The organism is Nocardiopsis sp. EMB25 (assembly GCF_026797795.1).
In the GTDB taxonomy this organism is placed as follows: domain Bacteria; phylum Actinomycetota; class Actinomycetes; order Streptosporangiales; family Streptosporangiaceae; genus Nocardiopsis; species Nocardiopsis lucentensis.
Map to the genome: position 1 here is coordinate 3682538 of NZ_JAMTDN010000001.1, position 115343 is coordinate 3797880.

Consider the following 115343-nt stretch of genomic DNA (forward strand, 5'->3'; position numbering starts at 1 on the left):
CGGCCTGAGGTCCTTCCGTAGGCTCGTGCCGGAAACCCGGGTGACCCAGGTCCCGTAATGCCATGATGGGGACGACATGGAACTGAACGGACGCCCCGTCAGCACCGGGGAACTCGCCGGCCTCGCCCTGTACGGATACGGACACTTCACGACCATGCTCGTCACGGACCTGCGCGTCCGGGGTCTGGACCTGCACGCCGAACGCCTCGCCCGCGACTGCCGCATCCTGTTCGGCACCGAACTGGACCTGCCGCGCGTGCGCGAACTGGCCCGCCGCGCCGCCCGGTCCCACCCCTCGCCCCGCGTCGTGCGCGTGACCGTCTTCGACCCGGACATGGACCTGGGCCGTCCCGCCGCACGCGCGTTCCCCCAGATCCTGGTCACCACCCGCCCCGCGCCCGACCCGAACGCCCCGCCGCGCCCCCTGCGCCTGGGCACCCGGCCGTTCACCCGCGACACGCCCCAGGTCAAGAGCACCGGTCTGTTCGGCTCGGTCCACCAGCGCCGCGCCGCCCAACTCGACGGCCACGACGACGCCCTGTTCACCGGGGCGGACGGCCGCGTCGCGGAGGGGCCGACCTGGAACATCGGCTTCCTGGACGGCGGCGGCCTGGTCTGGCCGCAGGCGCCGTGCCTACCGGGCGTGACCGCGCAGCTGGTCGAACGGGCCGCCGTCGGCCTGGGGATCCCGGTCTCGACCCGGGTCGTCCCCACAGCCTCCTGCACACGGATGGCGGGCGCGTTCGTCACCAACGCCACGACCGGTGTGCGCCCGGTGACCGCGATCGACGGCGTCCACCTGCCGCGTTCGGTCCTCATCGACCGGCTCGCCGAGGCCTACTCCGCCCTCCCCGGCCAACCGCTCTGACCCACCCCACGGCCCCGTTCGTCACGGTCCGTGGCGGAACCTCCCGCGACGCGCCAGCCGGGCACACCACTCGGTCTCCCCCTACCATCCGGAATACGCCGGCCGTGACCTGCACGGACGACACATCGACACCGGACACCGCCGTCCCGGCCAGCAGGGCAGCCGACCCTCCGGGGCTGGGGAGGAGCCACCATCTCAACCCTGCGCGACTACATACGGGAACACACCAACCCCGCGGTCTTCGGCGTATCCGGAGTCGTGATCCTCACCTTCGTCACCGTCGGCATCGTCGCCACCGACCCGCTTCTCAACGCGGCGACGGCCACCCGCGACTGGATCGGGAACCAGCTCGGCTGGATCTACGTGCTGTGCACGACGTTCTTCCTCGTCCTGGCCGTCTTCCTCATGCTCAGCAAGTTCGGCCGGATCCGGCTCGGCCCCGACGACTCACGGCCGGAGTTCAGCACCCTGGCGTGGTTCGCCATGCTCTTCACCACCGGCATGGGCATCGGCCTGGTGTTCTGGGGCGTCTCCGAACCCATCCACCACCTGACCTGGCCGAGGAACTCCGACTTCCTCGTGCCCGAGGGCGAGGCTCCGCCGGTGGAGGCCGCCGACGAGGCGCTCGCCCTGAGCTTCTTCCACTGGAGCTTCCACCCGTGGGCGATCTACATCGCGCTCGGGATGTCGCTGGGCTACTTCACGTTCCGCAAGAACCTGCCGCTGCGTCCGGCCTCGGCCCTGTACCCGCTGATCGGCGACCGCGCGTTCGGCTGGCCGGGCAACCTCGTGGACATCCTGGCGGTGTTCGGCACGCTCTTCGGCCTGGCCACCTCCCTGGGCCTGGGCACGCTCCAGATCAACGGGGGGCTCAGCCACGTGTTCGGGCTGCCGGTCAACCAGATGACGCAGTCGCTCATCATCGTCGTCATCACCGGCATCGCCCTGCTGAGCGTCCTGGCCGGGATCGACAAGGGCATCCGGCGCCTGTCCGTCATCAACCTGTGGCTGGCGTTCGCGCTGCTGGTCGTCATCTTCCTGTTCGGGCCCAAGCTGTGGATGATGAGCACCATGACCACGGCCGCGGGGGAGTACTTCGCCGCGCTCATCCCGCTCAGCCTGTCCTTCCCGAGCCCGCTCGCCGATCCGCAGGCGGCCCAGTGGACCACCACGTGGAGCATCTTCTACTGGGGTTGGTGGATCTCCTGGGCGCCGTTCGTCGGCATCTTCCTGGCCCGGATCTCCTACGGGCGCACCATCCGCGAGTTCGTGGTCGGCGCCCTGTTCGCCCCGGTGATCGTCTCCGTCCTGTGGTTCGGCGTCTTCGGCGGGTCCGGGCTGTACTACGAGCTCTTCGAGGGCGCGGGACTGTCCGCGCTCAACGAGGAGGACCGCGCGTTCCGGCTCGTGGACGCGATGTTCACCTTCTCACCCGTGATGGGCGACGCGATCGCGCTGCTGCTCATCCTCGTGGTCACGATCTTCTTCGTCACCTCCTCCGACTCCGGCTCACTGGTGGTCGACACGCTGACCAACGGCGGCGACACCCACCCGGTGAGGGGACAGCGCGCGTTCTGGGCGATCTCCGAGGGCGCGGTGACGCTGGTCCTGCTCGTCCTGGGCGGCGAGGACGCCCTGGCCGCCCTCCAGGCCGCCGCGGTCGTGACCGGTCTCCCCTTCGCCGTGATCCTGCTGTTCATGCTGTGGGGCCTGGGCAGGGCGCTGGCCGAGGAACCGCCGCCCGACGCCGCACGGGGCCGGTCGGTCCAGGAGCGGCGCACCACCCCCCGACCCCGGAGCGAGTGACGGCCGCGTGGCCCAGCCGGAGACCGAGACCCGCAGGAGGCGGACGTGACACGCAAGAAGTTCGGCAACCCCTTCCACGGGGTGATGGACATGATCACCGAGATGAACCGGATCTCCGAGACCATGTCCTCGAGCGAGATCAGCCACGCCGGGGAGCGCGAACGCGGCTTCGCCGACGCCTGGAGCCCGCCGACCGACATCCTCGCGCGCGGCGACGACCTGGTGATCCGCTGCGAGATGCCGGGGGTCTTCGAGGAGGACGTGACGGTCAGCCTCAGCCAGAACGTCCTCACCATCAGCGGCCAGCGCCGCCGGGACGAGGACGACGTCGTGTACTACTCCTCGGAGCGGTACATGGGCGCGTTCCGCCGCGACATCAGCCTCCCCGAGAACATCGGGGACGAGGACGTCGAGGCGACCTACGGGGAGGGGCTGCTGGAGGTGACCGTGCACGGCGCGGCCAACGCCGCCGTACCCACCACGATCTCGATCAGCAGGCGGCGCCGCTGACCCGGGCCCGCCGAGCGCCGCGGCGGGCCCCGTACGGACACGGACTTCTCCTCACCGGCTCTGTGACCCCACGGCGGGAACCGGGCGCGGCCCCAGGGCGACTGTCACGGTGAACGGCCGCGTCCGCGGCCCGACCACGGAGTCATCCGATGCACCAGCGCACGACCCGTTCCGCCACCGCGGCGGCCCTGTTCGCCCTGGCCCTCAGCGCCTGCGGTGGGAGCGGCGAGCAGGAGGACAACCCCGCCGAGGAGGTCGCCGCGGACGCCACGGCGGCCGACGGCTTCGAGATCACCGACCCCTGGATCAAGGCGGTCACCCAGGACGAGGGCATGACCGGTGTCTTCGGTGAGATCACCAACAGCTCCCAGAGCGAGCTGACCGTCGTCGCCGCCGAGGCCGACGGCGCGGACATGGTGCAGCTCCACGAGGGCACCCTGGAGGGCGCCGACGCCAGCATGAGCGAGATGGAGGGCGGCTTCGTCGTCCCGGCCGGCGGTAGCTACCCCCTGGAGCCCGGCGGGGACCACATCATGCTCATGGAGCTGACCCGGGACCTGGCGGCGGGCGACGAGCTCACCGTCACCGTGGAGTTCGAGGACGGCTCGACCACCACCTTCGACGCGGCCATCCGCCCCTACACCGGCGCCAACGAGGACTACGGCGACATGGAGGGCGACGGCACGGGCGACATGGAGGACATGGACGAGGGCCACGAGGGCCACGGCGACGGCTCGGGCACGGGCGAGGACGGTGGCGGCTCCGACGACGGATACGGGGACGAGTGATGGCCGCCCCCGAACCCGACGACGCACGCGGCGGCCGGATGAGCCGCCGGGGCCTGCTCCTGGGCGGCGCGGCCGGACTCGGGGCCGCGGGGATCGGCGCGGCCGGGGCCACCGCGGCGCACCGGCTGGTCGGTGGCGCCGACCCGGCTCCCGGATCGGAGTCGGCGCCCCCGCACGGCGGCCGGACCGTGCCGTTCCACGGTCGGCGCCAGGCCGGGGTGGAGACGCCGCCGCAGGCGCACGCCACGTTCGTCGCGCTCGACCTGAACGAGGACGCCGACGCCGACGCCGTGCGGCGGCTCATGGTCATCCTCAGCGACAACGCCGCCCGCCTCACCCAGGGCGCCCCCTCCCTGACCGACACCGAGCCCGAACTGGCCGAGGTCCCGGCCCGGCTGACCACCACCTTCGGGTTCGGGCGCGGGTTGGTCGAACGGGTGGACCCCGACGCCGTGCCCGAGTGGCTGGGGCCGCTGCCGGAGTTCGACCGGGACGACCTGCGCCCGGAGTGGGGCGGGGGCGACCTGCTCGTCCAGGTCTGCGCGGACGACCCGGTCACCGTCTCGCACGCCGTGCGGATGATGGTCCGGGACGCCCGCCCCTTCGGTCGGCCGCGCTGGTCCCAGAGCGGGTTCCGGCGCTCCTACGGCTCCCAGCCGGACGGCACCACGATGCGCAACCTCATGGGCCAGGTGGACGGCACCGTCAACCCGAAACCGGGGACGGAGGACTTCGACCACCTCGTCTGGGGCGGGAACGGCCCGGACTGGATGGCCGGCGGCACCAGTGTCGTGCTGCGTCGGATCGCCACCGACCTGGACACCTGGGACGAGATCGACCGGCCCGCCCGTGAGGCCGTGGTGGGGCGCCGTCTGGACAACGGCGCCCCGCTGACCGGTGAGAACGAGCACGACGAGGTGGACCTGGCGGCCACCGGCCCCGACGGCCTGACCGTCATCCCGTCGTTCGCGCACGTGCGGCGGGCGCGGACGGGCGACCCGGACGAGCGGATCTTCCGCCGCGGCTACAACTACGACCTGCGCGACGGCACCGGGGGCGAGGCCGGACTGCTCTTCGCCTCCTACCAGGCCGACCCGCTGCGCCAGTTCGTCCCCATCCAGCGCCGGTTGGACGAGCTCGACCTGCTCAACGAGTGGGTCACGGCCGTGGGGTCGGCGGTGTTCGCCGTTCCTCCCGGATGCGAGGAGGGGGGATACGTCGGCGCGACACTCCTGGAGGGATGAGCTCCGGGATGCCAGTATGAGTTCCATGACGGAGCGCCCACCGCTGCGCACGGTACGCGCCGGGGTCTTCACCTCGGTGTGCGCTTCGGTGTCGGTGGGCGGTCACTCCCTCTCGTCCGGGCACGGTGTCCCCCTGGGCGGCCTGATCGTCGGATCGGCCCTGGTCTACGCGGTGGCCTGGGCCGTGACCGGCCGGGAACGGGGACTGGGCGCGATCGCCGGCTGGATGGCCTGGTCCCAGTCGGCGCTCCACCTCGTGTACACGACCGCGCAGTCCGCGGGAGGCCACCACGGCTCCTACGACGAGGCGCTGGCGGCCGCCTCCGGCAGCGGCGGCATGCTGGCCGTCCACGCGGCCGCCGGCGCGGTGTGCGCCTGGTGGCTGCGCCAGGGCGAGGCCGCACTCTTCGCCTACCTGCGTCTGGTCGCCGTCGCGCTGCTGCCGCTCCTGGCGCTGGCCACGGTGTCTCCTTCGCCGCCCCGACCGCGGACGACGGGGTCGGCGGCGCCCCCGCGCGGCCGGGAGACCGTGCTCTACCTGCGGCACAGCCTGGTGCTGAGGGGTCCTCCGGCGTTCTGCTGAGGCCCGTCCCGCGTACCGCCCACGAGCGCCGCCGCACCGGCGCGGCCCCGGGCGCCCGCGGGTCCCGGTTCGGGCAGACGCCTCCGCTCCCGTCCCACGCGCTTCGCCCCTGGTCGGCGCAGTCCGCCACCGGGCCGGCCGAACGCGTCCAGAACCAGGAGAGAGCCCCCCATGCCTGTCGAGACCACCCCTCCGGACGGCGAACTGGAGCGCCTGGCCTTCGCCGCGCGCGACGGATCCGCCGCCGCCCTCGACATCCTCGTCCGCAGGACCAGGCCCACCGTGATCCGGCACATCGCCCGCCGGGTGCCCGCCGGCCGGGTCGAGGAACTCACCCAGGAGACCTACCTGCGGGCACTGCGCAGTCTGCCCCGGTTCGCCGGTCGGGCGCCCGTGCGGTCGTGGCTGCTGGCGATCGCCCGCAACACCGTCGCCGACGGCTACCGCAGCGAGGCGGCCCGGCCAAGGTGTGTCAGCCTCAACGACTGGGACCGGTTGTCCGTGCGGTTCACCCGCTTCGACGAGCACCTGGCCCTGCTCGACCTGTTGAACGGGCTCACTCCCGAACGGCGGCAGGCGTTCGTACTCACGCAGGTCGAGGGCCTGACCTACGCCGAGGCGGCGCGGATCGCCGGGGTTCCCGTGGGGACCATCCGCTCACGGGTCTCCCGGGCCCGGGAGGACCTGCTGCGCGGGTTCACCGGCTGACCGGCTGCCGAGCGGGGCGGTTCCCGAGGTGTCCTTCCGCGGTCCGTGGAAGGACACCCCGGGCTGGTCCGGGCGCCGCCGGGGTTCCTACGGACGGGGCCGAGCCGTAGGCGTCCGTTGAGGCTGCCCGCCCCGCCGCGAAACGGCCCCTCGGGCGGTGGAGGGCGGCGGGCGGGCCGAAGCGCGGCGGAGGACCAGAACACGCGCCTCTAGAACTCGCGGTCCTTGTCGTAGGGACCGATGACCGCCAGCGCGCGCGGACGCGCGAGCAGTTCGGCGGCGGCCTCGGCCACGTCCTGCTCGGTCACGGCGTCGAACAGCGCCAGATCCTCGTCGATCGACAGGTGACGGGGGTGGTTGAGCTCGTGTCCGAGCAGCCGCCCCATCCGGGCGTTGGTGCCCTCGTTGCCCAGCACCCACGTGCCCTGGATCTGCCCCTTGGCCCGGGTGAGCTCCTCGGCGGTGATCCCGGCCGCGGCCACCTTCGCCAGCTCGTCCCGGCACACGCCGATGACCTCGTCGGCCTTCTCCGGCAGGCAGCCCGCGTAGATCTGGAACGTCCCGGTGTCGGCGTAGCCCATGTGGTAGGCGTGCACGGCGTAGGCCAGGCCGCGCTTCTCCCGCACCTCCTGGAACAGGCGGGAGGACATGCCGCCGCCGAGGGCGGCGCTGAGCAGCCGGACCGCGTGCCAGCGGGAGTCGGTGCGCGGCAGGCCCTCCGATCCCAGGATGATGTGGGCCTGCTCGGTCTCGCGCGGCTCCACCACCGTGCCGCCGAACGTCTGCACCGGGCCGCCCGCCAGGCGCGGGCGTGCCGGTCGGGCGTCCCCGGCGGCGGCGAGCTTGTCGGCGAACATCTCGCGGACCCGGGCCACCACCTCGTCGTGGTCGAGGCTGCCGGCCGCGGTCACCACCAGCTCGCCGGGCACGTAGGCGGACCCGTACTGTTCGAGGATCCGCTCGCGGGGCAGAGCGCGGATGGTGTCGATCGTGCCGAGGATCGGCCGCCCCAGCGGGCTGTCCCCGAAGAAGTGCGCGGCGAAGACGTCGTCCACCAGGTCGGCGGGCTCGTCCTCGTACATGGCGATCTCCTCCAGGATCACGCCGCGCTCGGTCTCCACCTCGCCCTCGTCGAGTACCGAGTTGGCGACCATGTCACCGACCACGTCGATGGCCAGCGGCAGGTCCCGGTCGAGCACCTTGGCGTAGTAGCAGGTGTGCTCCTTGGTGGTGTAGGCGTTGTGGTCGGCGCCCACACCGTCGAGGAGCGCGGAGATCTCCATCGCCGAACGCGTCCGGGTCCCCTTGAACAGCAGGTGCTCCAGGAAGTGCGCCGAGCCCGCGTGCGCCGCGTCCTCGTCGCGCGAACCCGTGGTCGCGGAGATCCCGAAGGCGGCGGACCTCCCCCCGGGGACGTCCTCGGTGACCACCCGCAGGCCGCCGGGCAGCACGGTACGCCGCACGAGACCGGACCCGCGTTCGGGCTCCAGCAGCGTGACGGTGGTGCCCGGCTCCTGCTCGGCGGCGATGGGGACAGAGCTCATGAAACCTTCTTCTTCGCGTCGTTGGTGCGCTGGATCGGTCCGTGTGCGGTGCGCGCCCCACCGGTCCGGCGGAGTATAGGCGGCGGGGGCGGCCACACCACCGGTGCGACCGCCCCCATCAGCTGACTTCTCCGATCAGATCCGGCCGATCAGGTGTTCTCGGAACGGCTGGAGGAACGGCGGCGCCGGCGGCGCGGCGCGTCCCCGCCCTTCTCGGCGGGCTTGTCGTCACCGGACTCGGCGGCGGGCTCCTCGGCCGCCGGGGCGGACTCGGCCTCGACCACCTCGACCGGGACCAGCGACAGCTTGCCGCGGTCGTCGATCTCGCGGATCTCGACCTGGATCTTCTCGCCGATGCTGATCACGTCGTCGAGGTTCTCGATCCGCTTGCCGCCGTGCAGCTTGCGGATCTGTGAGATGTGCAGCAGGCCGTCCTTGCCGGGCAGCAGCGACACGAACGCGCCGAACGTGGTCGTCTTGACGACGGTGCCCAGGTAGCGGTCCCCGACCTCGGGCATGGTCGGGTTGGCGATCTGGTTGATCGTGTCCCGGGCGGCCTCGGCGGACGGGCCGTCGGTGGCGCCGATGTAGATCGTGCCGTCGTCCTCGATGGTGATCTCGGCGCCGGTGTCGTCCTGGATCGAGTTGATCATCTTGCCCTTGGGGCCGATGACCTCGCCGATCTTCTCCACCGGGACCTTGACGGTGAGGATGCGCGGAGCGTTCGGGCTCATCTCGGCCGGACGCTCGATGGCCTCCTGCATGACGTCGAGGATGGCCAGACGGGCGCCGCGCGCCTGCTGGAGCGCCAGCGCGAGCTGCTCGGCGGGGATGCCGTCGAGCTTGGTGTCGAGCTGGAGCGCCGTGATGAGCTCACGGGTGCCGGCGACCTTGAAGTCCATGTCGCCGAACGCGTCCTCGGCGCCGAGGATGTCGGTCAGCGTGACGAACTCGTCGCCCTCGCTGATCAGACCCATGGCGATGCCGGACACCATCTCCCGGAGGGGCACACCGGCCGCCATCAGGGACATGGTGGAGGCGCAGACCGAACCCATCGAGGTGGAGCCGTTGGAGCCCAGCGCCTCGGACACCTGCCGGATGGCGTACGGGAACTCCTCGCGGGAGGGCAGGACCGGGAGCAGGGCCCGCTCGGCGAGCGCGCCGTGACCGATCTCGCGCCGCTTGGGCGAGCCCACCCGGCCGGTCTCACCGGTGGAGTAGGGCGGGAAGTTGTAGTTGTGCATGTAGCGCTTGGTCTTCTCCGGGTTGAGCGTGTCAACCGTCTGCTCCATGCGCAACATGTTGAGCGTGGTCACACCCAGGATCTGGGTCTCGCCGCGCTCGAAGAGGGCCGAGCCGTGCACCCGCGGCAGGATGCCGACCTCGGCGCTCAGCGAACGGATGTCCTTGGGGCCGCGGCCGTCGATACGGACCTTGTCCCGCAGCACGCGCTCACGCATGAGCTGCTTGGACAGGGAGCGGAAGGCGGCGCCGACCTCCTTCTCGCGCCCCTCGAAGGCCTCGCCGACCTTCTCGACGGCGACGGCCTTGACGCGGTCCAGCTCGGCTTCGCGCTCCTGCTTGTCCGCGATGGTCAGCGCCTTGGCCAGGTCCTCACGGACGGCGGAGTCGACGGCCTCGTAGGCGTCGTCCTCGTAGTCCAGGAAGACCGGGAACTCGGCGACCTCGCGGCTGGTCTGCTCGGCCACGGCGGCCTGGGCGCGGCACAGGACCTTGATGAAGGGCTTGGCGGCCTCCAGGCCCTCGGCGACCGTCTGCTCGTTCGGGCCGACGGCGCCCTCGGCGACCAGCTTCAGGGTGCGGGTGGTGGACTCCGCCTCGACCATCATGATCGCGACGTCGCCGTCCTCCAGGACGCGCCCGGCGACGACCATGTCGAAGGTGGCGTTCTCCAACTCGGAGTGGGTGGGGAAGCCGACCCACTGGCCCTCGATCAGGGCGACGCGCACGCCGCCGATCGGGCCGGAGAACGGGATGCCGGAGATCTGCGTGGACATCGAGGCCGCGTTGATGGCGACGACGTCGTACAGGTGGTCCGGGTGCAGGGCCAGGATCGTCTCGACGATCTGGATCTCGTTGCGCAGGCCCTTCTTGAACGACGGGCGCAGCGGCCGGTCGATCAGGCGGCAGGTGAGGATGGCGTCCTCGGAGGGACGGCCCTCGCGCCGGAAGAAGGAGCCGGGGATGCGGCCCGCGGCGTACATGCGCTCCTCGACGTCCACCGTCAGCGGGAAGAAGTCGAGGTTGTCCTTGGGACGCTTCGAGGCGGTGGTGGCGGACAGGACCATGGTCTCGTCGTCCAGGTACACCGTCGCCGAACCGGCGGCCTGCTGAGCCAGCCGGCCGGTCTCGAAGCGGATGGTTCGGGTGCCGAAGCGACCGTTGTCGATCACGGCTTCGGCCGAGTACACGCCCTCCATGGGCGACCTCCTACTACACGTTCTCGGGGCGCACCCGGCGGGTCCGTGCCCGGGGTGCGCTGATGTCTCGTCCCGCGTCCGTGCCCCGGAGTTGATGACGGCCGGTCATCGATCGAAGTCCACGGAGCCCGACGTGGGGCGTCCGGAGACCACTACCGAGGACCGGCCTCGACTCTGCGGCCGAGGGAAGGATCGCGGGTGTACCTCTGTGAACTTGTGGTATCCACACGCGGCGGCGTCAACCGGCGCGCGTGTCACACCTTACTAACAAAGCGGGAGCGGCCGAAGCCACTCCCGCGAGCCACCTAGCGGCGCAGACCCAGACGCTCGATCAGCGAGCGGTAGCGGGTGATGTCCTGCTTGGCGATGTACTTGAGCAGACGGCGGCGGCGGCCGACCATCAGGAGCAGGCCACGACGGCTGTGGTGGTCGTGCTTGTGGTCCTTGAGGTGCTCGGTCAGCTCGGTGATGCGGTGCGTGAGCAGCGCGACCTGGACCTCAGGGGAGCCGGTGTCGCCCTCGGAGGTGGCGTACTCGGCGATGATCTTTTCCTTGGTGGCGGCGTCGATCGACACAGCGCTCCGTTTCTTCGTTGTCGGTACGCGGGAAGGGCCCGGCCGAGCGGCCGGGGTCAGACGCGGTGACCGCGCGTACGAACAGTCACCGTCGCGTGCGATGGGCGCGGGCCCCGCCACGGGCGTGGGCGCGCCTCGATCCCGGATTCGGGCCCCCGGAAGGAGGACCGGCCGCGGGGCACACGTGGACGCCACCCAGCCTACCGCAAACGGCGAGGTGAAAGCCCCTTCGCGGGGGAGGGCGGGTGGCCGCTCAGCTCACTCGGACAGGACGTCGCGGCAACGGTCCACGTCGCGCCGCATGGCCACGATCAGCTCGTCGATGCTGTCGAAGCGCTCCTGGCCGCGGATGTGCTCGGCGAACTCCACGGCCATGTGGGCGCCGTAGAGCTCCAGGTCGTCGCGGTCCAGGGCGTAGGCCTCCACGGTCCGCTCCGCGCCGTCGAACGTGGGGTTGGTACCCACCGAGATCGCCGCGGGCCACCGCGACTCCCGCCCCTCGGACGGGGACGTGTGGCTGAGCCAGCCCGCGTACACGCCGTCACCGGGGACCGCCGCGTGCGGAGTGAGATTCATGTTGGCGGTGGGGAAGCCGAGCAGTTCGCGCCCGCGCGCGGCGCCGTGGACGACCCAGCCCTCCACCCGGTGCGGGCGGCCGAGCAGCCCGGCCGCGCTGGCGACGGCGCCCTCGTCGAGCAGGGCGCGCACGCGCGTGGAGGTGACGGTGGCGCCGTCGGTCACCAGACTCACCCCGTCGGCGGTGAAGTCGTGCTTGTTGCCGAGTTCGGACAGCACGGCCACGTTCCCGGCCGCGCGGTGCCCGAACCGGAAGTCCTCGCCCACGACCACGGCCGCGGCGTGCAGGTGGTCGACCAGGACGGTCTGGACGAACTCCTCCGCGCTCAGGGCGGAGAGCTCCTCGGTGAACGGCAGGACGCAGACGGCGTCGGCTCCGTGCTGTTCCAGCAGCTCCACCCGCCGGTCCATCGGCGTGAGCACCGACGGCGTGCTACCGCGCAGGACTGCCTGGGGATGCGGGTCGAACGTGACGACGACCACGGGGAGTTCGAGCGCGTGCGCCCGACGCGCCGCGGTCGCGATGACCGCCTGGTGGCCGCGGTGCACGCCGTCGAAGACGCCCATCGCCACCACGGACCGGCCCCACCCCGGGGGAACGTCTCCCAACCCAACCCATCGCCCCACCTGAGGACTCCCTTTCCGCGCCTGTGCCGTACGACCGCGCGATGCTCCGTGGGCGCGCGGTCCCCTGGGAACAAGGGTGCCATGTCGGCCCCAGCTCCGTGCACGCCCGGGCGCTCCGAAGTCCCCTCTGCCCGTGGCAGAAGCGGGTTGGCGCGGCGTCGGGGGTCCCGTAGGTTCACCGCATGGCGAGAATCACCATCGGTCGGACGAGTCTGGGCTACGAGGAGAAGGGGACGGGGTCCCCGGTCGTCCTCGTGCACGCCGCGGTCGGGGATCGGAGCATGTGGGACCACCAGTTCGAGGCGCTGGCGCGGCGCCACCGCGTGGTGCGCTACGACTGGCGCGGGTACGGCGAGTCGGACGACACCGGGGGGCCGGTCGCCCACTACGAGGACCTGCTGGCCCTGATGGACGCGCTGGGCATCGGGCGGGCCGCCCTGGTGGGCGCGTCGATGGGCGGCGGGCACGCGGTCGACGCGGCGCTGGTCGCACCGGAGCGGGTCACCGGCCTGGCGTTGGTCTGCGCCGGGATGACCGGTCGGGAGTGGCCGGGGAGCTTCACCGAGGCCGCGGGGCGGGCGATGGCCGGAGCCGTTCCCAAGGAGCGCCTGGCACGGTACCGGGAGGGGCACGCCGACCCCGATCCGGCGGACGTGGCGGCGATGGCGCAGGCCCAGGCGCGGTTCGTCGCGCTCGGCCCGCGGCGGGGTCCGGAGGATCTGCCCGCGCCGGTGTGGGAGCGGATCCTGGAGCTGTACCGGACGACCTTCCACCGGATGTGGAGCGGGCCGCCGACCACGATGCGCTCACCGGAGCCGCCCGCCGAGGGCCGCCTGGCGGAGATCGGTGTGCCGACCCTGGTGGTCAGGGGCGGGTGCGACGTTCCCGAGATCCGGGAGGTGTCCGACCTCTACGCGGCGGGCGTCCCGGGCGCGCGCCTGGTGGAGCTGCCGGACGCGGGCCACCTGCCGTCGGTCGAGCGCCCGGAGGAGCTGACCGAGGTCCTCGGCGGGTTCCTGACAGAAGCGGCTCCTTCGAGCTGACTTCTGTGGAAACACACCCATCGCGAGACTGCCACCGCTACGTTACGTAACGTGGACAAGGCAAGGCCCGAAGAACTGGCGGATGATGTTACGACCGCCGCCAAAAACAAACTCGCGCAAGCCCGCCTCACCGAACTGGTCGCTGCTTTGGAAGCGGAGAACGGCCCGGTGAGTGCGGATCAGATTCAAGCGGTCCTTGACATCATCCGTCGGGCCCATGATGAGCAAGGAATCACAGTACAAGGCCCGACGGCAACCCCTGCTGAGCCCCTGGGGGATCAGCGCCTCCCCGAGTAACGATAGGCATCCGCCCTGCCCTGAACATCGAGCACGATGATCGTGTGCGCCGCCTCGTCGATTCGGTAGCGCACACGGTACGTGGAGCGGCGTGCCACCCATTGCCCGCTGAACGGGGTTCGGAGCGGCTTGCCCACCTTCCGTGGCGCTGTTCGAAGGTCTCCGTTCGCCAACTCCCACACAGCTGAAGCGATCTTCATCGGGAGTTCCTCCATCAGTGCCCGACGGGCAGGACGCGCCAGGACGAGGTTGTATCGATCACTCACGCTTGTCCTCGCGCTCTGCTCGCTCACGCAGGAGTTCGACCATCTCCTCAGCGGTCGTCACGTCGCCCGCTTCGATTGACTCCTCGGCCTCACGCAGGCGTTCCTGTTCCTCAGAGCTTTCAAGCAGGGCGAATGTTTCCAAGAGCGACTCGTAGTCGTCCACAGAGATCACCACGGCCGACGGCTTCCCGTTACGCGTGATGGTGACCGAGTCATGGGTTCTCTCGACGTCATCGACGATCTTGGACAGGTTGTTTCTGACCTCGGCCAGCGGCATCGTCATCATGTACATGATTCTAGCCAAGAGCAGAGCTTCATGTACATGATTCACGCCAAGAAAGAATCACGCCGGGTCGAAGACCACCACCGGCTTCATGTGGTCGCGCCGGTTCTCCCCCAGCGCGACCACCCGCCCGTCCGGCGCGAACAGCCCCACCGGACCCGACCCCAGCGAACTCGGGTCGATCCGGTTGCCGTGGCGGATCCGCTTGGTCTCCTCCTCGGTGAGCGTGCGCACCGGGAACGCCGCCGCCACCGCCCGGTCCAGCGGGACCTGCGTGAACTCCTGCGCCAACTGGTCCAGGGTGCGCGCCGCGGACAGGTCGTAGGGCCCCACCCGGGTACGGCGCAGCGCGGTCAGATGGCCGCCCACGCCCAGGTCCGCGCCCATGTCGCGGGCCAGCGACCGGATGTAGGTGCCGCTGGTGCAGGTGACCGTGGCGTCCACGTCCACGAAGGTCCCCTCCCCGTCGGCCACCCGGCGGATGTCGGACACCGTGAACTCCGCGACCGTCACCTCCCGCGCCTTGAGCGCGACCTCCTTGCCCTCGCGGGCTGACTTGTACGCCCGCTTGCCGTCCACCTTGATCGCGCTGACCTGCGGCGGAACCTGCTGGATCCGGCCGGTCAACCGCGCGGCGGCCCCGCGCACGGCGTCGTCGTCCACACCGGCGGCGTCCGCCCGGACCCCGGGCTCGCCCTCGGCGTCGTCGGTGTTGGTCGTCAGACCCAGGCGGATGGTCGCCTCGTAGGTCTTCTCCGTGAGCGTGAGGTGGCCCAGGAGCTTGGTGCCCTTCTCGATCCCCAGCACCAGCACACCGGTCGCCATCGGGTCCAGCGTGCCCGCGTGGCCCACCCGACGGGTCCGCGCCAGTCCGCGCGTCTTGGCGACCACGTCGTGCGAGGTCCAGTCGGCGGGCTTGTCGACGACCACGACACCGCTCTCGGCCATGGATCTCCTCAGAAGAAAACGGGGGCGGCGGCGCGCGTGCGCCGCCGCCGGGATGTCACGCGTTCGGGGACGCTACTCGTCCTCGTCCTCGGGGCGGGGAGCCCTGTACGGGTCGGCCTCCCCCGCGTGCCGGGCGCCGGTGGCCCGCTGGGCCACCTCCTCGTCGGACTGGCGGGCCTTGGCCAGCAGTTCCTCGATGTGCTGGGCGTTCTCCTGCACCTCGTCGACGACGAAGGTCAGGCTCGGCGTGTGCCGGATACCGGTCTGGCGGCCCACCTCGCTGCGGATCACGCCCTTGGCGCTCTCCAGAGCGGCCGACGTGCCCGCCTTCTCCTCCGGGGTGCCGAACACCGTGTAGTACACCGTGGCGTCCCGCAGGTCGGCGGTGATCCGGGCGTCGGTCACCGTCACGAAACCCAGGCGGGGGTCCTTGATCCGCCGGTCCAGCATCTCGGCGACGACGCGCTGGATGCGGTCGGCGATCTTCCGCGCGCGTGCGGCGTCAACCATGGTCAGTCTTCCTCTTCATTGAAGAGCCGCTGCCTGGCGGACAACAGCTCCAGTTCGGGGCGGGCCGCGACGAACCGTTCGCAGGCGTCCATCAGCTCCCGCACGTGCGCGGCGCTCGGCGCGACCACCGCGACGCCGATCTTCGTCCGCCGGTACAGATCGTGTTCCCCGGCCTCGGAGACCGCCACCAGGAACTTGCGGCGCAGGTCGGCGATGACCGGACGCACCACCGAACGCTTCTCCTTGAGCGAGTGGACGTCACCGAGAAGGACGTCCAGGGTCAGCGCCCCAACGTACAAATGATCACCTGTGATGTGTGTGAACCGTCAAAGGCGGGGCCCCGGCCGCTCGGCCGGGGCCCCGTGGATCAGCTTCGCGGCACTAGTCGCGGGGCTTCTCCTGCATCTCGTAGGTCTCGATGACGTCCTCGATCCGGATGTCGTTGTAGCCGACACCGATACCGCACTCGAAGCCCTCGCGGACCTCGGTCGCGTCGTCCTTGAACCGACGCAGCGACTCCACGGTGAGGTTCTCGGAGATGACGACACCGTCGCGGATGAGCCGCGCCTTGGCGTTGCGGCGGATGAGGCCGTCGCGGACGATCGAACCGGCGATGTTGCCGATCTTCGGCACCTTGAAGACCTCGCGGATCTCCGCGCTGCCGAGCTGGACCTCCTCGTAGACCGGCTTGAGGAGACCCTTGACCGCGGCCTCGATCTCGTCGATGGCCTGGTAGATCACCGAGTAGTACCGGATGTCCACGCCCATGCGGTCGGCGAGCTGGCTGTTCTTGCCCTCGGGCCGAACGTTGAAGCCGACGATGATCGCGTCCGCGGAGGCCGCCAGGTTGATGTCGTTCTGCGTGATCGCGCCGACACCGCGCCCGATGACCCGGATGCTCACCTCGTCGCCGCCGGCGTCGATCTTGAGCAGCGACTCCTCCAGCGCCTCGACCGAACCGGACATGTCACCCTTGATGAGGAGGAGCAGCTCGGAGCGCTCGCCCTCCTTGAGGTGGTCCTGCCAGGTGTCGAGGGTGACCCGGCGGGCGGAACGCGCCTGCTGGGCGAAGCGCTCGCGCGCCTCACGCTGCTGGGCGATCTGCCGTGCCACCCGGTCGTCCTTGACGACCAGGAAGTTGTCACCGGCGCTGGGCACGTTGGTGAGCCCCAGCACCTGCACCGGACGGGACGGCTCGGCGCTCTCCACGTTCTGGCCGTGCTCGTCGAGCATGGCGCGGACGCGGCCGTAGGCGTCACCGCACACGATCGAGTCGCCGACGTTCAGCGTGCCGCGCTGGACCAGCACCGTGGCCATGGAACCGCGGCCGCGGTCCAGGTAGGCCTCGATGGCCAGACCCTGGGCGTCCATCTCCGGGTTGGCCTGGAGGTCCAGGGCCGCGTCGGAGGTCAGGACGATGGCCTCCAGCAGGGCGTCGATGTTCTCGCCCTTGAGGGCGGAGATGTCGACGAACTGGACGTCGCCGCCGTACTCCTCGGCGACCAGGCCGTACTCGGTCAGCTGCGCGCGGACCCGCTGCGGGTCGGCGCCCTCGACGTCGATCTTGTTGACCGCGACCACGATCGGCACCTCGGCCGCCTTGGCGTGGTCGATGGCCTCGGCCGTCTGCGGCTTGACGCCGTCGTCGGCGGCCACGACCAGCACCGCGATGTCGGTGACCTTCGCACCACGGGCACGCATGGCGGTGAACGCCTCGTGACCGGGGGTGTCGATGAAGGTGATCTTGCGGTCCTCTTCGTCCACGACCGTGGAGACCTGGTAGGCACCGATGTGCTGGGTGATACCGCCGGCCTCGCCGCTGACGACGTTGGTCTTGCGGACCGTGTCCAGCAGCCTCGTCTTACCGTGGTCGACGTGACCCATGACGGTGACCACCGGCGGCCGGGGCCGCAGGTCGGCGTCGGTGCCGTCGTTCTCACCGAACTCGATGGAGAAGGACTCCAGCAGCTCGCGGTCCTCGTCCTCGGGACTGACGACCTGAACCGTGTACTTCAGCTCCTCACCGAGCAGCTGAAGGGTCTCGTCGGGCAGCGACTGGGTCGCGGTGACCATCTCGCCCAGGTGCATCATGACCTGGACCAGCGACGCCGGGTTGACGTCGATCTTGTCACCGAAGTCCGACAGCGAGGCGCCGCGGGACAGGCGGATGACCTGGCCGTTGCCGCTCGGGATCTTGACGCCGCCGAACGACGGGGCCTGGAGGTCGTTGAACTCCTGACGCCGCTGCTTCTTGGACTTGCGGGCACGCCCGGGACGACCGCCGGGACGCCCGAAGGCACCCGCCGTGCCGCCGCGACCGCGACCGCCGCCACCGGGACGACCGCCGAAGCCGCCCGGACGACCGCCGCCGCCACCGGGACGCGGACCCGCACCCGCGGGGGCTCCCCCGCGACCGCGGCCACCGCCGCCGGGACGACCGCCGCCGCCACCGCGACCGCCGCCGCCGGGCGGGGTCGGGCGGGACGCGGGCATGTTCATCGGGCTGGGGCGCGGACCGCCGGGACGCGGGCCCGGACGCGGGGCGCCGCCGCCCGGACGCGGAGCGCCGGCGGCACCGCCCGGACGGGGGGCGCGCTGGTCGCCGCCGCCCTGCGGACCGCCAGGACGCGGGCCGGGACGGGGACCGGGACGCGGAGCGCCGCCACCCGGACGCGGAGCGCCACCACCGGGACGGGGGGCGCGCTGGTCGCCGCCGCCCTGCGGACCGCCAGGACGCGGGCCGGGACGGGGACCGGGACGCGGGGCGCCGCCCCCCGGACGCGGAGCGGCGGGCTTGGCGCCCATACCGGACGCGTTGGACGCGAACGGGTTGTTACCGGGGCGCGGGCCGGCCGGACGCGGACCGGCCGGACGCGGACCGCGGCCACCCTCGGGACGGCCGCCGCGTTCACCACGCTCACCGCGCTGCGGGCGCTCGCCACGCTGCGGGCCGGGCTTGGGCGCGCCGCCGGGGCGCGGAGCCTCGCCGCGGGGACCCTTCGGGCCGGGCTTGGGCGCGCTGCCGGGACGCGGGGCCTCGCCCTGCGGACTCGGCTTGGCGGCCGGCTTCGGGGTCTCCTTCGGAGCCTCCTTCGGGGCCTCGCCCTGCGGACCCGGCTTGGCGGCCGGGCGCGGACCCGGCTTGGGCGCGGGACCCGGCTTGGGGGCCGCGGCGCGCGCGGAACCCTCGGACGCGGCGGGACGCGGACCCGGCTTGGGAGCCGATCCGCTCTTCTTGCCGCCCTCGGAACCGTTGTTGAAAGCTTCCTGCAGGCGTCGAACGACGGGCGCCTCTATCGTCGAGGACGCCGAACGAACGAATTCGCCCATCTCGTTGAGCTTGGCCAGGACGGCCTTGCTCTCTACTCCGAACTCCTTGGCGAGTTCGTACACCCGGACCTTCGCCACTACTCTCCTTCAGCTTCGGTCCGGGACATGGGCACGTGCCGGACCGTCGTTAGCTTGAGTTACTCATCGCTGCGTACTCATCAGGCGCTCATCGCAATCTCGACCTGCTTCCTCATCGCTACACAACAATGGGCCGGTTCTGCGTGCCGACACAGCACCGCACGCCGACCACGGTTACTACAACACCGTCGGCCGGCTCAGACATTCCAACCCTAACCGGAATACCCCCCGGATCCGCCACTCGGGGTGGCGCCGATCAACGCCTCCACACGTGAGAGGTCCCACCCGGTGGAGCCCCCTCCGTCGCGGCTCCGGAAGGCGCGTGCCCACACCCTGCGACGCACGGCGAGCTCGAGGCACCGCCGGTCGTCGTGCAGGTAGGCACCGCGCCCGGGACGTCGACCCCGGGTGTCGGGCGTGATGGCCGTGCCCTCGGCCACCAGCCGCACGAGGTCGGACTGGACTGCCCGTGACCGGCACCCCACGCACGTGCGCACGGGTCGGTCAAGACCGCCTTCTCCCACCTTATCGCGTCGGGACACGGGCGCGACCCGATTATTCGCCCGCGGCGGCGCCGTCGGCGTCCGCCCCGGCCCCGTCGGCGGGCTCGGCGTCGGAGCGGATGTCGATGCGCCATCCGGTGAGTCGGGCCGCCAACCGGGCGTTCTGCCCCTCCTTGCCGATCGCCAGGGACTGCTGGTAGTCGGGCACGACGACACGCGCGACCCGGGCCGCCATGTCCAGGATCTCCACCGAGTTCACCCGGGCGGGCGACAGGGCGTTGGCCACGAAGACGGCCGGGTCGTCGGAGTAGTCGACGATGTCGATCTTCTCTCCGTGCAGCTCGGCCATGACGTTGCGGACACGGCTGCCGAGCGGGCCGATGCAGGCGCCCTTGGCGTTGACGCCGCCGCGGTTGGAGCGGACGGCCATCTTGGTCCGGTGCCCGGCCTCACGGGCGATCGAGGCGATCTCCACGGTGCCGTCGGCGATCTCGGGCACCTCCAGCTCGAAGAGCTTGCGGACCAGGTTCGGGTGGGTCCGCGACAGGGTGACCGAGGGGCCGCGGTGACCCTTGCGGACCTGCACCACGTAGGCGCGCAGGCGCTCGCCGTGGGTGTAGGTCTCCGTCGGCACCTGCTCCTGGGGAGGCAGGATGGCCTCGATCTTGCCGAGGTCCACCAGCACGTTCCTGGGGTCCTTGCCCTGCTGGATGATGCCGGAGACGATGTCGTGCTCGCGCCCGGCGAACTCGCCCAGGGTGAGCTCGTCCTCGGCGTCACGCAGGCGCTGGAGGATGACCTGCTTGGCGGTGGAGGTCGCGATCCGACCGAACCCGGTGGGGGTGCCGTCGTACTCGCCGACGACCTCGCCCTCCTCGTCGAGCTCGGCCACCCACACGGTCACGTGGCCGGTGGAGCGGTTCAGCTCGACGCGGGCGCGCTTGTCGGCGCCCTCCTCACGGTGGTAGGCGATCAGCAGGGCGTCCTCGATGGCCTTGGCGACCAGCTCGACCGCGATGTCCTTCTCGCGCTCCAGGCTGCGCAGGACACTCATGTCAATATCCACGGGGCTCCCCCTCTAGTCCGCCGCGTCGGCGTCGGCGTCGCGGCGGAATTCCACCTGTACCTTGCCCTTGGCCAGTTCGGCGTGGGCGAAGGTCCGGGGCTGACCCTTGACGTCCAGGGTGACCCCCCGGTCGTCGGCGTCGGTGACACGGCCGGTGACCTCGCCGCCCTCGGCGAGGGTGGCCTTCACCAGTCGGCCGCGGGAGCGGCGCCAGTGGCGGGGCTGCGTCAGGGGCCGGTCCACGCCGGGAGAGGTGACCTCCAGGACGTAGGGAAGCTCACCCATGACGTCGGAGGCGTCCAGGGCGTCGTTGACGTCCTGGGAGACCTCGCCCACCGTGTCCAGGTCGACCCCGTCGTCGGAGTCCACGACCACACGCAGCACCCGGCGCTTTCCCGCCGGTGTCAGGTCGACGGCCTCCAGGTCCAGTCCGGCCTTGGCCAGTACCGGCTCCAGCAGCTCGGCGATGCGCTCGAGACGCGCCTGCGCTCCCATGTCGTGTCTGCCCCTCCAACAACGGCGAAATCCCGCCCACTCGGCCTGTGGCCGCTGTACCGGGGCGGTCCAGCTCTGTACGTAGTCTGCGACATATCCCGCGCGTCGCGTCGCGACGGCGGTCGTGCTGCAAGGGTATCCACTCCCGGACACGTTCCAGGTCGCCGACGGTGGACGGGGCGCGTCGAAACGCGCGTGGGCCGTGGAAAGATGGGGCCCGATGAGAGGAGACCGCGTGGGCCGAAGCGACGTCAGCCGCCGTACGGCACTGGGTGTGGCGTTGGCCGTGGGATTGGCCGGATGCGGCCGCACCGAGTGGTACCCCTCCGACGTGACCCCCGAGGAGCACGTACTGCGTGCGATGATCCGGGAGAAGGAGCGGACGGTGACGCGCTACCAGACGGCTCTGGCGAACGGCACCGGCCCGGAGGAGCTGCTCAACCGCATCCTGGAGCACCACCTGTCCCACGTCGACGCGCTCATGGACGCCCTGCCGGAGAGTTCGGCGACCGAGGGCGAGGAGACCCCCGAGGCGGAACTCCCCGCCCCGGACGCGGCACTGGACACGGCCGGGCTGCGCGCTCTGGAGGCTGCCGCGGCGAGCGCGCGCGTCGACCGGGCCCTGGCCGTCGCCGACCCGGGGCTGGCACAGCTGATCAGCGGGATCGGCGCGTGCGAGGCCGGGCACGCGCACCTTCTGGACCAGGCGGACTGAGCGGATCGAGAGGACGGGCGCAGGTGAGCGAGACGACGGACGTCCCCGGGGCCCTGGCCGAGGCGCTCGGCGCCGAACACGCCGCCGTGTACGGGTACGAGTACCTGCGCGGGGTCGCCGGGGACCAGGGGCGCCGCGACGCGGCCGGGGAGTACTCCCGCCTGCACAAGGCGCTGCGCGACACGCTGCACGACGCCGCCGTGGAACTGGGCGTCGGGCCCGAGACCGCCCGGTCGTCGTACCCGCTGCCCTCGGACCAGGACGCGGCGAGTCTCGACGCGTACGCGGTGGGGATGGAGGAGACCACGGCCAGGGCGTACGTCTGGTTGACCGCCGCCGACGACCCCGCGCTGCGCTCGACCGCGGCCCGCGCGCTCCAGGCGGCCACCGTGCGCGCGCTGGTGTGGGGCGGCGGGCTCGACTCCCTGCCGGGCTTCGAAGAGGCCTGACCGCCCCGCGCGCCCCAGGGGGCTGGGGGAGCACCGGGCGTTCCGACGCCCGGCGCCCCGGCGATCCCCACCGGTACCGGGTCAGGCCCCGCAGGCCGCCTCGGCGCGGTCGACGATCTCGGCCAGCGCGACCTCCTCGCGATTGCCGGTCGCGCGGTCGCGCAGCTCGACGAGCCCGTCCTTGAGGCCGCGGCCGACGATGACGGCCGTGGGGACGCCCAACAGCTCGGCGTCGGTGAACTTCACCCCCGGCGACACGCCCTTGCGGTCGTCCACCAGGACGCGCAGCCCGCGGGCCTCCAGCTCACCGCCGATCCGCAGCGCCTCCTCGATCTGCTCGCCCTTGCCCGTGCCGACCACGTGCACGTCGGCCGGGGCGACCTCACGCGGCCACACGATGCCCTTGTCGTCGTGGGACTGCTCCACGATCGAGGCCACCGCGCGGGAGACGCCGATGCCGTAGGAACCCATGGTGACCCGCTTGGGCTTGCCGTCCGCGCCCAGCGCGTCCACGTGGAAGGCGTCGGTGTACTTGCGGCCGAGCTGGAAGATGTGACCGATCTCGATGCCGCGCGCCGTGTACAGCGTGCCCTCCCCGTCGGGCGAGGGGTCGCCGTCACGCACCTCGGCGACGTCGATCGTGCCGTCCGGGGTGAAGTCGCGTCCGGCGACCAGGTCCACCACGTGGTGGTCGGCCTTGTCGGCGCCGGTCACCCAGGAGGTGCCCGTCACCACGCGCGGGTCGACCAGGTACCGGACCTTGTTGTCGATCAGCGCGCGCGGGCCGATGTAGCCCTTGACGAGGAACGGGTTGGCGGCGAAGTCGGCCTCGTCGAGGAGGGCGACCTCGGCGGGCTCCAGGGACGCCTCCAGGCGCTTGAGGTCGACCTCGCGGTCTCCGGGCAGGCCGATGCCGAGCAGCTCCCACTCCTCGGAGCCGGGGGCGCGCGTCTTGACCAGGACGTTCTTCAGGGTGTCGGCCTCAGCGAAGTCCCGTCCCAGGTCGGCGGCGTTGAGGAAGTCCACCAGCGTCTGGATCGTCGCGGTGCCCGGCGTGTGGTGGACGCGTGCCTCGGGCAGCCCCTCGACGGGCCGGGCGGGCGGTGCGGGGGTCGTGACGGCCTCGACGTTGGCGGCGTAGGAGGAGTCGGTGCTGCGGACGAAGGTGTCCTCACCGGTCGGGGCGACGGCCAGGAACTCCTCGGAGGCCGAGCCGCCCATGGCGCCGGAGGTGGCCGAGACGACCACGTAGTCCAGCCCGAGGCGGTCGAAGATACGGATGTAGGCGGCGCGGTGGGCGTCGTAGGAGGCCTGGAGCCCCTCGTCGTCGATGTCGAAGGAGTAGGAGTCCTTCATGTGGAACTCACGGCCGCGCAGCACGCCCGCGCGGGGCCGGGCCTCGTCGCGGAACTTCTCCTGGATCTGGTAGAGGATGACCGGGAAGTCCTTGTAGGAGGAGTACTCGCCCTTCACCAGGAGCGTGAACAGCTCCTCGTGGGTGGGGCCGAGCAGGTAGTCGGCGCCCTTGCGGTCCTGTAGCCGGAACAGGGTGTCGCCGTACTCGGTCCAGCGGCCGGTCGCCTCGTAGTACTCCTTGGGGAGCAGTGCCGGGAGGAGGACCTCCTGGGCGCCGATGGCGTCCATCTCCTCGCGCACGACACGGGACACGTTCTCCAGGACCATCTTGCCCAGGGGCAGCCACGAGTAGACGCCGGGTGCGGCACGGCGCACGAAGCCGCCGCGCACGAGCAGCTTGTGGCTCGGCACCTCGGCGTCCGCCGGGTCCTCACGCAGGGTGCGCAGGAACAGGTTCGACATCCGCAGTAGCACGGCCACTCCTCGTTGCTGGCGCCGGGACGGCGCTCGGTGGGGACTCTCGGAAACCCAGGCTAGCGGGAGTGGGGACACGTTCGTGCGCGCTGACCATGGGTAGGGCACCCGGCGCGGGAGCGCGGTGGGCGGCCCGCGCCAGGATGTGAGGAGAGGACCATGCGCACCAGGACGATCGGCGGCCGGACCGTGAGCGCGGTCGGGCTCGGCGCGATGCCGCTGTCCCTGAGCGGCCGTCCGCCCAGGGAACACGCGGTCGCGACCGTCCACGCGGCGTTGGACGCGGGGATCACGCTGATCGACACCGCCGACGCCTACCACCGCGACGCCACCGACCCCGGACACAACGAACTGCTGGTCGCCGAGGCGCTGCGCACCTACGGCCGGGACACCTCGGACGTCCTGGTGGCCACCAAGGGCGGCCACACCCGCGACGCGGAGGGCGGCTGGGGGCTCGACGGCAGCCCGGAGCACCTGCGGCGCGCCTGCGAGGAGTCGCTGCGGCGGCTCGGCGTGGAGCGGATAGGCCTGTACCAGTTCCACCGTCCGGACCCGGCCGTCCCCTACGCCGATTCCGTCGGCGCGCTGGCCGACCTGCTCGACGAGGGCAAGGTCGAGATGGTGGGGATCTCCAACGCCGACCCGGAGCAGATCCGCCTCGCGCAGGAGGTCCTGGGCGGGCGGCTGGCGGCCGTGCAGAACGAGTTCTCCCCCGACTTCCGGTCCAGCGAGCCCGAGCTGGAGCTGTGCGCCAAGTTGGGGATCGCCTTCCTTCCCTGGAGCCCCTTCGGCGGCAGGTCCCGGCACGGCGGGCTGGCGGATCGGCACCCGGCCCTGGAGGAGGTCGGGGCGGTCCGGGGCGCGACCCCCTTCCAGGTGTGCCTGGCCTGGATGCTGGCGAAGTCGCCCACGGTGATCCCGATCCCCGGCGCCTCCCGCCCGGAGAGCATCCGCGGGAGCGCGTTCGCCGCCGACCTGGAGCTGACCCCCGAGGAGTTCGCGCGGATCGACGCCTCCTGACCGTTCCGGCCATGGCCTAGCCTGGGGGGATCGGTGAACGGGGGCGGGGCGGCATGGGCAGACGCGGTGCGCGCGGGGCGGACGCGGCGCCAAAGGCGCTGGAGGCGCCCGGCGCCGAGCTGCTCGCCGACGCCGATCGCCCCGACTCCTGGTTCCTGGTGGTCGAGGGCACCCCGCAGTCCCACGTGGACCTCTCCGACCCCACCCACCTGGACTTCTCCTACGTCCGGCGGATCGCGCACGCCGCCGACCTGGTGGCGCCCGAGGGGGAGCCGATCGACGCGCTGCACCTGGGCGCGGGCGCGCTCACCCTGGCCCGCTACGTCGCGCACACCCGCCCGGGGTCGCGGCAGCGCGCGGTCGACGTGGACGCCCCGCTGGTGGAGATGGTGCGCCGACGGCTGCCGTGGGACCGGCGCGCGCAGCTGCGTGTGGGCATCGGTGACGCGCGAGAGTGGATCGCCGCCCGGCACGACGCCAGCGCGGACCTGATCGTCAGCGACGTCTTCGCGGGCGCGCGCACCCCGGCGCGGTTGACGTCGGTGGAGTTCTACACCGAGGCGGCGCGCGTCCTGCGGCCCGGCGGCCTCCTCGTGGTGAACATCGGTGACGGTCACAAGCTCGACCACGCGCGCGCCCAGGTCGCCACGGCCCGCGCGGCCCTGCCGCACGTGGTGCTGACCGCCGAGCCGGGCGTCCTGCGCGGTCGCAGGTTCGGCAACCTCGTCCTGGTGGCGGGGCACCGGCCGCCGCCCGCCGACGACCTGGGCCGCCGCGCGCACCGCGACCCCGAGATGGCGCGCCTCGTGGAGGGTGAGGACCTCGACCGGTTCGCGTCGGGCCGGCCACCGGTGCGGGACGCCGACGCGGTGGACTCCCCCGCTCCCCCGGACGGGGTGTTCTGACCGACGGGGTGCTCCCCCGGGAGTACGCGCGGCGCGCGAGAGCCCTCCCCCGGACGACGCGCGCCCCCGACGCCCTGCCCGTACTGTCGGTGGTGTGGCAGCACTACTCCCGCGCCCCACCCGCACCGACGCCCGGATCGCCCTGGCCCTCCTGGTCCTCTCACTGCTCAGCACCCTCGTGCTGGAACGGGACGCGCTGGTCGCGACCGAGGCCTCGCGTGACGCCTGGCCGTGGGGGTACGCGCTCATCGTGGTCGCGTGCGCGCCCCTGTTCTGGCGGACCTCCCGCACGTGCGTCGGCACGGTCGTGTCGGTGGTCGTCGCGAGCCTGTACTACCCGCTGGGCTTCCCCGACGGGTTGGTGATGTTCGCCGCGGCGGTGATGCTCTACTCCTCGGTCCGGCTCGGGTACCGGGTCTTCGGATGGACGCTGGGGATCGGCCAGTTCGCCTCGATGAGCCTGTACGAGGTCACGGTGACCGGGACGGTGCGGGTGGAGGCGATCGGCCTGGTGGCGTGGGTGCTGGTCGTGCTGTGTTCGGCGGAGGTGATGCGCTGGCGGGCGGAGTACCAGCGCGCCGACGCCGAGCGCGCCGCCGAGGCCACGCGCACCCGGGAGGAGGAACTGCTGCGGCGGGCCGCCGACGAGCGGCTGCGACTGGCGCGTGACGTCCACGACACCGTCGCCCACAACATCTCCCTGATCAACGTCCAGGCCGGGACGGCGCTGTACCTCATGGAGAACGAACCCGAGCGGGCCGCCGAGGCCCTGGCCACCATCAAGGCGACCAGCAAGGACACCCTCACCGAACTGCGGGGCATGCTCGGCGTGCTGCGCTCGGCCGACGAGGCCGCGCCCCGCTCCCCCGTCCGGGGGCTGGACCGGGTCGGAGAGCTGGTGGAGGGTGCTCGGCGGGCGGGGATCGAGGTGCGTGTGGAGACGGCGGGACGGCCCCGACGCCTGCCCGTGGGCACCGACACCGCCGCCTACCGCACCGTCCAGGAGGCCCTGACCAACGTGGTCCGGCACTCGGGCGCCGCCTCCGCGACGGTGCGGATCGACCACCGCGACACGTCCCTGGACATCGAGGTCACCGACGACGGGCACGGCACCGTCGGACCGCCGGAGCACGGCAACGGCATCACCGGTATGGCCGAGCGGGCCGCCCTGCTCGGCGGCACGGTGGACGCGCGCCCCCTGGACGGGGGAGGATTCCGGGTACGGGCGCACCTGCCGTTGGACGGCGGTGGGAGTCCCCCCACCGCGGCCTCCGGTGAGGTCGCGACCGCTGACGGAACGGAGCGACGTTGATCCGGGTGCTGCTCGCCGACGACCAGGCCTTGGTGCGCGCCGGGTTCCGCGCGCTCCTGGACAGCGCACCGGACATCCAGGTGGTCGCCGAGGCCGCCGACGGCGCGGAGGCGGTACGGCTGACCCGCGATGAGCGCCCCGACGTCGTCCTCATGGACATCCGCATGCCGGGCGTCGACGGGTTGGCGGCGGCCGGGCGCATCCTGTCGGACCGGTCCCTGGACCGCACGCGGGTCGTCATCCTCACCACGTTCGACCTGGACGAGTACATCTTCGACGCGCTGCGGGCGGGGGCGAGCGGGTTCCTGGTCAAGGACACCGAACCGGCGGACCTGCTCCAGGCGGTGCGGGTCGTGCACGGGGGCGAGGCCCTGCTGTCGCCGGGAGTCACCCGGCGGCTCATCGCCGACTACGCCCGCCGTCCCAGAAGCGCTCCCGAACCGTCGACGCGCCTGAACGGGCTCACCGAGCGTGAACGCGAGGTGGTCGCGCTGGTGGGCGGCGGGCTGTCCAACGAGGAGATCGCCGCGCGGCTCGTGGTCAGCCCCGCCACGGCCAAGACACACGTGAGCAGGGCGATGGTGAAGCTGGGGGCGCGCGATCGGGCCCAGTTGGTCGTCATCGCCTACGAGGCGGCGCTCGTCACCCCGCGGTGGAGCAGGGAGTCCTGACCGGGCGCCCCCGCGCTCTGGGGAGTCGTCGGGCCGAAGGGCCCCGGGGCCCTGAGCCCCTCTCGGGGATTTCCCCTACACGTCTGGGAGTAGCCGCCTCGGCGTGTGTACGCCGAGAAGTGGTCCCCGGATGTCGCCGACGAGACGATGTGCGGCGCCGGGCCCCCGGCGGATGCTGAGAGCCGTCCACGGCACCCGACCCCGAGGCCCCACGATGCTCGAAGATCCGCTCCTGCTCGCGCGACTCCAGTTCGCGCTGACGGCCGCCACGCACTACATGTTCGTGGCCCTGACGCTGGGCTTGGCCCCCTACATCCTGGTCACCCAGCTGACCGCCGTCCTGCGCGACGACCGCGCGCGGATGACCGCGGTCCGCTTCTGGGGCGGACTGTACCTGGTCAACTACGGCATGGGCGTACTGTCCGGCCTGGTGATGGAGCTCCAGCTCGGACTGAACTGGAGCGGGATCCAGGAGATGTTCGGCTACACCTTCGCCGCGCCGATCGCCCTGGAGACGATGACCGCGTTCTTCGTCGAGTCCACGTTCCTCGGGCTGTGGATCTTCGGCTGGGACCGGATGGGCCGGTGGGCGCACCTGGCCTGTTTCGCCGTGGTCACCGCGACCGCCTACGTGTCCGCGTGGTGGGTGCTGGTCTCCAACGGGTTCCTGCGCAACCCCGTGGGCTTCGAGATGGTCGACGGCGTGGCGCACATGACGGACCCGGCCGCGCTGCTGACCAACCCCGCCTCGGCCCTGGCCTTCGGGCACATCGTGACCAGCGCACTGCTGCTCGGGGCTCTGGTCGTCGCCGCGGTGAGCGCCTACCACCTGGTGCGGCGCAAGGACGATCACGGGATCTTCCGCCGGGGCGTGCGCTACGCGGCGATCACCGTCACGCTCATGGCCCTGCCCGTGGCGACGTTCGGCGGACTCCAGTTCGGAATCGTCGGCGAGGCACCGCCGACCAGCGGCCTCACCTACTCCCCGGGGGAGATCGAGGCGATCGAGGCGGCCCACGAGGGCGGCACGGCGTCGGCGGTCGGGTTGTTCGGAGAGGTGACGATGGTCCTGTCCTGGTTGGTGTTCGCCCTGCTCGGCCCGGTCATGCTGCTGGTCTGGCCGTTCGGCGGACTCGACCGCTGGCGCTGGTTCCTCGCCCCGCTCACGGTGACGCCCTTCCTGCCGTACGCGGCGAGCGTCGGCGGCTGGGTGTTCCGCGAGACCAACCGCCAGCCGTGGGCCGTCGTCCACCACCTCACCACGGCGGACGCGATGACGCCCCTGTCCCCCGGGATGGCCCTGCTGTCCTTCTCCCTCTTCACGGCCGCGTTCGCGGTCCTGGCCTCGGTCACCTGCTGGCTCCTGGCGCGCTACGCCCGGCGCGGCCCGGAGGGCGGTCCCCTCGCCGCCCGCCGCGAGGCCGAGCACGGGGAGCCCGCCGCCCCCGTCCACTCGTTCTGACCTTCCTGGGAGCACACCATGGACGTCCTGTCCTCCGCACTCCTCGCCCTGTTCCTCGTGGGTTACCTCGTCCTGGCCGGTTCCGACGTCGGCCTGGGGATGCTGATGCCCGCCGTGGCGCGCACACCCGGCCAGCGCCGCCGGACCGTCGCCGCCGTCGCCCCCTGCTTCCTCGCCTCGGAGGTGTGGCTGGTCGCCGCCGTCGGTGTCCTGGCCGGCCTGTTCCCGTACACCGAGCACCACGTGGTCGCGAAGCTGTGGCCGGTGCTCGTCGCCCTCCTCGCCGGATGGCTGGTCCGCGACGCCGGACTGTGGTTGCGCGCTCGGATCGACCGGCCGGGGTGGCGGTCCGCCTGCGACGGCGCCGTCGTGGCGGGCGGCTGGGCGGTCGCCGTGGCGTGGGGCCTGGTGGTGGCCGGGCTGCTCACCGGCGGTCTGGTCGCGAGCCTCTTCACCGTCGCGTGCGCGGCCACGGTGGTCTGCCTGTTCGCTCTTCGAGGCGCGGCCTTCGGCGCCGATCGGCTGGTCGGCGCCGACCACTGCGACAGCGCGGACGTCGCGGCCCGCGCGACGCGCCCGCTGGCCCGGGTCGGTGCGGGTCTGGCGGTCGTCACCACCGTCGCCGCCTTCCTTCCCGGGGGGCCGGCGGGCGGTGCGCCGGTCGTGGCGGCGGCCCTGGCGGTGGTCCTGCTCGGCGCGCTGGTGATGACGAGCGGGTTGAGGGGGCCGATGCTGTCGCGGCACACGTCGGCGGTCGCGATCGCGGTTCCGGGCGCGCTGGTGGCGCTGACGGCCGGCCTCCCGACGGCTCCGATCCCGGACACGACCGCCGTGTTCGTGTGGTCCTGGCTCGCGCCCGTGGTTCCGGTCATGGTCCTGGGACAGGTTTGGCTCTACCGAATGACACGCCGGTCGGCAACGGAGCCCACCTTCTTCGCCTGACCGAATCCCCGATGAAAGACCAGTTCAGATCGGGTTCACAAGGAAAAGTTCGGCAGGCGGCCCGGGCGGGTGCGGCCTGTCGAGGATGTCCGGCGGGTTGGAGGGGGCGGGCGTGGGGCACCTCTGTCGTCGGGATACGTGCCCGTGGCGCCCCCTGCGAATCAGGGGCTGTGATGTGATCGGCCACGGGCACCGTCGAGCCCGGAGGAGGGACCGTGACTCACCCCCTGACCACGCCCCCGATGCTGAGCGGATGCAACTGCGGCTCCGGTTGCGGCTGCGGTTGCCAGAGCGGCGGCTCCTGCAGCTGCGGCGGGAGCTGCGGCTAGAGCGCACCGACACGGCGACACGCGGTCGCCCGACACACCGAGGCACGGGCCGCCCCCGGAGGGCGATCCGTGCCTCGCACCCTCCGCGTGTCGCGACATTCCGCAATGATGACTATACTCTGTGTGACATCGCGAGGCCGCGTATCCACCCGGCGGGGGGAGATCAGCGATGTCACCGTTCACCACGTCAGCGTCACGTGGAGGGATCACCTCCGAACACGCGCGACTGCTCCGCTGCGTCCAGGGCATCCGGGAACGCTCGGCCCGTGCGGTTCCGTGGGAACCCGACACGGTCGGCCTGCCGCCCGCGGGCGACTCCGGCGGCGCCCTGGCCCGGATCAACGACGTCGCCTTCTACGCGAGCGCACGCGACGAGGTCACCGCGCTGGCGGGGGTCTGCGTGGACCTGCTGTTCCTCCACAGACCCGACGAGGGGGCCGAGGGCGGGGGCCACCGGTGCCTGGGCTGCGGACTGCCGTGGCCGTGCCTGACCTTCGGCGAGCTCACCCGGCTGCTGCGCTGACCGCACCGCCCCGGAACACGAGCCGCCCCGCCCTGGAGACAAGACACCGCCCGATGGGGTCGGGGCGCGATCCGACCGCACCGGGCGGCGCTTCTTGCACTCGCCGTCCGTTGGCGCCCGATGACCGAACAACCGGGCGCCCTCACCGGGCGAGGTATACCCAGAGGTTAAACTGAAACTCGTTCTACCGCAAGACCCCAGCCCACCCTGAACACGAGAAAGGCCCGGCAAATCAAGCTCACCGGACCTGTGGAACGTGATCTACCCAGTGATCTCGACCGGGAACTGGATCGCCGCGCGGTCCGCCAGCATCGGCCGGATGACGGCCAACACGGCCTGGTGCTCGGGGTGGTCCCGGTAGGCGGCGAAACCCGCCTCGTCGTCGACGTCGGCGACCACGGCGAAGTCGTAGGCCCCCTCGCTGATCCCCGCGTCCGGACCGAAGGCGTAGGAACGCAGTTCGGGGATGGCGGCGGGCAGTTCACCGAGGAGCTTCTCCAGCTCGGCGACCCCGGCCGGAGTGACGTCGTCGCGCCACCGGAACAGTGCGATGTGTCGGATACCCATACGGGAGAACCTACTCCCCCACCGTGTCGCGGGGGTGGCCAGGCCCAGGGGCGGGGGACAGCCCCTGGGACCGACCGGGGGCGCGAGGCGCAGCGACCCGTGGACTCTCCGAGAGCAGGACCCCCCCAAACGCGACGGGGCGCGCCTCACACCACTGACGTTAACGAGACGGCGGTAACGCGAACACCCTCCAACAGATAACCGGAACGTCTCGATTCACCCGGCGGACACCCCGGATACACCCTGCTGATCTGCGACGACACAACGTCACACGGATGTTACGGCTCAACTACCCCACCAGCCGCACAGCCACCAGAGGCCCCACGAGCCCCACGGCGCGAAACCCGCCCCGCCGGAGCGTCGCCGCACAACCACGGAATCGGCAAAGGTTGCACCAGGTTGCAATTCTCATCAGAAGAAGGAACAAAAAAACGCCCCGGGTTTCCCCGGGGCACCTGGTCAACTCACTCTTGTCGCCAGGAGATAGGCGGAGGGTGAATCCGCGTCGACGATATCTGTGACCTTCCAGGCCTGCCCGCCGACGGTGAAGACGTCACCGACGCGAACATCGATCATCGGCGTGGGGCGCCACTCCTTCGGGCCGCCGATCTTCGCCACCGGCTGGCCGTCCTCCGCGATCCAGAACTGACCGCCGCCGACCGGACCGCCGGCGAAACGATCGTTCCTCCCGTAACTGATCTTCTCCTGCGCACCGACCTCGTGGACCACCGTGGATTCAGTCCCAACCGTCTCGGATTCCATGGAAAAACGACATGCCGACCGGGTCGAACCAAAGGCACGGGGGCACTTTCCCGCCAGGCCGGTAATTCAGCAGACTAGTGCACGAAAATAATGCGCGGGCGGGACCTTGGTCCCGACCCGCGCACGGAAATACAGTGTGTGACGCGTTTCTCAGTCGCGCCCCGAGGCGCCCCTTCCGCCCTTCAGCCGGCCCACGAGGGTCTCCAGCGCCGAGCTGAAGGGGTGGTCGTGCACCATGTACGTCCAGGTCATCGACGGGCGCTTGACACCGACCTCGCTGACGTCGAGCTCACCGTCGCGCACCTCCAGCTCCTCGAAGCTCTTCGCCGCACGCGCACGGGCCTCGTCGAGGAAGCCCTTGAAGACCGGCACGGCCTCCCGGTTGAACTCGTCGAGGGGGTCGCGGCGGCCGAGGAAGCGCAGGTGGATACCCTCCCGCAGCTCCGCGAGGAAGGCGTTGTGGTCGGTCCAACCCCGGTCCAGGTGGTACAGCGTGATCAGCCTCGCCGCCCGGGCCACGGTCTCCTCGTCGAGCTCCTCGACCAGCTCCTTGTGCCGCTCCGAGCGGTCCGAGGCCACGTGTCGGGTGCCCTCGTCACCGGTCAGGACCTTCTCACGGTGCTCCAGCACCACGTCCCGCTGGACGTCGATGAGCTGGTTGTACCGCCACGTGTTGCGGTGCACCTCCAGCAGCTGCCCCTCGGCCACCCGTTGGGCGTGGTCGACCATGGCCAGCCAGCCCCCGTCGGTGATCTCCCCGTCACCGGTGGTCTGGTAGCCGGTGGTCTCCGACGCGTGGTTGACCAGCAGGTCGTCGTCCATGCTGACGAAGAAGATGGAGTCGCCGGGATCGCCCTGACGGCCCGCACGGCCCCGGAGCTGCCCGTCCAGACGGCTGGAGGGGTAGCGGCCGAAGCCCATGACGTACAGACCGCCCTCGTCCACCACGCGGTCGCGGTCGGACATGTCGCTGCCGCCCAGGCGGATGTCGGTGCCCCGGCCGGCCATCTGGGTCGACACCGTGATCGCCCCGTGGGTACCGGCCTCCGCGATGATCGCGGCCTCGTCGGCGTCGTTCTTGGCGTTGAGGACCACGCACTCCAGCCCCGCCTCGCGCAGGCGCCCAGCCAGCAGCTCGGACTCGGCCACGTCCTGCGTGCCGATGAGGATCGGGCGGCCCGACTCGTGGACCTCCTCGACCTTCTCGACGAGTGCGTCCTCCTTCTCCTCCCGCGTGGCGTACAGGCGCGTGCCGTGGTCCTCGCGCACGCACGGCTTGTTGTCGGGGATGACCGCCACCTCGAGCTCGTAGAACTCGCGCAGCTGCTCGGCCACGGCCATGGCGGTACCGGTCATCCCGGCGCGGGTGGGGTAGCGCAGGACGAGCGACTGGACGGTGATCGAGTCCAGGACCTCACCGGTCTCGCTCAGCGCGACCTTCTCCTTGGCCTCGACGGCGGCCTGGAGTCCGTCCGGCCAGCGCTGGAGCAGGGCGATCCGGCCGCGCGACTCGTTGATCAGGCGCACCTCGCCGTCGCGTACGACGTAGTGGACGTCGCGCTGGAGCAGGACGTGGGCGTGTAGGGCCAGATTGACCTGCGGTAGGACGGAGGTGTCGTCCTCGGAGTAGAGGTCGACCCCGCCCAGGGCCTTCTCCACCGCGTCGATGCCGGCGTCGGTGAGCTGGACGTTGCGCCCCTCACCGTCGACCTCGTAGTGCAGACGCGGCGTGAGCGCACGCACGACGTCGGCCATCTCCACATCGGCGGCGACGCTCTCGGCGGCACCGGCCAGGACGAGCGGCACGCGCGCCTCGTCGACGAGCACGGAGTCGGCCTCGTCGATGATGGCGACGCTGGGCTCGGGCACGACGCGCTCGTCGACGTCGGTGACCATGCGGTCGCGCAGGACGTCGAAGCCCAGCTCGCTGACGGCCACGTAGGTGACGTCGCAGGCGTAGGCGGTGCGGCGCTCCTGCGGGGTCGACTCCTCGTTGATCCACCCGGTGGTCACACCGAGCAGGTCGTAGAGGGGGCGCATCCACTCGGCGTCGCGCCTGGCGAGGTAGTCGTTGACGCTCAGGACGTGCACCCGCTTGCCACGCAGCGAGAAACCCGCCGCGGCGAGAGCGCCGGCGAGGGTCTTGCCCTCGCCGGTGGCCATCTCCGCGACGTGCCCGTCGAGCAGGGCCATGACGCCCAGCAGTTGCGAGTCGAAGGGACGCTCGTCCAGAGCACGCCTGGCCGCCTCACGGCCGACGGCGCACAACGACACGAGGTCGCCGCGTTCGTAGGGGAGCTCGGCGTTGCCGAGGTCGATGGCGCGGTCCGTCAGCTCGGTGTCGCTGAGCTCACGCAGACCATCCTCCTCGGCCTCGATCGCCGGCAGGAGCTTGGTATAGGGCCGCAGATCCACCGCGCCTGGCTTTCCCAGGAGGCGGCGGACGCTTTCCGCCATTCGTCCGAACACCACGCCAGGGTAACGCCGGACACAACCCCCGCGTTCCCGTCGGGGGGCTCCTCAGGCGAGTTGGCGGTGCGGCCGTTGCCGGGCCTCCAGGGCCATCGCGTGTTTGACGAGGGTGACCAGGACCCCCACGACGGACTGCCGGTCACGGGCGTCGCAGTGGACGATCGGCACGTCCGGGGTCAGGTCCAGCGCGTCGCGCAGCTCATCGACGGTGTAGGCGGCCTCGGGGTCGAAGTCGTTGATGGCCACGACGAAGGGGAGGCGGTACTGGCGCTCGAAGTAGTCCAGCGCCTGGAAGGTGTCGGCCAGGCGGCGGGTGTCGGCCAGGATCACGGCGCCCAGGGCGCCCCGGACCAGGTCGTCCCACATGAACCAGAACCGCTGCTGCCCGGGTGTGCCGAACAGGAACAGGGTCAGGTCGGTCTCCAGGGAGATCCGCCCGAAGTCCATCGCGACCGTGGTGCTGGTCTTGTCCGGCGTGTGGGAGAGGTCGTCGACCCCCGCGCTGGCCTCGGTCACCGCGGCCTCGGTGCGCACGGGAGGAATCTCCGAGACGGCTCCGACGAACGTGGTCTTGCCGACTCCGAAACCACCGGCCACGATGATCTTCGTGGAGAGCCCGGTCGCCGCCTGCGCGTGCTGGGAGCTGTTGGCTTGATGGATCACAGTAAGTCCTAGCGGAGAGTGCCGGGCGCGCGCACGGACGGTGGGTTGGCGCGTCCCGGGCTTGAGGGGTGCGGTCTCCCCCGGATCCGAACCATCGCGAGGGGCGCCGCCCCTGGAACCTAACACCGGAACGCCTTCCGTGAAGGCGATTCCGCGCAGTGGGACGCGACACCCACCAGCGCGCTCCGGTGCGCGCGCTCGGCCTCGGACACGGCTCATCGCCACGTGACCGGCCGAGGAGTCCCGTGGCGGGCGGTCCACGAGTGCGGACACACCGTAACCAGCAAAGCACGGAACCGTACCCCGGTGGACCGACTTTACGACTTTGTGAGCGGCCGTTTTCGGCCGCTTTCGGCCGCGTCAATCCCTGTCCGGGACCGGCGGCGGAGTCTACGGTGGAGGGCGGGGCACTCGCCAAGGATCGGTCGCCGGGACTCCTGGCACGAGTGGGCGACCGAAGGGGGCGCCTCGGTGGCGCACCTGGGGCGTCCGCCCGCGAACCGACGCCTCGCTCTTCGGTGTCGGAGGCGGGTGGCGGCCCGAGGCCGACACCCACGAAGCCCGTCGGCCCACATCCGTCCACGTGGGCCGACGGGCCCACCACCGCCCACGGGCCACTCCGTGGCAGGAGCGGACACCCTCGACCGACGCCCACGGCGCGGCACCCCGCCCGTCGCCCGCCACCGCCTGTGGACAACCCGAACGGCGGCACCGGTTGCCCGTAGGATGGACGCAGCCCCTTCCCACGTCGGAGCCGCACGTCGGCGGGCGCGGGAGTGAGGGGCACAGCCGACCACCCATTCTCCCAAGGGAGCCGAGAACCCCACATGTCCGAGCAGCGCGTCGTCCGCCCCACTCCCATCAGCGGTTTCCCCGAATGGACCCCACAGGTCCGGGCCGTGGAGCAGCGCTGGCTGGACCATATCCGCGCCGGCTTCGAGTCCTACGGCTTCGCGTCCGTGGAGACGCCCTCGGTGGAGAACCTGGACGTGCTGATGGCCAAGGGCGAGACCTCCCAGGAGGTCTACACCCTGCACCGGCTCCAGGCGGACGCCAAGGACGACTCCGACGCCAGGCTCGGGCTGCACTTCGACCTCACCGTGCCCTTCGCGCGCTACGTCGCCCAGCACTTCAACGAGCTGACCTTCCCGTTCAAGCGCTACCAGATGCAGCGCGTCTGGCGCGGGGAGCGGCCGCAGGAAGGCCGGTACCGCGAGTTCACCCAGTGCGACATCGACGTCATCAACGTCGACTCCGTCCCGCTGCACTTCGACGCCGAGCTGCCGCGGATCGTCCACCAGGTGCTCAGCGGGCTGGACCTGCCCTCCTGGACACTCAACGTGAACAACCGCAAGGTCCTCCAGGGCTTCTACGAGGGCCTGGGCGTCAAGGAGCCGCTCACGGTCATCCGTGCCGTGGACAAGCTGCACAAGATCGGCGACGACGGCGTGCGCGACATCCTCCTCGGCGAGGGCCTGAACGACGAGCAGGCCGACGCGTGCCTGGCCCTGGCCCGCGTGCGCGGCGCCGGCAAGGACGTCGCCGGGAAGGTCGAGGCGCTGGGAGTCACCTCCGAACTCCTCTCCGAGGGTCTGGAGGAGCTCACCTTCGTGCTGGACGAGCTGGCCGACCTCCCCGAGGGGAGCGTGGTCGCGGACCTGTCCATCGCGCGCGGGCTGGACTACTACACCGGCACCGTCTACGAGGCCTCCTTCGACGACGACCCCGCCTACGGCAGCATCTGCGCGGGCGGCCGCTACGAGGACCTGGCCGGTCAGTTCATCCGCCGCCGGCTGCCCGGTGTGGGCATCTCCATCGGCCTGACCCGCATCTTCGCCAAGCTCGTGGCGGAGGGTCGGATCCAGGAGGGACGGGTGTGCCCCACCGACGTCATGGTGGTGGTACCGAACGCCGAACGCCGCAAGGACGCCCTGCGCACCGGGGCGCTCCTGCGCGAGCGCGGTTTCAACACCGAGGTGTTCCACTCCACCGCCAAGGTCGGCAAGCAGATCCAGTACGCGTCGAAGAAGGGCGTCCCCTTCGTCTGGTTCCCGCCCTTCGGCGAGGACGGCGACCACGAGGTCAAGGACATGGCCTCCGGCGATCAGGGCCCGGCCGACCCGGCGACCTGGCGCCCCGCCACCGATGACACATCGGCCTGATAGCACCAACGGTCCCGGCATGGGCGGTTTCTGACCGCTCATGCCGGAACCGGCCATTCACAAGACAGCTCCAGCCGGTCGGTGGGAGACTGGAGGCAGGCTGTTCTCCGTGCCACGGTGCCGCCCAGGCGCGCGCCGCGGCCGATTCGGTGTCCAAGTAATCGAGGCCATGTCCCATCCCCGCCACAACCTGCCCCTGTCCGCTGGCGAGTTCATCCGGTTCGTCGGTCGTGAGCGCGACATCGTCGACCTGGGCCGCCTTCTCGGAACCGCCAGGATGGTCACGCTCACCGGGACCGGCGGCATCGGGAAGACACGGCTCGCCCTCCACCTCGCCGAGCGCGTGCTCCGCCGGTTCCCCGACGGCGTGCGCTTCATCGACCTGAGCGAGGCCTCCACCCACGACCAGGCGCTGCGCACGGTCGCCAACGGCCTCCAGGCCGTGGAGGACGACGCCCGCACGGTGATGGAGGCGATCATCACCGCGCTGCGCACCCAGAACCTGCTGCTGCTCCTGGACACCTGCGAACACGCCGTCGGCCCGATGGCGCAGCTGTGCCAGGCGGTCCTGCGCGACTGTCCCCGGGTACGCATCCTCGCCACCAGCCGCCAACCCCTGCACGTGCCCCAGGAGAACATCTGGCGCGTGCCCCCGCTCTCCCTCCCCTCCCGGCCGACCCCCACCGACCCCTACGCCGCCAATCCGGCGCCCATCCCCCGCCGCGACACCCAGCGCTATGAGTCGGTACGCCTGTTCGTCACCCGGGCCCACGCGGCCCGCTCCGGGTTCGAGATGACCCGCGAGAACTCCGGCTACATCGCCGAGATCTGCCGGATGCTCGACGGCATGCCGCTGGCCATCGAACTGGCCGCCGCCCGGGTGCGCGTGCTCTCCGTCCAGCAGATCCTGCGCCGCCTGGACGACCGGTTCCGGCTGCTCACCAGCGACGGCTCCAACGATCTCCCCGCCCGCCAGCGCACCCTGCGCGCGGTCCTGGAGTGGAGCCACGACCTGCTGTCGGAGTCCGAACGGCGGTTACTGCACCGGCTGTCGGTGTTCACCACGTGGTACCTGGAGGTCGCCGAGGAGGTGTGCTCCGACGACGGCGTCGACTCCGCCGACATCCTCCCGCTGCACTTCTCCCTCGTCGACAAGTCGCTCGTGGTGATGGACGCCGAGGTCGACGGCACCACGCACTACCGGCTCACCGAGACCGTCCGCGCCTACGCCGCCGAGCACCTGGCCGAGAGCGGCGGCGAGGACGAGCGCTGGGAACGCTACCTGAGCTTCAGCGTCCGCCGGCTGGAGGAGATGGCCGCGAACGTCAGCAAACCCATGACCTGGGGAGAGCGGCTGGGCCAGCTGCGCTTCCTCGACCACCATCGCGACAACCACGCCCGGGTGACGCGGTGGGCGGTCTCCCACGGCCGGGTGGACGAGGCCCTGCGCGTGTGCGTGGCGCTGCGCCCGTACTGGATGGTCCGCGACCTGGCGGCCGAGGGGAGCCGCGTGTTGGAGACCGTCCTGGCCACCGACCCCGACCACCAGTCCCCCGTCCTGCGTACGCGTGCCCTGGCGCTCCACGCGGAACTGCGGCTCGACCTGGACCCCGCCCCGCGGGTCGCCGCCCTGGCCCAGTGCGCCCTGGAGGCCGCGCGCGCCTGCCGCGAACCCGGGGCGGCCGCCTCCGCGCTGACCACGCTGGCGGCGCTGGCCCTGCGTACGGGTGCGCTGGACGAGGGACAGCGGTACGCCGACCAGGCCCGGTCATGGGTGAGGGGGGTCGGTGACCCCATCACCGAGGGAAGCCTGCTCGGTGTGCTCGCCCGGCTGGCCCGCCGCCGGGACGAGACCGACGAGGCCGTCCGTCACCTGGAACACAGCATGGAGGTGGCCGAGGGGCTGGGCGACCGGTGGAGCGTGGCCCGCAGCCTGCACGGCCTGGGGACCATCGCCGCCGAGGTGGGCGACCACGACCGTGCCCGGGACCTGTTCGCGCGGGCCCTGGAGGTCTTCAGCGAATTGGAGGCGGCGCCCGCGACGGCCCGCTGCGCCCGCGCCCTGGGGCGGCTGCTGCTGAACGACGGCGAGGTGTTGGAGGCCAGGGAGCCGCTGTCGACCTGCCTTCGGGTGAGCTTCACGTCCGGACAGCGGATCGCCGTGGCCCGCGCCCTGGAGGCGCTGGCCGAGCTCGCGCTGGCGGAGCAGGAGGCCGAACGGGCGGCGGCCCTGGCCGGTGTGGCCTCGGATCTGAGGACGTCACTGGGCCGCCCGTCGGCCGAAACCGTCCGCCTGCGCTCGGCGGTGGAGCGGTGGGTGGGCACGGCCCGGGCCACCGAGGCGTGGAACGCGTGGCGTGCCCTTCCCCTGGAGCAGGTCCGTGACCGTGCCCTGGCCTTCCCCCGGACCACCGGCCGCGCGACCGGTCCGGCGTCGCTGACCCCCCGGGAACGGGAGATCGCCGAGCTCGCGGAGGCGGGCCTGTCGAATCGGGAAATAGCCGAACGATTGACCATCAGCCAGGCGACCGCCGCGCGACACGTCGCGAACATCTTCAGAAAACTCTCGATTTCCTCGAGAACGCAGTTGACCGGCTGGGCTTCCACCACGGACTCCGGCTGAAAGGCGGCGTGTTGTCCGGAAGCACTTGCACAGTGCGCGTGCACGCGCTAAACCAGAAACTCCAAGTACCGCGTCCCACCTCCCTACGTGTTCGTCCCTGCCCCCCTTTCCTCCGCACTGGTGAAGACCTTCCCCGACCGCCCCTACATGTGAAGGCCATGGCACCTCTGACCGCGCCCGCGCGGCACAACCTCCCTCGGCCGGGTACCGGCTTCGTGGGCCGCGAGCGGGATCTGAGCGACTTGCTCCGACTCCTCGGTTCCAGCCGATCCGTCACCCTGTGCGGGACCGACGGCCTCGGCAAGACCCGGCTGGCGCTGCGGGTCGCGGAACAGTCCACCGTCTCCTTCCCCGACGGAGTGTGGATCGCCGACCTCACCGACGCGAGCACGACGCTGGAGGTCTACGCCCGCGTGGCGAACGCGGTCGGCGTGGTCGAGGAGCCCGGTCAACCGATGTCGGTGACGGTGACCGAAGCGCTGCGCTCGCGGCGGCTCCTGCTCATCCTCGATCCGTGCGACGGCATCGCCGACGCGGTGACCGAGGTGGGCGAGGCTCTGCTGGCCTCGTGCCCCGCCGTGACGGTGCTGCTCACCAGTCGAGAGCCGATCCGCCTGTGCGGCGGCACCGTGTGGCGGGTCCCCCCCATGGCACTGCCGGTGGCCGCGCGCAACGCACCGCCGCCGGACCCCTCGGACGCCGAGGCGGTGCGGCTGTTCCTGGACCGGGCCCGTGCCCGCGACCCCCGCTTCACGGTCTCGCACCGGGAACTGGAGTCGGTGGCGGTCCTGTGCGACCTGGCCGGAGGGGTGCCACTGGGCATCGAGGTGCTCGGCGCGAGTGCCCCCGGGACGGGTCCGGAGGCCCTCGCCGAGGCGCTGCGCTCCCACCTGGCCTCCCCTGACGTACGTCCCGGACCAGGGCAGGCCGTGGCGCGCAGCGAGGTCCTGCCGCTGGTACTGGACTTCGTCTACGAGAACCTCAGCGAACCGCAGCGGCTGCTGCTGTGTCGGCTGTCGGTGTTCCGCGGGTGGGACCTGGAGCTGGCCGAGCAGGTGTGCGCTGATGAGGACCTGCCGGAAACCGACATCCTCGATCTGCTCACGTCCCTGCTCAACCGGTCGCTGATCACGGTGACCGGTGAGTTCGAGGGCCGGGTGCGCTACAAACTCCCCGGGGCCGTGCGCGACTTCGCCCAGGAGCGGCTGGCCGCCCGGGGCGAGGCCGAGCCGTTCCAGGAGCGGCTCCTGGCGCGGATGCTGCGTCTGGTGGAGGACCTGGGGCGGCGATTGGAGTCGAGCCAGTCGATGCCCTGGACGGAGCGGGACTCCGGCCGCCAACGGGTCATCGCCGAGTTCTCCACGCTGCGCTCGGTCCTGCGGTGGGCGTACGAGCACGGCGCCGCCGAACCGGGGCTGCGCCTGTGCGTGAGCCTGGTCGCGCACTGGGTCAGCCACCAGTCCTACTCCGAGGGCGCGCACTGGATGGACCTGCTGCTCGGGCTGGAGGACGCGGCCAAGGCCCCGTCGCGCGCCCGCGCCCTGGTCGGCCGGGCCCAGCTCGCCCGGGTGCGGCGTGACCACGAACGCGCCCTGGCCCTGGGCGAGGAGGGGCTGCGGCTGTGCCGGGAGGCGGGGGACGACGTGTTCGTCCGCACCTGCCTCAACCTGCTCGCGCTCGTGGAGGTGCGCACGCGCTCCCTGGACCGGGCCGCTGTTCGGGTCGAGGAGGCCCTGCGGCTGTGCCGGGACGCCGGTGATCTGTGGGGTGAGGCGATCGCCCTCGGGACGCGGGCCGCACTGGTCGCGCAGCAGGGCGACTACCCCAGCGCCGACCACCACTACAACGCGGCACTGACTCTGCTGCGCGGGATCGACCACCGCTGGGGGGTCGGCGTCATCCTCATCGGGCAGGCCGGGGCGGCCGAGGCCAACGGCGACCTGATGACCGCCGACCGCTGCTACCGCGAGGCCCTGGACACCCAACGGCTGATCGGGGCGGCCGCGGAGGAGGCCCGCTGCCTGTCAGGCATCGGGCGGGTCGCCCACGTGCAGGGGCACACCAAACAGGCCCTCGACTACCTGAGCGAGGGACTCGTCCTCAGTCACACGACCGGGCAGCGAGCGGAGGCGGCGCGTTCCCTCACCGCGATCGCGCGGGTGGCGTCCGCCTTGGGCCGGCGCGAATCCGCGTGCCGTCTGGCGGGCGCGGCCGCGCAGGTCCGGGGTCGCCTGGGGCTGTCCACGAACCCCGCGCCCTGGCCGTTCACGGACCTGGAGCGGGTCCGGCGACGCAGGCGGCAGCTGGTCGGCTGGTGGGAGCAGGGCCGCGCACTGGAACTGACCGAGGCGGTCAGGGAGGCCGAGCTGTTGTCCGAGGAGGGACGCAGGCCGCCGTCGCGGCGCACGCCGAGCGGACGGCGCAACGGCGCGCGGTCCGGGCGTGCGGAGGCGCCGGCCGCTCCCTCGCCGGAGTCGACCAGTCCGCAGCAGCGGCTGACCCGGCGGGAACTGGAGATCGCGCGTCTGGTGAGCACCGGTAAGAGCAACCCGGAGATCGCCCGGGCGCTGTTCATCACGCCGTCGACCGCGGCCCGGCACGTCGCCAACATCAACCGGAAGATGGGGTTCCACTCGCGTACCCAGATCACGGCCTGGATCGAGCGGCACAGCGCCTCGGGGTGAGCCGCGAAAGGCCACTCGCTGGCCATCTGGTGATGACTCGGCGTTCGCATGCCATGAATCTACATATGCATCTGCACCGCAACATGCATGTGCATCTGGCTGTGAACGCGCTAGGCTTCCAGCCATGGGGCTTCGGGCTCGCGACACCTTTGGTGACGCGCTCACGGGAGCCCCCGCAACGGCCGTCGGCCCCGGACCGAACACGGGAAGCCGCCGGACCGTCAACCCCGGGCCTGTCCCGGGGTCGGTGGAGAACCGTGCCGGGACCAGGCGCCCCCAGGGGAGGGGACAGGCGCCGGACTCCCGGCACGGCGCACCGGGCTCGCCACGTGGAGGGGGCGTGACGAGCCCGGACAGCCGAACCGTCGCCGCCTGGGAGAGCTGGGGGTACGCATGGGGGTAGCACTGACTTCGGGAACCGGACGGCCGGGACACCATCTGCCACGTAGGGACGACCCGATCGGCTCTCTGACGGGGGGCCTGTGCGAGCGTCTGCGGCTGCGCCCCGCACGGGGCGGCACCATCCGGGGACGGAGCGGCCGGGTGGACGCGCTGACCTTCGCCGCGACCGTGGAGCAGGCGGCCGCGGGGCTGAGCCGCCGGGGGATGTGCTTCGGCGACGTGGTGGGTGTGCTGGCCCCCGTGTGCCCTGAGCGTTTCCTGGCCACGTACACGGTGATGTCCGTCGGCGGGCGCGCGCTTCCCCTGTCGACCACCTCCGATCCGGACACCCAGAGCGCCATCCTCGCCGAGACCGACACGCGGCTGCTGCTGGTCACCGAGGACCTGGCCCAGACCGCCCTGGAGCTGGCGGATCGCTCACGCGTGCGCCAGGTGATCTCCTTCGGGGACGCCCTGGGGACGACCTCGTTCGACGAACTGCTCCAGCCCAGCCTGGACGGGAGCGGGTACAGCCCCACCCGCGGGCTCTTCGACAACGGCATCCTCGGCTACGAACGCACCAGCGACGGCGTCCTGGCGACCCTCTACCCGCACAGCGACCTCATGGTGCGCTTCGGTGAACTGCGGGAACGACTGGAACTGACCTCCGACGACGTGGTCGCGGTGGACGAGCACGGCGACGAGCCCACGAGGGTGGCACTGGTGGCACTCGCGTTGTGGACGGGGGCCTGTGTGGTGGCCGGGGACGACTCCCCCGCGCCGGAGGGCCGGAGAGTGACGGTGCGCTGCGCCCCGGACCCGGTCCGGGTGGCCCACCCGCACGCCGACTCGATGTTCTGAGCTGTGTTTCTTGGGTCCTCCGCTGCGCTTCGGACCGTGTTCGGGCGCCCTCAAGGCAGGGATGCTTCCTCCTCGGCCACGCCTGTCGCTCGTTCCTCGCTACGCGGCTTGCCTCGCCCGCCCGTCGCCCTCCACCACCCTCAACGGACGCCTGCGGCGCAGCCCCATCCATAACCACCCCGCCGGCGCCCGAACGTCAAGCCCCCTGAGGTGACCGGTAGTCAGTCGACGTCCGCCGGAGCCGTACCCGGGTCGTCGATCTCGAACCAGGCCACGTGGGTGGACCCGCTCCAGTACTCGCCGCTGCGGGTGGCGCAGCTGTCGACGATGAGCCGACCCCGCCCGTAGTCCTCGCCGTCCTCGCGCGAGTGCCCACCGGATCCGTCGCGTTCCCCCTGGTCGGCGACGGCGACCCGCAGCCTGCCCGGCCCCGAGCGCAGGAAGAGCGTCATCACTCCGCCGGTCTGCCCCGACCGTGAGTGCAGGAGCGCGTTGGTGGCGAGTTCGCTGACGGCGAGTTCGGCGTCGTCCAGGGCCACGTCGCAGTGCCCCCTCCCGGAGAGGAATCCGCGTACACGCGCCCGGATGGAGCGGACCGCGGTCAGGTTGCCCGCACAACTCCAGACGGTGTTGTCGGTGGCGTCGTCGGGGAGGTCCGCGACCTCGATCGTCGACGTGACTGGCGGTGTCGGCGCGGTGTCCTCCGGAACCTCCGCGGGCACGTGTTCCCGGAGTTGCCTCGCCTCAGCCATCCGGTCACTCCAATCACCCGCGACGGGCGCGCGGGTCGCGCAGCCTGCACTCACCTTAGACAAGGGTGGGCTGGGTCCAGAACAGCACACCCGGCGTCCCGCCGTCGCGGATTGGCCACAAAACGCCGTCACGTGTCCTCCCCCGTGAGGACAAAGGAAATGGTTCGGACCCCAGAACCACCCATGTGACGTGTAACACGTTGGCAATACCGCACCGGGATCGGCCATTCGCCTGACACGCGACCCCGAATGGAACGATAATCGTTCCCGTTCTCATCGGGTCGCCGCGCGGCCCGGACACCGCGCGGGCGGGGCCACCCCGCCCGCACCCGACACGGAGGGCCGATGAAGATCGCGTTCGCGGGCAAGGGCGGCAGCGGCAAGACCACCCTCTCCGCACTCTTCACCCGCCATCTCGCCGCCCAGCGGGCGCCCGTGGTGGCCATCGACGCCGACATCAACCAGCACCTGGGCGCCGCGCTCGGCGTACCCGAGCAGCGCTTGGCGGAGCTTCCCGCGCTGGGCGCGCACCTGACCGAGATCAGGGAGATCCTGCGCGGCGACAACCCGCGGATCCCGTCGGCCGAGGCGATGGTCAAGACCACCCCGCCGGGCCGGGGGTCGCGCCTGCTGGAGGTGACCGGGAAGAACCCGGTGCACGAGCGGTTCGGCACGGACGCCCACGGAGCGACGCTCATGGTCACCGGCCCCTACTCCGAGGAGGACCTCGGCGTGTCCTGCTACCACTCCAAGGTGGGCGCCGCCGAGATGTACCTCAACCACCTCGTCGACGGGCCGGGCGAGTACGTGGTCATGGACATGACCGCGGGCGCCGACTCCTTCTCCTCCGGACTGTTCACCCGTTTCGACGTCACCTTCCTGGTCGCCGAACCGACCCTGCGCGGCGTGGGCGTGTACCGGCAGTACGCCGACTACGCGCGCGACCACGACGTCGAGATCAGGGTGATCGGCAACAAGGTGCGCGACGAGGAGGACGTCGAGTTCCTGCGCGAACACGTCGGCGACGCCCTGGCCGCGTGGATGACGCACTCGGGGTTCGTGCGGTCGATGGAGAAGGGCCGCCACCCGGAGTTGGCCGACCTGGAGGAGGACAACGTCAAGACGCTCGGCCGGATGCGGGACATGGTCGACGCCCACCCCAAGGACTGGGCGAAGTTCACCCGCCAGTCGGCTGAGTTCCACCTGCGCTACGCTCGCGCCCGGGCGGGCACCGCGGACCTGGCGGCGCAACTCGACCCGGACTTCCTCATGGGACCGGAGGCCCTCGGCGTTGAGTCGCCCTAACCAGAAACCGTCAAAACGGACAAATCAAACGTTAAACACCACGGTTTCACTTCCCCCTCGCATCAATTAGGGCACAACCCCCAAGTGGGGCACGCCACAAACACCTCGCGGGCGGCATGCGCACACGACCGCGCGTGTCGCCCACGGGAACTCCCCCAAAAGGCAGGCCACAACGGCTTTGCGCCGGTATCACAGCTACACCCTCGGTATACCTCCCAGGGAGCGGTTCGCACTCCGAACACCGTCTTCACCTGGTTTGACGCTTCCCAGGGGTCACACAAGTATCGATGGGTGGACTGATACCCGCTGGTAGGCCCAGGCCCGGACCCTGCCCGGGCACCTCCCCAGGCTGCGGTGTCGTCCCGTCGAAGCTCCCGTACCCACACGAGGTGTCCCGTGTCGTCCCTGCCCGAAGAGCCCACCCCCGCCCGTCCGCACGCCCCCAGCCGCCGTTCCCTGCTCAAGGCCTCCGCGGCCGGCGCGGCCATCGCCCCGGTCCTGGCCGCCTGCGGCGGGGACTCCGACACCGGCGGTTCCGCCTCCGGTGAGCCCCAACGGGGCGGCCGCCTGCGGGTCGGCATCGCCGGCGGCGGCGCCAGCGACACCCTGGACGCCCACGACCCGACCGACAACGTCGACATCGCGCGCAACCACGCGCTCTACGCCGCCCTGGTGACCTTCACCAAGGACGGCGCCATCGAGATGGACCTGGCCGAGTCCCTGGAGCCCAACGACGACGCCACGGAGTGGACCGTCGTGCTCAAGGAGGGGCTGACCTTCCACGACGACTCCCCCGTCACCGCCGACGACGTGGTCTTCTCCCTGCGCCGCATCATGGACGAGGAGAACCCGATGCGCGGGGCGGGCGACCTGGAGAGCGTCGACATCGAGGGGGTCGAGGCCACCGACGAGCGCACCGTCGTCATCCCCTGCACCGAACCGTTCGTGACCCTGCCCGAGGCGCTCGCCGAGTACTACAACTGCGTCGTCCCCCAGGGCTACGACCCGGAGAACCCGATCGGCTGCGGCCCGTTCAAGCACGCCGAGTTCACCGCCGGCCAGTACAGCCTCTTCGAGCGGCACGAGGGCTACCACGTCGAGGGCCTGCCCTACGTCGACGAGCTGGAGATCATCGACTTCCCCGAGGACGACGCCCGGGTCAACGCCCTCACCAGCCTCAGCGTCGACGTCATCAGCCAGGTGCCGCACGCCCAGGTCGCCATCATCGAGGGCAACATCGACGTGGAGGTCATGGAGTCCGAGACCGGCATGTGGCTGCCGTTCACCATGCGCGTGGACCAGGCGCCCTTCGACGACGTGCGGGTCCGCCAGGCCTTCCGCCTCATCGTCGACCGCCAGCAGATGGTCGACCAGGCGCTGGCAGGGTACGGGCAGATCGGCAACGACATGTACGCCCGGATGGACCCGTCCTACCCCGAGGACTTCCCGCAGCGCGAGCAGGACCTGGAGGAGGCCCGCCGCCTGCTCTCCGAGGCCGGGCACGGGGACGGCCTGGAGGTCGAGCTGGTCACCGGTGACATCAACGCCGGTATCGTCGCCGCCGCCGAGGTGTTCCAGGAGCAGGCCCGCGAGGCCGGGGTCACCGTCAACCTGCGCCGGGTCAACGCCAGCGACTACTGGAACGCGGAGGAGGGCTTCCCCTACGCCTTCGGCCAGGACTTCTGGAGCGCGCGCAACTACCTCACGCAGACCTCGCAGGGCTCGGTCGTGGGCGCCCCCTACAACGAGACCATGTGGGGCGAGGACGAGGAGTGGGTCGAGCTCGTCGAGCAGGCCCGCCAGACCCCCGACGACGACGAACGCAACGAGCTCATCAAGCAGGCCCAGAAGATCGAGTACGAGGAGGGCGGCTACATCGTGTGGGGCTTCGTGAACCTGCTCGACGCCCACTCGCGGAGGATCCACGGCCTGGAGCCGTCCGTCTCCGGTCACCCGCTCGGTTCGTACTCGTTCCACACGATGTGGAAGGAGCAGTAGCGGCTCCGCGGGAACGCACGGCAGGAATCGCTACCGAAAGCTCACCATGACTCGACTCATCGCCGTCCGCCTCCTGTTCGGCGTCCTGACGCTCTGGGCAGTGTCCGTCGTGGTCTTCGCGGCCACACAGGCGCTGCCGGGCGACGCCGCCCAGCTGATCCTGGGCCGGGACGCCACACCGGAGCGCCTGGAAGCACTGCGCGACCAACTCAACCTGCACCAGCCCGTGGCGGTGCAGTACACGCAGTGGCTCCAGGGCCTCCTCCAGGGGGACCTGGGCACGTCCTTCTCCAACCGCCAGCCGGTCTCCGAGTACCTGGAGTCCCCGTTGGGGAACTCGCTGGTCCTCATGGGCCTGGCCGCCCTGGTCGCGACGCCCGTCTCGCTGCTCATCGGCGCGTTCAGCGCGCTGCGCCGCGACCGGGGGTTCGACCACACCGCGTCCCTGGGAACGCTGGTCCTGGCCTCCGTCCCCGAGTTCGTGGTCGGCATCCTGCTGATCCTCGCCCTGGGGCCGGGCGGAGCCAACCTGTTCCCGTCGGTGTACTCGCGGGAGGGCGGACCCGAGCAGTGGATCCTGCCGGCCCTCACCCTGGCGCTGGCGGTGGCTCCGCCGATCGTCCGGATGATGCGGGCGACGATGATCGAGGTCCTGGAGAGCGAGTACGTGCAGCAGGCGCGACTCAAGGGCCTGGACGAACGGGTCGTGCTGTGGCGGCACGCGGCGCCCAACGCGATCGGGCCGGTGGCCCAGGTGATCGCGCTCCAGCTGGCGTGGCTGGCCGGCGGCGTCGTGGCCGTGGAGTTCCTGTTCAACATCCCGGGTATCGGCAAGGTCCTCATGGACGGCATCGCCAACCGCGACGTCCCGCTGATCCAGGCCGTGGTCCTGCTCATCGCCGGTATCTACATCCTGGTCAACCTGCTCGCCGACGTGATCGGCCTGGCGGCCAACCCGAAGGTGCGGGTCTCGGGCAACCGGCCCTCCGCGCCGGGGAGCGCCACGGCGAAGGACCGAGGCGAGGACGGGGCCGCCGAAACCCCGGCGGACGACCCGAAGGCGAAGGACGTGCGGCGATGAGCGGACCGATGACGGACCCCAAGGTGGAGAAGGTCGCGAAGTCGGCCAAGCGCAGGCCCGGACTGTTCCGGACCGCGTGGGGCTTCGGACGGACCAAGGTGGGCACGGTTCTGGCCGGGATCATCGTCCTGGTCGCCGTGGCGGGGCCGTTCGTGGCGCCCTACGAGCCCACCGAGTTCGTGGCCATGCCCTACGAGACGGGCGTCGGGGGCACCGTGTTCGGCGGTGACAACCTCGGCCGGGACGTGCTGACCCGCTTCCTGTGGGGCGGGTGGACGCTGCTGCTGCTCGCCGCTTCGGCCGCGGGGATCGGCGTGGCCGTGGGCACGGTGGTCGGCATCGTGGCCGGGTACCGGCGCGGATGGCTGGACGACGTGCTCATGCGCTTCAACGACGTCCTGCTGGCCTTCCCGCAGCTGATCGCCGCACTGCTGGTGATGTCGATCATCGGCCCGAAGGTGTGGCTGATCGTCGCGGTCATCGCGGTATCCCATGTGCCCCGGGTGGCGCGTGTGATCCGTGAGGCGACCCGCAAGGTGATCGAGCAGGACTTCGTCAAGGCCGCCGAGGCGATCGGCCTGCCGCGCTGGCGGATCATGGCGGTGGAGATCCTGCCCAACGTCACCAGCCCCCTCCTGGTGGAACTGGGACTGCGGCTGACCTACTCGATCGGCGTGGTCGCGGTCCTGGGCTTCCTGGGCATGGGCCTGCAGCCGCCGACGGCGGACTGGGGCCTGATGATCAACGAGACGCGACAGGGCATGGCCGTTCAGCCGTGGCCCGTGGTCCTGCCGGTGACGGCGATCGCGGTCCTGACCATCGGCGCCAACCTCATCACCGACGGGCTGTCGCGCGCGGCCATCGGTATCGACCGGGGGGTCGAGAAGTGACGCGAAACGAGCACACCGTTCTCGAGGTCGACGACCTGACCGTGATCGGCCGTCCGTCGGCCGTGGAGATCATCTCCGACGTGTCGATCACCGTCCGCAGGGGCGAGATCCTCGGTCTGGTCGGTGAGTCCGGTTCCGGCAAGACCACACTCGGGCTGTCCCTGCTGGCGCACTGCAAGCGGGCCACGGAGATCGTCCGCGGCCACGTGGAGGTGGGCGGCAAGGACCTGGCCTCCCTGTCCGAGCAGCAGGTCCGGCAGCTGCGCGGGCGGGCGGTGGCCTACATCCCGCAGTCCCCCGCCTCGGCGCTCAACCCGGCGCTGCGGCTGAGGACGCAGCTGGGCGAGGCCCTGCACGACGACACGCTGCCCCGCGCGAAGGTCCTGGACCGGGTCCGCGAGGTACTGCGCGAGGTGGCGTTGCCCGACGACGACCGGTTCCTCAACCGGTACCCGCACCAACTGTCCGGAGGGCAGCAGCAGCGGGTGGCCATCGCGATGGCGTTCGTCGGGCGCCCGGAGCTGATCGTGCTCGACGAGCCCACCACGGGCCTGGACGTCACGACGCAGGCGCATGTGCTGGAGACCATTCGGCGGATGACCCGCGAGTACGGGACCGCCGGGGTCTACATCAGCCACGACATGGCCGTGGTCGCCGACCTGGCCGACGAGATCGCGGTGATGTACCGGGGCGAGCTGGTCGAGCGCGGCCGCACCGACGCGGTCCTGGCCGAACCCGGGCACGAGTACACGCGCCGCCTGCTGTCGGCGGTGCCGCTGCTGCGCACCGAGGGGCACGAGGAGGCCGAGGAGCCGGAGGAGGCACCGCTGCTGCGGATCTCCGGGCTGGCGGCCGGGTACGGGCGCACACAGGTGCTGGAGGGGATCGACGTGTCGGTCTCCCGCGGTGAGTGTGTGGCGCTGCTCGGGGAATCCGGCTCCGGTAAGACCACGCTGTCGCGGTCGGTGGCCGGGCTGCACCACCAGTTCACCGGCGAGGCGCTCTTCGACGGTGAGCCGCTGGCGCGCAGCAGCTACCGGCGCACCGCCGAGCAGCGGCGCCGCGTGCAGTACGTGTTCCAGAACCCGTACGAGGCGCTGAACCCGCGCAAGCGTGTGCGCGACCAGATCCTGGGGCCCTACCGGCACCTGATGGGCCGACCCCAGGATCCGGACGCGGTGGTGGCCGAGGCGCTGGAGCGCGCGGCCCTGCCCGCCGCCTACGCCGACCGCTTCCCGGAGCAGCTCAGCGGCGGTGAGCGCCAGCGCGTGTGCATCGCGCGCGCGGTGGCGACCAAGCCGGACCTGATGGTGTGCGACGAGATCACGTCGGCGCTGGACGTGTCGGTGCAGGCGGAGATCGTGACGCTGCTGCGCAACCTCCAGGACGAGGGGATGGCGCTGTTGTTCGTCACGCACAACATCGCGCTGGTGTCCAACATCGCCCAGCGGGTGGCCGTGTTGAACAAGGGCCGGATCGTCGAGTACGGCCCGGTGGGCCGGGTGATGTCCGAGCCCCGGCACGAGTACACGCGCGCGCTCATCGCCGACACCCCGGACTTCCAGCCGTCCTTCGCGACGGCGGAGTAGGGGCCGCCGAGTCGGTGGAGGGGGTGGTGCCGCACCGCCCCCTCCACCGGGCGGCGACTCGGTCCGCTACCTGTCGGAGCGCGTCAGTCGCAGTTGTCCCACCCGGGTCGGCCTCCCCAGCCGACGTAGCCGGTCTCAGGGGAGTCGATCGTCGCCTCGTAGCGGACGCACTGGTCCTGGGCCGGCCCGGAGACGGCGGCGTAGTGGCCGTAAAAGCCCTCGTCCTCGTACCGCGTCGAGCCGGACGAGGTCTGGACGTAGAGGGTGGCGGTGGTCCAGGTCGAAGTCCCGTGCGCGCCGCCGGTCCGCATCGTGACCGCGCAGTTCTCCCCGTACTGAGCGTTCCACAGCAGGTAGGCCGTACCCAGCTGCTCGTAGGGCCCGCCGATCAGGTCGACCTCGATCAGGTCGGAGTAGAGAACGGTGTAGTTACCGTTGGCCCAGTCGCACCCTTCTTCGGAGACGACCGCGGAACCCAGGGAGTGAGCTGACGCTGGGGAGGCTGAGGCCCATGTCGCCACGCTGGCGAAGGCCAGAACGAAGAACGCGCGCCCGAGCTTCTTGAACTTCACGAAGATCCTTGTCATGGGGGTCGACAGATGACGGTTCATCCTCGCGAGGATCCGTTGGGGGCACAAGTGCCGGACGTGGCGACCGACCGTGGCTGCCTCAGCGCCTCTCGGTCCGTGAACCGCGAGGCGGTCACCCCTAGAACAGCACCGACATGACCTCGCCGACCTGGCGGAAGCCGACCCTGCGGTAGGTGGCGCGGGCCGCGGTGTTGAAGTCGTTGACGTACAGGGTCACGCGGGGCGCGATCTCCGCCAACGCGTACCGGACCACCGCGGCCATGCCCGCCGTGGAGTGGCCCCGGCCGCGCAGGTCGGGGTGGACCCACACCCCCTGGACCTGGCAGGCGTGCGGTGTGACCGCGCCGATCTCGGCCTTGAAGACCACACGGCCGTCCTCGATCCGGGCGAACGCGCGCCCGGTGCGCACGAGCTCCTCGATGCGCGCCCGGTACAGGGCCCCGCCGTCGCCGGAATCCGGTGGGACGCCGACCTCCTCGGTGAACATCGCCACGCAGGCGGGGACCAGGGTGTTGAGTTCCGAGGGCCGGACCCGGCGCACCTCGGGGTCGGCGGGCACGGCGGGCGGCGTGTCGATCTCCAGGACCGGTTGGCTGGCGCGGATGGCACGGGCCGGTCCCCACGCGGGCGTGACCTGTTCCCAGAAGTCCTGGACGGCCTCGACGGGGCCGACGATCGAGGAGCACCGGCGGCCGCGCCAGCGGGCGTGGTCGGCGAAGCTGCGGATCGCCGCCGGTCCCGCGTTGACCGGGACCAGGTTGGCTCCGGAGTAGCACAGGGCCGTCAGGTGCCCGTCCTCGACGAAACCCCACACCTCCGTCCCGCTGAAGCGCGCGGAGATCCCGGTGGTCATCAGGCGCGAGGCCACGAAGACGTTGCCCACGGGGTCGGTGTCCAGGAGTGCGCGGACGGCCGTCCGGTCGCGCTCTCCGAGGATCCGTACCGGCGAGGTCCGAAGCATCGCGTTCTCCCCCATCGTCCAGTCGGTCCCCCGGGGAGTCCCGGAGGTGACGACCCGATCCAGTTCGCGCCGGTTCCAGCCTATTAGACGGGTTACCCCGGCTCACCGGGAAGCTCCGGGATGGCCGCTCCGGCCCCCTCCGCCACGGCCTTCAGGTCCTCGCGCTGGGTGCTCGGACGCGGTTCGGGGCGGGACGCGCAGATGAGGTCCGGCCCCGTCGTCCTCCGGTCGGGCAGGGAGGCGCGGAGCAGGTAGTCGGTGACGATCTGGTCGACGCACTCGTTGCCGGTGAAGGCGACGCCGTGGGTGTGTCCGCCGTCCTCGATGACCAGGACCGACCCGGGCAGGCGGTCGCGCAGGGCGTGGGCGCCCTCGAGGGGGGTGGCCCCGTCCTCGGTCGCGTGCACGATCAGGGCCGGTCCGGTGTAGGCGCGGTGCTCGTGGGGCGCGTCGCCGACCTGGAACCAGTCCCCGGAGCCCGCGGCCCAGTTCAGGCACGGAGCGTTGTACCAGGCGTTGTGCCAGCCAATGAAGGGCGCCTCCTCGTGCGCGAGGAGGGCGTCGGAGCGCCAGGCGGACCAGTCGGTCGGCCAGTGCGCGTCGGTGCACTGGACGGCGAGGTAGCCGCCGTAGCTCTGGTCGCTGTCGGCGTGGTCGCCGAAGGCCTTGTGCAGGGTGACGATCCCGGCGGCGTCGCCGTCGTTGATCCGGGTGGACAGCGCGCGGGCGACTCCGGGCCAGGTGGAGCTGGTGTAGGTGACCACGATGACGGCGGTCTCCAGCTCGGTGGGGCCGACGGTGTCCTCGATCGGGTTCCGCCGCGCCTCGGAGCGCAGGTCGTAGTAGGCCTCGGCGACCTCGTCCCCGGTCCGCCCCAGGCGATAGGTGTCGTGGTGGCGAGCGACCCAGTCGAAGAAGTTCTGCGCCGCGCGCTGGAGGGCGCGGCTCTGGACGTGGTTGCTCTCGTACCAGGGGTTGTCCGGGTTGACGACGCTGTCGAGGACGAGCGCTCGGACGCGGTCCGGGTAGAGGGAGGAGTAGACCGTGCCGAGGTAGGTGCCGTAGGAGTAGCCGAGGTAGTCGATGCGGTCCTCGCCCAGGGCGCGACGGACGGCGTCCATGTCGTGGGCGGTGTCCTCGGTGCGGGTGTGGGCCAGGAGGGTGCCGGTGTTCTCCGCGCAGGCCTCGGCGTAGGCCTGGGCGTCGGCCCTCAGGGCGGCCTCCTCGGCCCCGTCCGCGGGCACGGTGTCCGGGCGGACCGGGGTGAAGTAGTCGGGATCGCAGCTGATGGCGGGGGTGGAGGCGCCGACGCCGCGCGGGTCGAAGGCGACGACGTCGTAGACCTCGCGCAGCTCCTCGGGCATGCGCTGGTGGGTGATGGAGGCCCAGCGGCGGGCCCCGCTGCCGGGCCCGCCGGGGTTGACGAGCAGGGTGCGCTGGCTGGTGCCGGTGGCGCGGACACGCGAGAGGGCGAGCTCGACGGTCTCGTCGGCTCCGGGGACCCGGTCGCCTCCGGCGGTGCGGACGAGAGGGACGGTCAGGGTGGCGCACTCCAGGACCTCGTCGCCCTGGGGTTCGAGGTCCTTGCAGGGAGCCCAGTCGAGACCGGTGCGGTCGACTCGGGTGACCGGTTGGGCGGCCTCAGCCAGGGCGGGTACGGGGGCGATCGCGAGCGAGGCCAGCAGGGCCCCGGCGGTGGCGGTGGCCCGGATTCGTCGTCGCACTCGTGCTCTCCCCTGCGCGTCGTGATGTCCGTACGCATTGTCTCAATTACCGAACGTGACATGCGGAAACGACACGAACCCCAGGAGGTGTCGCCCCGGTAGCATGTGCCCTGGTGAGGTCAGACAGGGACATAAGGGGCACAATGCGTCTGGATCGTGTCGACGAGCGGATCATCGCGATACTCGGCGCGGACGCGCGGATGAGCTTCGCCGAGATCGGCGGCGAGGTCGGGCTCAGCCCCTCCGCGGTCAAGCGCCGCGTCGACCGACTGATCGAGTCCGGCGCCGTACGCGGGTTCACCGTGGTCGTGGAGCCCCAGGCGGTCGGCTGGACCACCGAGGCCTACATCGAGCTGTACTGCCGCGCGCGCACCTCGCCCGGTGAGATCCGCAGCGGACTGGCGGGGTACGCGGAGATCACCTCGGCGTGCACGGTGACCGGCGAGGCCGACGCCTTCGTCCAGGTCCGCGCTCGCGACACCCACCACCTGGAGGAGGTCATCGAGCGCATCGGCGCCGAGCCCTTCGTGGTGCGCACCAAGAGCACCCTGGTGCTGTCGCGGCTGGTCGACCAGCCGATCCTGGCGGGAACCGCCGGACTGCCCTAGCTGTGTTCGTTCTGGGCCTGCCGCTCCGCTTCGGCCCGCCCGTCACCCACCACCGCCCGAGGGACCGCTCCTCGGCGGGGCGGGCGCCCCCATGGGCGACCGCTGCAGGAAACGAACGGGGACGGCCCCCGGCCGCGCGCGGTTCGGTGGACGCGCGGACGGGGGCCGTCGAGGCGAGGCCGGTCGGACCTCAGTCCTCGGGAAGGCGCACGGGCGCCAGGTCGTCGAAGAGGTCGCCCGGACCCGGGTTGGTCGAGTCCGTCTGACCGCCGAAGTGGCGCACCACGCCCCACACGGCGTTGAGCGCGGTCTGCACGGCGCCCTCGGCCCAGCCGGCCGTCCAGGACACGTCGTCCCCGGCCAGGAACAGGCCGCGGTGGCGCTCCTCCAGCTCGTCCTGCTTGAAGTGCGTGAACAGGCGGCGCTGGTAGCGGTAGTGGCCCGGCAGGTTCGCCTTGAACGCGCCCATGAAGTAGGGCTCGTCCTCCCAGGAGATCGTCACCGGGTCACCCGTGATGTGCGAGCGGATGTCCACGTCCGGGTAGATCTTGCCGAGCGAGCTCAGCATGACCTCCATCCGCTCGTTGGCGGACAGCGGCAGCCACTTGAGCGAGTCGTCGCACCAGGTGTAGGACATGCAGATCGCGGCGGGACCGTCCGGGTCCTCACCCTCCAGCAGGTAGGTACCCCGGGTCATGCGGTCGGTGAGCGTCATGCTCATGACGTCGCGGCCCGTCTCCGGGTCCTTGTCCCGCCAGAACGCGCGGTCCACGGGAACGAACAGCTTCGAGGACTCCATGTAGTGGGTCCGCTCGATCGCCGTCCAGTGGTCGATCGGCAGCAGGCTCTCGTCGCAGTCGATCTTGGAGAGCATCATCCAGCTCTGGGCGGTGAACACCGCCGCCGCGTAGGTGCGGGTGGAGCCGGAGGCGTCCGTGACCGTGATGTTCCCGGACGGGGAGCCCTTGGCGGCGGTGCGGCGCAGCGCCGTGACCCCCGGGCGCGGCCCGTCGCCGTGCAGGGAGGCCAGGGACGTGCCCTGCGCCCAGTACGTGATCTTGTCCGGGGCGTGTTCCCACATCCGCGTCGGCAGCTGCTGGACGCCGCCGACGATCCCCATGTGGTCGTCGTCCGCGCCGGTGTAGGTGACGCGCAGGATCTCCAGGATGGAGTTGGGGAAGTCCGTGTCCCAGCCGCCCGTGCCGAAGCCCACCTGGCCGAAGATCTCACGGTGGCGGAAGGAGGCGAAGGCGGGCGACTCGCACAGGAAGCCGTAGAAGGTCTGGTTGTCGAGCTTGTCCACCAGCTCGTTCCAGATCTCCTTCTGGGTGGCGACGTCGCGCTCGCGGATCGCCTGCTGCATACGGGTGTGCTGGGCGCCCTCCTCCAGGGTGCGGTCCCAGGCGCGCGCCACCTCGCGGTAGACCTCGGGCAGGTCGTCGAGGGTGGTCGCGTAGTGCGACTCGCCCTTGAGGTCGACGACGGTGCTCGGGGTGACCGGCGAGAGCGGGTTCGGGAAGGGGGTCGTCTCCAGCCCCATCTTCTCGACGTAGTGCAGGAAGGCGGTCGACGACGGCGGGAAGCGCATGGCGCCCATCTCCGCGACGACGTCGTCGGGGCAGTTCGGCAGCTTCTCCGTGCGCAGACGTCCGCCGATCTGGTCGGCCTCGTAGACGACCGGCTTCAGACCCATCTTCATGAGCTCGTACGCGGTGACGATGCCCGACAGGCCGCCGCCGATCACGGCGACCTCGGTCCCGTGGCTCTCGGCCGGGACCTGTCCGAGCCCGGCAGGGCTCTCCAGGTAGGCGTCGTAGGCGAACGGGAAGTCCGGTCCGCACATGTTCAACGGTGTGTCCTGCGCGGGCGCGGAACCTGCGGCCGTGGGCACGGCGGACGTCATGGGCCCCTCCTTACACAAGGGTCTCGTCGAGCGGGTGTACCGCGTGGCTGATGTGACTGGTGTCGGGTGGTGGTTCAGGGGACGAGCGACCCGTACAGATCGGGCCGGCGATCGTCCAGATAGGACTGCTCGGCCAGCAGGTCGGCGGTCGCGTCCGGGTCCACGTCCGCGACCAGCAGCTCCTCGCCGGGGCCGGCGCGCAGCAGCTCGGCGCCGTCGGGGCCGATCAGGGCGCTCAGTCCCATGTAGTCGAGGTCGCCCTCGGCGTCACAGCGGTTGACGTAGGCCAGGTACAGCTGGTTCTCCATGGCGCGGGCCGGGACCAGCAGGGTGGGCACCCGGACGTTGGGGTGCATGAGCGCGGTGGGCACGACGAGCAGTTCGGTCCCGGCCAGGGCGTGCGCGCGCACGGTCTCGGGGAACTCGACGTCGTAGCAGATGAGGAAGCCGAGCCGGACACCGTTCAGGTGGGCCTGCACGACCGGGGTGTCCCCGGGGGCGTACATGTCCCGGTCCAGGTCGCCGAAGAGGTGGCTCTTGCGGTACAGCGCCAGGGGCGCGCCGTCTCCGCCCACCAGGCGCACCGTGTTGTACACGCGCCCGTCGGCGCGCTCGGGGAACCCGTAGGCGATCGCCACGCCCGTGTCGGCCGCCACGCGGGCGACGGCCTCGGAGAGGGGGCCGTCGGCGGGTTCGGCCAGGCGTGTGACCTCGGCGCCCAGGGCGTAGCCGGTCATCGACATCTCGGGGCCGACCAGCAGGTCGGCGCCCTCGTCGGCGGCGGCCCGGGCCCGGTCGGCGAGCCTGGCGAGGGAGGACGCGGTGTCCCCGCTGCGCCCGGTGCCCTGGTCCAGGGCCACGCGCAGGTGTCGGCGTGTCATCGCTCCCCCTCCCGATCGGTCGTCGCGTACGGCCGCGTCCACTCTAGGTGGACGATCGCGCTGAAATGCGCCCCGAAAGATCCACTTCGTTGCGTTTTTCGCGTGGTCAGTGGTGGTTCGTTGCATGGTTCGCGGCGTCTTCACCCACCTGTTTCACGCGGGCACCCCCAGCAACGCGGGGGCGGGGCCGGAAGATTCCCGGCCCCGCCCCCGTGTCTCAACCGGTCAGACCCCGGCCTCGACGGTGCCCTCCGCCTCCAGGGCGGAGCGGCGCATGCTGTAGGCGAAATAGACGGCCAGGCCGACGACGAGCCAGGCGACGAAGGCCACCCACACGCTCAGGTCCATGCTGACCATCAGGTAGGCGCAGGCGAGCACGCCCAGGACCGGGGTGACCGGGGCGCCCGGCATCCGGAAGGCGCGCTCCAGGTCCGGTCGGCGCTTGCGCAGCACCATCACAGCCACGTTGACCAGGGCGAACGCGAAGAGCGTACCGATGGCGGTGGCGTCGGCGAGCGGTCCCAACGGGATGAGCGCGGCCAGGACGGCGATGACCACGGAGGTGATGACCGTGTTGGCGCGCGGGGTGCCCTTGGCGTCCACCTTGGAGAACGCCTTGGGGATGAGGCCGTCGCGGGACATCGCGAAGAGGATGCGGGTCTGGCTGTACAGGACGACCAGGACGACGCTGGCCAGGGCGAGCACGGCGCCCGCGGCGAAGATGACCGCCCAGACCGGGGTGCCGGTGACGTTGGTCAGGATTCCGGCGAGGGAGGTCTCGCCGTCGGCGAAGTCGGTCCAGTTGAGCGCGCCGACGGCGGTGAAGGCGACCAGGCAGTACAGGGCCGTCACCAGGATCATCGAGAACATGATGGCGCGGGGCAGGTCACGCTGCGGGTTCTTGGCCTCCTCGCTGGCGGTGGAGGCGGAGTCGAACCCGATGTAGGAGAAGAACAGCGTGGCGCCCGCGGCGCTGACACCCGCCATGCCCATCGGCATGAAGGGGGCGAAGTTGCCGTCCTGGACGGCGGTCACGGCGATGACCACGAACATGGCCAGGATGGCGATCTTGATGGCGACCATGACCGCGTTGACGCGGCTGCTCTCTCGCACCCCGGTGAGCAGGGCGAACATCGACAGCAGGACCACGATGGCGGCGGGCAGGTTGATCAGACCGCCCTCCATCGGCCCGGCGAGCAGCTCGGCGGGCATGGACAGCCCGGTGGTCAGGTGCAGGAGCTCGTCGATGTACTGGCCCCAGCCCACCCCGACGGCGGCGACGGACACGCCGTAGGTGAGCATCAGGCACCAGCCGCAGATCCAGGCCATGAACTCGCCCATGGTGGCGTAGGCGTAGGAGTACGCGGAGCCGGAGGCGGGGATCATCCCGGCCATCTCGGCGTAGGCGAGGGCGGAGAACAGCGCGGTGATCCCGGCCAGCACGAACGCGATGATGACGGCGGGCCCGGCGACCGGCACGGCCTCACCGAGGACGACGAAGATGCCGGTGCCCAGGGTGGCGCCGATGCCGATCATGGACAGCTGCCAGAAGCCCATGTGTCGGCGCAGGCCCGCGCCTTCGGCGGCCTGCGTCTCGGCCACGAGCTTCTCGACGGGCTTGCGGCGGGTGAGGCGGTCCCTCAGCGAGGGCACACCGCCCTGGCCGGCGGGCACGCGGGTGCCCGCAGTGGTCTTCTGGTCCACCACGTGAATAACTCCTCGACGTTCTGTGCGTGGGCGCACCACACCCCTGGGGAGGGCGTGTGATGAGGGGCGGCCGCCGCTCCCCGGAGGATGCACGGCGGAGGGCGGCCCAGTGTTCCCGCCGGTCACGGCTGGGACATGCCTCCAGCAACGTTAGCCGCGTTACCTAGGTAACATGACCCGCAAACGTTGCGTATGTCCGTCTTTGACGCCAGAATCCGTGCGTTATGACGCAATAAAACGCACACAAACGTGATGCATGTCATATGTTATTACCCACAGTAGTGGTAAACCGTTGACCTGCGAAGGGGTCGGTGGACGCCGGTCGTTCACCCGCTCTTCACCCTCGCCCGCACCCTCGCCCCGAAACGACGAGGGCCCGGCCCACGCGCGTGGCGTGGACCGGGCCTGTGTTCGTCGCGGGCCTCGGCTTCGGGAGGCGGCCCTGGGGTGTGTCGGAGGGGTCAGCCCGCGACGGCCACCGTGGGCTCGCCCGGCTCGACGGACTCACCCATCTCCTCGGCGATCCGCATGGCCTCCTCGATGAGGGTCTCCACGATCTGCGACTCCGGCACGGTCTTGATGACCTCGCCCTTGACGAAGATCTGGCCCTTGCCGTTGCCCGAGGCCACCCCGAGGTCGGCGTCGCGCGCCTCACCGGGACCGTTGACGACGCAGCCCATGACGGCCACGCGCAGCGGCACCTCCATGCCCTCCAGGCCGGCGGTGACCTCCTCCGCGAGCGTGTAGACGTCGACCTGGGCACGGCCGCAGCTGGGGCAGGAGACGATCTCCAGGCCGCGCTCGCGCAGGCCCAGCGACTCCAGGATCTGCGCGCCGACCTTGACCTCCTCGGCGGGCGGCGCGGACAGCGACACGCGGATGGTGTCTCCGATGCCCTCCGCCAGCAGGGCGCCGAAGGCCACCGACGACTTGATGGTGCCCTGGAAGGCCGGACCGGCCTCGGTCACGCCCAGGTGCAGCGGGTAGTCGCACGCCTGTGCCAGCTGCCGGTAGGCGTTGACCATCACGACCGGGTCGTTGTGCTTGACCGAGATCTTGATGTCGCGGAAGCCGTGCTCCTCGAACAGGGAGCACTCCCACAGCGCCGACTCCACGAGCGCCTCGGGCGTGGCCTTGCCGTACTTGGCGAGCAGCCGCTTGTCGAGGGAACCGGCGTTGACGCCGATCCGGATCGGAACGCCCGCGTTGCTGGCGGCCTTGGCGATCTCGGCGACCTTGTCGTCGAACTTCTTGATGTTGCCCGGGTTCACGCGCACGGCCGCGCATCCGGCGTCGATCGCGGCGAACACGTACTTGGGCTGGAAGTGGATGTCGGCGATCACCGGGATCTGCGACTTCTTCGCGATGATCGGGAGCGCCTCGGCGTCGTCGTTGGTCGGGACGGCCACCCGGACGATCTGGCAGCCGGTCGCGGTGAGCTCCGCGATCTGCTGGAGGGTCGCGTTGATGTCGGAGGTGCGGGTGGTCGTCATGGACTGGACGGACACCGGTGCGTCCCCGCCCACGGGAACGTTTCCGACCATGATCTGCCGCGACTTGCGCCGGGTCGCCAGCGGGCGCGGCGGAGTGGCGGGGATACCGAGATCGACGGTCACGCTTGATTCACCTCGTCTGCCACCGGAGGGGGTGGCACTTGATTCGTCCGGATGCGGAAAAGAAGGAGCGCCCTGAGCGGCGCGCGGTGCCGCGACCGGGGAGTCGATTCACCTGCGGCGCCAGTCTGCGCCGTCGTTCCCGGATCGCGGTGCCCAGGTTACCCCTACCGATAGGGACGAGGGTGCCGATGTGGCCCACCCGTCACCCTCCACCGTCCGAGAGTCGCTCCGCGAGGAGCCGGACACCCTAACGGATCCCCAGGGGGTTACCGTTCGGGCGCCGGCAGGGTTCTGCAAGACGAGTCGAGCCGCGAGCGAGGAACGAGCGGCAGGCGAAGACGAGGATGAAGAATCCCTGCCCTTCGGGCGCCCGAACACGGTCCGAAGCGAAGCGGAGGACCACAACAAGCACCGCTCAACCGAAGAGGCGCACCGGGTTGAACAGGTCGGCCACGAGCAGGACCACGCTGAACACCAGGAAGCACGCGACCACCACGTAGGCCACCGGGGTCAGCATCGCCACGTCCACGGGGCCCGGGTCGGGCCGCCGGGTCAGCCGGGCCCACCCGCGCTTGACCCACTCCCACAGCGCGCCCGCCATGTGGCCGCCGTCCAGCGGCAGGATCGGCAGCATGTTGAAGGCGAACAGGAAGAGGTTCACCCCGGCCAGGATCTGGATCATGAGCGCGGCGGTGTCGGCCAGGGGCAGGCCCTGGGACATGATCTCGCCGCCGATCCGGGAGATCCCGACGATGCCCACCGGGGAGTCCTGGGTGCGCTGCTCACCGAGGAAGGCCGCGGCGAACACGTCCGGCACCTTGCCGGGCAGGGAGACCAGCGCCTCGCCGACGCCGACGAGCATGGTCCCCATCTCGGCGGCGGACTCGCCCAGCGTCAGCGTGGAGCGCTCGGAGGCGAACACGATGCCGAGGAAGCCCACGGTCTCGGTCCGGTAGGCGCGGTAGCCCTGGTCGTCGTAGACGTAGTCGCCGTCGGCGTCGGTCTCGTAGAGGATCTCGCCGTCGGCGTCGCGCGCGGGCAGCTCGTTCTCGATGATGTCCACGTCGAACGGGACCCGCTCGCCGTCGCGCTCCACGACGATCTCGGTGCCGCCCAGGGAGTCGCGGATCGCCTGGTTGGCGGCGTTCCAGTCGGGGGTGGGCGTACCGTCCACCTCCACGATGACGTCACCGGCCTCCAGACCGGCCTCCGCGGCGGGGGTGGGCGGTTCGTCGGTGCACTCGGTGACCGACTCCCCGGCGGGCACGACGCACTCGGTGACCATGCCGATCGTGGTGGTGCTCTGCGGTACGCCGATGCCCATGAACAGCACGCCGAGCAGGATCGCGGCCAGGACCACGTTCATTCCGGGGCCGGCGAACATGACGATCAGCCGCTTCCACGGCGAGCGCTGGTAGAACTGCCGGTCCCGGTCCTCGGGCCCGACCTCGATGTAGGACGCCTCACGCGCGTCCTCGGCCATCGCGCGCCAGCGGGAGAGCTTGCGCGAGCCCTCGTCCCCGGTCCTGCGCGCGGGCGGCAGCATGCCGACCATCCGCACGAAGCCGCCCAGCGGGACGGCCTTGACCCCGTACTCGGTCTCGCCCCTGCGCACCGACCACAGGGTCTTGCCGAAGCCGACCATGTACTCGGTGCACTTGATCCCGAACATCTTGGCCGTGGAGAGATGGCCGAGTTCATGCCAGGCGATCGAGAACAGCAGCCCGAAGACGAACAGGACGATCCCGATCACGGTCATCAACGCGACCATGCACTCTCCTCAAGCCGGTGTCAGGCCCGGCCCGTCAGCAGTTCACGCGCGCGCACACGGGCCCAGGCGTCAGCGGCGTACACGTCGTCAAGGGTCAGGTCAGCCGAGGAGGCACCGAGGGGGCGCTCCGACCGCTGATGCTCCGAGACTACCCGGGACACGGTGTCCATGATGGCCGGGAAAGCGAGGTTTCCCCTCAGGAAGGCGTCGACCGCCTCCTCGTTGGCCGCGTTGTAGACCGCGGGGGCCGTACCGCCCGCCGCGCCGACCTCGGCGGCCAGGCGCACCGCGGGAAAGGCCTCGTGGTCGAGCGGCTCGAAGGTCCACTCCTGGGCCCTGGCGAAGTCCAGTCCGGGGGCGGCGTCGGGAACCCGGTCGGGGGCCCCGATCCCGTGGGCGATCGGGATCATCATGCTCGGCGGGCTGGCCTTGGCGATGGTCGCCCCGTCCACGTACTCGACCATCGAGTGGACGATGGACTGCGGGTGCACCACGACGTCGATGCGCTCGAAGGGGACGTCGAACAGGAGGTTGGCCTCGATCACCTCCAGTCCCTTGTTGACCAGGGTGGCGGAGTTGACGGTGATGACCGGGCCCATGCTCCACGTGGGGTGGTTGAGCGCGTCCTCCGGGGTGACGCCCTCCAGTTCGTGGCGGCCGCGACCGCGGAAGGGCCCGCCGCTGGCGGTGACCACGAGGCGGCGCACCTCGTCGCGACGGGCGTGGACGTGCCCCTGCGCGAGGCTGGTCAGCTCCCCCTCGGGCACGTGGGGGAAGCACTGTGCGATGGCGTAGTGCTCGGAGTCGACCGGGATGATCTGACCGGGCGCGGCCGCCTCGCGGACCAAGGGCCCGCCGATGATGAGGGACTCCTTGTTGGCCAGGGCGAGGGTGCGCCCGGCGCGCAGAGCGGCCAGTGTCGACTCCAGGCCGAGCGCGCCGGTGATGCCGTTGAGGACGACGTCGCACTCGGCGCCCGCCAGTTCGGCGACCCCCTCGGGTCCGGCCAGGACGGTGGCGGTGGCGCCGTGTTCGGCGAGGGCGCGCGTGAGCTCGGGGGCCCGGTCGGTGTCGGCGACGGCCACCAGCCGGGCGCCGAGGTCGGCGGCCTGCTTCGCGAGCAGGTCGATCCGGCCGCCGCCCGCGGCCAGACCCACCACCCGGAAGCGGTCGGGGTTGCGCTGGACGATGTCGACGGCCTGGGTCCCGATCGAGCCGGTCGAGCCGAGGACCACTACGGTTCGCTGCTGTTGTTGTCGCACGTCCTCATTGTTCCGCACCGCGTGGACCGGCACGTGCTTCGGTGGGATTTCGGGGGCTTTACAAGGGAGTGGCGGTGGCTTACCTTACTCGTTAGTAAGTTACCTCACAGTACTCCATGTCCCCCGTCACACTCCGGCCGGACCGGACGGCCGCACCCCCCGATGGCGATGGCGCGACCCATCGGGAACCTCCCGATCCCCCTCCCCCGACATCCCGAGGTTCCCCCTCATGCGTCACACAGACACGCCCGCACCCGTTCCTCGCGGTGGGCGCGCGACCCCCCGCGTCCCGCGCGCGCTCACCCGGCTGCTGTCCTGCGCCCTGGCGGCGGTACTCGCCGTCGCGCTCCTGCCCGCCGCGCCCGCCGCCGCCTCGGTCGGGGCCACCGTGAGCTACGAGACCATCGTCAGCCACGACGGCACCGAACTCGGCGCCAAGGTGATCACCCCGACCGGGGTCGAGGGACCGCACCCGCTGCTGGTCATGCCCTCGGCCTGGGGAACGAACAACCTCATCTACGTGGGCGCCGCCTACCGGCTCGCCTACGAGTCGGGGTACCAGGTGGTCTCCTACACCTCACGCGGCTTCTGGGACTCCGGGGGCGAGGTCCAGATCGCCGGCCCGGAGGACCGGGCCGACGCCAGCGCCGTCATCGACTGGGCCCTGGAGAACACCGACGCCGACCCCGAGCGGATCGGCATGGCCGGGATCTCCTACGGCGGCGGCATCAGCATGCTGACGGCCGCCGAGGACGACCGCGTGCGCGCCGTGGCCGCGATGAGCGGCTGGACCGACCTGGTGCCGTCGCTGTACCCGAACGAGACCATCGACATGCAGTCCGTGGAGGTGCTGCTCGCGCTCGGCAATCTCACCGGCCGCCCCGGCGAGGTCATGCGCGAGGTGGAGGACGGCTACCGGGACGGGGACGTGGGGCCCGCGCTGGAGATGGCGCCCGACCGCTCGGTGGCCACCAAGGTCGACCAGATCAACGCCAACGGCACCGCGATCATGATGGCCAACGCCTGGAACGACGGCTTCTTCCCGCCCGGGCAGATCACGGACTTCTACGAGCGGCTCGAGGGCCCCAAGCGACTCATGCTCACCCCGGGCGACCACGCCACCGCCGAGGCCTTCGGCGCGGCGGGCCTGCCGAACGAGATCTGGGAGTCGGTGGGCGACTGGTTCGACCACCACCTCAAGGGCGAGGCCAACGGGATCGCGGACGAGGACCCGGTCCACGTCAAGCCGAACAACGGCCGCGGCGGGTGGACCACGCACGCCGACTGGCCGTCGGTGACCGGCGCGACGGACCGGTACTACCTGGACCGGCCGAGCACCGGCTGGTTCCGCTGGCAGAGCCGGGGCGCCATGGAGCCGGAGCCGTCGACGGGGTGGGACTACGACTTCCGCACCGGGATCGGCACCACCGCGACGAGCGGGACGGTGCTGCTGTCCGGGGCCCTCCAGCAGTTCTTCGACGTGCCCACCGGCGTCCTGCTCCCGACCGTGGACCGCTACCGCTCGGCCGTGTGGACGAGTCCCACCTACCCGGACGGCGCCCGCGTGGCCGGGGCTCCGGAGGTGACGCTCACCCTGGAGCCCACCGCCGAGGACCAGTCGGTGTTCGTGTACCTGTACGACATCAACGCCTACGGCACGGGTGCGCTGGTCTCCCACGCCCCCTACACCCTGCGGGGCTCCGCCGACGAGCCGGTGACGGTGACCGCCGAGCTCCAGCCGGTCGTGTGGGACGTCCCGGCGGGCCACCGGCTGGCCGTGGTCGTGGACAGCGCGGACCCGCGCTACACGAGTGAGAGCCCGTACTTCAACCGGGTCGAGGTGACCTCTCCCGAGGGCGCCCCGTCCCAGATCACCATCCCGCTCTCCTGACGGCCCGCTCGTTCGCCCGATGACCCGTCCGGTCGACCACCACTCCCGCCGTGGTCGGCCGGGCGCCCCCCGGAGGACGGCGCCTCGGGCACGCGCCGGGGCGGCGGGCGGACAGTCTCTCTTCCCAGCGAACGCGAGACACAAACACAAAGTAGTCACTGAGTTACTGAAAGTGTGCGAAGATCAGTCCATGACCTCGCCCACCGCACACAGGATCCTCGCCCCCGTCGCCGCAGTGGCGCTCACCCTCGGGGGAATCGCCCTCCTCGACCTTCCGTCCGGTCCGGCCTCCGCCGTCACCCAGGCCGTCCACATGTCGCAGCCGTCGGAGACGGAGCGGGGGCGGGAGCGGGTCGCGCTCTCGCGCATGGACGGTGTGTCCCACCAGAGCGCCGCCGTGACCGACGCCCAGCGCAGGGCCGTGCTCGACTACTGGACGAACGAGCGGATGGCCGCCGCACGGCCGATCACCGGCCTGGTCGGGGAGACGCTCGGGATCGCCGGGCCGGAGGACTCCGCCGGGTCCGACGCCGAGCACCAGGCGGCCCCCCGCACCGACAGCAGCGGCGAGGTCTGGGGCGCCGGCGGTCTGGTGACCCGGACGACCGGCAAGGTGTACCTGACCATGAACGGCCGCGACTTCACGTGCTCGGCGTCGGTCATCGAGGCGGAGAACCGGAGCACCGTGGTCACCGCCGGGCACTGCGCCAAGGACGGGACCGGCTCCTGGGCGCGCAACTGGACCTTCGTGCCCGGGTACCGGGACGGGGAGAGCCCGTACGGCCGCTACACCGCCCGCGACATGCTGGTTTCGCCCCGCTGGTCGCGCGAGGCCGACGACAGCTACGACGTCGCCATGGTCGTGCTCAACACCCACTCCGGCGATGCCGTACAGGACCGGGTCGGGGCGCAGCGGATCTCGTTCTCGGCCTGGGCCGAGGACCGCGCGCGCGAGGGCAGGCAGGTGTACACGTTCGGCTACCCGGCGGCCTCACCCTTCGACGGGCGGCTGCTGCACTACTGCTCGGGCAAGACCTCGCCCGACACGGGGGGCACCACCGCCAACGGAGTGCGGTGCCGGATGACCCAGGGCTCCAGCGGCGGCCCGTGGTTCACCGGGTTCGACCCGCGCACCGGCCGGGGCACGGTCTCGTCCGTCGTCAGCTTCAAGTACGCCGACGACCGCGGCACCCAGTACGGCCCGCGCCTGGGTGAGGAGGCGCGGCGGCTCTACGACGGGGCCGAACGTCTTTGACCCTCGCACGTGAAACGCGCGCGGCCCCGCTCAACGGCGGGGCCGCGCGTCCGTCCGGGGTGTGTCACACGTCGATGCCGGTAAGCACGAGGACGCGCTCGTAGGTGAGGTCCTCCATCGCCGAGCGCACGCCCTCCTTGCCGACACCGGACTTGCGGATGCCGCCGTAGGGCATCTGGTCGGCACGGAAGGTCGGGACGTCGCCGATGACCACACCGCCGACCTCCAGCTCCCGGTGGGCGCGGAAGGCGGTGGGCAGGTCGCGGGTGAAGACGCCCGCCTGGAGTCCGAAATCGCTGTCGTTGACGGCGGAGAACGCGGCGTCGGTGCCGGTCACGCGCTGGACCACCAGGACGGGGCCGAAGACCTCCTCACGGACGACCTTGGCGTCGGCCGGAGCGTCGGCGATGACCGTCGGCGCCACGGTCACACCGTCGCGGGTACCGCCGGTGAGGATCTTGGCGCCCGCCGCCGCGGCCTCCTCGACCCAGGCCTCGACCCGCTCGGCGGCGGCCTCGTCGACCAGCGGGCCGACCTCGGTGGCCGGGTCGGCGGGGTCGCCCACACCGAGCGCCTCCACCCGGTCGACCAGCTTCGCGACGAACGCGTCGTGGACCGAGTCCTCGACGATCACGCGCTGGACACCGATGCAGACCTGGCCCGCCTGGTTGTTGCCGAACAGGGCGACGCGCTGGGCGGCCCAGTCCAGGTCGGCGTCGGCCAGGACGACGGCGGCGGCGTTGCCGCCGAGCTCCAGGGTGACGTGCTTGTGCGGGGCCCGGCGCTGGAGCTCCCAGCCGAACTGGCCGCCGGTGAAGGAGATGACCGGGAGGCGCTCGTCGGTGATCAGCGACGCGGCGCGCTCGTTGGGCATGGGCAGCACGGACAGGACGCCGCCGGGCAGGTCGGTCTCGGCGATGATCTCACCGAGGATGAGCGCCGTCATCGGCGTGGCCGGGGCGGGCTTGAGGATGATCGGGGCGCCGACGGCCAGGGCCGGGGCGATCTTGTGCGCGACCAGGTTGAGCGGGAAGTTGAACGGGGAGATGCCCAGGACGGGGCCCTTGGGGACGCGGCGGATGAGCGCCATGCGGCCCGTTCCGCCGGGATCGGTGTCCAGGCGCTGGAGCTCGCCGCTGTCCCGGCGGGCCTCCTCGGCGGCCAGACGGAAGACGGACACGGCGCGCCCGACCTCGCCGCGCGCCCACTTGATCGGCTTGCCGCTCTCGGCGGTGATCGTCTGGGCGATCTCCTCGGCGCGCTCCCCCAGCCTGCGGGACACGTGCGCCAGGGCGTCGGCGCGCACGTGCGCGGGCAGGGCGGCGGCCTCGCCGGCGACCGCGTGCGCGGCGGCCACGGCCTCCTCGATCTGGGAAACGGTGGGCACGGCGACGGTGCCCGCGGGTCGACCCGTGTAGGGGTTGACGACGGTGATCTCGGTGTCGCCGGTCGCGGCGGTGCCGGCCAGCCAGAACGGACGCGTAGACATGCCAGGAACGCTAGCCCGCACCGCACGCCCCCGCCTTGTCCACCGTTGCCAACCAACCCCTTGGACTTGGCCACACTGGCGCATCCGGTCGGGTCCTCTCCGCACACGCGCCGGTCGCCGTCCGCGGTGGCGGGCACTCAGTGGTAGAAGCCCACGATCCCGTGGCCCCGTGCCGCCGCGTACCGGATCCACTCGAGGACGGCGTGCACGGACTCCCGCATGGAGTAGTCCTCCAGCGCGTTCACCCGTTCGGCGGAGATTCCGGCCGCCTGTTCCGCGGCCTCGCGCACCTGCCCGGCGAACCACTCCTCACCGGCCCCGCCACCCGTCCACAGGGAGTCCATGCGCACGGCGGTGACACCCAGCTCCTTGAGCGCCTGGTCCACCTCGGCGAACCACCAGTACTTCACGGGGTAGAAGGGGCGGTTGTCGAGGAAGGAGCCGTACGCGTCGCAGTGGGCCCTGGTGTAGTCGTCGGGGAGCGCGCCGAGGTCGACGCTGTAGGCCATCAGTCCAGAACTCATGGCCGCGAACCTACTGCGTGGTGACGACACACGGACACGCCCGCCACACAGGGACACCTCTTTTCACACCACCTACGACGGGTATCGCTTGGGAATGCCGGTCATCGGGTAACACCACCCGAAAGGTCCGGGGTGCGTTCCGTGGCCGCCGCCCCCAGCGCATCGGGGCACGCGTCCGCCGGACACGCCCTAAGCTGGTCAGACTGAGAAGGGATCCTTGGCCGCCCGACTGGCGTCGGCGGGCGCCTTCGTTCACAGTGGTTGGTGAGGGCTCCGCCCGCGGGTTCGGGCCGGCCCTCGGGTCCACCGCAGCCGACGGGAAGCCCGGGAGCGCTCATTGCCACTTGTCTACCGCACGCTCGTCTCGGTCCCGGAAGCCGGCGGTGACCTGGTCACCCTCACTTCGACGGTCCTGTCCCGGTGGCTGAGCAAGAGAGGGAACTCGGGCGCGCGCGTGGACTTCTCCGTCTCGGGCCGTTTCGAACTGAGCAACCGCTCACGGGCGCTCGTGGTCCGGCACGACAACCCCGACGAGGGACTCGTCTTCCTCCGCCTGACCACGGAGTCCGAGAAACCCGACGGCGTGTGGCGCACCGTGGCGACGGCCGTGGTGGATCCCGAGCTCTCACCCCGCCACCACGTGTGGATCGACATGAGCGTGGAGCCCCTCGACCGCGCCGACCCGCCGTCGGACCAACCGCGGCCGGACGTCATGCCGCCCGAGGCCGCGCGCATGCTCCTGGAGGAGGTCGACGCCCACGACGGCCGCTGGCCCATGCCGTCGACGCCGAGCATCGTGCGCGGCCGCGACGACGCCCTGGTGGAGGCCCTGGTGTCGGCGATCAGGGACCCGGACCGCCGGATGGCGATCGTGGCGACGGGCGTCCCCCGCGACGTCACCGTGGCCGCCTGGCGCACCGCCATGGCCGGTGCCCTGAACCGGTGCACCGGGATGTGCGCCGGATACGTGCTGGACGCCGCCGCGCTCGACCGCGTCGGCGGCCTGTTGCCGGAGGAGCTGGACATCCCCGCGGGCGGGGTGCGCACCTTCTTACCGGGAGTCGATCCGACGGACGCCGACGACCCGACCCGCCACCCCCGGATGAGCCCGGCGACGCTGGACACCGCCCGCGACGGCGACCGCGTCCGCAACTGGGTGGGCGCGGCGCTCTCCCGCAGAGTGCGGGACAACGCGGTCAACACGAGGCTGCCCGCACCGCTGCGGGCCATCGACGCGCTCCTCACGGAGGAGACGGCGGACCTGCGTTCCCGGGCCGGTGCTCGCCCGTCCGTGCCCGCTCCGGCCCGCCAGGCGGCCCCGGCTCCGGTCGCCTCGGCCGAACTCGCGGCCGCCCAGGAGCGGGAGGCACAGGAGCAGTTGACCCAGCGGCTGCGCGACGAGGTCAAACGGCTCAGCGCGCGGATCAGCGAGCTCGCCGACGAACGCCAGGAGCTGCTCGCCGAGACGGCCGACCTGACCGACGAGCTCGACACCGCCCGTGAGCAGCTCCGCGCCGCCCGCCACGAGACCCGGTGGCTGCGCGCCCGGGCCCGTGAGGAGGGGCTCTACCGGCTGGCCGCCGCCCCCGCCCCGCGCGACACCCGGCGTCCGCCCCCCACGTGCGTGGGTGAACTCCTGGAACAGATCACCGACGGCTCCGCCCTGCCGCACCTGTTCTTCACCATCGAGGACCACGACACGGTGTACGAGCTCTCCGACAGCCGCAAGGAGGGGCTGTGGGTCACCCGGGCCTGGGAGGCGCTGCTGGCCCTGAACGACTACGCCCGCTACCAGTTCGACAACCCCGGCAGCGGGCTGGGCTTCCACTCCTACCTGCGTGAGACCCCGGACGGCTACCAGGTGATCCCGGTCAAGCGGCTGGCGTCGCAGGAGTCGGACTACGTACGCAACCGGGGCAAACTCAACGACAAACGTCTCTTCCGGGTCCCCACGGAGGTGGACCCGGGTGGGCGGGTGCCCATGTACGCCCACATCAAGCTCGACACGGAGTACGGGATCTGCCCGAGGCTGTACTTCTACCCCCACCTGGGGCCGGGCACCACCAACCGCGTCTACGTGGGCTACCTGGGCCGCCACCTGCCGGTGCAGCAGTCGAACTGAGCCCGCCCGTCACCCTCCACCACCCTCAAACGTCGCCTGCGGCGCAGTTCCTCCCTCTTCGTCACCCTCCACCACCCTCAACGGACGCCCACGGCGCGGCACCCACGGCCCCGCGTACCCTGGGGGCCGTGATGGGAACGACGACCGGGGCGGTGACCGCCCTCACCGAACCGGAGTGGCGCGAGCGCGCCCGAGGGCACGAACGACGCGTGGACGCACTCGTCGCCGACCACCTGCGGCGCCGCCGGGAGGGCGAGCGCCACCCGGTGGAGGACTTCCTGTTCACCTACTACAACCTCAAGCCCTCCCAGCTGCGGCGCTGGCACCCGGGCGTGGGCACCGTCCTGCTCGGCGAGGGCGCCCGCGCCCGCCTCGACGAACGGTTCTACACCGCGCTCCCCGACGGGGCCGTCGGTCTGGACGCCGACGCCTTCCGCACCGCCCGCCGGGTGGTGGGCTTCGTCGAGCGCCTGCTGTCGGCGGTCGCCGACCGCCCCGCCCACCTGGGCTGCTTCGGGCTGCACGAGTGGGCGATGGTCTACCGGACGGACGAGGTGCGCCACGGACAGGTGCCGCTGCGGCTCGGCCACGAGGGCACCGACCGGGTCGTGGAGTCGCACCGGATCCAGTGCTCCCACTTCGACGCCTTCCGGTTCTTCACCGGGCCCGCCCGGCCGCTCAACACCCTGCGACCGACCCGCGAGGCCCAGGTCGACCTCGACCAGCCGGGCTGCCTGCACGCCAACATGGACCTGTACAAGTGGGCGTACAAGCTCACTCCGGCCGTCCCGTCGGAGCTGGTCGTGGACTGCTTCGAACTGTCGAGGGACATCCGGGTCCTGGACATGCGCGCCTCCCCCTACGACCTGGTCGCGTGGGGGTACGAGCCGGTGCGGATCGAGACCGCCGAGGGCAAGGCCGAGTACATGGCGGCCCAGCGGGGGTTCGCCGAGCGCGGCGCCGTGCTGCGGCGGCGGCTGTTGGACGTGTGCGCGGCGCTGCGCGCGGCCTGAACCGCGCCCCCTGGGAAAACCACCCCGGGCAAGCGGAGGGGGCGGTGCCCGCGGCACCGCCCCCAGGCTCTGACCGAGCCGAACGCTAGCCCTCGGTGGAGCCCTTGCCCCGACGGCTGAGGTAGACGGCCGCTCCGCCGCCCACGACTGCCACGGCGCCGACCGCGACCAGGCCGGCGAGCGCCGATCCGGTCACGGGGAGGCTCGGGGAGTCCTCGTCCGGGGCCGGGGCGTCGTCACCCTCGGTCGGCTCGGGGGTCGGCTCCGGCGTCGGCGTGCTGCCGGGGTCGGTCGGCTCGTCCGAGGGGTCGTCGGTCGGGCTCGGCTCCTCGCTGGGCTCCTCGCTCGGCTCGGGAGTCGGCTCCTCGGTGGGCTCCTCGGTGGGCTCCTCGGTCGGCTCGTCCGAGGGGTCGTCGGTCGGCTCCTCGGTGGGCTCCTCGTCGTCACAGGTCACCTTGAAGACCTTGTGCTTGCCCTCGCCGTTCTCGCCCTCGAAGGTCCAGTTCAGGCGGTAGTGGCCGTCCGGGAGGTCCAGGAGTTCGGTGCTGCCCTCCCCCTCCTCGTCCAGGACGAGGGTGTCCTCCAGCACGGTCTCGCGGGAGTCCGGCGAGCCGCCCTGGGTGACGATCTCCCAGTCGACCTCCTGACCGGCGTCGAAGTTGAAGGCCGTGATGTAGAAGCCGCAGACCTTGGGGACGTTGCGGCGGTCCTCCTCGGGACGCTCGGGGTCGTGGATCTTCACTGTGCCGTTGTCGCCGGGGGCGCCGTTCCCGCCGCCGTTGCCGGGGTCGGCCGACGCGGCGGCGGCACCGCCGAGAACGAATCCGGCCACGAGGGCCGCGCTGGTGAACAGGCGTGCGCTGAGCACGCCGGGGCCGGGGTTGGGGGACACAGGGAACTCCTGCGGGGTGCGAGCCCGGAGAGCGGGGATCCAGGGCGAATGATGAAAAGGGACGACACAAACTTATCGCGTGTCCCGCCCAGAACAGGAAACACTCGGGCTACGGATACCGAACGGAGACCGTCGCGGCCCGGACGGCGGGCCCGCGACGGCGCTGGTCACGCGTAGGCGGCCACCAGTCCCCAGAGCATGAGCGAACCGAGGGTGAGCGAGAAGACCACCGACAGGACGAACACCGGCACGTGCAGCCACCGCCAGCGCCCGTTCTCCGTGGGCGCTCCGCGCAGGAACCACACCCCGACCGTCACGGCCGCCGCCACCACGCCCGCGGCCAGGGCCCACAGCAGCATGGGGGTCGAGGTCCAGTCCCCGGCGCGCTGTCCGGCGGCGAGCCAGGACAGGGACCCCAGGGACAGCGACACGACGCGCAGGCGGTCGAGGGGGCGCTGGGTGAGGAGGGTACGGCGGCGCAGGAGGAGCGAGAGCAGGAGCACGGGTGGGATCACCGTCATCATCACAGTGGGAACGGTCGTGAGCCAGACCGGAAGGCCTCCGGTCAGCGGCTCGGGGTCGTCCTTCAGGAGTTCGCGGCTCAGGCCCAGGGAGTCGACGGCCATCGAGTTGGCCATGACGACCACCCCGTGGGTGTCGTCGAAGGCCACCATCGTGGCTGTGCCGAGCGTACCGCCGCTGTGCGAGGTCACCCGGCCGACGTCCGGCCAGTCGGAGGTCATCCAGGCCAGACCCAGGTCGAAGCCGTCGAGTCCGCTCGGGTGGTCCGCGGGCACGCCGGGGAAGGCGACGTCCTCGCGGACGGTGTCCAGGGCGCCCGTGCCGGGGGCGGTGCCGTCGGCGACCGCGGTGAGGAACCGGGCCAGGTCGGCCGCGGTGCTCCACGTGGTGATCCCGGCGGGAGCGTAGGCGGTGTTGTCCCACGGTTCGGTCCGCGCCCCGGGAACGACGTTGGGCGCCGCCCCGCCCTCGGGGACCCCCTCGACGATGACCGTGTCGTCCATGCCCAGCGGCTCCAGGACCCGCTCGGCGACCAGTTCGGGGTAGGGCGTGCCGCTCTCGGCGGCCAGCGCCGCGCCGAGCACGGAGAAGCCGAGGTTGGAGTACTGGAACTCGCCGGGCCGGTCGGCGGTGGTGGTCGCCAGCGCCTCCACCGGGGGCTCGGCGGCGGCGTAGGGGTCGGTGAGGTTGAGCGCGGGCAGGATCCGGGAGCGCAGAGTCGTGCCGTCGGGGGCGGTCGGCAGGCCGGAGTGGTGGGTGGCCAGGTCCTCCAGCGTGGCCCCGGCGACGTCCGGATCGGCGAACTCCGCGTCCGGGAACACCTCGGCCAGGGTGCGGTCGAGCGACGTCTCCCCGTTCTCCACCATGTCGGCCAGGGTCATCGCGGTGATGGTCTTGAACACCGACGCGGTCTCGAAGGGCGTGTCCTCGTCGACGGGAACGGCTCCGTCCAGGGTCCCGCCCCACGCGAACTCGACGGCGTCGGGGGCGTCGACCGGAAACCGCGCCACCACCAGGCCCTGCACGTCGCGCGGGTCGACCACGGCCGCCACGTCCTCGGCGAGGGCGTTGTGGCCGCCGAACCTCGCGGGCGGCGGCGGGGAGACGGGGGCGAGGAGGTAGGCGAGGACGGCCGCGACCGCGCCCACCGCCAGAGCGGTCAGCCACACCCGACCGGGGGCGGCGGCCGGGAGGGGACGGCGTGTCCTTCGCTTCGGCGGGGAGGGCGGCGGCGCCTGGGTCCGGGGGTCAGCGGTAGCCATGCCCCCAGCGTTCCGGATCGCCTGACCCACCGTAAGACCCGGCTGTCACCGCCCGGCCGTGAGGATTCACGAACCCGGACATGACATCTGTCATCCGCCCCGGTGGGACCGCCGCCGCTCGGCCCCCTCACCCGTAGGCGGCCACCAGCCCCCAGAGCATGAGCGAACCGAGGGTGAGCGAGAAGACCACCGACAGGACGAACACCGGCACGTGCAGCCACCGCCGGCGCCCGTTCTCCGTCGGCGCCCGGCGGAGGTGCCACACCCCCACCGTCACCCCGGCGGCCGCGGCTCCCACGGCCAGGGCCCACAGCGCCAGGGGAGCCCAGGTCCAGTCCCCGGCCCGCTGTCCGGCGACGAGCCAGGACAGGGACCCCAGGGACAGCGACACGACGCGCAGGCGGTCGAGGGGGCGCTGGGTGAGGAGGGTACGGCGGCGCAGCATGAGCGAGAGCAGGAGCACCGGGGGAACCGCGGTCATCACGGTCGCGGCGACCGCGACGGGGGTGGGAGGGGTGTCGGCCAGCGGCCGCGGGTCCTCCTTCAGGAGCTCGTAGGCCAGCTCCATGGAGTCGACGCTCTGCGCGTTGGACATGACGACCACGCCCCGCGCTCCGTCCAGGGCCAGCATCGTGCTGGTGCCGAAGGTGTCGCCCGCGTGTCTGGTCACCGGGCCGACCCCGGGCACGTCGACGGTGAACCAGGCCAGTCCCAGGGCGAAGTCGTCCGCCCCGCCCCGGGGGTCGGGGATCCCCTCGTACACGGGCTCCAGGGCGCTCATCCCGGGGGCGGTGCCGTCGGCGACCGCGGTGAGGTACCGGGTCAGATCGGCCGGGGTGCTCCAGGTGCCGCTGCCGGCGGGCGCGTAGTCGGTGTCCCGCCAGGGCTCGGTGCGTGCGCCGGGAACAGCGTGGGGAACCGCGCCGCCGCCGGGGACGCCGACGACGGTGTCGTCCATGCCCAGCGGCTCCAGGACCCGCTCGGCGACCAGTTCGGGGTAGGGCGTGCCGCTCTCGGCGGCCAGCGCCGCGCCGAGGACCGAGAAGCCGAGGTTGGAGTACTGGAACTCGCCGGGCCGGTCGGCGGTGGTGGTCGCCAGCGCCTCCACCGGGGGCGGGGCTCCGGCGAAGGGGTCGGTGAGGATGACCGGCGCGATGACGTAGCCGTACAGGGGGTCGCCGGCGGGAAGCGTCGGCAGGCCGGAGTGGTGGGTGGCCAGGTCCTCCAGCGTGGCCCCGGCGACGTCCGGATCGGCGAACACGGCGTCCGGGAACACCTCGACCAGGGTGCGGTCGAGCGACGTCTCCCCCTTCTCCACCATGTCCGCCAGGGTCATCGCCGTGACCGTCTTGAACAGCGAACCGGTCTCGAAGAGGGTCTCCTGGTCGACCGCGACCGCGCCGTCCTCGGTCCCCGCCCGCGCGAACTCGACGGCGTCGGGGGCGTCGACCGGAAACCGCGCCACCACCAGGCCCTGCACGTCGCGCGGGTCGACCACGGCCGCCACGTCCTCGGCGAGGGCGTTGTGGCCCGTCAGGGTCGGCGGCGGCGGTGGCGCCACCGGGGCGAGGAGGTAGGCGAGGACGGCCGCGACCGCACCCACCGCCAGAGCGACCGGCCACACCCAGCCGGGCGCGGCGGCCGGGAGGGGACGGGGTCTGCTCCGACCCTGGTCAGCGGCATCATCCATACTCCAAGTGTGACTCACATCACATCAAAAGGCACGGCCGTGCCGCCGGGATGTCTCCGCGGCGCCGCGGAGACGACCCGGACGGCGCTCAGCTCCCGTGCACGATGCGCTCGGCGCGCTCCTCGTTGGGCTGGATCTCCCCGGACAGGATCCGCTCGGCGTGGTGGCACGCCACCCGGTGGGTGCTCGTCTCCGGCGCGTCCGCCAACCGCCGCAGCTCCGGCCGCTCGGTGGCGCACCGGTCGTCCTGCCGCCACGGACAGCGGGTGTGGAACCGGCAGCCCGACGGAGGGTCGGCGGGCGAGGGCAGGTCCCCGGAGAGCAGGATCCGCTCCCGGGTGTCCTCCACCCCGGGATCGGGCACCGGCACCGCCGACATGAGCGACCGCGTGTACGGGTGCAGCGGGGACTCGTACAGGTCGTCGCTGTCGGCCTCCTCGACCAGGCCGCCCAGGTACATCACCCCGACCACGTCGCTGACGTGCCGGACGACCGCCAGGTCGTGCGCGATCACCAGGTAGGTCAGGCCCAACTCGTCCTGGAGCTCCTCCAACAGGTTGAGCACCTGCGCCTGGATCGACACGTCCAGTGCCGAGACCGGTTCGTCGCAGATGATCAGGTCCGGTTCCAGGACCAGCGCGCGGGCGATCCCGATCCGCTGGCGCTGGCCGCCGGAGAACTCGTGCGGATAGCGGGTGAGCGCCTTCGACGACAGGCCCACCCGTTCCAGGGCGTCGACCACGCGCCTGCGCTGGTCCTGGAGCACGAGGCGGTCGCGCTCCCGGCCGCGCGGCGCGCCCTCGCCCTCGTCCGGGCCGCCGATTCCGTGGACGCGCAGCCCCTCCATGAGGATCGAACCGACGTTCTGCCGGGGGTTGAGGCTGCCCAGCGGGTCCTGGAAGACCATCTGGAGTCTGCGGCGCTCACGGCGCATCGACCGCGCGTCCAGGCCGGCCAGGTCCCGGCCGTCGAACCACACCGAGCCGTCGGTGACGTCCACCAGGCGCAGCACGGCTCGGCCCAGGGTGGTCTTGCCGCAGCCCGACTCCCCCACGAGCCCGTAGGTCTGTCCGCTCTCGACCGCCAGGCTCACGCCGTCGACCGCGCGCACGTGGCCGATGGTCCGGTCGACCACCACCCCCCGCCTGATCGGGAAGTGCACCCTGAGGTCCTCGATCCGCAGCAGACTCATGCCCGCCCCTCCTCGTTGTCGACCGCCGCCGTACGCTCCGCCCCGGTCTCCGGGGCGGGGGCCTCCTCCGGCCCGGTCTCCGCCCCGGCGGCCTCCTCTGGTTCCCGCTCCGCGTCCGCGCCGGGGTTCACGCAGCGGTGCGTGTGGGCGCCGCCGCCCGCCGCCTCGACCAGCGCGGGCGCCCCCTGGAGGCAGTCCATCGTGTAGTGGTCGCAGCGGGGGGCGAACGCGCACCCGTCGGACCAGGCGATGTTGTCGTTGACCGAACCGCGGACGGGGGTGAGCGGATCCCCGCGCGGCGCGTCCAGCCGGGGGATGGAACCGAGCAGTCCGACCGTGTAGGGGTGGGTGGGGTCGGCGAACAGCTCCGACCGCGGCGCCCGCTCCACCGCGCGCCCCGCGTACAGGACGTTGATGTCGTCGCACAGCCCGGCGACCACCCCCAGGTCGTGGGTGATCATCAGCAGCGCGGTGCCCTCCTCGGTGACCAGGTCCCGCAGCAGCTCCAGGATCTGCGCCTGGATGGTGACGTCCAGCGCCGTGGTGGGCTCGTCGGCGATCATCAGCCGGGGACGGCACGCGACCGCCATGGCGATCAGGGCCCGCTGACGCATACCTCCGGACAGCTGGTGGGGGTACTCGCGCAGCCGCCGGGTCGGGTCCGGGATGCCCACCCGGTACAGCAGGTCGGCGGCCTCCTTGCGGGCGCGCTCTCCGCCCAGACCCCGGTGGCGCCGGAGGATCTCGGTCACCTGGCGGCCGATGGGCACGACCGGGTTGAGGGAGCTCAGCGGGTCCTGGAAGATCATCGCCAGCTGGGACCCGCGCAGATCGCGCAACCGCCTCTGGGAGAGGGAGAGCAGGTCGACGTCCCCGTCGGGAAGCCGCAGCGCCGCGGAGCCGCCGACCGTGACGCCCCGGTCGGGCAACAGCCCCATCAGCGCGAGTGAGGTGACGCTCTTGCCGCAGCCGGACTCGCCGACCAGGCCGGTGACCCGGCCCTCCTCCAGGGTGAAGGACACCCCGTCCACGGCCCGCGTGGCCTCGGCGCCGCGCCGGCGGAACACCACGGACAGCTCGTCCACGGTCAGCAGTGGCGTGCTGGAACTCATGGTCATTTCCTCAGCTTGGGGTCGAGTGCCTCCCGCATCGCCTCACCGAGCAGGGTGAAGCCGAGCGCGGTGACGATGATGCCCAGGGCGGGGTAGACCGCCAGGGAGGGCGCGCTGGACAGGAAGCGCTGGGCGTCGGCGAGCATCGTCCCCCACTCGGGGAAGGACGGGTCGGGGTTGCCCAGCCCCAGGTAGGACAGGGCGGCGGCGTCGATGATCGCGGTCGCCAGGGTGAGCGTGGACTGCACGATCACCGGGCCCATCGAGTTGGGCAGGATGTGCGTGAGCGCGATCCTGCGTTCGCCCACGCCCAGTGCCCGCGCCGCGAGCACGTAGTCCCGGCCGCCCTGGGAGATCATCGCGCCGCGCAGCAGCCGGGCGAAGATCGGCACCTGGGCCACGCCCACGGCGAGCATGACGGTGAGCAGGCTGGGGCCGATGAGCGCGGCGACGGTGACGGCGAGCAGCAGGGTGGGCAGCGCGAGCATCATGTCGATGAAGCGCATGACGACGTTGTCCAGCTGTCGGCCCCAGCGCCCGCCGAGGACGGCGGCCGCACCGGCCGTGCCGCCGAGCAGGGCGCCGACGCCGAAGCCGACGATCGTGGCGACGACCCCCACCAGCAGGGTCTGCCGGGCGCCGATCACCATGCGGGAGAACTGGTCGCGGCCGAGGTTGTCCAGACCGAACCAGTTCTCGGCGCGCGGGCCCACGAACACGTTGCGGTTGGGGAAGACCTCATCGCCCCAGGTCTGTTCGACGGGGCTGTAGGGCGCGATCAGCGGGGCGAACAGTGCGATCAGCACGAACACGACGACGACCGCGGCTCCGGTGATCGCCATGGGGCTGCGCCGCATACGGGAGAGGGCCTCGCGCCAGATGCTCGCGCCGTGGCCGTCGTCGGCGCGCTCGCCCATGAGCTCGGCGAGCCGGTCGACCTTGGCGGCCTTGCGGCCGAGGAGCGGGGGGCTGGGTGTCGTTGGCATCACTGGGCCCGCACTCTCGGGTCGAGGAGGCTGTAGGAGATGTCCACCAGGAGGTTGATGAGGACGTACATCGTCGCGATGAGCAGGATGAAGCCGGTCAGCGCGGGATAGTCCCGTTCCTGGGTGGCGGAGTAGACGAAGGAGCCGATCCCGGGGAAGGCGAAGACGCTCTCGGTCAGGACCGCCCCGGCGAACAGGCTGCCGGTGAGCAGGCCGACGGCGGTGACCACGGGGAGCATGGCGTTGCGCATCACGTGGCGGGTGCGCACGGTGCCGGGGTGCAGCCCCTTGGCGTCGGCCGTGCGCACGTAGTCCTCGCCGAGGACCTCCAGGACGCTGGCCCGGGTCATGCGCACGATGACCGCCAGCGGGATCGAGGCCAGCGCCAGGCCGGGCAGGATCAGATGGACGAACCCGTCCCAGACCACGTCCCACTCCCGGGTCATGACGGCGTCCAGGAGGACGAAGCCGGTGATGTCGGTGCGGGTCAGGCCGGGCGAGAGCCGGAACGCGGACGGCAGCCAGCCCAGGGTCTCGGCGAAGACGACCTTGAGGATGAACGCCAGGAAGAAGACCGGCGTGCAGATGCCGAGCAGGGAGCCGCCGACCGCGGCGAAGTCCAGTGCCGAACCGCGTCGGCGGGCGGCCAGGTATCCGAGCGGGATGCCCACGGACACGGCGATGAGCATCGCCGTCATGGACAGCTCGAACGTGGCGGGAAAGCGTGTCCAGAACTCGGTGAGCACGGGTCTGCCGGTCTGGAGGGAGGCACCCAGGTCGCCCTGGGCGATCCGTCGGAGGAAGGCCAGGTACTGGACGGTGAACGGTTCGTCCAGACCGAGCGCGCGCCGCAGCGCCTCGCGCTGCTCCTGCGTGGCGTCGTCGGGGAGGAGGGCGTACTCCGGTCCGCCGGGCAGTCGTTGCAGCCAGGCGAACAGCAGGATCGACAGGCCACCCAGGGTGGGGATCAGCTGGAGGGTACGCCTGACGATGAATCGCAGCACCTTTGCCGCCTTTCGCCAGAGGGGCACGGCCCGGGGGTCGACACGGGCCGTGCCTGGGAACTGTGTACGCGGAGCACCCGCCGGGTTGGGGCGGGTGCTCCGAGAGGGCGACGAGTGACCGCCCCCTCCCCCTGGTGGGGGAAGGGGCCCCGCCTCACTGCCAGGAGGCCTCGGCGAACTCCTCCTGCGTCAGCGGGCTGACGTTGGGCGGAACGACGTTCGGCGCGAAGGCGATGGAGGGCGGGGAGCTGGAGATGGGCAGCCCCGGAAGGATCTCCATGATCTGCTCGTTCAGGTCCTGGTAGGCGGCGACGCGCTCCTCGGTGTCCGGGTTGGAGCTGGCCTCGGCCATGGCGTCGAACAGCTCCTGGTCACGCAGCCCGAACTCGTCGCTGGGGCCGCTGAACCAGGTGCCGATGAAGTTGTAGGCGTCGTTGTAGTCGCCGGTCCAGCCGAGCAGGTACATGTCGCAGTCGCCCGCGTTGGTCCGCGGGATGTACTCGGTCCACTCGTAGGTCGTCGCCTCCACGGTGACCCCGACGGCCTCCAGGTCGGCGGAGATGACGTCGAAGATGTCGCGCGGCGCGGGCATGTAGGGCCGGGTGACGTCGGTGGGGTAGCAGAACTCGACCGTCAGGTCCTCCTGCCCCGCGTCCGCCAGCATCCGCTGGGCCAGGTCGGGGTCGTACTCGTAGGTCTGGACGTCGGGCGACCAGCCGTCGAGGGTGTCGGGGTGGAACTGGGTGGCCACCTCACCGCCCTCGGGGAGGATGGTGTCGACGATCCGCTGCCGGTCCACGGCGTGCGCGAGGGCCTGGCGGACCTCGACGTCGCCGAGGGCCTCGTTGGTCTCCTGCTGGTAGGCCATGTAGAGGACGTTGAACACGCCGCGGGTGGGCACCTGGAACCCGGCGGCCTCCAGGGGTTCGACGTCGGCGGGGGCGACCAGGTCGTAGCCGTGGATGTCGCCCGCCTCCAGGGCCTGGCGGCGCGCGTTCTCGTCGGGGATGGCGCGCAGGATCATCGTCTCGAAGCCCGCGGGGTCGCCCCAGTAGTCCTCGTAGCGCTCCAGGGTGACCTCGGCCTGGTCCTGGTTCCACTCGGTGACGCGGAACGGACCCGTTCCGGCGACCGTCCCGGCCTCCTGGGTGTAGGCGGGGAGGGTGAAGTTCCCGGGTTCGCCGGTGATCTCCTCGTTCTCGACCTGCTCGATCACGGCGGGGCTCATGATGCCGAAGGCGGCGAGGGAGAACCCTCCGGGGAAGACCGAGGAGTACTCGGAGATGGTGACGACCGCGGTGAGCTCCTCGGTCGCCTCGCAGGACTCGAAGCGGGGCTCGCCGATGTCCTCGTTCTCGTTCTCCGCGAAGCCGCCGAAGATGGACTGCCAGTAGTAGGAGTTGTTCCCGTCCTGGTAGGGGCCGGTCATGTTGAACCAGCGGTCGAAGTTGGCGCACACGGCCTCGGCGTTGAATTCCTCGCCGTCGTGGAAAGTGACGCCGTCGCGCAGGTGGAAGGTCCATTCGGTCCCGTCCTCGGACTGTTCCCAGTCCTCGGCGAGGCCGCCGACGATCTCCGTGCCGCCGGATTCGTGTTTCAGCAGAGTTTCGAAGACCTGCCTGCTGTAGCGGAACGTTTCTCCGTCACTGGTGAAGAAGGGGTCGAGGGTGCTGATGTCACCCGCGCTCGCGAAGACGAACGGCTCGGAATCATCGCCACCCGAACCCTCTCGTTCGCTCTCCGCGCAGGCTGTCGCCACCAGCGCGAGTGTGGCGGCCGCGGCCAGCGCGGCCAACGGCTTTCGGGAAGACTTCGTGAACATGGTCCACCTCGGTGTGGGCGGGGGGTCGAGGCCCTGGTTGATGGTGTGGACCCTAAACCGCGCCAAGTGCACCGGGGAAGATGGACGGCTGGGTATTAATACAACCGTTTCAGTACTGTGCCGTGATCCATAGCTCCGATTTTCTGGACGCGATGTCCAACCGAATCCCTTTACCCTCCCGCCCCGCCGAGGAAACCCAACGGGGAATTATATGGGCTTTGCAGCCTTTATGAGTGAAATAAAAGGGATCATGCGATGTTCAACGTTTGTCCTCTTTGTCCAAGAAAAGGAAGTTGGGGACCACGGGCCGAACCGGACCCCACCCACTCAACCGGACATGCCTTCAACACTCCGCAAACTACCCTGTTGCACAGGAAGATAAGGAAGGTTAGGGTCATCCTGTGAACGATCGCCTCTACTCCGTGGAACAGGTCGCCGAACGGCTGGGCCTGCACGTGCGCACCATCCGCAACTACGTGCGCGACGGACGGCTCCACGCCGTGCGCATCGGCAAGCAGTACCGGATCTCCCAGTCCGCCCTGGAGGCGTTCACCGGCTGCCCGGTGCCCGATCCGCCGGGCGGGGCTCCCGGCCAGCGGCACACCGAGGTGTCGAGCATCGTGGACGTCGAGGGGATCGACCGGGCCACGGCCGACCGCCTGACCACGCTCCTGACCGGCATGGCCGCCGGTCCGCGCTCCGACGGCCAGCGGCTGCGCCTCGAGACGGTCTTCGACGCCGACCGGTCGCGGATGAAGGTCGTCGTCCTGGGCGGCCTGGCGGACACGGCCCGGCTGTTCGACTACATGGAGGCGGTGCTCGACCAGTGAGCGCGATCTACCGGTCCCCGGACGCCGAGCGCCGGATCCGGGACCGCTACCTCCGGGACCTGGCCGCGTGGCCGGTACCCGTCGAGCACGCGCGGGTGCCCACCCGGGCGGGCGAGACCTTCGTCGTCTCCTGCGGGCCCGAGGACGCGCCCCCGGTCGTCCTCCTCCACGGGTCCGGCGCCAACACGACGGCCTGGCGGGACGACGCCGCGATCCTCGCGCGCGGCTCCCGGGTGCACTGCGTCGACCTCATCGGCGAACCGGGACTCAGCGCCCCCTCACGCCCGCCCCTGGGCTCCGACGCTCTGGCCTCATGGCTGGACGAGGTCCTGGACGGGCTGGGGGTCACCGCCACCGCCCTCGTCGGCATGTCACTGGGCGGCTGGGTCGCCCTGGACTACACGGACCGGCGTCCCGAACGCGTCCGGCGCCTGGGGCTGCTGTGCCCCGGCGGCGTGGGTCGGCGAAGGACGGAACGCATCCTCGGGACCATGCTGCTGGGACTGCTGGTTCCGGGCGGAAGGCGCCGGTCCGTGCGGGCGATGACGGGTCTGCGGGATCCGGAGCACCGGGAGGTCCTGGACGCCGTCCAGCTGACGTTCTCGGGGTTTCGGCCGCGCACCGAACCGCTGCCCGTGTTCTCCGACGGCGCGCTGCGCCGCCTGACCGTGCCCGTGCGGCTGATCGTGGGCGACCGCGACGCGATGTTCGACTCACGCCGGACCGCCCGGCGGATACGCGCGTGCGCCCCGCACGCGGAGGTGAGCGTCCTGCCCGGAACCGGGCACGCGATCCTCGGGCAGGGCGAGGCGCTCGCGGCCTTCCTGGACGGCTGACCGGCCCCGGGAGGGAAGCGTTCTCAGGCGGCGCCGCGGACGTCGCACCAGCGGCGGACGGCCGTGGTCCACAGCGCGATGTTCACGACGATCGCGACGAGCGCCGCCAGCGCCGCGGCGACCAGGAGGAGGGTGCTGGAGATCTGGGCCGCCCGGTGCAGCCCCGACAGGGCCACCCCCATCCCCGCGAGCGCGCCGAACTGGGCCACCCGCCACAGCAGGGGCACGGCCCGGAGCACGGGGACCGCCAGCCCGACCGCCACCGCCGCCGTCAGGGCGGAGAGGACGAACAGGGTCCGCAGATCGGTGACGACCTGTGTGGGCGCCCCGGCGCCCAGCCGGTCCCACGCGGCGTAGGCGAGGAAGCCGAAGAACGGCCCGGCGACGAACATCAGGGCGCAGGTCTGCTGGACGTCCGACGGCGGTCGCTCACCGGGGCGGCGGCCGGAGAGGAGTCCCGTGCGGGGAGCCTGCGCGGCGACCTCGGGACGCTGCTCGGGGACGGAGGGGGAGGAAACCGTCTCATACATGACGAACAGGGTTACGTGCGGTAGGGGTACCGCGCAACAGCGGGGTGTCCGTTTCCTCCCCCGGGCCCGGACCCCAACCCGGCCCAGAATCCGGCCCGCACACCGTCCTCCCAGCTCAGAACGCCTTCACCCGCGGACGGGGACGTGGTTCAGGCCCCGGCCGACCGGACCGGACGGCCGATGTAGGCCAGGGCGTGCTCGGTCAGGGCGTCCACGTCCTCGCGTACGTCGAACACCTCTCCGCGCTCGTCCGGGCCGAGCTCCTCCAGGGTCGCCAGCTGCGATTCGAGCAGGGCGGGGGGCATGAAGTGGCCCTCCCGGGCGCCCATGCGCGCGCTGATGACCTCGAAGGTCCCGCTCATGTGCAGGAAACGCACGTCACGGGCGCCCTCCCGCAGCACGTCACGGTAGGAGCGCCTCAGCGCCGAGCAGGCCATGACCGTGGACCCGCCGCGCGCGTCGTGTTCGGCGATCCATCCGGCCAGGTCGCGCAGCCAGGGCCACCGGTCCTCGTCGGTCAGCGGCACGCCCGCGGCCATCTTGGCGATGTTGGCGTCCGGGTGGAAGGCGTCGGCCTCCGCGAAGGGCAGGTCGAGCCGCCCCGCCACGCGCGCGGCGACCGTGGTCTTGCCGCTGCCCGAGACTCCCATGAAGACGAGGTGCATGTCTCTCCCGCTCTCGTGTGTACCCGCGCACGGGCGCGGCCACCGTCTTGAATAGTGATATCAATCAGTCCGACTAGGCTTCGGGCTGGCCGCGCCGATCACGGCCGGGCCCTGGAATCCGGAGCGCTGGGAGCACGATGGGCACTGACAACCGCACACTGCACAACCGCGTGCTGGCGGTCCTGGGCCCCGCGATCGCCGCCGACGAGTACGAGCCCGGGCACGCCTTCACCCTCCAGGGACTGGAGGCGGACTTCGGGGTCTCGCGCACCGTCGCGCGGGAGGCCGTCCGCGTCCTGGAGTCGATGCGCCTGGTGGTCAGCCGCCCCCGGACCGGGATCCGGGTGCTCCCCCGCACGGACTGGAGCGTCTTCGACCCCCAGCTCATCCGGTGGCGGCTGGCCGGACCGGGCCGGATGGACCAGCTGCGCTCGCTCAACGAACTGCGCGCCGCCGTGGAACCGGCCGCCGCCGCCCTCGCCGCCGTGCGCGGCGCGCCCGAGGAGCGCGCCCGGCTCGCGGCGGTCGCCGACCGGATGTCCGAGACCGGCGGCGCCGGGGACCTGGACGCCTTCCTCGACCTGGACATCGCCTTCCACCGCCGCGTCCTGGAGCTGTCGGAGAACGAGATGTTCGTCGGGCTCTCCCAGGTGGTGGCCGAGGTGCTGGTCGGGCGCACCTCCTACCACCTCATGCCGCGGCGGCCGCGCCCGGAGGCGCTGCGCCTGCACACGGCGGTGGCGCGGGCGATCGCCGACGGGCTGCCCGACGTGGCCGAGGCGGCGATGCGCTCCATCGTCAGCGAGGTCGCCGTCGCCCTGGACGCGGACGACGGCGCGCACTCCTGAGGTCACGGGCGTCCCCGGACCGCGTCGGGTCCCGGTCACACCACCAGGCTCAGGCCGAAGGCGAGGCCGAAGCCCACGAAGCCGATGAGCGTCTCCATGACCGTCCACGTCTTGAGCGTCGTCTTGACGTCCATGCCGAGGAAGCGGCCGACCAGCCAGAACCCGGAGTCGTTGACGTGCGAGAACGCGGTGGCGCCGCACGCGATCGCGATGACGGTCAGGGCCAGGTCGATCGAGGAGAGCCCGCTGGTGGCGTGCACCGCCGGGGCGATCAGGCCCGCCGCCGTGGTGAGGGCCACGGTCGCCGACCCCTGGGCGACGCGCAGGGCCAGCGCGATGACGAAGGCCGCGACGATGACCGGCAGGCCGGTGGACTCCAGGGTCGCGGCGAGCGCCTCGCCGATGCCGCTGGTGCGCAGGACGCCGCCGAACATGCCGCCCGCGCCGGTGATGAGGATGATGGCGCAGACCGGGCCGAGCGCGCCGCCGACGATCTCCTCGACCCTCGCGCGGGAGAACCGGCCGTGGCTGAGGACGACCATCGCGACCAGGACGGTGAGCAGGAGCGCGATCGGGGTCTGGCCGAGGAGCTGCAGGACCCGCACCCACACGGCGTCCTCGGCGACGGCGCCGGTCGCCACGAGCGTGGCGGTTCCGGTGTTGCCGAAGATCAGCACCATCGGGAGCAGCAGGATGCCCAGGACGGTGGCCAGGCGCGGCGGGTCGTCGTGCTTGACCGTGCCGTCGGCCAGGATGTCGTCGGGGACGGGGAGCTCGAACCGCCTGCCCGCCCACAGGCCGTAGAGGTAGCTGGACAGGTACCAGGTCGGAACGGCCAGGACGAGGCCGACCAGGAGGGCCAGGCCCATGTCGGCGCCGATCTCGACCGCGGCGGTGACCGGGCCGGGGTGCGGCGGGACGAAGGCGTGCATGACCGCGAACGCGCCGGCCGTCGGCAGGGCGTAGGTGAGCACCGACCCGCCGAGGCGCCGGGCGACGCTGAAGACGATCGGCAGCATGACGATGAGGCCGACGTCGAAGAAGATCGGGAAGCCGAAGAGCAGGGAGGCGACGCCGAGGGCCAGCGGGGCGCGCTTCTCCCCGAACGCCTTGATCAGGGCCCCGGCCAGGACGGCGGCGCCGCCGGTGACCTCCAGCAGGCGGCCGATCATGACCCCGAGGCCGACCAGGAGGGCGACGTTGGCGAGCGTGCCGCCGAACCCGTCGAGCAGGGTCGGCACGACTCCGGAGGCGGGGATGCCGGTGGCGAGCGCGGTCAGGACGCTGACCAGGACGAGCGCGACGAACGCGTGCAGTCTGAAACGGATGATCAGGAGCAGCAGGAGGGCGATGGCGCCGGCCGCGATCCCGAGGAGGGGTCCCGTGCCGTAGACGGGTTCGAAGTTCTCCACGACGGAGCCTTCCGGTGGGCGGTTGAGGACTCTGGGCCGCCGATGACACGGCCTTGACCTGCCCTTGGAACAGGTGACGGCAATGGTAATACCATTTGTGAGACCGTGTGAACCACGTCGTTCGTTTCTGTTACGCCCGTGAGACCTGGGTCACCGGGAGCCCTTGCGCCGGCGTGCCTTCGGGGCCGTGGTGACGTGCGCCACAGCCCCGAACCCGTGGGGTGTCGGCTCAGTCGCCCCACTCGACGTCGTCGAAGGGGCCCGGCACGTGTTCGCCACGCGCCCTGAGCCCGTCCTCCCAGGCGATCCGCAGGGCGACCCAGCGGCCCTGGATCTCGACCGCCCTCTCCTCCTCAGCGGTCAGCGGGGCGTTCTCCCGGTCGTTGTCGTTCATGGCTGGCCGCCCGTCTGCTCGCCGAAGAGGCGGCGGATCTCGTCGGCGTCGAACCGCTGGCCGCCGCTGGGGGTGCGCACGCACCGCACCTTGCCCTGGCGGGCCCACCGGTTCACGGTGGCGTTGTCGACCCGGAATATCGCCGCGACCTCACCGGCCGTCAGCAGTGTCGGGGCGTTGTCCAGGTGTTCGGTCACCGCACGCCTCCGTCCCGGGGCGGGGGCACGGGGCGCGGCTCGTGGCGGGCGATGACCGAGAACAGTTCCCTGTAGGAGGGGGCCTCCAGCCGCTCGAACGGGTTGCCGTCGCCGGTCCAGCCGACCGGCCGCCGGGCGGTGTAGGTCCTCACTCCGGCGTCGTCGACCTCGTAGGAGACGACCCAGCGACCGGCGATGAGTTCGTCCAGGGCGCGGTGCGCCTCGCGTCGGTCCATGCGGTCCATCACCGCCACCCCGCCCTCAGCCAGCTCAGACCGGCGGTGGCGGTCAGTCGCGGCCCGGGGATCAGGCGCACCAGGTCGGCGGGGCCGGAGACCACGAACGGCAGCGCCGGACCGGGGCGGGCGTAGCGGCGAGCACGCGCCGCCCGCCGGGGGCGGACGGCCCCGCGCACCAGCCGACGCACACCGCTGGGGACGCGGTCGGCCGCCGGGGGACGGTAGACGGCGCGGGCAGGGGGCCACAGCGCCAGCAGGAACAGGAGCAGGTAGCGCACAGGCGCACCTCCGGATTGGGATGCCGCTGGATGAGGGCGGCGTGGGCGAATGCGCTTCTATGATGAACTTAGGAATCTAATCTTTGCAAGGCAATCAAGAGAATCCGATCACAGGATTCCGAAAGATGCCCTGATGAGAAGTTCGCCATACGATCGGCACGACCACCCTCACGGGAGAGGCAGATGAGCAGGAAATACAGCCCGACCGTTCGTCGACGCCGCCTGTCTGCGGTGCTCCGTCACCTCAGGCACGAGCACGGGAAGACGCTGGAGGAGGTCACCGCAGCCCTGGAATGGTCACGTGGTCGCCTGGCCCACATGGAGGGCAACAAGTGGACACGCCCTGACCTCGGCAACATCCGTCAACTCCTGGACTACTTCGGGGTCAAGGACGACGCCACTCGGGAAGCAACCCTGGAGTTGGCTCGCCAGTCCCGAACGAAGGGCTGGTGGGCCAAGTTCAAGGACGTGTTCGGCGGGTCCTCGTTCGTGGGTTTCGAGTCCGAGGCGTCCGTCATCTCGACCTATCAACCCATCGTGATCCCCGGCCTGCTCCAGACTGAGCGCTACGCTGCCGCATCGGCGCGGGCAGCCCTTGCACGGCCTGCCGACGAGGTGGACCGCATCGTCGAAGCGCGGATGGCCCGCCAAGAAGTACTGCACGGTGAGCACCCGCCGACGATCTGGGCCGTGATCGACGAGTCAGCTCTCCATCGGCTCCCCGCAACAGAAGGCATCGCCCAAGAGCAACTCCGGCATCTCATCACCCAAGCCGAGGATCCCGACAACGCGATCACCATCCAGGTGCTCCCGTTCTCCGCAGGGCTACACCCCGGCCTCAGCGGGCCGTTCGTACTGCTCGATTTCCCAGACGAGATGGACGCTCCACTGGTCTATCTGGAGACCCGTACCGAGGGTCTGTTCCTGGAGGAGGAGGCCGAGGTGGCGGAGTATCGCCATGTGTTCGACCACCTCCAGGTGACAGCCAGATCGCAACTGGAGTCCATCCGAATGATGAAGAAGATGCTTGCCGACCTCTAGGAAGACCACCTATGCACTCATCCACAGACGATCTGCACTTCCGCAAGTCCAGCTACAGCAGCACCGCACAGGAGTGCGTGGAGGTCGCAGACATGCCTGGTGGGGTGGCTATGCGCGACACCAAGCATCGTGAGCTCGGCCACCTGGAGCTGCCCCCGGCCGAGTGGCACGCCTTCCTGGCCTCCGCCTGTTACGACAGGACTTAGGCCTTCTGGCAACGAGAAGGCTCCGACCACATGGTCGGAGCCTTCTCTGCATTCGTCCGCCGCCAAGCGTATCCGCTGATTTCAGGACACACCAGCGGATCAGTGGTTCTGGCCGGACAGGGACGGTTGATCTCAGCACGCCATTGCAAAGGCCCAGGTGGGGTAGGAAGGCGACCATGCGCCCCACCACGAACCTGACCTTCCGCAAGTCGAGCCACAGCGACCGAAGCGACTGCGTCGAGGTCGCCGACCTGCTCACCGGCGCGGCTGTCCGCGACACCCGGAACCGGCAGCTGGGGCACATCTCATTCGTCGACTCGGCCGAGTGGCGCGCCTTCCTCGCCGCCGTCCAGCAGAACACGAAGTAGTTCCCTCGGACAGCGACCAGGGACTCCACGGCCCCTGGATTTGACTTCCTCCCGGTCCTGAAGAGACCGGGATTCCGACCGCCCCTGACGGGGCGGTGGCGCTACGCACCTCGCGGCGCGAGCTGCTTCCTGTATCACCGCGTATCACCGGACACGCGAGCCGTCCCGCCGGGGGCCAACGCCGTGACGACCCGGTTCTCGACCCCTCACCTTTTTATTCGTGAAGGTTGCGTGTTTGCGGTCTGCCCGAAAAGGAACATCAGACCTTTTCTGCGCCATTTCCCCCACACACCCGATGCGGGTTCCCTACCGTGTCATCACGGCGTGGACGCGATCGGGCGCACCACCCCGACACTCCTCTCGGACGGTCCCCCGAACTCCATTGACACCATGTTGTCACAATGACAGGATGTTGTCATGAACGCACCACTCCAGCGGACCGTCCACCTCGCCGTCTACGACCAGATGGCGGACTGGGAGGTCGGACACGCCGTCGCGCACATCCGCAACGGGCACGCGCAGCGCCGCCCCGGCCGGTACGACGTGGTCACCGTCGGCCTCACCGGCGCGCCCATCACCACGATGGGCGGGCTCAGCGTCCTGCCCGACGTCGCTCTCCACCAGCTCAAACCGTCCGAGAGCTCGATGCTGATCCTCCCCGGCGCGGACGGCTGGGACGTCGAGCCCGAGTCGCTGTCCCCCTTCGCCTCCGCCGCCGGGATCTTCCTCGACGCCGGGGTCCCGGTCGCCGCGATCTGCGGGGCCACGGCCGGGCTGGCCCGCGAGGGGCTGCTCGACGACCGCGCCCACACCAGCGCCGCCCCCGAGTACCTCCTGGCCACCGGCTACACGGGGATCTCCCACTACCGGTCCGAGCTGGCCGTGACCGACGGGGACCTCATCACCGCCGGTCCGACCGCCCCGATGGAGTTCGCGCGCGAGATCTTCGCGGCGCTCGACCTGTACTCCCCGCGCGTCCTGGACGCCTGGTACCGGCTCTTCGCCCAGCACGACCCGGAGGCCTTCGCCGTCCTGGCCGAGGCGTCCCGGCCATGACCCCGTCCGTGCCCCCGTCCGACGAACGTCCCTCCGACCTGCTGTCGGGGACCGCGCTCACCGTGTTCCGCCTCAACGGGCAGCTCATGGCGGTGGCCGAGGAACTGGCCCGGCCCGCGGGGCTGACGGCGGCCCGGTGGCAGGTGCTGGGCGCGGTGACCGACGAGCCCCGGCCGGTGTCGGCCGTCGCCCGGCGGTTCGGCGTCTCGCGGCAGAGCGTGCAGCGCATGGCGGACCTGCTGGTGGACCAGGGACTGGCCGAGTACCGGCCGAACCCGGCGCACAGCCGGGCCAAGCTGCTGGCCCTCACCGAGGAGGGCCGGGCGGCGATGCGCCGCATCCGCCCCGACCACGCCCGGGTCGCCGAGGAACTGGTGGGCGAACTGGGCGAGGAGGAGGCCAGACGCGCCCTGGAGTCGCTCCGGCTGCTCTCCCGGGCGCTGGAGCGGATCGGGGACGACTGACGCGCCTCGAAGACGCCCGAGGCCCGGCAGTATCGTCGGTTCCGCACCCTGCGGAAGGAACCCCCGATGATCGACCTGCGCTCCGACACGGTGACCCGCCCCACGGCGGCGATGCGCCGCGCCATCGCCGAGGCCGAGGTCGGCGACGACGTGTACGGCGAGGACCCGACCGTGCGGGCCCTGGAGGAGGAGACCGCCGCCCTGCTCGGGAAGGAGGCCGCGCTCTACGTGCCGTCCGGGCACATGGCCAACCAGATCGCGCTGTACGTGTCCGCGCGCAGCGGCGAGGAGGTGTGGGCGCACGAACACCACCACCTCATCGGCTCCGAGCAGGGGGCCGCGGCGGTCCTGTCTCGGGTGCAGCCGCGCCTGTACTCCGGCGACCCCTTCCCCTCCGACGACGTCCTGGCCGACTGGACGCGCGGGGCCGGGGAGGGCGACGCGCACCGCGCCGAACCCGCGCTGCTGTGGCTGGAGAACACCTTCACCGGCCAGGTCGTGCCGCTGGCGGAGCAGCGGCGGGTGGTCGCGTTCGCCCATGGGCACGGCATGCGCGCGCACCTGGACGGGGCCCGGCTCTGGAACGCGGCGGCCGCCCTGGACGCGGCGCCCGCCGAGGTCGCCGCGGGCTTCGACACGGTGTCGGTGTGCTTCTCCAAGGGGCTCGGCGCGCCGGTGGGATCGGCCCTGGCCGGTGACGCCGCGACCGTCCGCCGCGCCCGGCGGGCCCGCAAGCTCCTGGGCGCCGGGATGCGGCAGGCGGGGATCATCGCGGCGGGCGCCCTGCACGCGCTGCGCCACCACCGGGAGCGGATCCCGGAGGACCACACCCGCGCCACGCTGCTCGCCGAACGGATCGGGGCGGCACCGGGGCTGTCGGCACGGGCCCGCACCAACATGGTGCTGCTGCAGACCCCGGAGGGATCGGCCGCGCGTCTGGTGGAACTGCTGGCCCGCAACGGTGTGGGCGCCGTGGCGATCGGCCCCTCGCTCATCCGGCTCACCGTGCACCTGGACATCACCGACGGCGATGTCGACGAGGCCGCGAACGGGATCACCAAGTCCGCCCAGGAGCTGTGATCCTCCCCTCGCCCCGCAGGTCAGAGCGGGGGTCGAGGGCTAGACTTGCCCGACCGCACGCGGAGCCGAGCCGAGGACGAGGTGTGCCGCGTCACATCGCGTAGTAGCATTTCGCGTATGACATTGTCGTACTAGAGAGTGGTTGCACCCCCATGCCGGGAAGAATCCAGTCGATCGAACGCGCCGCCGCCATCCTCCGGCTCCTGGCCAGCGGCGCCCGGGGGCTGAGCCTGGCGGAGATCTCCCGGTCGCTCGAGCTGCCCAAGGGAACCGCGCTGGGCATCCTGCGCACGCTCCAGCACGTCGGCTTCGTCGAGCAGGACCCCGAGTCGGGGCGCTACCGCCTGGGCGGCGGGATGCTGAGCCTGGGCACCCGCTACCTGGACGGCAACGAACTACGCACACGGGCTCTGAACTGGGCGGACACCCTCGCCTCCCGTAGCGGGGAGAGCGTGCGCATCGGCACTCTGCACAAGAACCAGGTCCTGGTGGTGCACCACGTCTTCCGCCCGGACTCGACCCGGCAGACGCTCGACGTGGGCGACCTGCTGCCCCTGCACGCGACCGCGATCGGCAAGGTCCTGATGGCCTTCGACCCCCTCGCCATACCCGAGGAGGACACCCCGGCCTCCGAGACCGAGGGCGTGGTGTCGCTGCCCGCCTTCACCCGGCACACCGTCGTCTCCCCCATGGCCCTGGAGGAGCAGCTCGTGGAGGTCCGCGACAACGGCTGGGCCTGGGAGGCCGAGGAACTGGTCGAGGGCGAGGTGTCGATCGCCGCCCCGATCCGGGACCGCCGCGGCGTCACCGTGGGCGGGATCGGGGTGCGCGGCGCCGTGGAGCGCCTGGCCTCGGACGACGGCAAGCCGGACATGGAGCAGGTCTCCTACGTCCGCGACGCCGCCCGCGCCATCTCCCGTGACCTGGGGGCGTCCCCCTACTAGGCCGTGTCTGTTTTGGGCCTCCGCTTCGCTTTGGCCCGTGTTCGGGCGCCCATGCGGCCAGGGATTCTTCATCCTCGGCCACGCCTGACGCTCGTTCCTCGCTAGCGGCTCGCCTCGTCTTGCAGAACCCTGGCGGCGCCCGAACGCCCACCCGATCCCCACGAAACCGCTGGTCGGAGTGGTGCGTTCCACCTGGACACCGGTCCTGGCACAGTGCACGTGAACCCACCGTAGATCACTCTCCGTAACATGTGATCCACGCGACACGATTGCGTCACACCGTCTTGACATGGGAAGGAAAGACGGATGAAACTGACGCGTACTTCATACGTCAATGTCGTACGCCGTTCGGTCCACGCCGAGTTCACCCGTTCGACACCCATCCCGGCTTCCCACCCACAGCCGTCCACCGGAAGGCGAACATCCCGATGAGTCAGCAGTACGTCGCCGCGATCGACCAGGGCACCACGTCGAGCCGTTGCATCCTCTTCGACCGGGACGGACGGATCGTCTCGGTCGACCAGCGCGAGCACCGACAGATCTTCCCCCAGCCGGGCTGGGTCGAGCACGACGCCGAGGAGATCTGGACCAACGTCGAGGTCGTCGTCCAGCAGGCGCTCCAGAAGAGCGACATCACCCCGGACCAGGTCGCCGCCGTCGGCATCACCAACCAGCGCGAGACCACCGTCGTGTGGGACCGCGAGACCGGCAAGCCGGTCCACAACGCCATCGTCTGGCAGGACACCCGCACCAACGACATCGTCCGCGAGCTGGGCAACGAGGGCGGCCAGGACCGCTTCCGCGAGAAGTGCGGCCTGCCCCTGGCCACCTACTTCTCCGGCCCCAAGCTCCGCTGGCTGCTCGACAACGTCGACGGGCTGCGCGAGCGCGCCGAGCGCGGCGAGGTGCTGTTCGGCACCATGGACACCTGGCTCATCTGGAAGCTGACCGGCCACCACGTCACCGACGTGACCAACGCCAGCCGCACCATGCTGATGAACCTCCACACGCTGGAGTGGGACTCCGAGATCCTGGACGCGATGGGCATCCCCGCCGCCATCCTCCCCGAGATCCGCTCCTCCTCCGAGGTCTACGGCACCGCCCGCGGCTACCTCGCCGGGACGCCCGTCGCCTCCTCCCTCGGCGACCAGCACGCCGCCCTGTTCGGTCAGACCTGCTTCGACCCGGGCGACGTCAAGGGCACCTACGGCACCGGCACCTTCCTGGTCATGAACACCGGCACCGAGCCGGTCACCTCCAACAACGGCCTGCTCACCACCCTGGGCTACAAGCTGGGCGACGCGCCCGCGGTGTACGCCCTGGAGGGCTCGATCGCCGTCACCGGTTCCCTCGTGCAGTGGCTGCGCGACAACCTGGGCCTCATCTCCACCGCCCCGGAGATCGAGACCCTCGCGCGCACGGTCGAGGACAACGGCGGCTGCTACATCGTGCCCGCCTTCTCCGGCCTGTTCGCCCCGCACTGGCGCAGCGACGCGCGCGGCGTCGTCGCCGGTCTGACCGGCTACGTCAACAAGGGCCACATCGCCCGCGCCGTCCTGGAGGCCTCGGCCTGGCAGACCCGCGAGGTGGTCGACGCGATGAACGCCGACTCCCAGATCGACCTGACCACGCTCAAGGTCGACGGCGGCATGACGGCCGACAACCTGCTCATGCAGATCCTGTCCGACGTCCTGGACGCCGAGGTCGTGCGCCCGATGGTCGCCGAGACCACCTGCCTGGGCGCGGCCTACGCCGCCGGTCTGGCCGTCGGCTACTGGCCGGACGTGGAGACCCTGCGCGCGAACTGGCACAAGGCCGCCGAGTGGACCCCGAAGATGGACCCCGAGGTCCGCGACCGGGAGTACCGCAACTGGAACAAGGCCGTGGAGCGCACGCTCGGCTGGGTCGAGCACCCCGACGAGCAGTAGCCCGCCGCCTCCTCTGACGACCGCTTCCAGGGACCTCCGGCGCCCGCCGGAGACCCCTGGAAGCGGCACCCGGGGCACACCGCGTGCCCCGCGCATCCCCATCACGTGACGGGTGTGTCCAACGTCGTTCCGGTCCCGCGCCCCCCGACGCGGAGCGACGGACCTCCCGCACCCCGCATGCCCCTTTCGGGGCGGAGGTCCTCATGGTTTATCTGGCAGAGTTCGTCGGTACGGCGATCCTGATCCTGCTCGGTGGCGGTGTCGTCGCCGGCGTGGTGTTGGCCAAGTCCAAGTCCAACAACGCCGGCTGGATCGTCATCACGTTCGGCTGGGGTATGGCGGTCGCGATGGCCGTCTACGTCACTGGCACCACGAGCGGCGCCCACATCAACCCGGCGGTCACCATCGGTCTGGCGAGTATCGGGGACTTCTCGTGGTCCCTGGTGCCCGGGTACATCGCCGCCCAGATGGCGGGCGCGTTCACCGGTGCGGTGCTGGTGTACCTCGTCTACCACGCGCACTGGGCGCCGACCGACGACCCCGACGCCAAGCTCGCGGTCTTCAGCACGGCCCCGGCGGTGCGCAGGCCGGTCGCCAACTTCGTCACCGAGGTCATCGGCACCGCGATGCTGCTCCTGGGCATCCTGGGCATCGGCGCCAACTCCGGGCACGTCTCCGGGGGCGAGGTGGACCTGTCCGCCCTGTTCTCCACCGGTCTGGCCCCGCTCCTGGTCGGTCTGCTCGTGCTCGCGATCGGTCTGTCCCTGGGCGGCCCGACCGGGTACGCGATCAACCCCGCCCGTGACCTGGGCCCGCGTATCGCGCACGCGCTGCTGCCGATCCCGGGCAAGGGCTCCTCGGACTGGGGTTACGCCTGGATCCCGGTCGTCGCCCCGATCGTCGGCGGCGTCATCGGCGCCTGGATCTGGAAGCTGGCCGGGTTCGGCGCCTGACGCCCGTCCCGCACACGTGGGGAGCCGGGTACCGCCACGGGGGCGGTACCCGGCTCCCTTCGTCTTCGGGGCCCCACCGAACCGGCACTGGTACTGGTATTAACCAGAGCGTTCGACAATACCGAACGTTAATCACCTTGGGCGATCAACTCATCATCGAGAGCAAGAATCTCGCACAGATTTTTCCGCACTGAGGCCCGATCCGCGCCATACCCACCGGTAACCAGCAGGGCTATCTTCACCATCGTTCGGCATTGTCGTATTATGCAGGTGACACCTGCCTGAAACGTCAGAGCCCGTTCAGGTACAGGCGCGGCACCCGCCATCCCTCCCGAACGGACGGAGCACCCAGCCATGACCGCCAGAACCCAGCAACACGACATCGCCTCCTCCCGCGCGCACACGCGCGAGGAGCTCGCCCGGGGCACGTTCGACCTCCTCGTGATCGGCGGCGGCATCCTGGGCACGTCCGCCGCCTGGACCGCCACCCAGGCCGGTCTGCGCGTCGCGATGGTCGACGCCGGCGACTTCGCCGGAGCCACCTCCAGCGCCTCCTCCAAGCTCGTGCACGGAGGCCTGCGCTACCTCCAGACCGGCAACGTGCGCCTGGTCGCGGAGAACCACAAGGAGCGCCGCTCCCTGGCCTCCGACGTGGCCCCGCACCTGGTCAACCACATGCCGTTCCTGGTGCCCATCTACTCCGGCGGCCCCCACGGAGCCGCGAAGATGGGCGCTGGCGTGTTCCTGTACTCGGCGCTGTCCGCCTTCGGTGACGGCATGGGCCGCCTCCTGTCCCCCAACCAGGCCACCCGGCTCGCCCCCGGCCTGCGCACCCAGGGCCTGAAGTCGGTGGCCGCCTACAGCGACCACCAGATGAACGACAGCCGCATGGCGATCATGACCGTCCGCGCCGCCGCGGACGCCGGAGCGGTCGTGCTCAACCACGCCGAGGTCAAGGGCCTGCGCACCACGCGCGGCCGCGTGACCGGCGCCGACCTGCGCGACCGGGTCGACGGGCAGGAGTTCGGCATCGACGCCCGGCTGGTGCTCAACGCCACCGGCCCGTGGGTCGACCGCCTGCGCGAGATGGAGCAGCCCGGGGTCGCGCCCAGCGTGCGCCTGTCCAAGGGCGCCCACCTGGTCCTGAAGACGCCCGAGCCGTGGCGCGCAGCGCTGACCATCCCCGTCGACAAGTACCGCGTCTCCTTCGCCATCCCGTGGGAGGGCCGCCTGCTGCTGGGCACCACGGACGAGGAGTTCACCGGCGACCCCGCCGACGTGGGCGTCGTCCCCGGTGACATCGACCAGATCCTCGGTGAGGCCTCCCTGGGCATCGACGCGCCCTACCTCAACCCGGACAACATCACCTACTCGTTCGCGGGTCTGCGGGTCCTGCCCGGCGGCCCCGGCGGCACGAGCTCGGCCAAGCGGGAGACCGTGGTCACCCAGGGCCGCGGCGGGATGCTGTCGGTGGCGGGCGGCAAGTGGACCACCTACCGGCACATCGGCCGCACGATCCTCGACGAGCTGCGCAAGGTCTCGGCCGTGCCGCTGGCGGAGGACATGTCCGACCCGCTCAAGACGGTGCCGCTGCCCGGTCTGGCCAGCCCCGAGGCGGTCACGCACCGGATCATCATCGACCGCGAGCCGGGCGCGCGCCTGGACCCGCTGGTCGCGCGACACCTGGCCTCGCACTACGGGAACCTGGCGATGGACATCGCGGGCCTGGTGCGCGACGAGCCCGCGCTGGGCGAGCGCATCCACCCCGACGGTCCCGACATCTGGGCCCAGGTGGTCTTCGCCCGCGACCGCGAGTGGGCGGTCACCGTCGACGACGTGCTGCGCCGACGCACCACCGTGACCGTGCGCGGACTGGACACCCCCGAGGTGCGCCAGCGCGCCGAGTCCCTGCTCCAGCAGGGCTGACCGCGCCTCCGGCCGCCCCGCACTCCCTGGAGGGGCGGCCGGTCCTGAGGGCGTGTCCCGTGGATGCCGCTCGTCGCGCGGCAGAGTATGTGTCCGCGGAACACGCCCTGACGGCCCGGTGGCCGGGTCCACGCCCCGGCCGCCGGGCCGCGCCCTTCCTACCCCTGCGCGGCGAAGGCTCCGACACTGGCGAAGACCGCGTCCGCGAACCGCTCCCCGATCCGCCGGTGCCCGGCGGTGTCCGGATGGAGTCGGTCCGGCAGCGGCAGCTCGTCGTGGTCGGACTCCCCGTAGAGCACACGGCCGTCGAGATGGTGCAGGTGCGGGTCGTCCGCCGCCCTGCGTTCGACGACGCGCGCGAGTTCGTCCCGGATGACGTTCAGCGTCAGCTTCCCGGCGACCCGCTCCGCCGGGTCCCCGGTCGCGCGAAAGCTCAGCGCGGCGTCCTCCGGGTCCAGCGTCACCGGCCCCGGGGTGTCCTCCTGGATCGGGCAGAGGATGGGGGAGACCACGAGCAGCGGCGTGTCCGGGTGCCCCTCCCGGATCGTGTCGAGGAAGCCGTGCACGGCCGGGGTGAAGGCGCGCCGCCGCATCAGGTCGGTGTTGGTCAGGTTGATGCCGATCTTGAGGCTGATCAGGTCCGCCGGGGCGTCCCGGATCGTGCGCGCGGTGAACGGGTCGAGCAGGGCGTTGCCGCCGAATCCCAGGTTGACCAGGTCCACACCACCCCGTTCGGCGGCGATCGCGGGCCAGATGGCGGTCGGAGCCTCGGCGTTGGAGCCGTGGCTGATGGAGCTCCCGTGGTGAAGCCAGACCCTCCGCTCCCGGTCCTCGGCGGGCAGGACCGGGGCGTCGGTCCGCAGCGCGATCAGCTCGGTGGCCTCCCGGTGGGGCAGCCAGACCGCCACCTCCTTCTCCCGTTCCGACAGCCCGGAGAAGCGGACCGAGCCGGACCGGCCGCGGGTGGTGACGCCGGTCTGGGTCATCATGTCCACGGTGGTGACGTCACCTCCGGCCACCCCGCCCCGACCACTGCCGCGTCCGTCGACCAGCAGTTCGTACACGCCCTCCGGCGGGGGCGGCGCGCCCTGGTAGACGGTCCTGGTCGGCACGGTCTCCAGTTCGATGACGGTGGCGCGGGTGCGCAGGCACAGCCGCACGCCGCTGGTGTGGGCCTCGGTCCTCATCAAGGCCTCGTCGGGGTACTGCCGCCGGACCCAGGCGGGCAGGCGGTGCGGTCGGACACCGCGTTCGGTGCGCTCCACCTCGATGGCTCCGCGCAGCATGTCCGGGGTGACGGGGGTGGTGATCCAGTCGGTCATGGTCGTCGCTTCGGTGTCGGGGACGTCGTCGGGCCGGGGTGGGCCGGGGGCACCGCACAGGTTGTCAGTTCGGCTGCGCGATGACACGCGGTTTTTCCCGGGTCCGGGCGGGCCGTGCCGACCGCGCCCCGGTCCGCGCCGGTCGGCCGGGGCGGACCCGGACCCGGCCCAGGGCTGGTCCGGGTCCGGGCACACGAAAGCGCCCCCGGTGACCGAAGCCTCCGGGGGCGCTCTGCGTCGTTACTGCCTAGATGGCGACGACGTTCTCGGCCTGCGGGCCGCGGGTGCCAGCGACGATCTCGAACTCCACGCGCTGGTTCTCCTCGAGGTTACGGAAGCCGGAACCCTGGATCGCGCTGTAGTGGACGAAAGCGTCGGGCCCACCGTCGTCGGGGGAGATGAAGCCGAAGCCCTTCTCGCCGTTGAACCACTTCACAGTACCCTGAACAGTGCCCTGAGCCATGTTCTCTCCTTCAGCTCGGTCTACACGGACGCCTACACACACGCCCGAGTAATTGCCGCGAGCCGATCCACGAGAAACCGCCCGCCGGTCACAAACTCCGCGGGCATACACCAACTGCGAAATTCAACGACTAACAATCACTCACGAACGTATCACAGCCGGGCCAGCCCGCGGGGGATTTCGGTGTGGCAACCCGCACGGAGCCCGGGGGAATACCCGCCCTCCAGCGGCCGGAGCGCACGGTCGTGACTCCGGTCACCGAAACGTCACCCTCAGCTCACCTCGATGTCGCCAGAACGTCGTTGACGCACCTCAGAACGGGTGCCGTGAGCACCGCACCCGAGTCCAGACGAGCACCGTCCGTGATCACGAAGGTGTGCTCCTCCCCCGGCAGCAGGGTCACCGGGGCGCCGTCCGCCACGGCCGAGGGATCGAGGCGATCGGTCTCCACGACCAGATCCCGCAGCAGCACGCGAGCCCGTATCCGTACCCGCAAATCCCCGCCGTCCACACGTGTTTCGGCGTCGAATTCCGGTTTTTCGTAGTCGAGATCCCGGTCCCGCGCGAAGAACCACCACGCCCGCTCCCCCGCGCCGTCGACCGTGAGCACCTCCCCCTCGGCCCGCCCCGGCACGGCCACGCGGTCGGGGACGGGCACGCGCAGGGCCCCGCGCGGGGCCACCCGCACGGCGTGCTCGGACGAGGCCAGGACCCCGCGCCCGCCCTTGATGCCGTGCCGCGCCACGGTCACCTCCGTCGTCCACTCCTCGTCGGTGTCGTTGCCCAACACGACGCACAGCCCCGTCTCCGTCGGCTGCACCGTGGCCACCCGGTCGGCGTAGGCCCCCCGCACCGCGTACCACGCGGGCTTGCGCCGGCCCGCGCCGTCGACCAGCGCCCACGAGGTCACCGGCCAGCAGTCGTTGAGCTGCCACACCACCGTTCCCGTGCAGTGGGGCCACAGGGAGCGGAAGTGCCCGATCCCCAGCTCCAGCGCCCGCGCCTGGAGCACCCGGGTCAGGTAGTGCCAGTCGTCGTAGCCCGGGTCCCGGACACCGAAGTGCTCGGCCAGCCCCCGCGCGAGTTTGGCGTCGCCGTCCTCGGCCTTCTGGTGGTGGGCCACGCCCGGCGAGGCCGGGGCCAGGGGGGCGTCGGAGACCGCCGCGCGCAGCGTGGCGTGGTTCGGCGGCGCCTGGTAGCCGAACTCGGCGACGAACCGCGGCCGGTGGTCCCGGTAGCGGGTGTGGTCGAGCTGGTTCCAGACGTCCCAGACGTGCATGATGCCGTGGGCGGGGTCGTTGGGGTGCTTTCCCTCCCCCGGCGAGTACGGGCTGCCCGGGAGGTAGGGCCGGGTCGGGTCGAGCTCGGCCATCAGGCGCGGCAGCAGGTCGAGGTAGTACCCGGCGCCCCAGGGCCGTCCGTCCAGGACCGGCTTCCAGTCCCAGTCCTCGTGGCCCCACAGGTTCTCGTTGTTGCCGCACCAGACCGCGAGGCTGGCGTGCGGGGACAGCCGGACGACCGCCTCACGCGCCTCGGCCGCCACCTCGGCCGCGATCGGCTCGTCCTCCGGGTAGGCCGCGCAGGCGAAGAGGAAGTCCTGCCAGACCAGGACCCCCAGCTCCGAGCACGCCTGGTAGAAGTCGTCCGACTCGTAGATCCCGCCGCCCCACACACGCAGCAGGTTGACGCCCGCCGCGCACGCCTGGCCGATCCGCGCCCGGTACCGGGCGGCGTCGACCCGGGAGGGGAAGGTGTCGTCGGGGATCCAGTTCGCCCCCTTGACCAGGACGCGCCGCCCGTTCACGGTGACCGCGAACCCGGTGCCGCGCGCGTCGGGCTCGTCGACCACCGCGACCTCGCGGAAGCCGATCCGACGGCGCCACGTGTCCAGGGCGGCCCCGTCGGCGGACAGCTCCACCGTGAGGTCGTACAGCGGCTGGTCGCCGTGGCCGCGCGGCCACCACAGACCGGGGTCGGCCACCTCCAGTTCCAGGACGGCGGTGTCCTCGCCGGGTTCGGCGGTCGCCGTGGCGGTGGCGCCGGCGACGCGGGCGGTGAGCTCCAGCGCGCTCCGCCGCCCTGCGGCGGTGCGCTCCAGGTCGACGTGCACCCGCACCCGGCCGAGGACGGGCCCGTTCCCGCCCGCCCCCTCGACGGTCACCAGCGGGCGGACGGCCGCCAGCCGCGCGGTCGACCAGGCGTGCAGCCGGATCGGCCGCCAGATCCCGGAGGTGACCAGCGTCGGACCCCAGTCCCAGCCGAAGTTGCAGGCCATCTTGCGGATGTACTGGTAGGGCTCGTCGTAGGCGGCGGGCAGCGGGCCCATGCGGTCCCGGTGGGCCTCGGCGTACCGGTACGGGGAGGCGAACTCCACGACCAGCTCCGGGTCGTCCCCGGCCGAGGCCAGTACCTCGGTGACGTCGAACCGGTGGGTGCGGTGCATGTTCTCCGACCGCCCCACCTCGTGCCCGGCCACCCGCACGGCGGCGACCGTGTCGAGCCCCTCGCACACCAGGTCCACGCGCTCGGGTGGGCCGTCGCTCCCGTCGAGGTCCGCCGTCTCCCGTGCCAGGGAACGCACGTACCGCCAGTCCGTGCGGCCGATCCAGCCGAGCCGGGTCTCGTTGTCGTCGGTGTGGGGGTCGTCGATCTCCCCGGCGTCGAGCAGGTCGGTGTGGACGCAGCCGGGGACGGTCGCGGGCAGCGCTCCGAGACCGGCCGCCGGGGACCCGGGGTCGGGCGCGACGGGGGCCACGGTCCACCCGTCGCCCAGGTCGAACCAGGTGGTCATGAGGACTCCGATTCCGTTCGTGGGATGGTGATGAATGCGAGGGGCGTACGGGGTTCTGCAGGACGAGGCAAGCCGCCAGCGAGGAACGAGCGACAGGCGCCGCCGAGGACGAAGAACCCCGTTCTCCACGCCCCGAGCCCCGGCCGAGCCCGCGAGGCCGCATGAGCACAGCGAGGGGCGTACGGGGTCCCGCAAGACGAGGCAAGCCGCCAGCGAGGAACGAGCGACAGGCGCCGCCGAGGACGAAGAACCCCGTTCTCCACGCCCCGAGCCCCGGCCGAGCCCGCGAGGCCGCATGAGCACAGCGAGGGGCGTACGGGGTCCCGCAAGACGAGGCAAGCCGCCAGCGAGGAACGAGCGACAGGCGCCGCCGAGGACGAAGAACCCCGTTCTCCACGCCCCGAGCCCCGACGCGAGGCGACGAGCGCGCGCAGGCGGGCTCAGGACTGGTCGATCCCGACGAAGTGCCCCTCCTCCGCCTCCAGGAGCGGCGCCGAGGCGTCCCCGTCGGCCACGGTCGGCAGGGTGACGTCCTCCGGCGGGTCGGCCGCCAGCTCGGCGTCGACCTCCGCCCAGGTGCGGTGCAGCTGGGGCACGCAGGAGAGCAGGTGGCGGCTGTAGGGGTGCAGCGGGTTGTCGAAGACCCGCGTGGTCGGTCCCATCTCGGCGATCGCCCCCTTGTGCAGGATCACCGAGGTGTCGCTGACGTAGTTGCCCAGGGACAGGTCGTGGGTGACGAACAGGATGCCGAGGCCGCGTTCCTTGAGGTCGGCGAGGAGGTTGAGCACGTCGATCCGGGTGGAGGCGTCCAGCATGCTGATGATCTCGTCGGCCACCAGGAGACGGATGTCCAGCAGCAGGGCGCGGGCGATGAGCATGCGCTGCAACTGCCCGCCGCTGAGCTGGTGGGGGTACTTGTTGAGCACGTTGCCCGGGTCCAGGCGTACGGTGCCGAGCGCCGACAGCACCCGGTCCCGCCAGTCGGCGTCGGACACCTCGGGGAAGTAGGAGCCGCGGACCATCTCGAAGACCCGGTCGGCCTTGAAGATGGGGTTGAAGCAGCTGAACGGGTCCTGGAAGACCCCCTGCACCCGGCGGTAGTACTCCTTGCGGGCGGCGAACCCGCGGATGGTGGCGATGTCGGTGCCCTCGACCAGGATCCGGCCCTCGGTCGGCCGCGACAGGCCGAGCACCATCTTGCCGAGGGTGCTCTTGCCGCTGCCGCTCTCACCGATCAGCGACACGACCTCGCCCGCCCGCACGGTCAGGCTGACGTCGCGGACCGCGCGCTTGCGTCCGCCGCCGAAGGCGCCGGTCCGGTACACCTTGTGCACGTGTTCGAGTTCCAGCAGGGTCTCGCTCACCGTCACTCCCCCGTCTTCCAGCAGGCGGCCCAGTGGCCGGGTTCGATCTCCACCAGCGGCGGCTGCTCGGCGCACCTGTCGAAGGCCATGGGGCAGCGGGCCCGGAAACGGCACCCCTGTGGCGGGTTCAGGAGTCCGGGCGGGGTGCCGGGGATGCCCTCCAGCCGGCCGCCGGTGACCGTGCTGCCCACCTCGGGCAGGGCCGAGACGAGCATCCGCGTGTAGGGGTGCCGCGGGTCCTCGATGATGGACTTGGCCGGTGCCTTCTCGGCGATGCGCCCCGCGTACATCACCATGATCGTGTCCGCCATCTGGTACACGAGCGAGATGTCGTGGGTCACGAACACCATGCTGCGCACGTACTCGCGGTCGCGGAACTCCACGAGGGACTCGGCGACCGAGCGCTGGGTGGACACGTCCAGGGCCGAGGTCACCTCGTCGGCGATGAGGAGGGACGGGTTGAGCAGTGTGGACATCACCATGACCACGCGCTGCTTCATACCGCCGGACAGCTCGATCGGGAAGCGGTCGAGCACCTCCGGGTCGAGGCCGACCAGCTCCAGGCGGCGCCGCAGTTCCCCGTCGACGTCGCCGGGGCGCACACCCCGCGCGCGCAGCAGCTCGTTGATCATCCGACCGATCTTGCGGGTGGGGTTGAGCGCGCTCATCGCGTACTGCGGGATGAGCGAGATCTCGTGGTAGCGGAGCGGGACCATCGCCTCGTCGTCGGCGATCGGCACGTCCTTGCCGTCCAGCTCGATCGTGCCGCCGACGTGCCGCATCCGCGAGTCCAGCCGGATGAGGCTCTTGCTCAGGGTGCTCTTGCCGCAGCCCGACTCCCCGGCCAGGCCCATGATCTCGCCGTCCGCCAGGTCGAACGAGACCCCGTCGAGGGCGTGGACGTCCCCGCGCAGCGTCTGGTAGTAGACCTTCAGGTCCTTCACGCGCAGAGTCATCACAGCTCCCGCAGCTTGGGGTTGAACACTTCGTCCAACCCGACGTTGAGGATGTACAGCGACCCGACGATCACGGTGATGCCGAGACCCGGCGGGATGAACCACCACCACAGCCCGAGTTGCAGGGCGCTCCAGGCGACCGCGTTCTCCAGCATCAGTCCCAGGGACACGCCGTTGGTCGGTCCGAGGCCGATGAAGTCCAGGCCCGCGGCGATGAGGATGGAGCCGCCGAAGAGCAGGATGAAGGTCATCACCAGGTAGGAGCTCATGTTCGGGGCCACCTCGGCGGTGATGATCCGCCACGTGCGCCGCCCGCTGAGCCGGGCCAGGTCCACGAAGTCGCGGGTGGCCAGGGACAGGGTCTGGGCACGGACCGCGCGCGCCGCCCACGGCCAGGAGGTCAGGCCGATGAACACACCCTGCACCAGCACGCCGCGCGCGTCGAGGTAGGCGACGGCCACGATGAGCACGACCAGTGCCGGCAGGACCAGCACCACGTTCGTGATCATGTTGAGGACCTCGTCCACCCATCCGCCCTTGTACCCGGCGAGGAAGCCGACGGCGGTGCCGACGACGAAGGCCACCCCGCCGCCGAAGACCCCGATGAGGAAGGTCGAGCGCAGCCCGTGGACGAACTGGGCCCACACGTCCTGGCCGAAGCTGGTGGTGCCCAGCCAGTACTCGCCGTTCGGGGGCTGGCTCTGCGGCCCGACGTACTCGTTCGGGTCGTGGTCGATGAAGAGCGGGCCGATGAGGCCGGTGATCAGCAGGGCCAGCACGATGCCCGCCCCGATGAGCAGCTTGGGGTTGCGCCGGGCGAAGTGCAGGGTCTCGGAGCGTCGGCGTTCGGCGGCCGGTTCGGGCGCCGTGCCCGCGCCGTCCGCGCCGGGGGCGCCAGCGACGTCGGTCATGCCGCACCTCCCGTCATCTGGACCCGGGTGCGGGGGTCGATCAGGACGTAGACGATGTCGATGATGAAGTTGGCGATCAGCACGCCGACCACCACGAAGAGGAAGATCCCCTGGAGGAGGAAGAAGTCACGGTTGTTGAGTGAGTCGAGGATGAGGGTGCCCAGGCCGGGGTAGTTGAAGACGATCTCCGTCAGCAGGGCGCCGGCGATGATGGTGCCGAGCTGGACAGCCAGTCCGGTGATCTGCGGCAGCATCGCGTTGCGGAACGCGTAGCGGCGGATGAGGCGGCGTGGCGCGCCCAGGGCCTGGAGGTAGGTGGAGTAGTCCGCCTCCAGTTCGTAGATGATCATGTTGCGCATCCCGATCGCCCATCCGCCGAGCGCCACGATGAACATGGACAGGAACGGCAGGAACCAGTGGCTGATCAGGTCGGAGACGAACACCCACGAGAACTCGGGCCGTAGGGCGTAGCTGTATCCGCCCGCGACCGGGAAGATCCCGGCGACGACCCCCAGCGCCCAGGCCAGGAGCAGGGCCAGCCACATGTACGGCGTCGCGGTGAGGACGTAGCCCACCGGCAGGATCGTGTTGTCCAGCACCTTGCTGCGGGCCGCGAAGGCGCCGAAGCGGTTGCCGACGATCCAGCTGAGCAGGATGGCCGGGAGCAGCACCGCCAGGGTGTAGGGGACCGACCGCATGATGACGTCGGTGACCGGCTCCGGGTACAGCATGATGCTGACGCCGAGGTCGCCCCTGAGGAGTCCGGCCCAGAAGCTCAGATACTGCTCGTGGAGCGGGGTGTCGAAGCCGAAGACCTCGTTGTAGTAGGCGTTCATGCGTTCCAGGGCCTCGGGGTCGCTGACCGAGGCACGGGAGAGCATGCTCCGTACGGGGTCACCCGGCATGAACCGGGGGATCATCCAGTTGATGGTGACCGCGATGACGAACGTCAACAGGTAGATGACGAGCTTGCGGCCGATGTAGCGCCACACGCGCTTGACCTTTCGGGTGTTGTCGGCGGACGTGGGTCCCGGCGGGGCCTGGGGAAGGGCCCGCCGGGACCGCCCGGTCGGCCGTGTGCCTCGGGCCGACCGGGCCGGGGAGGGTCGGGAGGGGAGCGCTCCCAACCCGGAAGGTTCGGGCGCCGCCAGGGTTCTGCAAGACGAGGCGAGCCGCTAGCGAGGAACGAGCGTCAGGCGCAGCCAGGGGAAGAACTGCGCCGCCAGGCGTCCGTTGAGGGTGGTGGCGGGCGACGGGCGGGCAAGAATCCCTGGCCGCATGGGCACCCGACGAGAGCAAGTACCGCGCCGCAGGCGTCCGTTGAGGGTGCCCGCCCCGCCGCGAAGCGGCCCCCGGGCGGTGGCGGGCGACGGGCGGGCCGAAGCGGAGCGGCGGCCCTCAACGAACACCGCTAGCCGGCCGGCTCGATCTCGGCGAGCGTGAGCACGCCGCCCAGCTCCAACCACCCGTTCCAGAGGGCGGCGGCGGAGTCCGGGGTGTCCTCGTGCTCGCTCGGCCAGTTGGTCCAGTACACGTTGCTCGTCTGCGACCAGAGGCCGTTGTACCAGAGCGGGATCGCGGGCATCTCGGCCAGCTGGATCTCCTGGATCCGCGAGGTGACCTCGGCCGCGGCCTCGACGTCGTCCGTCGGGACGGCCGCGAGCTCCTCGACCAGGGACCAGACCTCCTCGTTCTCGTACCGGCCGAAGTTGACGGTGGTCTGCTGCTCCTGGATCGGCAGCTGGAAGAGGTAGTCGTAGTAGGTCCAGGGCGTGTTGCTCTGCTGGCGCTCGTTGTTGACGAGCATGTCGAACTCACCCGCGTTGCGGTTGTCCACCAGGAGGTCGAACTCGGGGAACTCCGCCTCGACGTTGATGCCGACCGCCTGGGCGTTCTCCGCGATGAGGCGCGCGGCCTCCATCCAGTCGGTCCAGCCGGAGGGCACCATGAGGGTCAGCTCGATGGGGTCGCCGTCGGGCGTCTCGACGAAGCCGTCGCCGTCCTCGTCCAGGTACCCGGCCTCCTCCAGCATGCCGACGACCTCGTCGGGGTCGTAGCCGAGCTCGGCCTCGGCGACCAGTTCGTGGTCGATGTACTGGTCCCAGGCGGGGAGCAGGCCGGTGGGGTTGGCCGCCTCCACCAGGTTGGAGTAGGGGCCCCCGATGATCTGGTCCATGTCGATGGCCCGGGCGAGCGCCTGCCGGAAGACCACGTCGTCCATGGGCTCACGGTCGTGGTTGAGCACCAGCCAGGCGGTGTTGGCGCTCTTCATGTAGGGCGGCCCGTCGTAGAAGCTGGTGAGGGTCTCGTCGCCCGTGAGCTGCTGGTCGATGCCGGGCAGGAAGTTGTTCGACAGGTCCAGCTCGTCCTGGGACAGCATGTTCATCGTCACCTCGTTGGAGGCGTTGACGATGTCGACGATGTAGCGGGCGTCCATGTCCAGGTCGAGCTGCTCGACCGCCCACCAGTCGTCGTTGCGCTCCCAGATCATGCGGTCGTCGGCGTGGTCGCCGTAGACGTAGGGGCCGGTGCCGACGGGGTCCTCGTTGGGGCTGTCGACGAGGTCGTCCTCGCCGCTGTCGGCCCAGATGTGGTCGGGGACGATCGGGTTCGCGTAGGCCCAGTTCATCCACTCCTGTGGACGGGACTCCGAGAAGGTGACGGTGACCGTCCGGTCGTCGGTGGCCTCGACGCTCTCGACGAAGTCCCACACGTTGCTGTAGGGGGCGGCGTCCATCTGGCCGAGTTCGAGGGTGGTGACGACGTCCTGCGCGTCCAGGGCCTCTCCGTCGGTCCACTGGACGCCCTCGCGGAGGGTGATCTCGTGGACGTTCTCGGCGGTCCACTCGTCGCTCTCGGCGAGCCAGGGGACGTACTCGTTCTCCATGGGGTCGAAGAGGAAGAGCGGCTCGTAGACGAGTCCGATCGTGCCGACCGCGTACTGGCCCCGCATGAACGGGTTCCAGCTGACCGGCGGTCCCCAGGCGGTCCCGGAGGTGTACAGGGTCTCGTTCCGGGGGTAGGCACCCGAGCCTCCCTCTCCGCCGCCGCCCGCGCACGCCGTGGCCGCCAGGGCCAGCGCCGTGAGAGCGGCCGGAACCCGCAGTGCTCTCATCAAGACTCCTCCTTCGACCCCGGTCGGCCTTCGGTGGGGGTGGTCCCTCCGCCGCACGGCAGATTGGGAGCGCTCCCAAAACGGAGCGCGGAAGGCCGTTGCTGAACCGGGTAAGTGACGTCCACAACAGCATGTCCGCATCACGCCCGTCAATCCCCGGCAGCATGGGCGTTATCCGCTTGTAACGGGAGGACCTGCGCATCCGCTCCGGAAACGGCGCCTCGGAGCCCCTCAGGGGGCGAGGGGTCCGGTGCTCGCGCGCGGGTGCAGCTCCCCGGGCGGCGCCTGTCGGCTCACGACCCCGTCACCCGCCACCCGCCCGAGCAGCATCCTCGCCGCCTCGCGACCGCTGGAGACGGTGTCGCGGACGATCGCGGTCAGCGAGGGGCGCACCAGGCCGCACAGCACGGAGTCGTCCCAGGCCACGATGGACAACTGGGAGGGGACGTCCACACCCATCTCCCGAGCCACGCCGAGACCCGCCACGGCCATGAGGTCGTTGTCGTAGACCAGGGCGGTGGGCCGCTCCGCCAGGGCCAGGAGCCTGCGTGTGGCGCGCGTGGCCGCCTCCCCGGTGTAGTCGGCGTGCACCGTGCGCGTCCGCGCCACCCCCGCCTCCTCGGCCGCGGCGCGAAAGGCCCGCGTCCTGTCCCGGGTGTGCCGGAAGCCCTCCGGACCGGCGATCCGCGCGATCCCGCGGTGCCCGAGAGCGGCCAGGTAGCGCACCACCTCGCGCATCGCGGCGGCCTCGTCGGAGTGCAGGCAGGGCAGCCCGCCCGCGCCCTCCGGACCGCCGAGGACGACGGCGGGCAGCGGCAGCTCCTCCACCTCCCCGACCCGGGGGTCGTCCACCCTCAGATCGACCAGGATCACGCCGTCCACGCGCCGCTCGGCGGCCCACCTGCGATAGGCGGCCAGCTCCGCCTCCTGGTCCTCGGTGACGTGGAGCACCAGGTCCACCCCGGCCACGGTCAGCTCCGCCTCGATCCCCGAGACCAGCTGCATGAAGAACGGCTCGACGCCCAGGGCGTGCGCGGGGCGGTCCACGACGAGCCCCACCGCGCCGACCCGGCCTCCGGGTGACAGGGCGCGCGCGGGACCGCTCGGGGCCCACCCCAGGTCGCGGGCGATGTCCAGGATGCGCTGACGCGTCCGCTCGGACACCCCCGGTTTGCCGTTGAGCGCGTAGGACACCGCGCCCTTGGACACCCCCGCCACCCGGGCGATGTCCACGATGGTCGGTCGACGCATCTGAGACCCCAACGCACCCCCATGCACACGTGAAAGCTGAACCGGTTAAGAACGCGGCTGGGAGTCTACGGCACCGGGGCGGGAAACCGTACGGATCCGGGTCAGCGCTGGCAGCCGGGGCACCAGTACAGGGTGCGCCCGGACAGTTCGCGGGAGGCGACCGGGGACCCGCACACGCGACACGGCTCACCCGTGCGGTAGCACACGTACAGCGTGTCCGGACGGGGCACCGGGCGGGCGTCGGGGTCGGGGCGGTGTTCGGGGCGGGTGGTGATGATGTAGCCGTCGCGCACACCGTCGCGGAGCAGGGCCGTGAGGTCGGCCCAGAGCGCGGACCACTGGTCACGGGTGAGGTCGCGGCCCGGGGTGAGCGGGTCGATCCCCGCCCGGAACAGGGACTCGGCCCGGTAGATGTTGCCGATCCCCGCGATGACGTCCTGTCGCATGAGCAGCACCGCGACGCTGGTCCGGGAGCGGTTCACCGTCCGCCAGGCCCGCTCGGGGTCGGCGTCGGCACGCAGGGGATCGGGGCCCAGCCGGTCCTGGACCGCGCGTTTGTCATCCTCGGTGATCACCTCGCACGCCGAGGGTCCGCGCAGGTCGGCCCAGCCGGAGGTGTTGACGAGCCGGGCGCGCACGGTGCCCGCGGCGGCGGGCGGAACGACGAAGCCCCCGGCGTCCCGCTCCAGGTCGCGGCGGCCCGCGCCCTCGGCGCGGGGCGCGCCCAGATGGCGTTCCCCGTCGGCGTCGCCGAAGGTCCACGCCCCGTACAGTCCGAGGTGCACGCGCAGCCACTCCCCCGAGTCGAAGCCGAGGAACAGCTGCTTGCCGTGCGCCTCGCTCTCGGTGAGCACCCGGCCGTCCACGCGCGCGGCTCCGTCGGCGAACCGGCCCTGCGGGCTGGAGGCGCGCACCGCGCCGCCGCCGAAGGTCTTGTCGAAGTGCGCCGCCAACCGGTGCAGTGTGTGGCCCTCAGGCACCCGTGTTCTCCCCTCCGCGCCCCGGGGAGCGGACGAACCATCGCACCCCGGACATCGTGCTCCGATCAGCGTAGTCCGCCGATCCCGCTTCCGGGACGGGTTCCCGCGGCCGACGGACGGGAGCGGTCCCGTCGTCAGTACGCGGCGAGGATCTCCTCGACCAGGGCGCGGGGGTCGGCCAGGCACCTCCAGGCGGGGACGAGGACCACGGGGTCCCCGGTGACCCGGTTGAGCGCCTCGCCCCGGACGATGAGGTGGCGCAGGGCCCGGCCGTCGGGCTCCCGGTCGAGCAGGATGATCAGGCGCCGTGCGGCGAACCGCACGACCAGGTCCGCCGTCCAGCCCTGGACGGTCTGGAGCGGGGCCACCGACGTGCCCGCGCCCCGCAGTTCGTCCACGAGGGCGTCCCTGGCGGGATCGGTCCCGGCCGCCGCGCGCGCGCCGAGCACCAGGGCGTCCAGGTCGGCCAGCGGCCCGTCACCGCCGATCCAGTACCCCCGGTCGCCGACCACGACCAGGCGTCGGCGCGTGCGCGTGAGCACCGACGACCACAGGTGGATCATCCGCCGGACCCTGCGTTCGGCGATGGCGGGCGCCGCGACCGTGAGCATCGGCGACAGGACGGTGACGTCGGCGGCGTCCCGGTCGGAGCCGAGCAGCTCGGGTCCGCCGACCCGCACCTGGTGGCGCGGGTGGCGGTGACGGAGCTGGCGGCGGATGAGCGCCACCTGCGGCTGGGTCGGGGCGACCACGGCGATCACGTGTCCGGGGGGCAGTTCGGCGTCGATCTCGTCGACCACCACCGCCGCACGGTAGGCCTCGTCCCGGTTGACGTAGGAGGCGCCGGGGGCGGCCTCGCACGTTCCGCGGACATCGTGCCACGCGAACGCGGGGCCGCCCGTCGGGTCTGGGACCGTGCGCACGGCGACCCGCCCCCCGTAGCAGTGCCGGGAGGCGGTCTGGGCGAGCGGCGGGGCCGCCCCCGCGTGTTCGTCCAGCCACAACAGCGGCGGCGCGGCCTTGTAGGCGGCTCGCAGCGCCGAACCCGCCCCGTGCCGCAGTCCCCGGTCGTCGAGTTGGTCGGGGGACATCCCCGCGGCGACCAGGGCCCGACGCTCTTCGGCGGGTTCCAGCACGCTCATCGGCCCCGGGTGGGCGGGGTCGCCGAGCACCACGGCCCGGCTCGCGCGGTAGAGGGCGGGCAGCACCTCGGCGGCCCTGGTGCGCTCGGCCCCCACCACGATCACCAGGTCGTAGAGTCCGGCCTGCGGCGGGAGGGCGCGGACCTGGTCGGTGCGGCACATCCACGTGGGCAGTGTGTCCAGCAGGTTGGACACGCCCGGCCAGCCGGTGCCGTGGTGCCAGTTGAGGGTCTCCAGACGGTTCTCGATCGCCGCCCGGCCACGCCAGAGCCGTGGTTCGGTGACCGCGCTCAGACAGGCGGAGCTGGACCTGCGGTGTCCGGCCAGGGCGTCGGTCAGCCCGCTGGTGAGTTCACCGAGCGGGGCGCAGCGGGTCCGCCGGTCGACCGCCGCCCGCCAGTCGCTCTCCATCCGGGCGACCGCGCACAGCCTGGCCAGGCTGTCGGGATCGGTGCTCACGCCCAGTTCGCGGCGGATGGCGGCCCGGTGCTGGAGGCCGACGAATCCGCCCGCCCCGGCGCGTTCGGCCCGGTGCAGCCAGTACTCGGGCCCGCCGCGCTCGGGGGTGAACAGGGCGTCGGGGTCCCATCCGCACGCGATGCTGCGACCGCGTTCCTCCGCGAGCTGGGCGAGGGCGTGCCCGCCGGAGGCCATGGCGTCCATGGCCCGCCACGCCTCCCGGACGCGCGCCCAGTCGTCGGCCAGGTCCGCCCGGTGCGAGGCGGGTTCGCCGTCGGCGGTGTCGGACGCGAGCGGGGGCGAGGCTCCGGCGTGGTCGATGAGCAGCCGGTTGAGTTGGCGGATCTCGGCCGCGCGGTGTTCGGGACCACCGACGCGGACGACCGGGTGCCCCGGAGCGACGGAGGCGCGGCGCGTGACTTCGGCGAGGTCTCCCTCGGTGCGCGCGCAGACCAGGACGCGCTGGCCGTTGCTGACGGCGGTGCGGATGAGGGCGTCGACCAGCTCGTGTGCGCCGCTGCCGGGCGGGGTGGCCGCCACGGTGAGCTGGTCGCGCAT

At 71.4% G+C, this 115343-nt stretch carries 102 protein-coding genes (2 of these 102 running past the window's edge); 46 read left to right on the top strand and 56 right to left on the bottom strand.

Translation table 11 applies throughout. The annotated features are described in order from the left end of the window. The 8 genes from KIK06_RS15890 to KIK06_RS15925 form a co-directional block, all read left to right on the top strand. Positions 1 to 8 carry the 3' end of a MarR family winged helix-turn-helix transcriptional regulator gene (locus tag KIK06_RS15890; RefSeq protein ID WP_017599433.1) on the top strand. The gene continues 493 nt to the left of window position 1, outside the view, so only the last 8 of its 501 coding nucleotides appear in the window; its start codon lies beyond the left edge, outside the window; it ends in the stop codon at positions 6 to 8. A gap of 68 nt (positions 9 to 76) precedes the next feature. Next, positions 77 to 868: an aminotransferase class IV family protein gene (locus tag KIK06_RS15895; RefSeq protein WP_268643799.1), complete on the top strand. Its 792-nt coding sequence runs from the start codon at positions 77 to 79 to the stop codon at positions 866 to 868. A 213-nt stretch (positions 869 to 1081) separates the two neighbouring features. Further along, positions 1082 to 2674: a BCCT family transporter gene (locus KIK06_RS15900; protein WP_268646013.1), complete on the top strand. Its 1593-nt coding sequence runs from the start codon at positions 1082 to 1084 to the stop codon at positions 2672 to 2674. 45 nt (positions 2675 to 2719) lie between these two features. Beyond that, positions 2720 to 3184, top strand: a complete 465-nt coding sequence (locus KIK06_RS15905; protein ID WP_017599436.1) for an Hsp20/alpha crystallin family protein — start codon at positions 2720 to 2722, stop codon at positions 3182 to 3184. 149 nt (positions 3185 to 3333) lie between these two features. Next, complete coding sequence (locus tag KIK06_RS15910; protein WP_268643801.1) at positions 3334 to 3972, top strand: copper chaperone PCu(A)C; 639 nt, start codon at positions 3334 to 3336, stop codon at positions 3970 to 3972. Continuing rightward, on the top strand, positions 3972 to 5216 hold the full coding sequence (locus KIK06_RS15915; RefSeq protein WP_268643802.1) for a Dyp-type peroxidase: 1245 nt from the start codon (positions 3972 to 3974) through the stop codon (positions 5214 to 5216). The genes KIK06_RS15910 and KIK06_RS15915 overlap by 1 nt, the downstream gene beginning before the upstream one ends. Positions 5217 to 5241: 25 nt before the next feature. Beyond that, on the top strand, positions 5242 to 5799 hold the full coding sequence (locus KIK06_RS15920; RefSeq protein ID WP_268643804.1) for a hypothetical protein: 558 nt from the start codon (positions 5242 to 5244) through the stop codon (positions 5797 to 5799). Positions 5800 to 5970: 171 nt separating this feature from the next. Further along, entirely contained in the window at positions 5971 to 6507 is a 537-nt protein-coding gene (locus tag KIK06_RS15925; protein ID WP_017599440.1) for a sigma-70 family RNA polymerase sigma factor, read from the top strand. A 209-nt stretch (positions 6508 to 6716) separates the two neighbouring features. On the opposite strand, the gene KIK06_RS15930 is transcribed toward KIK06_RS15925, so the two are convergent. From KIK06_RS15930 to KIK06_RS15945, 4 genes are all read right to left on the bottom strand, one after another. Next, positions 6717 to 8051 (bottom strand): M16 family metallopeptidase, encoded by a 1335-nt coding sequence (locus KIK06_RS15930; RefSeq protein ID WP_017599441.1) that lies wholly within the window; start codon positions 8049 to 8051, stop codon positions 6717 to 6719. Between the two features lie 149 nt (positions 8052 to 8200). After that, a complete protein-coding gene (locus tag KIK06_RS15935) occupies positions 8201 to 10492 on the bottom strand; it encodes a polyribonucleotide nucleotidyltransferase (RefSeq protein WP_268643805.1) in 2292 nt (763 codons plus the stop codon). A gap of 305 nt (positions 10493 to 10797) precedes the next feature. After that, positions 10798 to 11067 carry a 30S ribosomal protein S15 gene (rpsO, locus tag KIK06_RS15940; RefSeq protein WP_268643806.1) on the bottom strand — a complete coding sequence of 90 codons (270 nt, stop codon included), beginning with the start codon at positions 11065 to 11067 and terminating at the stop codon, positions 10798 to 10800. Between the two features lie 258 nt (positions 11068 to 11325). After that, positions 11326 to 12270, bottom strand: coding sequence for a bifunctional riboflavin kinase/FAD synthetase (locus tag KIK06_RS15945; protein ID WP_026127759.1), 945 nt, complete (start codon positions 12268 to 12270; stop codon positions 11326 to 11328). A gap of 182 nt (positions 12271 to 12452) precedes the next feature. Between KIK06_RS15945 and KIK06_RS15950 the strand changes: the two genes are divergently transcribed. Further along, the gene (locus KIK06_RS15950) at positions 12453 to 13313 is read left to right on the top strand and encodes an alpha/beta fold hydrolase (RefSeq protein ID WP_268643808.1); all 861 of its coding nucleotides are present in this window, start codon (positions 12453 to 12455) and stop codon (positions 13311 to 13313) included. Between the two features lie 51 nt (positions 13314 to 13364). Further along, on the top strand, positions 13365 to 13610 hold the full coding sequence (locus KIK06_RS15955; protein ID WP_268643809.1) for a hypothetical protein: 246 nt from the start codon (positions 13365 to 13367) through the stop codon (positions 13608 to 13610). Here the strand turns inward: KIK06_RS15955 and KIK06_RS15960 are convergent. From KIK06_RS15960 to rimP, 9 genes are all read right to left on the bottom strand, one after another. After that, positions 13592 to 13825 (bottom strand): type II toxin-antitoxin system RelE family toxin, encoded by a 234-nt coding sequence (locus tag KIK06_RS15960; RefSeq protein ID WP_327084686.1) that lies wholly within the window; start codon positions 13823 to 13825, stop codon positions 13592 to 13594. The genes KIK06_RS15955 and KIK06_RS15960 overlap by 19 nt on opposite strands. A gap of 43 nt (positions 13826 to 13868) precedes the next feature. Next, entirely contained in the window at positions 13869 to 14162 is a 294-nt protein-coding gene (locus tag KIK06_RS15965) for a type II toxin-antitoxin system Phd/YefM family antitoxin (protein WP_268643810.1), read from the bottom strand. A gap of 57 nt (positions 14163 to 14219) precedes the next feature. Continuing rightward, entirely contained in the window at positions 14220 to 15107 is an 888-nt protein-coding gene (truB, locus tag KIK06_RS15970; RefSeq protein WP_017599448.1) for a tRNA pseudouridine(55) synthase TruB, read from the bottom strand. Positions 15108 to 15179: 72 nt separating this feature from the next. Continuing rightward, positions 15180 to 15617 (bottom strand): 30S ribosome-binding factor RbfA, encoded by a 438-nt coding sequence (gene rbfA / locus KIK06_RS15975; protein WP_017599449.1) that lies wholly within the window; start codon positions 15615 to 15617, stop codon positions 15180 to 15182. Positions 15618 to 15619: 2 nt separating this feature from the next. Next, positions 15620 to 15916 carry a DUF503 domain-containing protein gene (locus tag KIK06_RS15980; protein WP_017599450.1) on the bottom strand — a complete coding sequence of 99 codons (297 nt, stop codon included), beginning with the start codon at positions 15914 to 15916 and terminating at the stop codon, positions 15620 to 15622. A gap of 82 nt (positions 15917 to 15998) precedes the next feature. Beyond that, a complete protein-coding gene (infB, locus tag KIK06_RS15985; protein WP_268643812.1) occupies positions 15999 to 19025 on the bottom strand; it encodes a translation initiation factor IF-2 in 3027 nt (1008 codons plus the stop codon). A gap of 212 nt (positions 19026 to 19237) precedes the next feature. Then, positions 19238 to 19567 (bottom strand): YlxR family protein, encoded by a 330-nt coding sequence (locus KIK06_RS15990; protein WP_040689826.1) that lies wholly within the window; start codon positions 19565 to 19567, stop codon positions 19238 to 19240. Between the two features lie 13 nt (positions 19568 to 19580). Further along, complete coding sequence (nusA, locus tag KIK06_RS15995) at positions 19581 to 20582, bottom strand: transcription termination factor NusA (RefSeq protein ID WP_017599454.1); 1002 nt, start codon at positions 20580 to 20582, stop codon at positions 19581 to 19583. A 24-nt stretch (positions 20583 to 20606) separates the two neighbouring features. Further along, positions 20607 to 21089, bottom strand: coding sequence for a ribosome maturation factor RimP (gene rimP / locus KIK06_RS16000; RefSeq protein ID WP_017599455.1), 483 nt, complete (start codon positions 21087 to 21089; stop codon positions 20607 to 20609). 235 nt (positions 21090 to 21324) lie between these two features. On the opposite strand from rimP, the gene KIK06_RS16005 reads away from it, so the two are divergent. Together KIK06_RS16005 and KIK06_RS16010 are read left to right on the top strand one after the other, a co-directional pair. Next, positions 21325 to 21804 (top strand): ferritin-like domain-containing protein, encoded by a 480-nt coding sequence (locus KIK06_RS16005; RefSeq protein ID WP_017599456.1) that lies wholly within the window; start codon positions 21325 to 21327, stop codon positions 21802 to 21804. A 23-nt stretch (positions 21805 to 21827) separates the two neighbouring features. Continuing rightward, positions 21828 to 22253, top strand: coding sequence for a ferritin-like domain-containing protein (locus KIK06_RS16010; protein WP_268643814.1), 426 nt, complete (start codon positions 21828 to 21830; stop codon positions 22251 to 22253). 81 nt (positions 22254 to 22334) lie between these two features. Here the strand turns inward: KIK06_RS16010 and KIK06_RS16015 are convergent, their stop codons facing one another. Then, entirely contained in the window at positions 22335 to 24071 is a 1737-nt protein-coding gene (locus KIK06_RS16015; protein ID WP_026127760.1) for a proline--tRNA ligase, read from the bottom strand. A gap of 171 nt (positions 24072 to 24242) precedes the next feature. On the opposite strand from KIK06_RS16015, the gene KIK06_RS16020 reads away from it, so the two are divergent. The 7 genes from KIK06_RS16020 to KIK06_RS16050 all read left to right on the top strand — a co-directional run bounded on the left by KIK06_RS16020 (position 24243) and on the right by KIK06_RS16050 (position 31247). Then, complete coding sequence (locus KIK06_RS16020; RefSeq protein WP_268643815.1) at positions 24243 to 25103, top strand: aldo/keto reductase; 861 nt, start codon at positions 24243 to 24245, stop codon at positions 25101 to 25103. Positions 25104 to 25156: 53 nt separating this feature from the next. Continuing rightward, on the top strand, positions 25157 to 26008 hold the full coding sequence (locus KIK06_RS16025) for a spermidine synthase (RefSeq protein ID WP_268643817.1): 852 nt from the start codon (positions 25157 to 25159) through the stop codon (positions 26006 to 26008). A gap of 94 nt (positions 26009 to 26102) precedes the next feature. Then, positions 26103 to 27320: a sensor histidine kinase gene (locus tag KIK06_RS16030; RefSeq protein WP_268643818.1), complete on the top strand. Its 1218-nt coding sequence runs from the start codon at positions 26103 to 26105 to the stop codon at positions 27318 to 27320. Then, complete coding sequence (locus KIK06_RS16035; RefSeq protein ID WP_268643819.1) at positions 27317 to 27991, top strand: response regulator; 675 nt, start codon at positions 27317 to 27319, stop codon at positions 27989 to 27991. Before KIK06_RS16030 ends, KIK06_RS16035 begins: the two co-directional genes overlap by 4 nt. A gap of 214 nt (positions 27992 to 28205) precedes the next feature. Further along, positions 28206 to 29453: a cytochrome ubiquinol oxidase subunit I gene (locus KIK06_RS16040; RefSeq protein WP_268643821.1), complete on the top strand. Its 1248-nt coding sequence runs from the start codon at positions 28206 to 28208 to the stop codon at positions 29451 to 29453. Between the two features lie 18 nt (positions 29454 to 29471). Continuing rightward, positions 29472 to 30395, top strand: coding sequence for a cytochrome d ubiquinol oxidase subunit II (locus KIK06_RS16045; protein ID WP_268643823.1), 924 nt, complete (start codon positions 29472 to 29474; stop codon positions 30393 to 30395). A gap of 498 nt (positions 30396 to 30893) precedes the next feature. Then, the gene (locus KIK06_RS16050; RefSeq protein ID WP_268643825.1) at positions 30894 to 31247 is read left to right on the top strand and encodes a hypothetical protein; all 354 of its coding nucleotides are present in this window, start codon (positions 30894 to 30896) and stop codon (positions 31245 to 31247) included. A 261-nt stretch (positions 31248 to 31508) separates the two neighbouring features. On the opposite strand, the gene KIK06_RS16055 is transcribed toward KIK06_RS16050, so the two are convergent. The 4 genes from KIK06_RS16055 to KIK06_RS16070 form a co-directional block, all read right to left on the bottom strand. Next, positions 31509 to 31814 (bottom strand): Dabb family protein, encoded by a 306-nt coding sequence (locus KIK06_RS16055; RefSeq protein WP_017599468.1) that lies wholly within the window; start codon positions 31812 to 31814, stop codon positions 31509 to 31511. A 459-nt stretch (positions 31815 to 32273) separates the two neighbouring features. Next, positions 32274 to 32543: a DUF6406 domain-containing protein gene (locus KIK06_RS16060; RefSeq protein WP_017599469.1), complete on the bottom strand. Its 270-nt coding sequence runs from the start codon at positions 32541 to 32543 to the stop codon at positions 32274 to 32276. 183 nt (positions 32544 to 32726) lie between these two features. Then, positions 32727 to 35033 carry an accessory Sec system translocase SecA2 gene (gene secA2 / locus KIK06_RS16065; protein ID WP_268646020.1) on the bottom strand — a complete coding sequence of 769 codons (2307 nt, stop codon included), beginning with the start codon at positions 35031 to 35033 and terminating at the stop codon, positions 32727 to 32729. 63 nt (positions 35034 to 35096) lie between these two features. Next, positions 35097 to 35711, bottom strand: coding sequence for a GTP-binding protein (locus KIK06_RS16070; RefSeq protein WP_017599471.1), 615 nt, complete (start codon positions 35709 to 35711; stop codon positions 35097 to 35099). An 827-nt stretch (positions 35712 to 36538) separates the two neighbouring features. On the opposite strand from KIK06_RS16070, the gene hisS reads away from it, so the two are divergent. The 4 genes from hisS (at position 36539) to KIK06_RS16090 (ending at position 44422) form a co-directional block, all read left to right on the top strand. Beyond that, a complete protein-coding gene (gene hisS / locus KIK06_RS16075) occupies positions 36539 to 37873 on the top strand; it encodes a histidine--tRNA ligase (protein ID WP_017599472.1) in 1335 nt (444 codons plus the stop codon). A gap of 169 nt (positions 37874 to 38042) precedes the next feature. After that, positions 38043 to 40496 (top strand): ATP-binding protein, encoded by a 2454-nt coding sequence (locus tag KIK06_RS16080; protein WP_268643827.1) that lies wholly within the window; start codon positions 38043 to 38045, stop codon positions 40494 to 40496. 167 nt (positions 40497 to 40663) lie between these two features. Further along, entirely contained in the window at positions 40664 to 43180 is a 2517-nt protein-coding gene (locus KIK06_RS16085) for a LuxR C-terminal-related transcriptional regulator (protein ID WP_268646022.1), read from the top strand. A gap of 393 nt (positions 43181 to 43573) precedes the next feature. After that, on the top strand, positions 43574 to 44422 hold the full coding sequence (locus tag KIK06_RS16090) for an AMP-binding protein (protein WP_040689843.1): 849 nt from the start codon (positions 43574 to 43576) through the stop codon (positions 44420 to 44422). Between the two features lie 221 nt (positions 44423 to 44643). On the opposite strand, the gene KIK06_RS16095 is transcribed toward KIK06_RS16090, so the two are convergent. Then, positions 44644 to 45174, bottom strand: a complete 531-nt coding sequence (locus KIK06_RS16095; protein ID WP_017599477.1) for an ATP-binding protein — start codon at positions 45172 to 45174, stop codon at positions 44644 to 44646. A 345-nt stretch (positions 45175 to 45519) separates the two neighbouring features. On the opposite strand from KIK06_RS16095, the gene KIK06_RS16100 reads away from it, so the two are divergent. The 5 genes from KIK06_RS16100 (at position 45520) to KIK06_RS16120 (ending at position 52037) form a co-directional block, all read left to right on the top strand. Further along, positions 45520 to 46479, top strand: a complete 960-nt coding sequence (locus KIK06_RS16100; protein WP_268643829.1) for an ATP-binding protein — start codon at positions 45520 to 45522, stop codon at positions 46477 to 46479. A 396-nt stretch (positions 46480 to 46875) separates the two neighbouring features. After that, entirely contained in the window at positions 46876 to 48477 is a 1602-nt protein-coding gene (locus tag KIK06_RS16105) for an ABC transporter substrate-binding protein (protein ID WP_017599480.1), read from the top strand. Positions 48478 to 48523: 46 nt separating this feature from the next. Then, entirely contained in the window at positions 48524 to 49558 is a 1035-nt protein-coding gene (locus tag KIK06_RS16110; protein ID WP_268643830.1) for an ABC transporter permease, read from the top strand. Then, complete coding sequence (locus KIK06_RS16115; protein WP_268643832.1) at positions 49555 to 50448, top strand: ABC transporter permease; 894 nt, start codon at positions 49555 to 49557, stop codon at positions 50446 to 50448. Before KIK06_RS16110 ends, KIK06_RS16115 begins: the two co-directional genes overlap by 4 nt. Continuing rightward, positions 50445 to 52037 (top strand): ABC transporter ATP-binding protein, encoded by a 1593-nt coding sequence (locus KIK06_RS16120; RefSeq protein WP_017599483.1) that lies wholly within the window; start codon positions 50445 to 50447, stop codon positions 52035 to 52037. The genes KIK06_RS16115 and KIK06_RS16120 overlap by 4 nt, the downstream gene beginning before the upstream one ends. 83 nt (positions 52038 to 52120) lie before the next feature. Here the strand turns inward: KIK06_RS16120 and KIK06_RS16125 are convergent, their stop codons facing one another. The 3 genes from KIK06_RS16125 to KIK06_RS16135 all read right to left on the bottom strand — a co-directional run bounded on the left by KIK06_RS16125 (position 52121) and on the right by KIK06_RS16135 (position 55312). Continuing rightward, positions 52121 to 52609, bottom strand: coding sequence for a hypothetical protein (locus tag KIK06_RS16125; RefSeq protein ID WP_268643833.1), 489 nt, complete (start codon positions 52607 to 52609; stop codon positions 52121 to 52123). Between the two features lie 136 nt (positions 52610 to 52745). Continuing rightward, the gene (locus KIK06_RS16130) at positions 52746 to 53588 is read right to left on the bottom strand and encodes a GNAT family N-acetyltransferase (protein ID WP_268643834.1); all 843 of its coding nucleotides are present in this window, start codon (positions 53586 to 53588) and stop codon (positions 52746 to 52748) included. Between the two features lie 92 nt (positions 53589 to 53680). Further along, on the bottom strand, positions 53681 to 55312 hold the full coding sequence (locus tag KIK06_RS16135) for an alpha/beta hydrolase (protein ID WP_268643835.1): 1632 nt from the start codon (positions 55310 to 55312) through the stop codon (positions 53681 to 53683). A gap of 143 nt (positions 55313 to 55455) precedes the next feature. Here KIK06_RS16135 and KIK06_RS16140 point away from each other — a divergent pair, with 143 nt between their 5' ends. Further along, a complete protein-coding gene (locus tag KIK06_RS16140) occupies positions 55456 to 55920 on the top strand; it encodes an Lrp/AsnC family transcriptional regulator (RefSeq protein ID WP_268643837.1) in 465 nt (154 codons plus the stop codon). A gap of 190 nt (positions 55921 to 56110) precedes the next feature. On the opposite strand, the gene KIK06_RS16145 is transcribed toward KIK06_RS16140, so the two are convergent. The 6 genes from KIK06_RS16145 to dxr form a co-directional block, all read right to left on the bottom strand. Then, entirely contained in the window at positions 56111 to 57823 is a 1713-nt protein-coding gene (locus KIK06_RS16145) for a flavin monoamine oxidase family protein (RefSeq protein WP_268643840.1), read from the bottom strand. 74 nt (positions 57824 to 57897) lie between these two features. Continuing rightward, on the bottom strand, positions 57898 to 58704 hold the full coding sequence (locus KIK06_RS16150) for a carbon-nitrogen hydrolase family protein (protein ID WP_268643842.1): 807 nt from the start codon (positions 58702 to 58704) through the stop codon (positions 57898 to 57900). A gap of 225 nt (positions 58705 to 58929) precedes the next feature. After that, positions 58930 to 60411 carry an amino acid permease gene (locus KIK06_RS16155; RefSeq protein WP_268643844.1) on the bottom strand — a complete coding sequence of 494 codons (1482 nt, stop codon included), beginning with the start codon at positions 60409 to 60411 and terminating at the stop codon, positions 58930 to 58932. A gap of 461 nt (positions 60412 to 60872) precedes the next feature. Further along, a complete protein-coding gene (gene ispG / locus KIK06_RS16160) occupies positions 60873 to 62027 on the bottom strand; it encodes a flavodoxin-dependent (E)-4-hydroxy-3-methylbut-2-enyl-diphosphate synthase (RefSeq protein WP_017599491.1) in 1155 nt (384 codons plus the stop codon). 415 nt (positions 62028 to 62442) lie between these two features. Continuing rightward, on the bottom strand, positions 62443 to 63798 hold the full coding sequence (locus KIK06_RS16165) for a M50 family metallopeptidase (protein WP_268643845.1): 1356 nt from the start codon (positions 63796 to 63798) through the stop codon (positions 62443 to 62445). 20 nt (positions 63799 to 63818) lie between these two features. Then, on the bottom strand, positions 63819 to 65033 hold the full coding sequence (gene dxr, locus KIK06_RS16170) for a 1-deoxy-D-xylulose-5-phosphate reductoisomerase (protein ID WP_268646023.1): 1215 nt from the start codon (positions 65031 to 65033) through the stop codon (positions 63819 to 63821). A gap of 256 nt (positions 65034 to 65289) precedes the next feature. Here dxr and KIK06_RS16175 point away from each other — a divergent pair, with 256 nt between their 5' ends. Then, positions 65290 to 66951 carry a CocE/NonD family hydrolase gene (locus KIK06_RS16175; protein WP_017599495.1) on the top strand — a complete coding sequence of 554 codons (1662 nt, stop codon included), beginning with the start codon at positions 65290 to 65292 and terminating at the stop codon, positions 66949 to 66951. A gap of 190 nt (positions 66952 to 67141) precedes the next feature. Continuing rightward, on the top strand, positions 67142 to 68206 hold the full coding sequence (locus tag KIK06_RS16180; RefSeq protein ID WP_268643846.1) for a trypsin-like serine peptidase: 1065 nt from the start codon (positions 67142 to 67144) through the stop codon (positions 68204 to 68206). Positions 68207 to 68270: 64 nt separating this feature from the next. Here KIK06_RS16180 and KIK06_RS16185 read toward each other — a convergent pair whose 3' ends face one another. After that, positions 68271 to 69695: an aldehyde dehydrogenase family protein gene (locus KIK06_RS16185; protein ID WP_268643847.1), complete on the bottom strand. Its 1425-nt coding sequence runs from the start codon at positions 69693 to 69695 to the stop codon at positions 68271 to 68273. Between the two features lie 137 nt (positions 69696 to 69832). Next, positions 69833 to 70219: a DUF7691 family protein gene (locus tag KIK06_RS16190; RefSeq protein ID WP_241479632.1), complete on the bottom strand. Its 387-nt coding sequence runs from the start codon at positions 70217 to 70219 to the stop codon at positions 69833 to 69835. Positions 70220 to 70556: 337 nt separating this feature from the next. Here KIK06_RS16190 and KIK06_RS16195 point away from each other — a divergent pair, with 337 nt between their 5' ends. Together KIK06_RS16195 and KIK06_RS16200 are read left to right on the top strand one after the other, a co-directional pair. Continuing rightward, positions 70557 to 72341: a hypothetical protein gene (locus KIK06_RS16195; protein ID WP_268643848.1), complete on the top strand. Its 1785-nt coding sequence runs from the start codon at positions 70557 to 70559 to the stop codon at positions 72339 to 72341. Between the two features lie 131 nt (positions 72342 to 72472). Then, positions 72473 to 73354 carry a 3-methyladenine DNA glycosylase gene (locus KIK06_RS16200; protein WP_268646025.1) on the top strand — a complete coding sequence of 294 codons (882 nt, stop codon included), beginning with the start codon at positions 72473 to 72475 and terminating at the stop codon, positions 73352 to 73354. An 85-nt stretch (positions 73355 to 73439) separates the two neighbouring features. On the opposite strand, the gene KIK06_RS16205 is transcribed toward KIK06_RS16200, so the two are convergent. From KIK06_RS16205 to KIK06_RS16240, 8 genes are all read right to left on the bottom strand, one after another. Then, the gene (locus KIK06_RS16205; RefSeq protein WP_268643849.1) at positions 73440 to 74246 is read right to left on the bottom strand and encodes a hypothetical protein; all 807 of its coding nucleotides are present in this window, start codon (positions 74244 to 74246) and stop codon (positions 73440 to 73442) included. A 167-nt stretch (positions 74247 to 74413) separates the two neighbouring features. Then, the gene (locus tag KIK06_RS16210; protein WP_268643851.1) at positions 74414 to 76030 is read right to left on the bottom strand and encodes a serine hydrolase domain-containing protein; all 1617 of its coding nucleotides are present in this window, start codon (positions 76028 to 76030) and stop codon (positions 74414 to 74416) included. Positions 76031 to 76157: 127 nt separating this feature from the next. Beyond that, positions 76158 to 77720, bottom strand: coding sequence for a serine hydrolase domain-containing protein (locus KIK06_RS16215; RefSeq protein WP_268643853.1), 1563 nt, complete (start codon positions 77718 to 77720; stop codon positions 76158 to 76160). Between the two features lie 88 nt (positions 77721 to 77808). Beyond that, positions 77809 to 78912, bottom strand: coding sequence for an ABC transporter ATP-binding protein (locus KIK06_RS16220; protein WP_017599504.1), 1104 nt, complete (start codon positions 78910 to 78912; stop codon positions 77809 to 77811). After that, the gene (locus KIK06_RS16225) at positions 78909 to 80024 is read right to left on the bottom strand and encodes an ABC transporter ATP-binding protein (protein ID WP_268643854.1); all 1116 of its coding nucleotides are present in this window, start codon (positions 80022 to 80024) and stop codon (positions 78909 to 78911) included. The genes KIK06_RS16220 and KIK06_RS16225 overlap by 4 nt, the downstream gene beginning before the upstream one ends. Before the next feature lie 2 nt (positions 80025 to 80026). Beyond that, complete coding sequence (locus tag KIK06_RS16230; RefSeq protein ID WP_268643855.1) at positions 80027 to 81010, bottom strand: ABC transporter permease; 984 nt, start codon at positions 81008 to 81010, stop codon at positions 80027 to 80029. Next, the gene (locus KIK06_RS16235) at positions 81010 to 82014 is read right to left on the bottom strand and encodes an ABC transporter permease (protein ID WP_017599507.1); all 1005 of its coding nucleotides are present in this window, start codon (positions 82012 to 82014) and stop codon (positions 81010 to 81012) included. Before KIK06_RS16235 ends, KIK06_RS16230 begins: the two co-directional genes overlap by 1 nt. Positions 82015 to 82168: 154 nt before the next feature. Continuing rightward, positions 82169 to 83836 (bottom strand): ABC transporter substrate-binding protein, encoded by a 1668-nt coding sequence (locus KIK06_RS16240; protein ID WP_268643857.1) that lies wholly within the window; start codon positions 83834 to 83836, stop codon positions 82169 to 82171. A gap of 401 nt (positions 83837 to 84237) precedes the next feature. Between KIK06_RS16240 and KIK06_RS16245 the strand changes: the two genes are divergently transcribed. Beyond that, positions 84238 to 84666 carry a helix-turn-helix domain-containing protein gene (locus KIK06_RS16245; protein WP_268643858.1) on the top strand — a complete coding sequence of 143 codons (429 nt, stop codon included), beginning with the start codon at positions 84238 to 84240 and terminating at the stop codon, positions 84664 to 84666. Then, positions 84663 to 85502, top strand: coding sequence for an alpha/beta fold hydrolase (locus tag KIK06_RS16250; RefSeq protein WP_268643860.1), 840 nt, complete (start codon positions 84663 to 84665; stop codon positions 85500 to 85502). Before KIK06_RS16245 ends, KIK06_RS16250 begins: the two co-directional genes overlap by 4 nt. Before the next feature lie 23 nt (positions 85503 to 85525). Here the strand turns inward: KIK06_RS16250 and KIK06_RS16255 are convergent, their stop codons facing one another. Together KIK06_RS16255 and KIK06_RS16260 are read right to left on the bottom strand one after the other, a co-directional pair. Continuing rightward, positions 85526 to 86032, bottom strand: a complete 507-nt coding sequence (locus KIK06_RS16255) for a hypothetical protein (protein WP_017599511.1) — start codon at positions 86030 to 86032, stop codon at positions 85526 to 85528. Positions 86033 to 86181: 149 nt separating this feature from the next. Then, the gene (locus KIK06_RS16260; RefSeq protein WP_268643861.1) at positions 86182 to 86697 is read right to left on the bottom strand and encodes a gluconokinase; all 516 of its coding nucleotides are present in this window, start codon (positions 86695 to 86697) and stop codon (positions 86182 to 86184) included. A 137-nt stretch (positions 86698 to 86834) separates the two neighbouring features. Here KIK06_RS16260 and KIK06_RS16265 point away from each other — a divergent pair, with 137 nt between their 5' ends. Further along, on the top strand, positions 86835 to 87545 hold the full coding sequence (locus tag KIK06_RS16265; RefSeq protein WP_268643862.1) for a FadR/GntR family transcriptional regulator: 711 nt from the start codon (positions 86835 to 86837) through the stop codon (positions 87543 to 87545). 35 nt (positions 87546 to 87580) lie between these two features. On the opposite strand, the gene KIK06_RS16270 is transcribed toward KIK06_RS16265, so the two are convergent. The 5 genes from KIK06_RS16270 to KIK06_RS16290 all read right to left on the bottom strand — a co-directional run bounded on the left by KIK06_RS16270 (position 87581) and on the right by KIK06_RS16290 (position 90065). Beyond that, on the bottom strand, positions 87581 to 88957 hold the full coding sequence (locus KIK06_RS16270; RefSeq protein WP_268643863.1) for a GntP family permease: 1377 nt from the start codon (positions 88955 to 88957) through the stop codon (positions 87581 to 87583). Positions 88958 to 89186: 229 nt separating this feature from the next. After that, positions 89187 to 89351, bottom strand: coding sequence for a hypothetical protein (locus KIK06_RS16275; protein WP_268643864.1), 165 nt, complete (start codon positions 89349 to 89351; stop codon positions 89187 to 89189). After that, positions 89348 to 89548, bottom strand: a complete 201-nt coding sequence (locus KIK06_RS16280; protein ID WP_268643866.1) for a helix-turn-helix domain-containing protein — start codon at positions 89546 to 89548, stop codon at positions 89348 to 89350. Before KIK06_RS16280 ends, KIK06_RS16275 begins: the two co-directional genes overlap by 4 nt. After that, a complete protein-coding gene (locus KIK06_RS16285; protein WP_268643868.1) occupies positions 89545 to 89793 on the bottom strand; it encodes a hypothetical protein in 249 nt (82 codons plus the stop codon). The genes KIK06_RS16280 and KIK06_RS16285 overlap by 4 nt, the downstream gene beginning before the upstream one ends. After that, complete coding sequence (locus tag KIK06_RS16290; RefSeq protein WP_268643869.1) at positions 89793 to 90065, bottom strand: hypothetical protein; 273 nt, start codon at positions 90063 to 90065, stop codon at positions 89793 to 89795. Before KIK06_RS16290 ends, KIK06_RS16285 begins: the two co-directional genes overlap by 1 nt. A 183-nt stretch (positions 90066 to 90248) precedes the next feature. Between KIK06_RS16290 and KIK06_RS16295 the strand changes: the two genes are divergently transcribed. The 10 genes from KIK06_RS16295 (at position 90249) to KIK06_RS16340 (ending at position 100031) form a co-directional block, all read left to right on the top strand. Then, on the top strand, positions 90249 to 91106 hold the full coding sequence (locus KIK06_RS16295; protein ID WP_268643870.1) for a helix-turn-helix domain-containing protein: 858 nt from the start codon (positions 90249 to 90251) through the stop codon (positions 91104 to 91106). Between the two features lie 11 nt (positions 91107 to 91117). Next, a complete protein-coding gene (locus KIK06_RS16300; protein ID WP_268643871.1) occupies positions 91118 to 91312 on the top strand; it encodes a DUF397 domain-containing protein in 195 nt (64 codons plus the stop codon). A 176-nt stretch (positions 91313 to 91488) separates the two neighbouring features. Continuing rightward, positions 91489 to 91680, top strand: a complete 192-nt coding sequence (locus tag KIK06_RS16305; RefSeq protein WP_268643872.1) for a DUF397 domain-containing protein — start codon at positions 91489 to 91491, stop codon at positions 91678 to 91680. A 417-nt stretch (positions 91681 to 92097) separates the two neighbouring features. After that, on the top strand, positions 92098 to 92736 hold the full coding sequence (locus tag KIK06_RS16310) for a type 1 glutamine amidotransferase family protein (RefSeq protein WP_268643874.1): 639 nt from the start codon (positions 92098 to 92100) through the stop codon (positions 92734 to 92736). Further along, on the top strand, positions 92733 to 93200 hold the full coding sequence (locus tag KIK06_RS16315) for a MarR family winged helix-turn-helix transcriptional regulator (RefSeq protein ID WP_268643875.1): 468 nt from the start codon (positions 92733 to 92735) through the stop codon (positions 93198 to 93200). The genes KIK06_RS16310 and KIK06_RS16315 overlap by 4 nt, the downstream gene beginning before the upstream one ends. A 66-nt stretch (positions 93201 to 93266) precedes the next feature. Beyond that, positions 93267 to 94280 carry a threonine aldolase family protein gene (locus KIK06_RS16320; protein ID WP_268643877.1) on the top strand — a complete coding sequence of 338 codons (1014 nt, stop codon included), beginning with the start codon at positions 93267 to 93269 and terminating at the stop codon, positions 94278 to 94280. Between the two features lie 152 nt (positions 94281 to 94432). Then, entirely contained in the window at positions 94433 to 95224 is a 792-nt protein-coding gene (locus KIK06_RS16325) for an IclR family transcriptional regulator (RefSeq protein ID WP_268643878.1), read from the top strand. Positions 95225 to 95652: 428 nt separating this feature from the next. Further along, the gene (gene glpK, locus KIK06_RS16330; RefSeq protein WP_017599526.1) at positions 95653 to 97152 is read left to right on the top strand and encodes a glycerol kinase GlpK; all 1500 of its coding nucleotides are present in this window, start codon (positions 95653 to 95655) and stop codon (positions 97150 to 97152) included. Positions 97153 to 97355: 203 nt separating this feature from the next. Further along, positions 97356 to 98105 carry an MIP/aquaporin family protein gene (locus tag KIK06_RS16335; RefSeq protein WP_017599527.1) on the top strand — a complete coding sequence of 250 codons (750 nt, stop codon included), beginning with the start codon at positions 97356 to 97358 and terminating at the stop codon, positions 98103 to 98105. Between the two features lie 354 nt (positions 98106 to 98459). Beyond that, the gene (locus tag KIK06_RS16340) at positions 98460 to 100031 is read left to right on the top strand and encodes a glycerol-3-phosphate dehydrogenase/oxidase (protein WP_017599528.1); all 1572 of its coding nucleotides are present in this window, start codon (positions 98460 to 98462) and stop codon (positions 100029 to 100031) included. A 158-nt stretch (positions 100032 to 100189) separates the two neighbouring features. On the opposite strand, the gene KIK06_RS16345 is transcribed toward KIK06_RS16340, so the two are convergent. The 11 genes from KIK06_RS16345 to KIK06_RS16395 all read right to left on the bottom strand — a co-directional run. Further along, a complete protein-coding gene (locus tag KIK06_RS16345; protein WP_268643880.1) occupies positions 100190 to 101353 on the bottom strand; it encodes a GDSL-type esterase/lipase family protein in 1164 nt (387 codons plus the stop codon). A 247-nt stretch (positions 101354 to 101600) separates the two neighbouring features. Then, the gene (locus tag KIK06_RS16350) at positions 101601 to 101816 is read right to left on the bottom strand and encodes a cold-shock protein (RefSeq protein ID WP_017599530.1); all 216 of its coding nucleotides are present in this window, start codon (positions 101814 to 101816) and stop codon (positions 101601 to 101603) included. A 277-nt stretch (positions 101817 to 102093) separates the two neighbouring features. Then, positions 102094 to 104607 carry a glycoside hydrolase family 2 protein gene (locus KIK06_RS16355; protein WP_268643882.1) on the bottom strand — a complete coding sequence of 838 codons (2514 nt, stop codon included), beginning with the start codon at positions 104605 to 104607 and terminating at the stop codon, positions 102094 to 102096. A gap of 440 nt (positions 104608 to 105047) precedes the next feature. Next, positions 105048 to 105959: an ABC transporter ATP-binding protein gene (locus tag KIK06_RS16360; protein WP_268646027.1), complete on the bottom strand. Its 912-nt coding sequence runs from the start codon at positions 105957 to 105959 to the stop codon at positions 105048 to 105050. A gap of 14 nt (positions 105960 to 105973) precedes the next feature. Beyond that, complete coding sequence (locus KIK06_RS16365) at positions 105974 to 106927, bottom strand: ABC transporter ATP-binding protein (RefSeq protein WP_268643883.1); 954 nt, start codon at positions 106925 to 106927, stop codon at positions 105974 to 105976. Continuing rightward, a complete protein-coding gene (locus KIK06_RS16370; protein ID WP_017599533.1) occupies positions 106927 to 107838 on the bottom strand; it encodes an ABC transporter permease in 912 nt (303 codons plus the stop codon). Before KIK06_RS16370 ends, KIK06_RS16365 begins: the two co-directional genes overlap by 1 nt. Continuing rightward, a complete protein-coding gene (locus tag KIK06_RS16375) occupies positions 107835 to 108830 on the bottom strand; it encodes an ABC transporter permease (RefSeq protein ID WP_026127773.1) in 996 nt (331 codons plus the stop codon). The genes KIK06_RS16370 and KIK06_RS16375 overlap by 4 nt, the downstream gene beginning before the upstream one ends. Positions 108831 to 109249: 419 nt before the next feature. Continuing rightward, entirely contained in the window at positions 109250 to 110953 is a 1704-nt protein-coding gene (locus KIK06_RS16380; protein WP_017599535.1) for an ABC transporter substrate-binding protein, read from the bottom strand. Positions 110954 to 111184: 231 nt separating this feature from the next. Next, positions 111185 to 112204, bottom strand: coding sequence for a LacI family DNA-binding transcriptional regulator (locus KIK06_RS16385; RefSeq protein ID WP_026127774.1), 1020 nt, complete (start codon positions 112202 to 112204; stop codon positions 111185 to 111187). 101 nt (positions 112205 to 112305) lie between these two features. Then, positions 112306 to 113184, bottom strand: coding sequence for an Fpg/Nei family DNA glycosylase (locus tag KIK06_RS16390; protein ID WP_268643886.1), 879 nt, complete (start codon positions 113182 to 113184; stop codon positions 112306 to 112308). 134 nt (positions 113185 to 113318) lie between these two features. Further along, on the bottom strand, positions 113319 to 115343 hold the 3' portion of the coding sequence (locus KIK06_RS16395) for a DNA helicase (RefSeq protein ID WP_268643887.1). Its footprint extends 1095 nt past the window's final position; only the last 2025 of its 3120 coding nucleotides appear in the window; the start codon falls outside the window, past its right edge; its stop codon occupies positions 113319 to 113321.

What these genes read in the sequence shown, in the direction of transcription:
- KIK06_RS15895 (WP_268643799.1), top strand. Translation starts at nt 77, where the DNA reads ATGGAACTGAACGGACGCCCCGTCAGCACCGGGGAACTCGCCGGCCTC.
- KIK06_RS15910 (WP_268643801.1), top strand. Translation starts at nt 3,334, where the DNA reads ATGCACCAGCGCACGACCCGTTCCGCCACCGCGGCGGCCCTGTTCGCC.
- KIK06_RS15915 (WP_268643802.1), top strand. Translation starts at nt 3,972, where the DNA reads ATGGCCGCCCCCGAACCCGACGACGCACGCGGCGGCCGGATGAGCCGC.
- KIK06_RS15920 (WP_268643804.1), top strand. Translation starts at nt 5,242, where the DNA reads ATGACGGAGCGCCCACCGCTGCGCACGGTACGCGCCGGGGTCTTCACC.
- KIK06_RS15925 (WP_017599440.1), top strand. Translation starts at nt 5,971, where the DNA reads ATGCCTGTCGAGACCACCCCTCCGGACGGCGAACTGGAGCGCCTGGCC.
- KIK06_RS15930 (WP_017599441.1), bottom strand. Translation starts at nt 8,051, where the DNA reads ATGAGCTCTGTCCCCATCGCCGCCGAGCAGGAGCCGGGCACCACCGTC.
- KIK06_RS15935 (WP_268643805.1), bottom strand. Translation starts at nt 10,492, where the DNA reads ATGGAGGGCGTGTACTCGGCCGAAGCCGTGATCGACAACGGTCGCTTC.
- KIK06_RS15950 (WP_268643808.1), top strand. Translation starts at nt 12,453, where the DNA reads ATGGCGAGAATCACCATCGGTCGGACGAGTCTGGGCTACGAGGAGAAG.
- KIK06_RS15960 (WP_327084686.1), bottom strand. Translation starts at nt 13,825, where the DNA reads ATGGAGGAACTCCCGATGAAGATCGCTTCAGCTGTGTGGGAGTTGGCG.
- KIK06_RS15965 (WP_268643810.1), bottom strand. Translation starts at nt 14,162, where the DNA reads ATGATGACGATGCCGCTGGCCGAGGTCAGAAACAACCTGTCCAAGATC.
- truB (WP_017599448.1), bottom strand. Translation starts at nt 15,107, where the DNA reads ATGGCCGAGAGCGGTGTCGTGGTCGTCGACAAGCCCGCCGACTGGACC.
- rbfA (WP_017599449.1), bottom strand. Translation starts at nt 15,617, where the DNA reads ATGGTTGACGCCGCACGCGCGCGGAAGATCGCCGACCGCATCCAGCGC.
- nusA (WP_017599454.1), bottom strand. Translation starts at nt 20,582, where the DNA reads ATGAGTGTCCTGCGCAGCCTGGAGCGCGAGAAGGACATCGCGGTCGAG.
- rimP (WP_017599455.1), bottom strand. Translation starts at nt 21,089, where the DNA reads ATGGGAGCGCAGGCGCGTCTCGAGCGCATCGCCGAGCTGCTGGAGCCG.
- KIK06_RS16015 (WP_026127760.1), bottom strand. Translation starts at nt 24,071, where the DNA reads ATGTCGAACCTGTTCCTGCGCACCCTGCGTGAGGACCCGGCGGACGCC.
- KIK06_RS16020 (WP_268643815.1), top strand. Translation starts at nt 24,243, where the DNA reads ATGCGCACCAGGACGATCGGCGGCCGGACCGTGAGCGCGGTCGGGCTC.
- KIK06_RS16025 (WP_268643817.1), top strand. Translation starts at nt 25,157, where the DNA reads ATGGGCAGACGCGGTGCGCGCGGGGCGGACGCGGCGCCAAAGGCGCTG.
- KIK06_RS16040 (WP_268643821.1), top strand. Translation starts at nt 28,206, where the DNA reads ATGCTCGAAGATCCGCTCCTGCTCGCGCGACTCCAGTTCGCGCTGACG.
- KIK06_RS16045 (WP_268643823.1), top strand. Translation starts at nt 29,472, where the DNA reads ATGGACGTCCTGTCCTCCGCACTCCTCGCCCTGTTCCTCGTGGGTTAC.
- KIK06_RS16050 (WP_268643825.1), top strand. Translation starts at nt 30,894, where the DNA reads ATGTCACCGTTCACCACGTCAGCGTCACGTGGAGGGATCACCTCCGAA.
- KIK06_RS16055 (WP_017599468.1), bottom strand. Translation starts at nt 31,814, where the DNA reads ATGGGTATCCGACACATCGCACTGTTCCGGTGGCGCGACGACGTCACT.
- secA2 (WP_268646020.1), bottom strand. Translation starts at nt 35,033, where the DNA reads ATGGCGGAAAGCGTCCGCCGCCTCCTGGGAAAGCCAGGCGCGGTGGAT.
- hisS (WP_017599472.1), top strand. Translation starts at nt 36,539, where the DNA reads ATGTCCGAGCAGCGCGTCGTCCGCCCCACTCCCATCAGCGGTTTCCCC.
- KIK06_RS16080 (WP_268643827.1), top strand. Translation starts at nt 38,043, where the DNA reads ATGTCCCATCCCCGCCACAACCTGCCCCTGTCCGCTGGCGAGTTCATC.
- KIK06_RS16090 (WP_040689843.1), top strand. Translation starts at nt 43,574, where the DNA reads ATGGGGGTAGCACTGACTTCGGGAACCGGACGGCCGGGACACCATCTG.
- KIK06_RS16095 (WP_017599477.1), bottom strand. Translation starts at nt 45,174, where the DNA reads ATGGCTGAGGCGAGGCAACTCCGGGAACACGTGCCCGCGGAGGTTCCG.
- KIK06_RS16100 (WP_268643829.1), top strand. Translation starts at nt 45,520, where the DNA reads ATGAAGATCGCGTTCGCGGGCAAGGGCGGCAGCGGCAAGACCACCCTC.
- KIK06_RS16110 (WP_268643830.1), top strand. Translation starts at nt 48,524, where the DNA reads ATGACTCGACTCATCGCCGTCCGCCTCCTGTTCGGCGTCCTGACGCTC.
- KIK06_RS16115 (WP_268643832.1), top strand. Translation starts at nt 49,555, where the DNA reads ATGAGCGGACCGATGACGGACCCCAAGGTGGAGAAGGTCGCGAAGTCG.
- KIK06_RS16130 (WP_268643834.1), bottom strand. Translation starts at nt 53,588, where the DNA reads ATGCTTCGGACCTCGCCGGTACGGATCCTCGGAGAGCGCGACCGGACG.
- KIK06_RS16140 (WP_268643837.1), top strand. Translation starts at nt 55,456, where the DNA reads ATGCGTCTGGATCGTGTCGACGAGCGGATCATCGCGATACTCGGCGCG.
- KIK06_RS16145 (WP_268643840.1), bottom strand. Translation starts at nt 57,823, where the DNA reads ATGACGTCCGCCGTGCCCACGGCCGCAGGTTCCGCGCCCGCGCAGGAC.
- KIK06_RS16150 (WP_268643842.1), bottom strand. Translation starts at nt 58,704, where the DNA reads ATGACACGCCGACACCTGCGCGTGGCCCTGGACCAGGGCACCGGGCGC.
- KIK06_RS16165 (WP_268643845.1), bottom strand. Translation starts at nt 63,798, where the DNA reads ATGGTCGCGTTGATGACCGTGATCGGGATCGTCCTGTTCGTCTTCGGG.
- KIK06_RS16175 (WP_017599495.1), top strand. Translation starts at nt 65,290, where the DNA reads ATGCGTCACACAGACACGCCCGCACCCGTTCCTCGCGGTGGGCGCGCG.
- KIK06_RS16180 (WP_268643846.1), top strand. Translation starts at nt 67,142, where the DNA reads ATGACCTCGCCCACCGCACACAGGATCCTCGCCCCCGTCGCCGCAGTG.
- KIK06_RS16185 (WP_268643847.1), bottom strand. Translation starts at nt 69,695, where the DNA reads ATGTCTACGCGTCCGTTCTGGCTGGCCGGCACCGCCGCGACCGGCGAC.
- KIK06_RS16190 (WP_241479632.1), bottom strand. Translation starts at nt 70,219, where the DNA reads ATGAGTTCTGGACTGATGGCCTACAGCGTCGACCTCGGCGCGCTCCCC.
- KIK06_RS16200 (WP_268646025.1), top strand. Translation starts at nt 72,473, where the DNA reads ATGGGAACGACGACCGGGGCGGTGACCGCCCTCACCGAACCGGAGTGG.
- KIK06_RS16210 (WP_268643851.1), bottom strand. Translation starts at nt 76,030, where the DNA reads ATGGCTACCGCTGACCCCCGGACCCAGGCGCCGCCGCCCTCCCCGCCG.
- KIK06_RS16215 (WP_268643853.1), bottom strand. Translation starts at nt 77,720, where the DNA reads ATGGATGATGCCGCTGACCAGGGTCGGAGCAGACCCCGTCCCCTCCCG.
- KIK06_RS16220 (WP_017599504.1), bottom strand. Translation starts at nt 78,912, where the DNA reads ATGAGTCTGCTGCGGATCGAGGACCTCAGGGTGCACTTCCCGATCAGG.
- KIK06_RS16225 (WP_268643854.1), bottom strand. Translation starts at nt 80,024, where the DNA reads ATGAGTTCCAGCACGCCACTGCTGACCGTGGACGAGCTGTCCGTGGTG.
- KIK06_RS16230 (WP_268643855.1), bottom strand. Translation starts at nt 81,010, where the DNA reads ATGCCAACGACACCCAGCCCCCCGCTCCTCGGCCGCAAGGCCGCCAAG.
- KIK06_RS16240 (WP_268643857.1), bottom strand. Translation starts at nt 83,836, where the DNA reads ATGTTCACGAAGTCTTCCCGAAAGCCGTTGGCCGCGCTGGCCGCGGCC.
- KIK06_RS16255 (WP_017599511.1), bottom strand. Translation starts at nt 86,032, where the DNA reads ATGTATGAGACGGTTTCCTCCCCCTCCGTCCCCGAGCAGCGTCCCGAG.
- KIK06_RS16260 (WP_268643861.1), bottom strand. Translation starts at nt 86,697, where the DNA reads ATGCACCTCGTCTTCATGGGAGTCTCGGGCAGCGGCAAGACCACGGTC.
- KIK06_RS16265 (WP_268643862.1), top strand. Translation starts at nt 86,835, where the DNA reads ATGGGCACTGACAACCGCACACTGCACAACCGCGTGCTGGCGGTCCTG.
- KIK06_RS16275 (WP_268643864.1), bottom strand. Translation starts at nt 89,351, where the DNA reads ATGAACGACAACGACCGGGAGAACGCCCCGCTGACCGCTGAGGAGGAG.
- KIK06_RS16285 (WP_268643868.1), bottom strand. Translation starts at nt 89,793, where the DNA reads ATGGACCGCATGGACCGACGCGAGGCGCACCGCGCCCTGGACGAACTC.
- KIK06_RS16295 (WP_268643870.1), top strand. Translation starts at nt 90,249, where the DNA reads ATGAGCAGGAAATACAGCCCGACCGTTCGTCGACGCCGCCTGTCTGCG.
- KIK06_RS16300 (WP_268643871.1), top strand. Translation starts at nt 91,118, where the DNA reads ATGCACTCATCCACAGACGATCTGCACTTCCGCAAGTCCAGCTACAGC.
- KIK06_RS16305 (WP_268643872.1), top strand. Translation starts at nt 91,489, where the DNA reads ATGCGCCCCACCACGAACCTGACCTTCCGCAAGTCGAGCCACAGCGAC.
- KIK06_RS16310 (WP_268643874.1), top strand. Translation starts at nt 92,098, where the DNA reads ATGAACGCACCACTCCAGCGGACCGTCCACCTCGCCGTCTACGACCAG.
- KIK06_RS16315 (WP_268643875.1), top strand. Translation starts at nt 92,733, where the DNA reads ATGACCCCGTCCGTGCCCCCGTCCGACGAACGTCCCTCCGACCTGCTG.
- KIK06_RS16320 (WP_268643877.1), top strand. Translation starts at nt 93,267, where the DNA reads ATGATCGACCTGCGCTCCGACACGGTGACCCGCCCCACGGCGGCGATG.
- KIK06_RS16325 (WP_268643878.1), top strand. Translation starts at nt 94,433, where the DNA reads ATGCCGGGAAGAATCCAGTCGATCGAACGCGCCGCCGCCATCCTCCGG.
- glpK (WP_017599526.1), top strand. Translation starts at nt 95,653, where the DNA reads ATGAGTCAGCAGTACGTCGCCGCGATCGACCAGGGCACCACGTCGAGC.
- KIK06_RS16335 (WP_017599527.1), top strand. Translation starts at nt 97,356, where the DNA reads ATGGTTTATCTGGCAGAGTTCGTCGGTACGGCGATCCTGATCCTGCTC.
- KIK06_RS16340 (WP_017599528.1), top strand. Translation starts at nt 98,460, where the DNA reads ATGACCGCCAGAACCCAGCAACACGACATCGCCTCCTCCCGCGCGCAC.
- KIK06_RS16345 (WP_268643880.1), bottom strand. Translation starts at nt 101,353, where the DNA reads ATGACCGACTGGATCACCACCCCCGTCACCCCGGACATGCTGCGCGGA.
- KIK06_RS16350 (WP_017599530.1), bottom strand. Translation starts at nt 101,816, where the DNA reads ATGGCTCAGGGCACTGTTCAGGGTACTGTGAAGTGGTTCAACGGCGAG.
- KIK06_RS16355 (WP_268643882.1), bottom strand. Translation starts at nt 104,607, where the DNA reads ATGACCACCTGGTTCGACCTGGGCGACGGGTGGACCGTGGCCCCCGTC.
- KIK06_RS16365 (WP_268643883.1), bottom strand. Translation starts at nt 106,927, where the DNA reads ATGACTCTGCGCGTGAAGGACCTGAAGGTCTACTACCAGACGCTGCGC.
- KIK06_RS16370 (WP_017599533.1), bottom strand. Translation starts at nt 107,838, where the DNA reads ATGACCGACGTCGCTGGCGCCCCCGGCGCGGACGGCGCGGGCACGGCG.
- KIK06_RS16380 (WP_017599535.1), bottom strand. Translation starts at nt 110,953, where the DNA reads ATGAGAGCACTGCGGGTTCCGGCCGCTCTCACGGCGCTGGCCCTGGCG.
- KIK06_RS16385 (WP_026127774.1), bottom strand. Translation starts at nt 112,204, where the DNA reads ATGCGTCGACCGACCATCGTGGACATCGCCCGGGTGGCGGGGGTGTCC.